Genomic DNA, 113,468 nt, shown 5'->3' with positions numbered 1-113,468 from the left:
ACGACTCCTGCACCCGGTGGGTCCAGCCGGCCAGCGGGCCGACCCGGATGCCCGCGGCGGCGTCCGGTCGCCGCTCGCGGATCACCAGGTGGGCGGCGAGGTCCCGGGTGGACCACCCGGCACAGAGGGTGGGCGCGTCCGGTCCGGCGGCGGCCAGCAGTTCGGCCAGGCGGTGGCGCTCGGCGAGGGCGTGGTTCGACATGCCCTCAGCCTAGGCGCCCCGCTGACGGGGGTTCAGCGCAGCCGGCCGGTGAGCTTGGTGGAGCCGGGCCGGTTGCTCGCGGTCAGGATGCAGGTGTAGTCGCGCCAGCCCTGCTGGTAGAAGGGGTAGCTCGGGCCCACCGGGTAGCTGTAGTACGGCCCGCCGCCGCCCTGCCGGGCCTCGGCGGCGGCCTGCGCCTCCTTGCAGCCGTCCCGCATCGCGTTGCCGATCTGGTAGTCGCCGGACAGCCCCTCCGGCAGCAGCTGGTCGGCGACGGCCTCGCCGTCGTGCTGATCCTCGCAGGGGCGGGCCTCCGGCTTGGTGACCGTCTTGCTCAGCTGCGGGTGGTCCAGGCAGGCGCCGACGGTGAAGAAGCTGTACGGCACCGCCTTGCTCGGCGTGGGGGTCGGCGTCGGGGTGGGCGTCGGCGTGGGGGTCGGGGTGGGCGTCGGCGAGGCCGTGGTCGGGGCGGGCGGCGGCGGCTTGGGCGCCGGGTTGTCCGCAGGCCACAGCAGGACCGTCGCCACCACCGCGAGCAGGACCGCCAGCACCGCCGCGACGGCGATCAGCAGGCCCCGGGACGGCCGGGCGTCGGAGGTGCCCCCCGGGCGGGGGCGGTCGTCGTCGCCCGGCGGCTCGGCGGGGTCGGCGGCGCGCTGCTCGGAGGTCATGACCATGAGAATGGCGCAGAACGGGGCCGCCCGGCAGGCGGTTGGCACAACTCGTTCGATCGGATGGTCGGTCCGGCGTCCCGGGGGGGCCGTCCGCCGCTGTTCACGGCCGCGGCCGGGATCCGGACGGCGGCCCCGGCCGCACGGACCGGGCTGACACAATGACCCCATGTCCACCACACCCGCCGCCCCCGGTTCCACCGCCCTGGCCGCCGAGATCGCCGCCCGCCTCAAGCGCACCGAGGACGGCCTCCTGCCGGCGATCGCGCAGCAGTACGACACCGGCGAGGTGCTGATGCTGGGCTGGATGGACGACGAGGCGCTGCACCGCACCCTCACCACGGGCCGCTGCACCTACTGGAGCCGCAGCCGCCGCGAGTACTGGGTGAAGGGCGACACCTCCGGCCACGTGCAGCGGGTCAAGTCGGTCGCGCTGGACTGCGACGGCGACACCCTGCTGGTCAAGGTCGACCAGACCGGCGCGGCCTGCCACACCGGCGACCGCACGTGCTTCGACGCCGACGTGCTCCCGCTCGGCTGACCGACCGCCCGGCCGACCACCCCCTTCCGCCCCTCCGTCGAAAGGTGCCGCACGCCATGGACCTCGAAGCCTTCCGCAAGCTCGCCGTCGACACCCGGGTCATCCCGGTCACCCGCAGGCTCCTCGCGGACGGCCTCACCCCGATCGGCCTCTATCGCAGCCTCGCCGACGAGCGCCCCGGCACCTTCCTGCTGGAGTCCGCCGAGCAGGGCCGCAGCTGGTCGCGCTACTCCTTCGTCGGCGTGCGCAGCGCCGCCACCCTGACCGCGGCCCCGGACGGCGGCGCCCGCTGGCTCGGCGCCCCGCCGGTCGGCATCCCCACCGACGGCGACCCGCTGGAGGTGCTGCGCGCCGCGCTGCGGGCCCTGCACACCCCGCGCCACCCCGACGACGGCCTGCCGCCGCTCACCGGCGGCCTGGTCGGCTACCTCGGCTACGACGTGGTCCGCCGGCTGGAGAAGCTGCCCGACCTCAACCCGGACGACCTGAAGCTGCCCGAGCTGACCCTGCTGCTCGCCACCGACCTCGCCGTGCTCGACCACGCCGACGGCACCGTGCTGCTGATCGCCAACGCGGTCAACCACAACGACCTGGCCAGCGGGGTGGACGAGGCCTACACGGACGCCGTCGCCCGGCTCGACGCGATGGAGGCCGACCTGCTCAAGCCGGTCGACCCGGGCCTGGCCACCTTCACCCCGAGCGGCCCCGGCGAGGTCCGCTCGCCGTTCGGCGGGGAGCCGTACCGGGCCGCGGTGGAGGAGATCAAGGAGCGGATCCGGGCCGGCGAGGCGTTCCAGGTGGTGCCCTCGCAGCGGTTCGAGGCGCCCTGCCCGGCCTCCGCGCTCGACGTCTACCGGGTGCTGCGCACCACCAACCCGAGCCCGTACATGTACCTGTTCCGCTTCCCCGGCCCGGACGGCGGCGCCGAGGGCGGCTTCGACGTGGTCGGCTCCAGCCCGGAGGCGCTGGTCAAGGTCACCGACGGCGCGGCGATGCTGCACCCGATCGCCGGCACCCGGCACCGCGGCGCCACCCCGCACGAGGACGCCGAGCTGGCCGCCGAGCTGCTCGCCGACCCCAAGGAGCGGGCCGAGCACCTGATGCTGGTCGACCTCGGGCGCAACGACCTCGGGCGGGTCTGCGAGCCGGGCAGCGTCGAGGTCGTCGACTTCATGCAGATCGAGCGGTACAGCCACGTCATGCACATCGTCTCCACGGTGACCGGCAAGGTCGCCGAGGGGCGGACCGCCTTCGACGTGCTGACCGCGTGCTTCCCGGCCGGCACGCTCTCCGGCGCGCCCAAGCCGCGGGCGATGCGGATCATCGAGGAGCTGGAGCCCACCCGCCGCGGCCTGTACGGCGGCTGCGTCGGCTACCTGGACTTCGCCGGGGACTCCGACACCGCGATCGCCATCCGCACCGCCGTGCTGCGCGACGGCACCGCGTACGTGCAGGCCGGCGCCGGTGTGGTGGCCGACTCCGACCCGCACGGCGAGGACACCGAATGCCGCAACAAGGCCGCCGCCGTCCTGCGCGCGGTGGCCACCGCGAATACGCTGCGTAGGCCGTAGGACCGCCGGTCCCCGCGCGGGTCGCGGGGGCCGCCGCAGCGGAAGGGACAGCAGGATGCCGGAGGCGCAGCGGCGGATCGTGACCTCCGCCAGGGAGCAGTTGGTGCGGCAGCCGGGCGGCCACGGCGGCGTCCTCGCGGACGTGCGGCTGGACGGGCAGCCGGCCGCGCTGGTGCTGCTCGTCCCGGGGGCGGTGCCGGACCCCGCCGGGCACTACCGGGCCGGGGACGCGCTGGTGGTGCTGGACGTGCTCCCGGCGCCGGAGCCGGCCGGACGCCACCGGTTCCACGCCGCCGCGGGCGTCCCGCTGTACGTCGTGGTGGACCCGCGGGAGGGCGTCTGCACGGTGCACAGCCGTCCGCTGCCCGGCGCCGGATACCGGGAGGCGGAGCGGGTGCCCTTCGGGAACGATCTCTTCCTGCCGCTGGGGGAGCGCACCCTGGTGCTGGAGACGGGCGATTTCCCGGTCGAGCCGCCCACCCCGGGTGCGGTGGCGGGGTGAGGGCGGGGGACACTGGTGCGGTGAGCGCTGAAGCCCCTACCGACGCCGTACCCGCCGCCCCCGCCGCCGCTCCCGCGCCCGCCGCGCGGGCCGGACGGCGCACGCTGGGGGTGATGCTGCTGCTCACCGCGCTGGGCGCGGTGCTGGTCCTGACCGCCGCCGGCCGGGTCTGGGCCGAGGGCACGGCGGGGACTCTGGAGGTCTCCGTCACCGGCGGGAAGATCTCCGAACTGCCCGCCGGGCTGGCGCTGGTGGCGCTGGCGGCGGCGGTGGCGGTGTTCGCGGTGCGCGGCGCCGGCCGGCTCGCGGTGGGGGCGCTGACCGTGCTGGCCGGGCTGGGCGCGGCGGCCGCCGCGGCGGCGGGCGCCGGGGACACCGCCGCGCTGGACACCGAGGCGGCCCGCAAGCTGGCGCTGACCGGCTCGGCCGCGACGGGGGTCTCGCACACCGCCTGGCCGTGGGTGGCCCTGCTGGGCGGGCTGCTGCTGGCGCTGGCCGGGCTGCTGACCGCCCGCTACGGGCGCGGCTGGCCGGCCATGGGCAGCCGCTACGAGGCGCCGACCGGCAAGGCGGCGCCGGCGAAGCGGCGGACCGCCGCCGCGGAGAGCCCGGCGGACCTGTGGAAGGCGCTGGACCGGGGCGAGGACCCGACGGCGGGCTGACCGGCCGGACCACCCTGCGGTCCGCCGCGCCGCACGGCGGCCCGGCGGACCCGACTGTGACGCGATAGACCCGGCACCCCCTTTGGGGCGTGCTTGTGTGGCCCGGCACAATGGAGACGTCAAGTGGGACACGTCAACCCGTGAGGGGCCGAGCAGGCCCGGTCGGGCCCCGAGAGCGTAGGAGCACCATCCGATGGCAGCAGCAGCACACGGCCACAACCCCGCCGCCTGGACCGGCGTGACCATCTCGTTCCTCGGCTTCGGCATCGCCGGCGTTGCGATGATCCTCCCGTCGGTGCTGCTGACCTGCGCCGGCCTGGCGGTCGTCCTGCTCGGCGGCGTGGTCGGCAAGGCCATGTCGATGGCGGGCATGGGCAAGCAGCCCAGCACCATGGTCTACACCCCCGAGGAGCAGGCCGCGCTGGCCGCCGCCTCCGCCTGATTCAACGGCACCTCGCGTGAACGGCGGCCCGCGGGCCGCCGTTTCGCTTCTCCCGCCCGGGCGCCCGGGCGGGCACAATCATGGGCGTGAACGCCGCCCCCGCCCCCACCGCCGCCCGGCCCTCCGCGCCGCGCCGGCTGGTGCCGCCGCTGTCCGCAGCGGCCGCCGTGGCCATTCCCACCGGGTACGTCGCCACGGTGGACCCGAACGTCCCCGGGCACTACCCCGACTGTCCCTTCCTGGCGGCCACCGGCTGGTGGTGCCCCGGCTGCGGCGGGCTGCGCTGCGTGCACGCGCTGACCCACGGGGACCTCAGCGGAGCGCTGCACGACAACGCGGTCGCGGTGCTGCTGTTCGCCGTGCTGGGGGTGCTCTGGGTGCGCTGGCTCTGGGCCGCGCTGCGGGCCCTGCCCGGCCCCGGGCTCGCCCTGGGGGCCCGCCGCTGGGTACTGGTCGGGCTGCTCGTCCTGGTCTTCACGGTGGTCCGCAACCTGCCGGTCGGCGCGGGCCTGGCGCCGCCCCCGGTCTGACCGTTCCGGTGGTGGGGGCGGTGTGAAGCCGCAGTTCGCGGCGGTCGCCGGGGGTCCGTTCCGTGAGACGCGCGCCGGGCGGGTGCGCCGTGCGCTCCCCCGTGCCGATACCATCGAAGGGCCGGAGGTCCGCTAGGCCGTCCGGCTCCTCGCCAGCAGGACCACGACTGGCAGACATGATGGGGGCGCCCGAGTGAGTGTGCTCGACTCGATCGTCGAAGGGGTCCGGGAGGATCTCGCCGAGCGGCAGGCCCGGGTCTCGCTGGACGAGCTCAAGGAGCTCGCCGCCAAGGCGCCGGACGCCAAGGACGGCGTGGCCGCCCTGCGTGGCGACGGTGTCCGGGTGATCTGCGAGGTCAAGCGCTCCAGCCCGTCCAAGGGCGCGCTGGCCGCGATCGCGGACCCGGCGTCGCTGGCGATCGACTACGCGGCCGGCGGTGCCGCCGCGATCAGCGTGCTGACCGAACAGCGCCGCTTCGGCGGGTCGCTGGCGGACCTGGACGCCGTCCGGGCCGCCGTGGACACCCCGCTGCTGCGCAAGGACTTCATCGTCACCGCCTACCAGCTGTGGGAGGCCCGGGCGCACGGCGCGGACCTCGCGCTGCTGATCGTCGCGGCCCTCGAGCAGCCGGCCCTGGTGTCGCTGATCGAGCGGGCCGAGTCGATCGGCCTCACCCCGCTGGTCGAGGTGCACGACGAGGAGGAGATCAAGCGCGCGGTGGACGCCGGCGCGCGGATCATCGGCGTCAACGCCCGCAACCTCAAGACCCTCGAGGTGGACCGCAACACCTTCGGCAACGTCGTCCACGCGATCCCGGACGGCATCGTCAAGGTCGCCGAGTCCGGGGTGCGCGGCCCGCTCGACGTGATCTCCTACGCCAACCTGGGCGCGGACGCGGTGCTGGTCGGCGAGTCGCTGGTGACCGGCAAGGACCCGCGGGCCGCGGTGGCCGACCTGGTCGCCGCCGGTGCCCACCCGGCGATCCGGCACAAGGACTGATCCCGCCGCCATGAAGATCGCCACCCGACTCGCTCCCGGCTGCCGCCCGCGCGGCTGCCGCGCGCCCGCACGCCGGGTGCTGGGGCGGCGGGTGCGGTACGTCATCGGCTGCGAGCCCGGGCAGGTGCCGGGGCGGCGATGGCGCGCGACGTCCGGCTGACCGCAGCCGACAGACGTCAACGTCAACCGTCGTCATCTTCCCGAGGGACTTCACCATGTCCGAACGGTCCGACAAGGACTACCTGCCCGGCGCCGAGGTGCCGGACGCGCGCGGCTACTTCGGCGCGTACGGCGGCCGCTTCATCCCGGAGGCGCTGGTCGCCGCCGTGGAGCAGGTCGCCGAGGAGTACGAGAAGGCCAAGGCCGACCCGGCCTTCACCGCCGAGCTCGACGCGCTGCTCAAGGACTACACCGGCCGCCCCAGCCCGCTGACCGATGTGCGGCGGTTCTCCGCCGAGGCGGGCGGCGCGCGCATCCTGCTCAAGCGCGAGGACCTCAACCACACCGGCTCGCACAAGATCAACAACGTGCTGGGCCAGGCGCTGCTCACCCGGCGGATGGGCAAGACCCGGATCATCGCCGAGACCGGAGCCGGCCAGCACGGCGTGGCCACCGCCACCGCCTGCGCCCTGTTCGGCTTCGACTGCACCATCTACATGGGCGAGGTCGACACCCAGCGCCAGGCGCTGAACGTCGCCCGGATGCGGATGCTCGGCGCCGAGGTCATCGCCGTGAAGTCCGGCAGCCGCACGCTCAAGGACGCCATCAACGAGGCGTTCCGCGACTGGGTCGCCAACGTGGACTCCACCCACTACCTGTTCGGCACCGTGGCCGGACCGCACCCCTTCCCGATGATGGTCCGCGACTTCCACCGGGTCATCGGCGTGGAGGCGCGCGAGCAGGTGCTGGAGCGCACCGGGCGGCTGCCCGACGCCGTGGTCGCCTGCGTCGGCGGCGGCTCCAACGCGATGGGCATCTTCCACGAGTTCATCCCGGACGCCGGGGTGCGGCTGGTCGGCTGCGAGGCGGCCGGCGAGGGCGCCGAGACCCCGCGGCACGCGGCCACCCTCACCAAGGGCGACCCGGGCGTGCTGCACGGCTCGCGCACCTACGTCCTGCAGGACGAGGACGGCCAGACCATCGAGTCGCACTCGATCTCGGCCGGCCTGGACTACCCGGGCGTCGGCCCGGAGCACGCCTGGCTGAAGGACACCGGCCGGGCCGAGTACCGCCCGGTCACCGACGACGCCGCCATGCAGGCGCTGCGGCTGCTGTCCCGCACCGAGGGCATCATCCCGGCCATCGAGAGCGCGCACGCGCTGGCCGGCGCCCTGGAGCTGGGCCGCGAGCTCGGACCCGAGGCCACCATCCTGGTCTCGCTGTCCGGGCGCGGCGACAAGGACATGCACACCGCCGCCGAGTACTTCGGCCTCTACGACGAGCCGGGCGCCGGCTCCGCCCACGGGGGTAAGTGACCATGGCTTCGAAGCTCAGTGGCATCCTGGCCGCCGCCGAGGCGGAGGACCGCGCCGCGCTGATCGGCTACCTGCCGGCCGGCTTCCCGTCCGTGGACGGCGGCGTGCGGGCGGTCAACGCGCTGATCGAGGGCGGCTGCGACGTCGTCGAGGTCGGCCTGCCGCACTCCGACCCGGTGCTGGACGGCCCGACCATCCAGACCGCCGACGACATCGCGCTGCGGGCCGGCGTGCGGATCAAGGACGTGCTGCGCACCGTCCAGGAGGTCGCCGCCGCGCACCCCGCCGCGGCGGTGCTGGTGATGACCTACTGGAACCCGGTGGACCGGTACGGCGTCGCGCGGTTCGCCGCCGACCTGGCCGCGGCCGGCGGGGCGGGCTGCATCCTGCCGGACCTGCCGGTGGAGGAGTCCGAGGAGTGGCGCAAGGCGGCCGGGGAGCACGGTCTGGACACCGTGTTCGTGGTCGCGCCGAGCAGCAAGGACAAGCGGCTGGCCGAGGTCACGGCGGCCGGCAGCGGCTTCGTGTACGCGGCCGCGGTGATGGGTGTGACCGGCAGCCGGGCGCAGGTCGGCGACCTCGCCGAGGACCTGGTCGCCCGGACCAGGGCCACCACCGAGCTGCCGGTCTGCGTCGGCCTCGGGGTGTCGACCCGTGAGCAGGCCGCGCAGGTGGCCGGGTTCGCGGACGGCGTGATCGTCGGCTCGGCGTTCGTGCAGCGCATCCTGGACGCCGACGGGGACGAGGAGGCCGCGCTGGCGGCGGTGCGTTCGCTGGCCGGCGAGCTGGCGCAGGGCGTGCGCCGGCGGTAGGACCGCCCGCCACGGCTCGTCCGGCGGCCCGTCACCCCTTCCCGGGGTGGCGGGCCGCCGTCGTTCCCGGACCCGTTCGACCCACGTCCGGTCAACCCGCCGACCCGAACGGGTGAACAGTGGCGGGCACGCGCACCAGCGGCGGTTGGGCCGCGTTGAGTGGAGGGACGAGTGCACCTGCCACGTGCCCGGTGCCCGGGGGCGAGCGAGCGGAAGGGGTCGGCCGATGCCCGGTCTTCAGCGAGCCGTGCTGCTGCGGGCGGCCGCGGCCGCGCTGGCGCTCGGCGCCGCGCTCGGGGCGCAGTGCGCGGTCGGGCCGGCACTGGCCAGGCGGGGGACGGAGCGGGCCGAGCGGGACGCCCAGGTGTGCGCGGAGGCGGTCCGGCTGGAGGCGGCGGCCCGGGCCGGCCGCTCGGCCGCCCAGGGCCGGCCGGAGCTCGCCGCCCAGGACCGCTCCGCCGCCGTCCGCCGCGACCTGGGGTGGCCGCCCGGCTGCGACCCCGACCACCCGTTAGGGTGAAATCCCCTCAAGGCGTATTAACCTTCACTCTTTTGGCTTAACTCGGAAATCCGGAGGAACCCGGCGTCCCCATGAGCGGTTCATAGGGGCGTGACGGTGTTTCCCGAGGGGGTTGTCCGGATGGCCGGGCCGGCGACTGAGTGGATCGGCACGGCCGCCCGGCTCGGCCTGGCCGTGGTCTGGGGCTGGGCCGGGCTGGCGAAGATCGCCGACCCGGCGGAGGCCGCCCAGGCGGTGCGCGCGTACGAGATCCTGCCCGAGTCCCTGGTCAAACCGGTGGGCCACGGGCTGCCCTTCCTGGAACTGGCGCTCGCCCTGCTGCTGGTGATCGGCCTGGGCACGCGCCTGGTCGCGGCCGTCTCGGCGGTGCTGCTGCTCGCCTTCATCGGCGGGATCACCTCCGCGTGGGCGCGCGGCATCTCGATCGACTGCGGCTGCTTCGGCGGCGGCGGGGCGGTCGACGCCTCGCAGACCGAGTACCTGCAGGAGATCCTGCGCGACACCGGGTTCCTGCTGCTGGCCGGCTGGCTGGTCTGGCGGCCCCGCACGAAGTTCTCCGTGGACGGCTGGCTGGCCGGCTGAGTGCCGGCTCCGCCGTCCCCGTCCCACCCACCGCACCCCCACCCCCCGAACCTGGAATTCCAAGGCTGATGAGCGAGAAGAACCGAGAAGGCAAGCGCACCGCCCGTGAGCGGATGCTGGCGGAGCGGGCCGAGGACGAGGCCCGCGGCCGGCGGAGGAAGAAGCTGATCATCGGCGGCGTGGCGCTCGCGGTGATCGCCGCCGCGGTGGTCACCGGCGTGGTGGTGCAGGACCAGCGCTCCACCCCGGAGACCCCCACCGCCGTCCCGGCCGGCACCATCGGGGACAAGAACCTGGTCGTCCCGGTGGGCTCGGACAACGCGCCGTCCGTCCTCACCGTCTACGAGGACCCGCGCTGCCCCGCCTGCGGCATCTTCGAGCGGGAGTTCTCGTCCACCATCAGCCAGCTGGAGGACGCGGGCAAGATCTTCACCAACTACCACATCGTCTCGTTCATCGACCGGGCCGTGCAGGGCAAGGGCTCCAAGTACGCCGCCAACGCGCTCGGCTGCGCCCAGGACGCCGGGCACTTCCGCGACTACCACGACGTGCTGTACCGCAACCAGCCGGACGAGACCAACGACGCCTTCGGGAACAAGGCCACCCTGATCAACCTCGCCAAGCAGGTCGACGGCCTGGTCACACCGACCTTCGAGGCCTGCGTCAACGACGTGAAGTTCAGCGGATGGGTGTCCGCCGTGCAGCAGGACTTCGACAAGTCCGGCTTCAAGTCCACGCCGACCGTGCTGCTCAACGGGCAGCCGATCTACCCGAAGTTCAACAACGAGGAGATCACCCCGGCCAACCTGGTGAAGTGGGTGGACGCGGCCAACCAGGGCAAGCAGCTGGGCACCCCCGGCGCCCACGGCCAGTCCCCGGCGCCCACCAGCACCACGTCGGAGGCCAACAACCCCTCGCCGAACGCCGGCTGAGCGGGCGCGTACGCTGCGGGGTGGCCGCCGCCCCCTCCCCGTCCGGAGGGGGTGGCGGCGGGCCGTGCTCCGGGCCCGCGCCCCGATCTGTGCCCGACTGTGACCGCCGGGGTGTCCTGGACGGGCCGTCGACCCTGTAGCGTCGGAGCTGCCATGGATATCGCCTACATTCCCAGCCCGTCGCGGGGTGTCCTGTACCTCGGACCGATCCCGCTGCGCGCCTACGCCTTCTGCATCATCCTCGGTGTCGTCGTCGCCGTCTGGCTCGGCAGCAAGCGCTGGGTCGCCCGGGGCGGTGGCCGGCACACCGTGGGTGACATCGCCGTCTGGGCCGTGCCGTTCGGCCTGGTCGGCGGCCGGCTGTACCACGTGATCACCGACAACCAGCTGTACTTCGGCGAGGGGAAGAACCCCTGGAACGCCCTGAAGATCTGGGAGGGCGGCCTCGGCATCTGGGGCGCGATCGCGCTCGGCGCGGTCGGCGCCTGGATCGGCGCCCGCCGCCGCGGCGTCCCGCTGCCCGCCTACGCGGACGCCATCGCCCCGGGCATCGTGCTCGCCCAGGCGCTCGGCCGCTGGGGCAACTGGTTCAACCAGGAGCTGTACGGCCGGGAGACCACCCTGCCGTGGGGCCTGGAGATCACCAAGACGCTGCCCAACGGCGAGGTCGTCACCACGATCCACCACCCGACCTTCCTCTACGAGTCGCTCTGGTGCGTGGGCGTCGCGCTGCTGGTGATCTGGGCGGACAAGCGGTTCACCCTGGGCCACGGGCGGGCCTTCGCGCTGTACGTGGCCGGGTACACGGCGGGCCGGTTCTGGACCGAGTGGCTGCGGGTCGACGAGGCGCACCACATCCTGGGCCTGCGGCTGAACGACTGGGTGGCGATCCTGGTCTTCCTCGGGGCCGTGGCGTACTTCGTGGTCGTCGGGAAGAAGCGGCCCGGCCGGGAGGACCCGGCGAGCATCGATCCGATGGCGAACGCCGAGGCGCAGGCCGGGGAGCCCTCCGACGCGCCGTCCGACGAGCCGGGTGACCTGCCGAAGGCGGAGCGGGACGCGGAGCCCGCCGGCGCCGCGGAGTCCGGCGCCAAGCGCGACAAGCTGGAGAAGGGCGCCAAGAACCCGGCCTGACCTGCGCCGACCCCCTGCTCCCGGCCGCCTCCGCACCCCGTGCGGAGGCGGCCGAAGCCGTGTTCGGACAGCCTAACTTTGCTGGAAGTGCCCAGCTCAAGAGGGTTACGGTCAATCAGTAAGGCGATCTGACCAAGGAACGGAGGGGAACGGCCGTGACTGCGACCGCCCTGGAACACGAGGCCGGGCACCAGCCCCGGATACCCACCGCGGGGCACCACCGGGACGTCAACGGCGGCTGGCTGCGGCCGGCGGTGTTCGGTGCGATGGACGGCCTGGTCTCCAACTTCGCGCTGATGACCGGCGTCGTCGGCGGCGCGGTCTCCACCAGCACCGTGGTGCTCACCGGCCTCGCCGGGCTGGCGGCCGGCGCCTGCTCGATGGCGGCGGGCGAGTACACCTCGGTGGCCTCCCAGCGGGAGCTTGTGCAGGCCGAGATCGAGGCCGAGCGGCTGGAGCTGCGCCGCAACCCGCACGGCGAGCTGGCCGAGCTGGCCCAGCTGTACGTCGAGCGCGGGGTGGATCCCGAGCTGGCCCACGAGGTGGCGCGGCAGCTGTCCGCCGACCCGGAGCAGACGCTGGAGATCCACGCCCGCGAGGAGCTCGGCATCGATCCCAACGACCTGCCCTCGCCGTGGGTGGCGGCCGGTTCCTCCTTCGTCTGCTTCGCGGTGGGCGCGCTGCTGCCGCTGCTGCCGTACCTGCTGGGCGCGACCTCGCTGCTGCCGGCGCTGCTGGTCGCGGCGGCCGGGCTGTTCGTCTGCGGTGCGGTGGTGGCCCGGGTGACGGCGCGCAGCTGGTGGTACAGCGGTCTGCGGCAGCTGGCGCTGGGCGGTGTCGCGGCCGCGGTGACCTACCTGCTGGGCATGCTGATCGGCGGGCAGGTCGGCTGACGCCGGACGGGTCGAGGGGGCGACCGGGCGGGCGGCCGAGGGGCCGGAGGGACTGACGGGCCGGGTCGGCCGAGCACTGTGCCGTTGCATTGTTATGCGCCCGAACGGGTGAGGTTGCACACACGGTCGCCCGGCCGGACCTGTCCTTGTCTCGCCATGTGGGCCCATTTGCCGAGGAATCGCATCCACGGATCGATTTCCGAGCTGGAATCGCAGGCCGCATTGATCGACTTCGGTGGCCGAGGGATGTGGCCCCTGTTTCAGCCCGTGGAGCGCCGGGCACAATCGTCGGGACGTGCGGTGTGGCACGTTCCCTCATCACCCCCGTGACCTGCGGATCCGTCCGCGATGTGGACGCTTTTTTCCGCTTCCCGGGGTCTTCGGCATCATGTAACGTGCGTGCCTCCATCGCATCAGGGCCAGCGTCGTCCCTACTGCACCAATTTCGAAAGACGACGACGGGAGAGCCGATGCTGTCTGCATCCATGCACTCCGCCAACGAGCCCCAGGCCGGCGCCGCCCGCCCGCCGTACGCGCTCGTTCCGGATGCGCGACCTGCTGCTCAGGGCCTGTACGACCCGCGAAACGAGCACGACGCCTGCGGCGTCGGATTCGTCGCCACGCTGACCGGCACCGCCGACCACACCGTCGTCGAGCAGGCGCTGACCGTCCTGCGCAACCTGGAGCACCGCGGCGCCACCGGCGCCGAGCCGGACTCCGGTGACGGCGCGGGCATCCTCACCCAGATCCCGGACGCCTTCCTGCGCGCCCAGGTGGCCTTCGACCTCCCGGCGGCCGGCGGCTACGCGGTGGGCATCGCCTTCCTGCCCGACGCCGACGACGAGGACGCCGCCGCCGTCGCCCGGATCGAGGCGATCGCGGACGAGGAGGGCCTGACCGTCCTCGGCTGGCGCGACGTCCCGGTCACCCCCGACCTGCTGGGCGCCACCGCCCGCGGCGTCATGCCGCGCTTCCGCCAGCTCTTCCTGGCCGGCGAGGGCAAGGCCGGCCTGGCGCTGGACCGGGTCGCCTTCGTGGTCCGCAAGCGCTCCGAGCGCGAGGCCGGGGTCTACTTCCCCTCGCTCTCCGCGCGCACCATCGTCTACAAGGGCATGCTGACCACCGGCCAGCTGGAGCCCTTCTTCCCCGACCTGTCGGACCGGCTCTACGCCTCCGCGCTCGGTCTGGTGCACTCGCGCTTCTCCACCAACACCTTCCCGAGCTGGCCGCTCGCCCACCCGTACCGGTTCGTCGCGCACAACGGCGAGATCAACACGGTCAAGGGCAACCGGAACTGGATGACCGCCCGGGAGTCCCAGCTCGCCACCGACCTCATCCCCGCCAACCGCAACGGGCAGGGGCTGGAGCGGATCTTCCCGATCTGCACCCCCGACCACTCCGACTCGGCCTCCTTCGACGAGGTCCTGGAGCTGCTCCACCTCGGCGGCCGCTCGCTGCCGCACGCCGTGCTGATGATGATCCCGGAGGCGTGGGAGAACCACGCCACGATGGACCCGTCCCGCCGCGCGTTCTACCGGTACCACTCCAACCTGATGGAGCCCTGGGACGGCCCGGCCTGCGTCACCTTCACCGACGGCACGCAGATCGGTGCCGTGCTGGACCGCAACGGCCTGCGCCCGGCCCGCTACTGGATCACCGAGGACGGCCTGGTCGTCCTCTCCTCCGAGGTCGGCGTGCTCGACATCGAGCAGACCCGGGTGGTCAAGAAGGGCCGGCTGCAGCCCGGCCGGATGTTCCTCGTCGACACCGCGGAGCACCGCATCGTCGAGGACGAGGAGATCAAGTCGGCGCTGGCCGCCGAGCACCCCTACGAGGAGTGGGTGGAGGCCGGGCAGATCCAGCTCGCCAAGCTCCCCGAGCGCGAGCACATCGCGCACACCCACGCCTCGGTCACCCGCCGCCAGCAGACCTTCGGCTACACCGAGGAGGAGCTGCGGGTCATCCTGGCGCCGATGGCCAAGACCGGCGCCGAGGCGCTCGGCTCGATGGGCACCGACTCGCCGATCGCCGCGCTGAGCGAGAAGCCGCGACTGCTGTTCGACTACTTCGTGCAGCTGTTCGCCCAGGTCACCAACCCGCCGCTGGACGCGATCCGCGAGGAACTGGTCACCTCGCTGCTGTCCAACCTCGGCCCCGAGGGCAACCTGCTGGCCGCCGAGGCCGCCGCCTGCCGCTCCGTCGGCATCACCTTCCCGGTGATCGACAACGACGAGCTGGCCAAGCTGGTCCACGTCAACGCGGACGGCGACCAGCCCGGCCTCAAGGCCGTCACGCTGTCCGGCCTGTACAAGGTCGCCGGCGGCGGCGAGGCGCTGGCCGCCCGGCTCGCCGCGATCGCCGCCGAGGCCGACGCGGCGATCGCCGACGGCACCCGGATCATCGTGCTCTCCGACCGGCACTCGGACGCCGAGCACGCCCCGATCCCCTCGCTGCTGCTCACCTCGGCGATCCACCACCACCTCATCCGCACCAAGCAGCGCACCCGGGTGTCGCTGCTGGTCGAGGCCGGTGACGTCCGCGAGGTGCACCACGTCGCGCTGCTGATCGGCTACGGCGCCGGCGCGGTCAACCCGTACCTGGCCATGGAGTCGGTCGAGGACCTCGTCGCCCAGGGCACCTTCCTGACCGCGATCGAGCCCGAGAAGGCGATCAGGAACCTGATCAAGGCGCTCGGCAAGGGCGTGCTCAAGGTGATGTCCAAGATGGGCATCTCCACCGTCGCCTCCTACCGCGGCGCGCAGGTCTTCGAGGCCATCGGCCTCTCCCGGGAGCTGGTGGACGCCTACTTCGCCGGCACCACCACCAAGCTCGGCGGCATCGGCCTGGACGAGATCGCGAAGGAGACCGCCGCCCGGCACGCCAAGGCCTACCCGGCCTCCGGCATCCCGGCCGCGCACCGCGCGCTGGAGATCGGCGGGGAGTACCAGTGGCGCCGCGAGGGCGAGCCCCACCTGTTCGACCCGGACACCGTCTTCCGGCTGCAGCACTCCACCCGCAACCGGCGCTACGACGTCTTCAAGCAGTACACGGACCGGGTGAACGAGCAGTCCGAGCGGCTGATGACGCTGCGCGGCCTGTTCAAGCTCGACGCGCTCGGCCGCACCCCGGTGCCCGTCGAGGAGGTCGAGCCGGTCTCCGAGATCGTCAAGCGCTTCTCCACCGGCGCCATGTCGTACGGCTCGATCTCCCTCGAGGCGCACGAGACCCTGGCGATCGCGATGAACCGCCTCGGCGGCAAGTCCAACACCGGTGAGGGCGGCGAGGACCCGGACCGCCTGTACGACCCGGAGCGCCGCTCGGCGATCAAGCAGGTCGCCTCCGGCCGGTTCGGCGTCACCTCCGAGTACCTGGTCAACGCGGACGACATCCAGATCAAGATGGCCCAGGGCGCCAAGCCCGGCGAGGGCGGCCAGCTGCCCGGCCACAAGGTGTACCCGTGGGTCGCCAGGACCCGGCACTCCACCCCGGGTGTCGGCCTGATCTCGCCGCCGCCGCACCACGACATCTACTCGATCGAGGACCTGGCGCAGCTGATCCACGACCTCAAGAACGCCAACCCCGAGGCCCGCATCCACGTGAAGCTGGTCTCCGAGGTCGGCGTCGGCACGGTCGCGGCCGGCGTCTCCAAGGCGCACGCGGACGTCGTGCTGGTCTCCGGCCACGACGGCGGCACCGGCGCCTCGCCGCTCACCTCGCTCAAGCACGCGGGCGGCCCCTGGGAGCTCGGCCTCGCCGAGACCCAGCAGACCCTGCTGCTCAACGGCCTGCGCGACCGGATCGTGGTGCAGACCGACGGCCAGCTGAAGACCGGCCGCGACGTCGTCATCGCCGCCCTGCTGGGCGCCGAGGAGTTCGGCTTCGCGACCGCCCCGCTGGTAGTCTCCGGCTGCATCATGATGCGCGTCTGCCACCTGGACACCTGCCCGGTCGGCGTCGCCACCCAGAACCCGGTGCTGCGCGAGCGGTTCTCCGGCAAGCCGGAGTTCGTGGTCAACTTCTTCGAGTTCATCGCCGAGGAGGTCCGGGAGCTCCTGGCCTCGCTGGGCTTCCGCTCGATCGAGGAGGCCGTCGGCCACGCCGAGCACATCGACGCCGAGGCCGCGGTCGACCACTGGAAGGCCGCCGGGCTCGACCTCGCCCCGCTGTTCCACGTGCCCGAGCTGCCCGAGGGCGCGGCCCTGCACCGCACCACCACGCAGGACCACGCGCTGGACAAGGCCCTGGACAACCAGCTGATCGACCTGGCCCAGGACGCCCTGGAGAACGGTGACGCCGTCCGCATCCAGCTGCCGATCCGCAACGTCAACCGGACCGTCGGCACCATGCTCGGCCACCAGGTGACCAAGCGGTACCGCGGCGAGGGCCTGCCGGAGGGGACCATCGACGTCACCTTCACCGGCTCGGCCGGCCAGTCCTTCGGCGCCTTCGTGCCGCGCGGCATCACGCTGCGCCTGGAGGGCGACGCCAACGACTACGTCGGCAAGGGCCTGTCCGGCGGCGTGATCGTGGTCCGCCCGGCCCGCGACGCGGCGGCGATCGGCAACGACGCGCAGAACCACGTCATCGCCGGCAACACCATCGGCTACGGCGCCACCGGCGGCCGGATCCACCTGCGCGGCAAGGCCGGCGAGCGGTTCGCCGTCCGCAACTCCGGGGCCACCCTGGTGGTCGAGGGCGTGGGCGACCACGGCCTGGAGTACATGACCGGCGGCCGGGTCGTCGTCCTCGGCGAGACCGGGCGCAACCTGGCGGCCGGCATGTCCGGCGGCATCGCCTACGTGCTGGACCTGCGCCCGGGATGCGTCAACAGCGGCATGGTGGGCATCGAGGCCCCCGACGCCGCCGCCCGCGAATGGCTGCGCGAGACCGTGCAGCAGCACTACGAGGAGACCGGCTCCACCGTGGCGGCCGAGCTCCTGGCGGACTGGGGCAGCGGGGTCTCCCGCTTCTCCACGATCATGCCGACCGACTACAAGGCAGTGCTCGCCGCCAAGGACGCCGCTGAGCGCGATGGCCTCTCCGAGGCCGAGACCACTCGCAAGATGATGGAGGCGGCACGTGGCTGACCCCAAGGGCTTCCTGACCACGCCCAAGCAGCTGGCCGAGCGGCGTCCGGTGGACGTGCGCCTGCGCGACTGGAACGAGGTCTACGTCGAGCGCAGCCTGCTCCCGATCATCACCAAGCAGGCCGGGCGCTGCATGGACTGCGGCATCCCGTTCTGCCACAACGGGTGCCCGCTCGGGAACCTCGTCCCCGAGTGGAACGACCTCGCCTACCGGGACGACTGGAAGGGCGCGATCGAGCGGCTGCACGCGACCAACAACTTCCCGGAGTTCACCGGGCGGCTCTGCCCGGCGCCCTGCGAGTCGGCCTGCGTGCTCGGCATCAACCAGGACGCGGTGACCATCAAGAACGTCGAGGTCACCATCATCGACAAGGCCTGGGACCGCGGCGGGGTCACCCCGCAGGTGCCGGAGCGGCTGTCCGGCAAGACGGTCGCCGTGGTCGGCTCCGGGCCGGCCGGGCTGGCCGCCGCCCAGCAGCTCACCCGGGCCGGGCACACCGTGGTGGTGTACGAGCGGGCCGACCGGATCGGCGGTCTGCTGCGGTACGGCATCCCCGAGTTCAAGATGGAGAAGCGCCACATCAACCGCCGCATCGAGCAGATGCGCGCGGAGGGCACCCGGTTCCGCACCGGCGTGCACGTGGGCGAGGACATCACCGGGCAGCAGCTGCGCGAGCGCTTCGACGCGGTGGTCGTCGCCGCCGGCGCCACCACCGCCCGCGACCTGCCGGTGCCCGGGCGCGAGCTCAAGGGCGTCCACCAGGCCATGGAGTACCTGCCGCTGGCCAACAAGGTGCAGGAGGGCGACTTCGTGGAGTCGCCGATCAGCGCCAAGGGCAAGCACGTCGTGGTGATCGGCGGCGGCGACACCGGCGCGGACTGTGTCGGCACCGCGCACCGGCAGGGGGCGGCCTCCGTCACCCAGCTGGAGATCATGCCGCGGCCCGGCGAGGACCGGCCGGCCCACCAGCCGTGGCCGACCATGCCGATGACCTACAAGGTGACCTCGGCGCACGAGGAGGGCGGCGAGCGGATCTACTCCGTCTCCACCACCCACTTCAGCGGCGACGAGGAGGGCAACGTCCAGCAGCTGCACCTCGTCGAGGTGGAGTTCAAGGACGGGCGGTTCGAGCAGGTGCCGGGCACCGAGCGGGCCGTCCCGGCGCAGCTGGTCACCCTGGCGATGGGCTTCACCGGGACGGACGTGAAGAACGGTCTGGTCGAGCAGCTGGGCGTCGACCTCGACGCACGCGGTAATGTGGCCCGGGACGGCCGCTTCGCCACCAATGTCGATGGCGTCTACGTCTGCGGTGACGCGGGACGAGGCCAGTCCCTGATCGTCTGGGCCATCGCGGAGGGCCGTTCGGCCGCCGCGGCGGTCGACACCTACCTGGGCGGCAAGACCCCGCTGCCCGCCCCGATCCGGCCGACGGACCGCCCGCTGGTGGTCTGATCCGGTCCAGGTAGCCCGGCGCCGCACTGCCGGGTCGTACCGAGCCGCACCCCGTCAGCGTCGCCGGGCCACCGCGGTCCCTGGCGCCTGCCCACATCCCCGACCAGTTTGGGGGCAGGCGCCTTTCGCGTTCCCGGGGGCGGGTCAGTCCTCGGGGAAGTAGACGGGGCGGCCGGCGAGGTTGAGGACCACGCGGTCGCCCAGGGGCCGGGTGAACCGGAACAGGGCGCTCCGTCCGGCGCCGTTCGGTTCGCAGTCGGTCGGGCGGCCGGTGGTGCGGCCGATCAGGACCAGGACGTCGGCGGTCTCGTACACAGCGCCCGGGAGCGCGTCGGCGCAGTCGTGGGGGTACATCACGCCCTCCAGCCCCTTCTCGTCGTGGAACGCGAGGAGGACGTCCGCGATCCCCGTGGGGAGGTCCTCGTCCGGCACGGTGTAGCGGGCGGACTTCTGTGCCGACTCCACCTCCACGGCGGCGACGGCGTAGGGCTCGTCGAGGCCGGCGAACCGGAACTCCCAGACCGGGACCGTCGCGGTTCCGCGGCTGGTCAGCTGGGGCCGGGTCCCGGGCCGGACGGCGGTGACGGTGAGCCGGGTGTCGCAGGGTTCCCTGGTGCAGGGGTTGTCGCGGTAACGGACGAGTTCCCCGTAGGCGGCGCGGGGGTCGGTCAGCGGCAGGGCGGTGGACGTCCCGTCCGCGAAGGAGACCGTCCCGGCGCCGGAGGCCGGCGGGAGCCCGGCCTCCAGAGCGATCCGGCCGCCGAGGAAGGCCGCGAACGCGCCGTCGTTCCGGGAGAAGTCCTTCGGCAGCCAGAACTGACCCTCCCGCTGCGGGAAGTAGCCGCTGTACCAGCTCTGGCCCATCGCGGATCCGGGCCAGGCCTGCGCCACCTGGCGGGCCCGTTCCAGGGCCCCACCGGGGACCGGGACGTCGCTCTGCTCCGGGGCGGGGGCGGTGTCACCGGGTACGGCGAGCACGGTGAGCACGGCGAGCGCGATGATCGGGAGCGCGGCGGTGCGAAGTCGTCTCAGCACATGGTCGGGGACGCACGGCGGCGCGGTCGGGTTGCGTCAACGGTTGTCGATTCCGGCCGAGTTGCGGCTCCCGGGGGCACTCCGGGGGGCTGGGGATGTGCATGGCGACGGCGGGGGACTAGAGTGCGTTCCGGGGAGCTACGAGTCGGCTACCGCGCGTATCCGGACGGTGGTCGTCCGGGCGGTCACGGCGGCGGTCGACGGCTCCGTCGAGGGTGTTCCGAGGACTGTTGTTTGTCGGTCCCTGATGGAAGACTGCGGCCGACGGCCGGGGGGCTGCCGAGGTGCGGAGGGTTGAGGCGATGGGTGCGACTCAGGCGGGTGGTGGTGCCACCGTGCGGCGTCTGCTGCTGGGGTCGCAGCTGCGAAGGCTCCGGGAGGCCCGGGGCGTCAGCCGGGAGGAGGCCGGGTACTCGATCCGGGCCTCCGAGTCGAAGATCAGCCGGATGGAACTCGGCCGGGTCGGCTTCAAGGAGCGCGACGTCGCCGACCTGCTGACGCTGTACGGGGTCGACGCGGAGCCGGAGCGGGCCTCGGTGCTGGGGCTGGTGCGGGCGGCCAACGCGACGTCCTGGTGGCACGGGTACGGGGACGTGCTGCCGGGCTGGTTCCAGAACTACCTGGGCCTGGAGGAGGCCGCCACCGAGATCCGCAGCTACGAGGTGCAGTTCGTCCACGGGCTGCTGCAGACCGCCGACTACGCCCGGGCCGTGATCACCCACGGCGGGCACGTCACCGAGCCGGCCGAGATCGAGCGGCGGGTGGAGGTGCGGCTCAAGCGCCAGGAGGTGCTGAGCGCCGAGCGGGCGCCGCGGCTGGTCGCGGTGCTGGACGAGGCCGTGCTGCGCCGGCCCTGGGGCGGGCCGGAGCTGATGCGGGCGCAGGTCGACCGGCTGCTGGAGCTGACCGAACTGCCGAACGTCGAGTTCCAGGTGATGCCGCTGGGCTTCGGCGGGCTGCGCGCGGAGGGCGGGGCGTTCTCGGTGCTGGCCTTCGACGAGCAGGAGCTGCCGGACATCGTGTACCTGGAGCAGTTCACCACCGCGCTGTACCTGGACAAGCCGGCGGAGGTCGCCGAGTACGCGGGGGCGATGGACGGTCTGGTGGCGGACAGTCTCTCTCCCGAGCGGACACGAGAACTTCTTCGCTCGGTACGCCAAGAGCTCTGACGGATAAGTACGATGAGCCCCGATCAGATCTGATCGCGAACGACCGCGAACGATGTTCGTGCGTTCCCGTAGGCATGAGAGGGATCAGATGTCGTACCTTTCCGAGTTGGCGCTGCAGTTCATCGACGGTGAGTGGCGCGAGGGCAGCGGCTCCTGGGACATCGTCGACGTCGACCCCTTCACCGGTGAGAAGATCGCCGCCATCACCGTCGCCACCGTCGAGGAGGTCGACCAGGCCTACCGGGCCGCGGCGCTGGCGCAGAAGGAGTGGGCGGCCACCAACCCCTACGCCCGCCGGCTGGTCTTCGAGCGCGCGCTGCGGATCCTGGAGGACCGCGAGCAGGAGATCACCCGGGACATCATGGCCGAGCTCGGCGGCACCGCCGTCAAGGCCTGGTTCGAACTCTCGCTCACCAAGGACATGCTGCGCGAGGCGATGCAGCTGTCGCTGCGCGCCGAGGGCCGGCTGCTGCCCTCCCCGGTGGACGGCAAGGAGAACCGGCTCTACCGGCTGCCGGTCGGCGTCGTCGGGGTGATCAGCCCGTTCAACTTCCCGCTGTTCCTGTCGATGAAGGCGGTCGCCCCGGCGCTGGCGCTCGGCAACGGCGTGGTGCTCAAGCCGCACCAGGAGACCCCGGTGGTCGGCGGCACCCTGATCGCCAAGATCTTCGAGGAGGCGGGCCTGCCGGCCGGCCTGCTGAACGTCGTGATCACCGACATCGCCGAGATCGGCGACGCGTTCATCGAGCACCCGATCCCCAAGGTGATCTCCTTCACCGGCTCCGACAAGGTCGGCCGGCACGTCGCCACCGTCGCCGCCTCGCACTTCAAGCGGACCGTCCTGGAGCTGGGCGGCAACAGCGCGCTGATCGTGCTGGACGACGCCGACGTCGACTACGCGGTGGACGCGGCCGTGTTCAGCCGCTTCGTGCACCAGGGGCAGGTCTGCATGGCCGCCAACCGCGTGCTGGTCGACCGCGCCGTGGCCGAGGAGTTCACCCGCAAGTTCGTCGCCAAGGTCGCCACCCTCAAGGTCGGCGACCCCCGGGACCCGGCCACCCACATCGGCCCGCTGATCAACCCCGTCCAGGCCGACGCCCTCACCGCGCAGGTCGACCAGGCGGTCGCCGCCGGTGCCACCGCGCTGCTGCGCGGCACCACCACCGGCAGCCTGATGGAGCCCGTGGTGCTCGGCGACCTGCCGGCCGACGCGCCGATCCTGCGGCGCGAGCTGTTCGGGCCGGTCGTGCTGGTCGTGCCGTTCGACGGCGAGGACGAGGCGGTGCGGATCGCCAACGACACGCCGTTCGGCCTCAGCGGCGCGGTGCACACGGCCGACGTGGAGCGCGGCGTGCGGGTCGCGCAGCGGATCGAGACCGGCATGATCCACGTCAACGACGGGACCATCGCGGACGAGCCGGTGGTGCCCTTCGGCGGCGAGAAGAGCTCGGGCGTGGGCCGGCTGAACGGCGAGTCCACGGTCGACGCGTTCACCACCGTGAAGTGGATCTCGATCCAGCACGGGCGCAGCCGCTTCCCGTTCTGACCCGGGGTCCGGCCGTCCCCCGGCTCCGGCGGGGACGGCCGGGTTCCGCTTGCCGGCCGGGGCTGCCCTATGCTGCGCCTGTCGGATCGCATGGGGACCAGTGGGGACTGAGTTCGACCGTGTGTGATCGGAACGGACCTAAGGGGTGGCAGGGGTGACCGAGTTTCAGGAGATCGGCCGGGAGTGGCTCGTCGGTGACGAGGGCGACGAGGTACGGCCGCCCGCCGACCTGCGCCCCGAGATCCCGCACCCCGCCCGGATGTACGACTACTACATCGGCGGCAAGGACAACTTCCCGGCCGACCGCGAGGCCGCGGAACGGGTGCTCGGCATCAGCCCGATGGTGCGGATCAGCGCGCTGGCCAACCGGGCCTTCCTCGGCCGCGCGGTGCGCCACCTCGCCGGTGAGGGCATCCGGCACTTCGTCGACATCGGCACCGGCATCCCCAGCGCCGGGAACACCCACGAGGTCGCCCAGCAGGTGCGGCCGGACGCCCGGGTGGTCTACCTCGACAACGACCCGATCGTGCTGGTGCACGGCCGCGCCCTGCTGAGCGGCACCACCCCGGAGAGCACCTCGGTGGTCCAGGCCGACCTGCGCGATCCGGCCGCGATCCTGGCCCTCCCCGAGGTCCGGCGGGCGCTGGACTCCGGTGAGCCGGTGGCGCTGCTGCTCGTCGCCGTCCTGCACTTCATCGACGAGCAGGACGACCCGTACGGCATCGTGCGCACCCTGGTGGACGCCCTGCCGTCCGGCAGCCGTCTCGTCCTCTCGCACGGCACCCTGGACTTCACTCCGACCGCCGACGCCGGCCGCGGCCCCGCCGTCTACCGCAACGCCTCCGCCCAGCTGACCATGCGCACCCGCGAGCAGGTGCTGCGCTTCTTCGAGGGCCTCGACCTCACCGAGCCCGGCCTGGTCACCGCCCCCCTCTGGCGCCCCGACACCCCCGAGCAGCCGACCGACTCCCAGGTGGCCATCTGGGCCGCCGTCGCCGAGAAGCCCTAGCGGGGGTACCGGAGCAGTTCGGCGGTGGCGAGCTCGAAGGCGAACGGCTCCGGGACCGGCACGCCGTCCCCGAACGTCCCGGTCCACCGCCGGTGGTAGGTGCCGCCGCCGGGTTCGGAGTGGAGGGTGAGCGTGCCCTCGCGCGGGTCGATCGCCAGGTAGAGCGGGATCGCCATCTGCGGGTAGTCGCGGACCTTGCCGACCAGGTCGTTCTCCGGGTTGGAGGGGGAGACGATCTCGACCGCGATCGCGGCCAGCTCGGCGGGCACCTGGCTGCCGCCACGCTCGACGGTGTCGAGCGGGATGTAGGTCAGGTCCGGGTTCCGGAGCTTTCCGGTGGTCGGAGAGATGAGGTCGGTGTTCTCGCTGGGCATCAGGTCGGCCGGGCGGTGGGCATCGAACTGCTCTCGGACGATCATCAGGTTGCGCTGGTGGATCACCGATGGGCTCGCCGTCATGATGATCTGGTCGCCCGACACCTCGACCTTCCAGCCTGACGGCGGGGTGAGGCTCTGGGCGTAGGCCGGCAACTGCGCATGCCGTTCGGGGATCCGGAATCCGGTCATGGGCCATCCTCTCACCTGGCGCCGACCGTCGAAGTGGTAGTTCGTGTCGCGAATTACGACTGTTAGGCTGGGCGGGTGGACAAGAGTGCGGATGGTGGGATCGGGGTTGTCGGGGCACTGGTGCGGGCGGCGTTCCTGGTGGACGCGGTGTACGCCGAGGCGGCGCGCGAGCACGGGCTGACTCCGCAGCAGGGGCAGTTGCTGTGCGTGCTGATGGGGCGGTCGTACGTGATGGGGGAGCTCGGCGGGCTGCTGCGGCTGGCCAAGTCGAGCCTGACCGGGCTGGTCGACCGCAGTGAGCGCAACGGGCTCGTGCGACGGGAGAGTTGTGAGGCGGACGCGCGGGCGGTGCGGGTCGCGCTGACGGCGGAGGGGGCGGTGCTGGCGGAGCGGTTCCACGCGGAGACCTGTCGGCGGATCGACGGGCTGCCGGCCGGGCTCTCCGCGGCGGAGCGGGAGGTGCTGGCCGGGCTGCTCGGGCGGGTCGTGCTGGACAACGAGGCGCCGCCGGTCTTCGGGGAGCCAGGCTGATCCCCTGGATGGGGGTTGCAGTTCGTGCCGCGAACCAATAGGTTCGTGATGCGAACTGCAGCTCTTTTCTGCTTTGGGGGCAAGAGAAACATGAGTCGTAGCAAGAGCGTCGTCTTCGGATTCGGCGCGCCGGGTGACCTCGCCGACACCGGTCAGCTGCTGAGCGTCGTCCAGCAGGCCGACCGGGACGGGCTGGACCACTTCTCGCTGTCCGACCACCCCTACCTCGGCGGGCGGGTGGACGCCTACGCCGCGCTCGGGTTCCTGCTCGGGCGCACCGAGCGGATCAGCGGCTTCGCCAATGTCACCAACCTGCCGAGCCGGCCCGCGCCGCTGCTGGCCCGGGCGGTCACCTCGCTGTCCGCGCTCTCCGGCGGGCGGGTGGTGCTGGGCATGGGCGCCGGCGGGCTCTGGGACCGGATCGCCGACCTGGGGGTGGAGCGGCTCACCCCGGGAGAGGCGGTGGAGGCCTTCGAGGAGGCGATCCTGCTGGTCAAGCGGCTGTCGGGCGGCGGCGAGCCGGTCACCCACGAGGGCCGGCACTACCGCGTGCGGCGGATCGAGCCCGCGCCGGTGGCCGCGCCGCCGGTGTGGACGGGCTCCAACGGCCGCAAGTCGCTGGCCGTCACCGGCCGGGTCGCCGACGGCTGGATCCCCGGTCACGCCGCGGACTGGCTCAGCGAGCGCTACCGCAGCTCGCGGCCGGTCGTCGACGAGGCGGCCGCCGCCGTCGGGCGCGACCCGCGCGAGATCCGCACCGTCTACAACCTCCCGGGCCGGATCACCGACCGCCCGCTGGCGGCGACCCGGAACGGCGAACGGACCTGGCTCGGCGGCTCGGTGGAGCAGTGGGTGGCCGAGCTGACCGGCGCGGTGCTGGAGCACGGGGCGTCCGGCTTCACCCTCTTCGCCGCCGACCACGGCTCGCCGGACCCGCTGACCCTCGGCCGCTGGGCGAACGAGATCGCCCCGGCGGTCCGCGAGGCCGTCGCCGAGGGGTAGCGGCGGGCGCGCCGGAGCACGTGCGGACGCGGCGGGTGCTCAGGCGGCCCGGGACTCGCGGCGGTAGCCGCCGGGGGCGAGGCCGAACTCCCGCTTGAACGCCTTGGCGAAGGCGTACTCCGAGCCGTAGCCGGTCCGTGCGGCGACGGTGGTGAGCGGAGCCTCCGACTCGCGCAGCAGCCGGGCCGCCGTGGTCATCCGCCAGCGGGTCAGGTACGCCATCGGCGGCTCGCCGACCAGCGTGGTGAACCGTCGGGCGAACGCCGCCCGGGAGAGCCCGGCCCGGGCGGCGAGCGACTCCACCGTCCAGGCCGTGGACGGCGCCTCGTGGATCGCGGTGAGCGCCGGAGCCACCGCCGAGTCGCCGAGCGCCGCCGCCCAGCCGGCCGCGGTGGCGGGCGGCTGCTCCTCGAACCACGCCCGCAGGATGTACAGCAGCAGCGAGTCGATCAGCGCCGGGACGATGCCGGTCGACCCGATCCGCGGGTTCTCCAGTTCGGCGCCGAGCAGCTGGACGGCCGCGCTCAGCTCCGGGTGCCGGCCGTGGCGGGTCTGCAGGTGGACGATCGCCGGCAGTTGGCGCACCAGTGGGTGCGGGCGGGCCTGGTCGAGGTGGTAGTTGCCGCACAGCAGGCTGGTGCGCGGCCCGTCCCCGCCGATCGACACGGTGCCGATCGGCAGGGACGGCCGGTAGTCCGAGGCCTGCTCGGGGGTGATGGGGGTACCGGGCCGGTCGGTGAGGATGTGGCCGCGGCCGTCGCGCAGGAACACCACGTCCCCCGGGCTGAGCGCGATCGGCGCGGCCTCCTCCTCCAGCGGCACCAGCCAGCACGTCCCGTACAGCACCACGTGGAACCCGGCGCCGGCGACCGGGGGCAGCCGAAGCCCCCACGGGGCCTGCCCCTCGGTGCGGACGGAGGTGGGCTGCCCCGTACGCATCGAGCTCAGTGCCTCGGTCAGGATGTCCACGTGCCCTCCCTGGTCGCCACGCCGTCCCCGGGAAACCCTACTCAGCCGACGGTCAGCACGATCTTGCCCTGGGTGCGGCCGGTGGCGATCAGCTCGTGCGCCTTGCCGGCCTCCTCCAGCGGGAAGGTCTCGGCGATGTGCGGACGGATCCGGCCCTCGTCCACCAGCCGGGCGATGGCCTCCAGCGAGGCGTAGTCCGGCTCCACCGAGACGCCCGCGAACCGCCGCCCGGCGGCCTCGACCTCGGCGGCCAGCGCGGTGTTCCAGTGCTCCATGATCGAAACCAGCACACCGCCCTCGGGCAGCACCGCCAGCGAGGCGGTGCCCTGCGAGGAGGAGTCGAACACCACGTCCACCTGGCCGACCCGCTCCAGGAACCCCTCCTCGCGGTAGTCGAGCACCTCGTCGGCGCCCAGCGAGCGCACGAACTCGTGCTTCGCCTCGCTCGCCAGGGCGATCACGTGCGCGCCGCGCGCCTTGGCGATCTGCACGGCCAGGTGGCCGACGCCGCCCGCCGCCCGGTGGATCAGCACCCGCTGCCCCTCGGCCAGACCCGCCGCGTCCACCAGGCCCTGCCAGGCGGTCAGCGCGGCCAGCGGCAGGGCGGCGGCCTGCACGTGGTCCAGCGAGGCGGGCTTGCGGGCCACCTGACGGGAGGGCACCGCGACGTACTCGGCGTAGCCGGTGGCGGCGCGCGGGAAGAACGGCATCCCGAACACCTCGTCGCCGACCTTGAAACGGGCGCCCGGCGCGGCCTCCTCGACCACGCCGGAGATGTCCCAGCCGACCCCGAACGGCGGCTCGCCGAGCAGCGGGTACATCCCGGAACGGACCGCCGCGTCCACCGGGTTGACGCCGGCGGCGTGGACGCGGACGAGCACCTCGGCGCTGAGCGGGGCGGGCCGGTCGGTCTCGACGACCTCCAGGACCTCCGGGCCGCCGACGGTCTGCTGGACGACTGCGCGCATGGGACTGCTCCTTCTCGGAACTTCACAAGGGGGACTCTCGGTGACGTGATCAACGGTAGGCAGGCCCCGCGCGCGGCTGAATATCCCGCTGTCTCGGGAAGATGTCCCAACGTCTCGCCCGCCGGCCGTCCCGGACGCCCGGACCGTGCCGGACGCCCCGACCGGAATGGACCCTCCCACGGCGGGAGGGTCCACGATGGGCCCGTGCGAGACCCAGACGACGTCCTGCGGGACGGCCTCCTCACCATCGGGCGCTTCGCCCGCCTCTGCCGGCTGAGCGTCAAACAGCTCCGCCACTACGACGACACCGGCCTGCTGCCACCGGCCCGGGTCGACCCCGCCACCGGCTACCGCTACTACGCCCCCGGGCAGGCCCGCGACGCGCTCACCGTCGCCCTGCTGCGCGAACTCGACGTGCCGCTCCCGGTGATCGCCGCGACCCTGGCGTCCGCCGAACCGGAGCGGGCCCGGCTGCTGCGCGCCGAACGCGACCGGGTCGCCGAGCGGATCACCCGTGACCGTGCCCGCCTGGAGCTGCTGGAACGCCTCGCCGACGGCGGCGGACTGCCCGGGTACGAGATCACCCTCGGACGGGAGCCGCGGCGCCGGCTGGCCGTCGTCCGGGCGGTGGCCGGGCCGGGCGAGCTGGCGGAACGGATCGGCGGGAGTGTCGGCCGGCTCCTGGCGGCGCTGGACGGCACGCCGTGGCGGCCCCCGCTGTGGGGGCTGTTCCCGCTGGACCTCGCGGACGGCATGCGGATCGCGGTCGGCGCGCAGAGCGCGGAGGAGGCGGACGCGCTGCCGGACGGGCTGGAGCGGGAGGTGCTGCCCGGCGGGCCGACGGTCGAGACGGTCCACCACGGCCCGTACACCCAACTTCCGCTCGCCTACCACGCGTTGATGGCCGCCGTGCACGAGCGCGGGCTGCGGCCGCTGGCGCCGGTGCGGGAGGCGTACCTGGTCGGGCCGGGGGAGGCCCCTGCGGAGGAGTGGACGACCCGGCTGGTGGTCCGGGTCGAGGAGCGGACGGAGGAGACGGCGTGACGAGGCCGCGGGCGGGCGAGCACTGCGAGACGACGACGCTGGACGTGCTGCTGCGCCACCAGGGCGTCGAACTGTCCGAGCCGATGCTGTTCGGGCTCGGGGCCGGGCTGTCGTTCGTCTACTGGGACGGCAAGGGCCTGGACTTCCCGTTCCTCGGCGGCCGGGTCAAGCCCTTCGAGCTGACCCGCGCCCTGGCCGCCAGGCTCGGGCTGGAGCTGGAGGTCCGGGAGACCGGGTCGGCCCGCCGGGCCTGGCAGAACGTGGCCGTCGAGCTGGACGCCGGTCACCCGGTCGGGCTCCAGCTGGACAGCTACCACCTGGAGTACTTCACCTCCCGGGTGCACTTCGGCGGGCACATGGTCGCGATGGAGGGCTACGACGCCGACCGCGCGCACCTGGTGGACACCGCGCAGCAGGGCGGCTCGGTCACCACCAGCCTGGCCTCGCTCGCGGCGGCGCGCGCCGAACGCGGCCCGATGACCGCCCGCCACCGCTCCTTCACGCTCGCCCCGCGCGGCGAACTCCCGGACCTGCGGGGCCTGCTGGCCCCGGCGATGGCCGACTGCGCGAGGGCGTTCCTGCACCCGCCGATCGCCAACCTCGGGCACCGCGGCATCGCGAAGGCCGCCGCCGCCGTGCCGGGCTGGCTGGCCCGGGCCGAGCAGCCCGCGCGCCAACTGCCGCAGGCCGCGCTGATGATGGAGCTGGCCGGGACCGGCGGCGCGCTGTTCCGCAACCTCTACCGGGACTTCCTCGGCGAGTGCGCCGAACTGCTCGGGGGCACCCGGGTGCGGACCGCCCACGAGCGGTACACCGAGGCCGCGGCGGGCTGGACCGAGGTGGCCGCACTGGTCGCCGCGGCCGGGGAGTCCGGGGACGCGGCGCCGCTGGAGCGGGCCGGGCGGCTGCTGGAGGACCTGGCGCGGATCGAACGCGAGGCGATGGGGGAGCTGGCCGCCCTGCGCTAGGCGGTTCCCGACACGCCCCGGGGGTCTCGGCGGCCGGTGGCCAGCTCGCCGATCCGGACGAGGAGGTCTCCGGAGCGTCGGCAGTGCCACCAGGCCTGCGCCCCGGCCGCGGCGGCCACCAGCGGGTGGGTGTGGCCGGGACAGGCGGGCCACTGGACGAACTCGTGGCCGGTCAGGTGGTCCTGCACCCGCTCGGCGACGTACGCGGTGAGCGGGCCGGGCGGGAGGTAGGGGTCCGTGTCCTGGGTGAACAGCATGCCCCGGTCGGACCCCAGGCCGAGCAGGAAGCCGCTGTAGTGGTCCTCGGAGAGCTCCCAGCGGACGCCGGCCGGGAGCCGGTCGCCGGCGGGCAGGTGCCGCAGGTCCCGGCCGACCCGGGCGCAGGCGTCGTGGAACTCGGCCGGCACGTCCGGCGGGGGAGTTCCGTCCAGGGGCCAGGCGGCGATGGTCCGCATGCCGTCAGGCTAGCCGGAAGAGAGCCGGAAGAGAGCCGGAAGGGGACGGGAAGGGGGCGGGAAGGGGACCGGCCCCGGGGTGTGGACCCCGGGGCCGGCCGATGCCGCTGAGGGGCGGTTCGGTCAGAAGACCGGCCGGCCGGCCCGGACCAGGCGCCAGGACTCGCTGAAGAAGTCCGCCGGGTCGATGACGCCCTTCTCCTTCACCCAGGCGATCATCGCGTTGCGGATCTCGTCCGAGTTGGCCCACAGCTTCTGCGCGGCCGCGATGTGCGGGAAGTTGCCGCCGCCGTTGGCGCGGTAGTTGTTGACCGCGAGGACGAACTGGGCGTTCGGGTCGATCGGCTTGCCCTCGAAGGAGAGGTTGACGATCCGCGAGCCGACCGGCTGGGCGATGTCGATGTCGTACGAGACGCCGTACACCGCGTCGTAGTTGTAGTCCGGGGTGTTCTGCGCGTTGGTCAGGGTGGCCCGGTCGACCGGCGCGTCCGGGGCGAGCTGGGCGTAGTACTTCGCCGAGAACTCCAGGTAGTCCTTGATCTGGGCGCCCGTCAGGATGCGGGCCTCCAGGGTGTTCTCGTAGATGTACAGGCCGGCCGCGTCGCGCAGCTTGACCTGGCCGGACGGGATCACCGCGGTGCGGTTGAACGGCGCGGCCTGGGCGAGCACCGGCAGCTTGGCGTACTGGCCGCCGGCCAGCGCGGCGCGCACCACGTCGGCCTGGACCCTGCCGATGAGGTCGATGATCGGGGTGTCCTTGAACGGGGCGTCGGCGATGGACAGCTCGATCCTGGAGGTGCCGATGACCTGGTTGACGTAGGCGACGACCTTCTTGTGCTGCTCGGTCATCAGGCCGACGATCTCCGGGTCCTCCGGGACGGTGTTGGAGTTCAGCACCCGGGAGGAGAGCGAGACGACCTTCCACGCGCCCTTGTCGAACTCGACCTCGAAGTCGAAGCAGGTCAGGCGCTGGCCCCAGCAGAGCGGCTCGGAGAGCACGACCGTCCTGCCGGTCTGCTTGTTGACGACCAGGCGCTGCGCGATCTCCTTGTGCGCGTGGCCCACCAGGACGGCGTCGATGCCCGGCACCTGCTCGGCCAGCGCCACCGAGGCGTTCTCCGCCCAGGGCAGCTGGTCGCCGTAGGAGGTGGCCTCGTCCATGCCGGAGTGGCAGGCGACCACGACGACGTCCGCGCCGGCGGCCCGGACCTTGGGCACCCAGGTCTTCGCGGTCTCGACGATGCCCGGGAAGGTCATCCTGCCGGCGACGTTGGCCTTGTCCCAGATTGCGATGCCCGGGTTGGTCAGGCCGACGATGCCGACCTTCAGGGCCGGGCCGTTGTCCAGCTTCAGCTTGCGGATCACGTACGGCGGGAAGGCCGGCTTGTCGTTGCGGGCGTTCAGCGCGTTGGCGCCCAGCAGCGGGAAGTCCAGCTGCTCCTCGTAGGCGCGCAGGGTGTCGATGCCGTAGTTGAACTCGTGGTTGCCGAGCGCGGCGGCGGTGTACTCCATGGTGTTCATGGCGAGCGCCATCGGGTGCTCGGGCGCGGTGTCGGCCTCGGTGGCGATCGGCTCGATCCGGGCGTAGTAGTACGTCAGCTGGGTGCCCTGGATGGTGTCACCGGCGTCGATGAGCAGGCAGCGGTCCCAGCCCTTCTCCTCGCGCACCTGCTTGGCGAGCGTGGAGATCTTGGCGAGGCCGACCTCGTTGTGCGCCTTGTCGGCGTAGACCGCGTCGGTGAAGTAGTCCCAGTTGAGCACCCGGCCGTGCAGGTCGGTGGTGCCCATCACGGTGAAGGCCTGGCGCTTGGTCCGGCCCTTGGCGCGGGCCTCGTCCGGTCCGGCCGCCGCGGCGGGGGTGGCGGCGGCGAGGGCGGCGCTGCTCGCGAGGGCGGCGCCGGCGGCGGTGGCGGCGGACCGGGTGACGAAGTCACGGCGGTTCAAGGACATTGGACGACTCTCCCGGGTGGGGACTGCGAACGGACCGTCAACAGTGACGCGCGTAGAAGTACGCGCGTAGCAGTGTGCCGTGCGGCCAGGCCGATGGATAGCCCCCGGACCTTTCCAACAGGTGAGATCTTGGCGACTCGTTCATGACGCGGGCGGGCAGGTGCCGCATGCCGCACCTGCCCGCCCGACGTGCCCCGAAAGGGGCCGATCTAGATGTAGCCCTCGCGGACCGCGTGGGCGACCGCGTGCGCCCGGTTGCGCAACTGCAGGCGGGTGGTCAGACCGTGCAGCACGTTCTTGACGGTCCGTTCCGAGTACGACAGCCGGGCCGCGATCTCCCCGGTGTCCCACCCCTCCGCGACCAGCCGCAGCACGTCCGACTCACGCTCCGACAGACCCGCCGGAGCCTGCCCCGGCATGCCCTGCACGGACCGCTGCAGCCGGCCCACCTGGGCGATCAGCCGGCCCTGCAGATCCGCCGGCAGGTCGCCGTCGCCCCGGGCGGCGGCCAGCACCGCCCGGCCCAGCCGCTCCGGCGTCGCCTCCCGGCGCCACAGGATCGCCGCCACCCCGCACTCGACGGCCTCCATCAACTCGGTCTCGCGCAGCCGCTCGACCACCAGCACCACCCGCTGGCCGGCCCCGCGCACCAGCCGCCGCAGGGCCGCCGTGGCGGCCGCGTCGGCCGACTCGGCGACCAGCACGGTGACCGTGCCCGGCGCGGCGGTCCCCGACGGGTCCACCACCGCGACCCCGGGGAAGCGGCGCAGCTGCGCCTCCGCCCCCGCCCGGGAGAGCGGATCGGCGGCCTGGACGGCGACCGGCACCGTCGAGGTACGGGCCGCCGCGCCGGCCACCGGCCGGGCCGCCCCCGCCGGAGCGCGGACCGGCCCGGCGGCGGACGCCTGGGAAGGGGTGGCCGCCACCGCGGTCGCACCCGACGCGTGCCCGGCCACGGCGACCCCGCGGGACGCCACCGGGCGCTGCGGTGGCACCGTACGCGTGGCGGACGCCGAAGCCCGCACCGCCGGACCACGGCGGTCGTACTCGGTGTGCAGAACAGTCAAATCTGGCCCCCTCCTGGAGAAGCCGGCCCGGCCACCCGGTAGACCCCGAACCTCGGGACGTTGCGCCCCACCCGGGACGGCCGGCCGTTTCGACGGCGATCCGGGAGCGCTGCCCGTGCCCCGGAAACTGCCACCATGCTTCCCGCCGGGGCAGCCTCCCGGCCATCGTGGTCCACCACGAGATCGGGCCCGCCGGGCAGTCCCCGCCGATCGGCGGGGGCAACGGTTCGGGCTCCGGCGGTGGTCAGAGGGACGGCGACGGTGCCCGCACGGCAAGTGGAGGGTGTCCCTCCGGGCCGTTGTGCGGCTCGGCGGCCGGTCGGGCGGATCCGCCGCCTCACGGTGAGAACCGGACTCACCGGTAACGCGTGGTTAGCACGTCAAGCCGTTTTCCCGGTACAACGGCGGATGCTGCCCGTCCGGTCACCGGCGGAAGGCCGGGAAGGGCAGAAGGCGAGAGAGGAGCAACCGGGGATGAGTGCCATCACGTCCACCCACCTCGCGGAACGCGAACCACAGCTCAGGCTGATCGCGGACCGGGCCGAGGCCGCCCGCCGCGGCACCGGCCACCTGCTGCTGATCACCGGCGCCACCGGCACCGGCCGCACCGCGCTGCTCACCGAGGCCGCCCGCCGCGCCGCCGTCGACGGCACCGCCGTGCTGCGCGCCCGCTGCTCCGTCGAGGAGACCGCCACCCCCTACGCGGCCGCCCGCCAGCTCTTCGACACCGGCCCCACGCCCACCGGCCCCTACGACCACACCGCCCGGAGCGCGCCGCGGTCCGGGCCCGCGCCCGTGCCCGCGTCTGCGCCCGCATTCACGCCCGCGCGCGCGTTCACGCCCGCCGGTGCCGACGGCGACGCCGACACCGCCGAGGCCACCCTCTGGTCCCTGCTCCGCCTGCACGGCAGCCACCACCCGCTGGTACTCGCCGTCGACGACATCCACCTCGCCGACGAGCCCTCCCGCCGCTGGCTGCGCCAGGTCGCCCGCCGCATCGACCGGCTCCCCGCCCTGCTGATCGTCACCGAACACCGGCAGGCCACCCTCGACACCCCGCCCGACCGCTTCGCCCGCGACCTCACCCCCGACCTCGCCACCACCCTGCGGCTCGCCCCGCTCGGCACCCCCGCCGCCGTCCGGATCGCCCGGCAGCGCCTCGGACCCGGCACGCCCCCCGGGCTCGCCGCCGACTGCGCCCGCGCCAGCGGCGGCAACCCGCTGCTGCTCACCGCGCTGCTCACCGACCTCGCGGCGGGCGAGGCGGACCCGGCGGACCCGGCCGACGGCGACGGCGCCACCGTCCTGCCCGCCGTCCTGCCCGAACGCTGCGGCGCCCTGCCCGGCGGCGCCTTCGCCGAAGCCGTCGACACCTGGCTGCACGGCGCCGGCCCCCAGGCCGTCACCGCCGCCCGCGTCCTCGCCCGGATGCGCGAACACCCCGCCGCCGACACCACCCCCGCCCCCGGAACCCCGCACCTCGACCCCGTCCCGCTGATCGCCGAACTCACCGCCGCCGACCCCGGCCGACTCGCCGGCTGGCTCGCCCACCTCACCCTCCACCGCCACCTCGAAACCCCCGGCCCCGGCCACTGGCCCCGCTTCGCCCACCCCCTGCTCGCCGACGCCGTCCTCACCGGACACGCCCCCGGCCACCGCGCCGAAGTCCACCTCGCCGCCGCCGAACACCTCCACCGCACCGGCGCCCCCGACGAAACCGTCGCCGGCCACCTGCTGCTCACCCCCGCCCCCACCCCCCGCTGGGCCGCCGACACCCTGCGCCGCGCCGCCCGCAAGGCCGCCGAGGCCGACCACCCCGCCGACGCCGCCGCCCTGCTGCGCCGCGTCCTCGCCGAACCCCTCAGCGACCGCCAGCGCGGCCTGCTGCTCACCGAACTCGGCAGCCTCGAAGTCACCCTCGGCCCCGCCGAACGCACCGTCGGCCTGCGCCACCTCGCCGAGGCCGTCCACCTCCAGCAGACCGACGAAGGCGTCTTCCGCGCCGCCAACACCCTCGGCGCCGTCCTTGCCACCCGCGGCGACACCGCCGCCGCCCTCGAACTCATGGACGAACTCGCCCACCGCTTCGTCGACCAGGAGGACGTCCTCCACGCCGTCCAGGCCGCCACCGCCCAGATCGCCGCCCACGACGGCCGCAGCTGGCTCCAGGTCGTCGAAGGCGTCCAGCGCCTCGCCACCCGCACCCCCCAACGCCTCGCCCCACCCGCCTTCGCCCTGCTCACCGAGTTCGACGCCACCAGCGGCCTGCTCTCCGCCACCGAGGTCGCCGCACGCATCCAGGAACTCGACGCCGCCCCCGTCGACCCGCTCTGCCGCTCCTACCTGCTGGTCTCCCTCGCCACCCTCTCCCAGTGGGCCGACCTCCTCGACCAGGCCGACGAGATCGTCGCCCGCGGCTTCGCCTGCTACCGCGGCGGCCCCCTCGACCCCGGCTACCAGTGCCTGCTCAGCGTCCGCGCCGAGACCAGGATCATGCGCGGCGAGTACCAGGCCCTGCTCGACGACTACGCCCTCACCGCCCCCGGCTCCACCCCCGCGGCCTCCGTCGCGGCACCCGTCCCCGCACTCCGCCAGGCCACCCCCTGGGGACCGTCCGGACTGCCCCGGCCGCGCTCCTGGGACGCCCCCGGCCTCCCCGACGCCGCCCCCGGCCCCTCCTGGTGGGCCCCCGCACCCCACCCCGCCACCGAGGACACCACCCCCGGCCGCTACGCCGAACTCCTCGGCCAGCAGAACGCCCACCTCGTCGCCCAGAGCGTCATCGCCCTCGTCGAGACCGGCCGCCTCTGGCAGGCCCACGGCCTCGCCCGCGCCGTCGCCGCCGACCGCGCCCAGGACTCCTGGGAATGGAACGAGTACCTCTACGCCCGCGGCCTGCTCCGGCTGGCCTCCGGCGAACCCGCCGAAGCCCTCGCCGACCTGCTCGAATGCGGCCGCCGCCAAAGCGAACGCCAGGTCCACAGCCCCATCGTCACCCCCTGGCGCTCCGTCGCCGCCGAATGCCACCTCCAACTCGGCGAACCCGGACCCGCCGTCGCCCTCGCCGAGGACGAACTGCGGCTCGCCCGCGTCTGGGGCACCCCCCGCGTCGTCGGCCGCGCCCTGCGCTCCCTCGCCGCCGCCACCGGCGGACGCCACGGTCTCGACCTCGCCACCGAAGCCGTCCACCTGCTGCGCGAGGCCGAGACCGACACCGAACTCATCCCCGCCCTCATCACCCACGGCCGCCTGCTCGGCGACGGCGGACGGCGCGGCGCCGCCCGCCGCGCCCTGCGCGAGGCCGCCGGCCGCGCCGAACGCCTCGGCGCCGTCCGCCACCGCGCCGCCGCCCTGGAGTCGCTGCGCGCCTCCGGCGCCCGCATCGGCCGCGCCGACCACGCCGGCGCGGAGGCGCTCACCGACAGCGAACTGCGCATCTGCCGCCTCGCCGCCGCCGGGCACTCCAACGCCGAGATCGCCGCCATGCTCCACCTGGCGGTCCGCACGGTCGAGACCCACCTCACCAACAGCTTCCGCAAACTGGGCGTGCGCCGCCGCCTCGAACTGTCCGGCGCCCTGGAGGCCTGACCGCTCTGGCGGCCTGACAGGGGAGCGTCGGCGGCGGCACGGGGCGGTGCCGGTGGGGCCAGGGGGCCGACGGCGGCCGGAACGCGGGCGGCCGGCCCCGGGGCGTGCGGGCCGGGGCCGGCCGTGGGGCTCTGGTCAGGACGCCGGGACCAGGGCGGCCATCTCGTCCACCGCGCGGGCCAGTTCGGCCGCCGGGTCCGCCCCGTCCGGCACCCACGGCTGCCAGGTGAGCGCCCGCAGGTAGCCGTCCACCGCCAGCGGCAGCCGACGGCGGACGATCGGCTCCGTGGTCGGCCCCGGCCCGGCCGTGCGCAAGCGCACCAGCAGACCCGGCACGTTCGCCGCCGGCGGCAGCGGCGCCGAGCCGACGAACGCCGCCAACTCCTCCAACTGCGGCCAGATCCGCGGCGCAGGCGGGGCCGCCGCCCGAGCCGTCGACGGAGCCTCCGACGCCGCCGCGGCCGGGGCCCTCAGCGGCGCGGAGCGACCGTGCAGGCGACCCGGCGGACTCGCCGCGACGGAGTGCCCCGCCACCTCCGACGACAGCGCGGGACCGAGGCCGCGCCGGTCGGGCTCGGACGGCGACGGGGAGGTGCCGAGCCTCGGGCCCGGCCCGGACCCGCCCCCGGACCCGCGGTCCGAGCCGGTCTGCGAGCCCGTGTCCGTGTCCGTGTCCGAGCCACCCGCGGAGCCGTTCCCGCCCCCACCGCCCCCGCCCCCGCGCCGCGCGGACCGGTCGTCGCCGGGATCCTTCGGCCACAGGAACACCGTCGCGAGGTACGACCCCGCCGCTATCAGCAGCCACATCGCCGGCGGAGCCTGCAGGAAGTAGGCGGCCGTCCCCGTGGCCACACCCGCTCCACCGGCGACGGAGTAGCGGGTGGAGTTCAGGTACGTCCGGACCCGGCCATCGGAACCACCGGGCCCGCCGGAACCGCCGGAACCACCGGGCCCGCCGGAACCGCCGGAACCACCGGGCCCGCCGGAACCGCCGGAACCGGCGGGCCCACCAGGCCCGCCGGTCCCACCGCTCACGCCACCACCGTTACTGGTAGCCACGAATCTCCTCGAACGCCCCGTCCAGCGAACCCGTCCCGTCGAACAACTTGCCGCCGGTCAGGTCCGCGATCCCCTGCAACTGGCCCTTCGCCGCGTCACCGAACAGGATCGGGAACACCGGCACCGACCGCTGCGCCGGCGAGAGCCCGCCGTAGTAGGTCCGGAACTCCTGGTCCGTCGCCCCCTCGTTGCTCTCCCCGTCCGTCATCAGCACGATCGACGTGAAGCGGTCGTCCTTGGCCGCCGACTGCTGGCGCTCGATCACCTGGTACGCCGCCTCCAACGACGAGTACACCGCCGTACCACCGCTCGCCGACAGCGCCTGGACGTCCCCGTCGATCGCCTTCAACTCCTTCTGGGAGTCCGATCCGGGCGGCACCGAGTGCGTCTTCGTCGACTTCACCTTCTCCGCGAACGAGATCAGCGTGACCTCCTCGCGGTCCCGGAACCGCCGCACCCCCCGGGCGTCGTCGGCACCCGTCAGCCGGCCCATCGCCGACTTCAGCGACGCCAGCCGGGCCCCGTCCATCGACCCCGAGGTGTCCAGCACGTACACCGTCCGCGACGGCCGCCGCAGCTCGTTCTGGTACGAGGACAGCAACCCGTCCGCCACCGCCCGGGTGCCCGGGAACGGCAGCTCGTGCAACCGCTCCGTCGGCAGGCCCGCCGCCGGGGTCGTCCCGGGCGCGACCGGCCGGCGCAGCGTCAGCTCCGAGATCCGCTTCTGCACGTCCTCCTTCAGCAGGTAGGCGGTGAGCCGCTGGAACGACTCCCGCTCCCGCTGCTGCGCCGAACTCAGCAGGGTCAACGGATAGTTCGCCGAGATCACGCCGTCCGTCGGGCGGACCACGGTGAGCTGCTGCTGGGCGGGCAACTGCTTGTTCAACGACAGCAGCACCGACTCGTAGTTCACCAGCGCCCCGACCGACCCCTGCTCCACCCGGCTGTACGCCTGGGCCAGCCAGCCGGACGACCCCGAGGTGAGCTTCTGCCCGGCGAAGAACTGCTTCAGCTGCGGCGCCGCCTTCTGCACATCCGCCTCGGTCAGCGCGGACGTCGCCCCCGAGAACGCCGAGGCGACCGAGACCAGCGCGGAGAAGCCCGAGTTGGACCGCGACGGGTCTGCCATCCCGTACGACAGCTTCCCCGACGCCGCGGCCTCCGCCAGGTTGCCCCAGGTCACCTTCGAACCATCGCCCCACGACAGGTCGTTGAGCACCGAGGAACGGATGCCGAAGGCGACCGGGGAGACCATGACCGGAGTCTCGGAGAGCAGCTTCGACCTGCTCCCCTCGTCCAGGTGCAGATACTGGTTCGACGGGAACCAGATCGCGTCGTACTTGCCGTCCGCCTTGCCCGAGGACACCGCGTCCGCGCCGTCCAGCGAACCCGTCCAGGCGAACTGCACATTCACCCCGGTGGCCTTCTGGGCCTCCTCCAGCACCGGCGCCATGTCCTGCAGCTCACTGCCGGCGAGCACCCGCAGCACCCCCGGCTGCGCGCTCGGCGCCGGCGGGTTGCTCGGCCCCGTCGGGGTCGTCGTCGACCCGGGCCCGGACGTGCACGCCGTCACCGTCGCCACCAGCAGGGCCAGCCCGACGGCCAGGCCCCGAACACCGCTCTTGCGCATCGTTCCTGCTCCCGTCCCCATGTCCCCCGTCATCACTTCTTCGCGGCCTGGACCAGGCTCTTCATGACCTCCGGCGTCGGCACGCGGGCCGGATGGATCTGCGCCGCCCCCAGATCCGGCGCGAACGCGAACCGGGGGTTGCCCTGCGTGGTGCCGAGACCGCGCACCTTCGCCGCGAACTCCTCCGTGGCGGCCACGCCGCCCGAGGGCCGGAAGCCGTACTTGACCTCCAGCTCCCGCAGCCTCGGGTCATCGGTCAGGACCTTGCCGAGCCGCTGCCCGTTGTCGGTGAACCAGACGAGCGTGTGGTCCGAGAAGATGGTGGTGTCGGGGTAGAGCATCACCATGTCCGGCGGCGCGCCGTGGTTCAGGGTCAGGTCGAGCGCCTGGGACTCGTACGCGAGCACCAGCGGATGGCCGGTGTTGGAGACGAAGTCGTTGAACGGCTCCTCCGTGGAGTTCTTCATGCTCCCCTGCTTGTTGATCGCGTTCCTCAGCGCCGGCCCGATGGCGGCCACGGTCGCGTCGTCCGTCACCACGTGCTCGTTGTTCAGCAGGTAGGCGACCATCGCGATGTAGAGCGTGCCGGACGAGGAGGTCTCGGGATTCGTGGTGGCCAGGAAGATGTCCCCACTGAGGGAACCGGGCCGGTTGGCCGCGTTGAGCTGGTCCCACCTCTGCCCGGCGCCGACCGCCTTGAGGAACTCCGCCATCGAGAACGTCCAGACGTTGGACTTCGGATCCTGCTGCGCCAGCTTGTTCTCCTTGAGGACGTTGGCGACGTCCGCGTGCGTGACGATCACCAGCGGCGAGTAGAACGGCCGGGCCAGGGTCCCGGACACCCCGTTCTTCTGCGCGATCTCGTCGGCCGGCAGCTGGCTGGCGGGGAAGACGAAGTCCGCCGACCCCTTCTTGACGTCGGTCATCTGCCAGGAGCCCGCGCTGGCCACGCTGACGTCCAGCCCCTGCTTGGCCAGCGCGGCCTTGACCTCGGGGTCCTGGAAGAACGCGGTCTTCTCCGACCCGACCACGCCGGTGATCTTGGCGATGGGCGGCGGATCGTCGTTGTCGGGCTTGAGCATTTGCAGGACCGTGAACACCAGGCCGCCGACCACCAGCAGCGCCATCGCGGCCCCGAACCACGCACCACGCCTCATACCGGACGCTTCCCCCTCGTTGGAACCACTTCCGGAGCCCGGCATCGTACCGGGGTGAAGAGCGTCCCGCCGCGCCACGTGCGGCGGCGGAAGTGGCGATGAACCAGAGGTGAACACACCTTCACGGGTTGGCATCAGGGAACGGGTGCGGACGACTCCGGGGAACCTCTCGTACGTCGGTCCGACGTTGTGTCAGATTGTTCAACTCTCCTTACGGCAACGGCCATCCCGTTGTCCGGACCCGCATCGTCGTTACGCGCCGGTAATGCCTACTCTCAGCAGTATGCGCCGAGCAAAAATCGTCTGTACCCTCGGGCCCGCCACCGACACCTACGACCAGATCAAGTCCCTGGTCGATGCCGGGATGGACATCGCCCGATTGAATCTGAGCCACGGCTCCCACACCGAGCACGAGGAGCGCTACCGCCGGGTCCGCAAGGCCGCGGACGAGACCGGCCGCAGCGTCGGCGTGCTGGCCGACCTTCAAGGCCCGAAGATCCGCCTCGGCACCTTCGCCGAGGGTCCGGTACTTCTCGAACGCGGCGACGAGTTCACCATCTCCACCGACAATGGCGTCGACGGAGACCAGAACGGCTGCGGCACCACCTACCCCGGCCTCGCCGGGGACGTCACCGTCGGCGAGCTGATCCTCGTCGACGACGGGCGGGTCACCCTGGAGGTCGTCGAGGTGGCCGGACCGCGGGTCCGCTGCGTCGTCGTCGAGGGCGGCCTGGTCTCCGACCACAAGGGCCTCAACCTCCCCGGGGTCGCCGTCTCGGTGCCCGCGCTCAGCGAGAAGGACGTCGCCGACCTGCGCTGGGCCCTGCGGGCCGGGGTCGACCTGGTCGCGCTCTCCTTCGTCCGCACCGGGCGGGACGTCGAGGACGTCCACCGGGTGATGGACGAGGAGGGGCGCCGGGTCCCGGTCATCGCCAAGATCGAGAAGCCGCAGGCGGTGCAGAACCTCGACTCCATCGTCGACCGCTTCGACGGCATCATGGTGGCCCGCGGCGACCTGGGCGTCGAGATGCCGCTGGAGGAGGTGCCGATGGTCCAGAAGCGGGCCGTCGCGCTCGCCCGGCGGAACGCCAAGCCGGTCATCGTGGCGACCCAGATGCTCGACTCGATGATCAACTCCTCCCGGCCCACCCGCGCCGAGGCCTCCGACGTCGCCAACGCCGTCCTCGACGGCACCGACGCGGTGATGCTCTCCGGCGAGACCTCGGTCGGGAAGTACCCGTCCGAGACGGTCCGCACGATGGGGCGGATCATCGAGGCCGCCGAGCAGGACATCCTCGCCGACGGGCTGTCCCCGCTCACCCCGAGCAACAAGCCCCGCACCCAGGGCGGCGCCGTCGCCCGGGCGGCCGCGGAGATCGGCGACTTCCTGCACGCCAAGTACCTGGTCGCCTTCACCCAGTCCGGCGACACCGCCCGCCGGCTGGCCCGCTACCGCTCGCCGATCCCTGTCCTCGCCTTCACCTACGAACCGGCCGTCCGCAGCCAACTCGCCCTCACCTGGGGCGTGGAGACCTTCCTCGGCCCCTTCGCCCCCACCACCGACGAGATGGTCGAGCAGGTCGACGCCGCCCTGCTCTCCCTCGGCCGCTGCCGCAAGGGCGACATCGTCGTCATCACCGCGGGCTCCCCGCCCGGCCTCGCCGGCTCCACCAACCTCGTCCGCGTCCACCACGTCGGCACCCTGGACGACTGACCGACCCCGGAGTGCTTGTGCGAGGGCGGCATCCCCCGTGTCGGGGAATGCCGCCCTCGCCTCGGCCCTCGGCATGCGCCTCACCGTGGAATTGGAGCCCCTGGACCGGGCGGGCTGAGAAGTCAGTACTTGGGGCCGATGTGGGCGTCCATCAACGCCACGGACTCCTTGCGGGCGACGGAGACGTTGACCTGGCCGGTCGGCCGGGGGACCGAGGCCTTCCACTGCACGCCGACGGCGTCGAGCGTGTCGGTGAAGAGGCGGATGATGTCGGTCGAGGTGTTGGTGAAGAAGTAGCGCGGGTACTCGTAGCGCTTCTGGACGCCGCCGACGGTGCGGGTCGTCCAGTTGGTGATCCGGCAGCCGTCGGAGTGGATCAGGCCGCGCAGGAACTCCCAGGGGTGGGCGTCGACGATCTCCTGCTGCCAGGGCTCCAGGGCTATGGTGCGCTCGTGCTTCCTGCCGGGGCCGTGCTGGGGGAAGTAGCAGGTCAGGTGATTCGAGTAGACCTTGACGTCGCGGCAGCCGGTGCGTCGGACCCGGCAGGGCGTGTTGTTCGGGAGCACCTGGCGCATGGCCTGCTCGGCGGAGTCGATGATGCCCGGCCACTTCTCGTCGCACGTGATCTGAAGACTCTGGGTGCTGCGGCATTCGTTGGGCAGGAGGATGTAGCCGTCCCCGAGGTAGAGGCCCAGGAGATAGGCGTAGGCGGGGCGGTCCAGCCGGTCGCCGTGGCAGTGCACGCAGGCGGAGCGCTTGCGGCCGGGGAGCTTGCCGCGCCTGGCGAGATCATGGTGCTTCCAGGCCCCGATGGTGCCCGAGGGGACTCCGAGGCGGCGGGCGACTTCGCAGTTGCGGATGCCCTGGCGCAGAAGGTGGACGGCTTCTTCGCGAGTGGATCGAACGGCCATACGGGTGATCTTCGAATCCCCTGAGCCGAACGTGCGGGCGAACGGAATGGTTTCCACCCGAACGAATGAAGATCGCCAACTATTAGGTTGCCCTAAGTGGCTTTCGAATCGAAGGAAAAGTACCCCGGGTGGGATTCGAACCCACGCTGGATGGTGTTTGAGACCATTGCCTCTAACCTCTGGGCTACCGGGGCATCCACAGATTCGAAGGTTGCCCCCGACCCTGCTTGAACTCAAACATACCGTGTCTGGGTACCCTCGTGCATGCAGTACCCCGCCGGAACGAGGAGCCCCGTGAGCACCGCCGACGAGCAGGCTGAGCCGCTTGAGACCGATTCGCCCCAGATCACCCGGATTGTGATCGCCGAGGACGAGGCGCTGATCCGTCTCGATCTGAAGGAGATGCTGGAGGAGGAGGGGTACACCGTCGTCGGGGAGGCCGGGGACGGAGCCACGGCGGTCCGGTTGGTGCAGGAGCTGAAGCCGGATCTGGCGATCCTGGACGTGAAGATGCCGGTGCTGGACGGGTTGTCCGCGGCCGAGCAGATCCATGAGCAGCACCTGGCGCCGGTGCTGATGCTGACCGCGTTCTCGCAGCGGGAGCTGGTGGACCGGGCGCGGGACGCGGGGGCGATGGCGTACATCGTCAAGCCGTTCTCCAAGAGCGACCTGGTGCCCGCGATCGAGATGGCGGTGTCCCGGTACACGGAGATGCGGACGCTGGAGGAGGAGATCGCGGATCTCACCCAGCGGCTGGAGACCCGGAAGCTGGTGGACCGCGCGAAGAGCGTGCTGCAGACCAAGTTCGGGCTGAACGAGCCGGCCGCGTTCCGGTGGATCCAGAAGACGTCGATGGACCGCCGGATGACGATGGCGGCGGTGGCCGAGGCGGTCATCGAGGAGGGCGCCGCGCAGGACCGGAAGAAGGCCGAGGAGGCCGAGGGTTCGGCGGAGTAGCGATGGGGAAGGGCCCGGCACACGCGTGCCGGGCCCTTCGTCGTGGCGGGGTCAGTCCTCGCCGAGGTAGGCCTTGCGCACCGACTCGTCGTGCAGCAGGTCGGCGCCGGTGCCCTGGAGGACGATGGTGCCGGTCTCCATGACGTAGCCGCGGTCGGAGAGGGAGAGCGCGGCCTGGGCGTTCTGTTCGACCAGCAGGATGGTGGTGCCGTCGGCCTTGAGTTCGACGATGGTCGCCATGATCTTCTGCATCATCAGCGGAGAGAGGCCCATCGAGGGCTCGTCGAGCATCAGCAGCTTGGGCCGGGACATCAGGGCCCGTCCCATGGCGAGCATCTGCTGCTCGCCGCCGGAGAGCGTGCCGGCGGCCTGCTTGCGGCGTTCGCCGAGGATGGGGAAGAGGCCGTAGGCGCGTTCGACGTCCTTGGTGACGGCGTCGGTGTCGCTGCGCAGGAAGGCGCCGAGGAGGAGGTTCTCCTCGATGGTCATGCGCGGGAAGATGTGCCTGCCCTCGGGGGAGTGGGCGAGGCCGAGGGCGACGATCTTGTGGGCGGGGACGGCGGTGAGGTCCTGCCCGTCGAAGGTGATGCTGCCGGCGGTGGGCTTGAGCAGGCCGGAGAGGGTGCGCAGGGTGGTGGTCTTGCCGGCGCCGTTGGTGCCGATCAGGGTGGTGACCTCGCCCTGGTTGACGGTGAAGCTGATGCCCTTGACGGCCTCGATCTTGCCGTAGGCGACGCGGAGGTCCTGGACCTCGAGGAGTGCGGTCACTGGTCGGTCTCCGTAACGGGGGCGGTGCCTTCGAGCGGGGCGCCTTCGAGCGGGGCGCCGAGGTAGGCGGTGATGACGCGTTCGTCGTTCTGGACGGTCTCGCGGTCGCCCTCGACGATCTTCCGGCCCTGGACGAGCACGGCGGTGCGGTCGCAGAGGTTGAAGATGAACCGCATGTCGTGCTCGATGACGAGGACGGAGACGCCCCGGTCGCGGATGGCGAAGACGAGTTCCTCGGCGGCGCGGGTCTCCTGCGGGTTCATGCCGGCGGTGGGCTCGTCGAGCAGCAGCAGGCCGGGGTCGGAGGCGAGGGCGCGGGCGATCTCCAGCTTGCGCTGCTCGCCGTAGGGGAGGTTGCGGGCGAGGTGGTCGGCTTTGCCGGCGAGGCCGGTGAACTCCAGGAGTTCCATGGCCTTGTCGCGGCTCTCGGCCTCGGAGCGGTGGAAGCCGCGGCCGCGCAGGACGGCGGAGAGCAGGCCCTGGCGTATCCGGCTGTGCCGGCCGACCTGGACGTTCTCCAGGACGGTCATGTTGGCGAAGAGCCGGATGTTCTGGAAGGTGCGGGCGATGCCGGCCTGGGTGACGAGGTGGGGTTTGGGCGGCAGGACGGTGCCCTGGTAGGTGACGGTGCCCTCGGTGGGGACGTAGAGGCCGGTGAGGCAGTTGAAGAAGGTGGTCTTGCCGGCGCCGTTGGGGCCGATCAGGCCGATGATCTCGCCGCGGCCGACGGTGAGCGAGACGTCGTTGACGGCGGTGAGGCCGCCGAAGCGCATGGTGACGCCGGAGACGTCGAGCAGGGGGCCGTCGGTGCCGGCCGAGGGGGCGGCGGGTGCGGGGGCGTTGGTGGTGGTCATCGGGGGTCACGCCCCTGCCTTGGTGAGGGCGACGCCGTCGCCGGTGGGCTGCGCGGGGATGGCGGCCTCGTGGAACTCCAGCTGCCGGCGCCGGTTGGGGATGAGGCCCTCGGGGCGGACGCGCATGAGGACGATGAGGGCGATGCCGAAGGCGAGCAGCTGGTAGTCGGCGAGGAATTCCAGCTTCTTCGGGATGAGGAAGAGGAGAGTGGCGCCGGCCAGCGGGCCGCTGATGGTGCCCATGCCGCCGAGGATGACGGCGGCGAGCAGGAAGGCGGAGTTGGGCGGGAGGGCTTCGGCGAAGGTGTACTGGTCGGGGGTGACGGTGTAGCTCACGTGCGCCTGGACGGTGCCGGCGAGGCCGGCGAGGCAGGCGCCGAGGGCGAAGGCGAGGAGCTTGAGGCGGAAGCCGTTGATGCCCATGGCCTCGGCGGCGGTCTCGTCCTCGCGGATGGCGACCCAGGCGCGGCCGATGCGGGAGTTGCCGACCCGGGCGAAGACCAGCACGACGAGGGCGGTGACGAGCAGCATCAGCAGGTAGTAGTTGGAGAACCGGCCGAGTTCGACGCCGAAGACCGTGGTGGGCTTGCCGAGGTCCCAGCCGAGGATCTGGAGGTCGGGGATCCGGGGGATGCCGTTGGAGCCGTTGGTGATCTTGGGGCCGGTGGTGCCGTTGAGGTTGAGCATGGTGATGCGGAAGATCTCGCCGAAGCCGAGGGTGACGATGGCGAGGTAGTCGCCGCGCAGTCGCAGGGTGGGGGCGCCGATGACGACGCCGAAGACCATGGAGACGACGGCGCCGGTGAGCACGGCGGCCCAGAACGGGAACTGGACGTGGATCGGCGAGGCGGGGGAGCCGGAGACCAGGGCGGCGCTGTAGGCGCCGACGCCGAGGAAGGCGACGTAGCCGAGGTCGAGCAGGCCGGCGAGGCCGACGACGATGTTCAGGCCGAGGGCGACGGTGGCGAAGATCAGGATGTTGGTGGCGACCGAGGTGTACTGGTCGCTGGTCTGGGTGAAGGGGAAGCTGGCGGCGGCGGCGAAGGCGGCGCCGGTGGTGACGGTCTGGTACTTGACGGTCAGCGCGCGCAGCCGGGCGAGCAGGCCGGAGCGGCCGAGTGCGGCGACCACGGAGGCGGCGAGCAGCAGGTAGCCGGTGAAGAGTTCGCCGTACTCGGTGTCGATGCCGAAGGTGATGGCGAACAGGCCGGCGGCGAAGGCGGCGACGATGAGGCCGACCTCGGCCCAGGAGGGCAGTTCGCGGGGGGCGGGCAGCGGGCGCTGGACGGTGCCGAGCCGCAGCCAGGTGTTGGCGAGGAGGCCGAGCTGGACGAGCAGCACGGCGCCGGCGGCGAGGGCGAGGCCGCCCGCGAGCGCGGTGAGGACGGGCGCGACCGGCTTGTCGTCGGGGATCGCGTGGGTGGCGAACCAGACGGCGGGGGCGATCGGGACGAGCAGGAAGAGCCGTCGGTCGAGGATGCGCAGCGGGACGGCGGTGCGGCGGTCGAGCGGCAGCCCGAGGGCGCCGGTGACGGCGAGCAGGGAGCCGGCGGCGAGGACCCAGCCGCCGGGTTCGAGGTTGGCGAGGCCGCCGAGGTCGCTCGCGATGGACAGGGCGGAGAACCAGCCGACGGCGAGGGCGCCGGTGGCGGCGAACAGGACGGCGTTGTGGCTGTGCCGGGGGGCGGCCCAGCGCAGGCCGGGCACGCCCTGGGTGGCGAGCAGCAGCAGGAGGGTGATCAGTCCGGCGGTGAGGGCGAGCCACTGGAGGCCGGCGGGGGAGCCGTAGTAGGTGAGGTCGCCGGGGTAGTCGGAGGTCCAGGTCCAGGCCGTCAGGGCGGAGCCGGTGACGGCGAGGGCGCCGGCGCCGGTGAGCAGGGCGGCGGTGCGGCCGGGGAGGGGGATGACCGGGGTGGTTTCGGTGCTGGTGGTGGTCATGGTGCTCACGCCCTGTCCGCGACGCGCTCGCCGAGCAGGCCCTGGGGCCGGACGAGCAGGACGACGATGAGGAGTACGAACGCCCAGACGTCCTTCCAGGCGCCGCCTCCGAAGAGGTGCATGCCGGGCAGGTGCTGGATGTAGCCGGTGGCGAGGGCCTCGGCGAGGCCGAGGGTGATGCCGCCGAGCATGGCGCCGTAGATGTTGCCGATGCCGCCGAGGACGGCGGCGGTGAAGGCCTTGAGGCCGAGCAGGAAGCCCATCCGGAAGTCGACCTGGCCGCTGCGCAGGCCGTAGGCGACGGCGGCGACGGCGGCGAAGGCGGCGCCGATGGCGAAGGCCATGACGATGATCCGGTCGGTGTCGATGCCCATGAGCTTGGCGGTGTCGGGGTCCTGGCTGGTGGCCTGCATGGCGCGGCCGGAGCGGGTGCGGGTGACGAACCAGCCGAGGGCGATCATGCAGAGGGGGGCGGCGATGATCAGGAAGAGGTCGCTGCGCTGGATGGCGACGGAGCCGATCTCGAAGGGGTCGCCGGGGATCTTCGGGAAGACCCGGGCCTTCTTGGCGTCGGGGTAGAAGGCGAAGACCAGCTGCTGCAGTGTGATGGACAGGCCGATCGCGGTGATCAGCGGGGCGAGCCGTGGTGCCGTGCGCAGGGGCCGGTAGGCGAAGCGTTCGGCGGCGACGGCGGTGAGGGTGGAGACCAGGATGCCGGCGACCAGCATCAGCGGTAGGGCCAGCCACAGGGTGGTGCCGCCGGGGAGGGCGAGGTAGGCGGTCAGGGCGCCGAAGCCGCCGACCATGACGATCTCGCCGTGGGCGAAGTTGATGAGCTGGACGATGCCGTAGACCATCGTGTAGCCGATCGCGACGAGCCCGTAGAGGGCGCCGAGGATCAGGCCGTTGGCCAGCTGCTGCGGTAGGTCGTGCACCGCTGGGCCTCCGTTGTGCGTGTGGGGTGTCCGTGGGTGGTGGATGCGGGTGCGCGGGGGCACTCGTGGTGCCCCCGCGCGTTCAACTCCGGTGTGCTGTGGTGCGCCTGACGTGGCGTCGGGTCGGGTCGGCGCCGTCGGGGTTCAGTCGCTGGGGTTCAGCCGCTGGGGGGTCAGCCGGCGAAGGTGCCGGACTTCTCCACGGCCCACTTGCCGTCCTTGACGGTGTAGACGGTGAGCTGCTTGTTGGTGGTGTCGCCGAACTCGTCGAAGGAGACCTTGCCGGTGACGCCTTCGAAGGAGACCTTCTGGACGGCCTTGACGACGGCGGCGCGGGCGTCGGCGGGGAGCTTGTCCTTGTTGGCGGCGGCGACGGCCTTGACGCCCTGGATGATGGCCCAGGCGCTGTCGTAGGAGTAGCCGCCGTAGGTCTCGTAGGCGTCCTTGAAGCCGGCGGCCTTGTAGTCGGCGATGAACTTGGCCGCGGTGGGCAGCTGTTCGACGGGCAGGCCGACGGCGGTGGCGAGGTCGCCCTGGCCCTTGGGGTTGAGCTTGATGAAGTCGCCGCTCTGGATGCCGTCGCCGCCCATCAGCGGGACGGTGACGCCGGCGTCCTTGAGCTGGAGGGAGAGCGGGCCGGCCGCGGGGTACTCGCCGCCGTAGTAGACGGCGTCGGCGCCGGAGGACTTGACCTTGGTGACGACGGCGGCGAAGTCGCGGTCGTCGGGGTTGACGTGCTCCTCGCCGGCGATCTGGCCGCCGTTCTTGAGGAACTGGCCCTTGAAGGTGGCGGCGAGGCCGGCGCCGTAGGTCTTCTGGTCGTCGATGATGAAGACCTTGGTCTTCTTGGCGTCCTTGACCAGGTAGTCGGCGGCGAAGGGGCCCTGGACGGCGTCGGTGGTGGCGGTGCGGAAGTAGGTCTCGAACGGGCGGGCCTTGACGCCGCTGGCCCACTTCTCGCCCTGGCTGAGGGCGACGCCGGTGTTGGCGGGGGAGATCTGGACGAGCTTGGCGTCGTTGAAGATCTGCTGCATCGACTGCGCGACACTGGAGTTGAGCGGGCCGACGACGCCGATGACGTCCTTGTCGCCGACCAGCTGGGTGGCGTTCTGCTGGCCGGGGCCGGGCTTGCCGGTGTCGTCGAGGGCCTTGAGCTCGAACTTGATGCCAGGGACCTCGTGCTTCTCGTTGGCCTGCCGGATCGCGAGGTCCACGGAGTTGCGGATGCCGAGGCCGAGGGCGGAGAGGTCGCCGGTGAGCGGGGCGTCGACGCCGATGAAGACGGTGGTCTCCTTGCCCTTGGCGTCGTCCCCGGACTTCTTGTCGTCGCGGGAGCCGCATGCGGTGAGGGTGAGGGCGCCGATCACGGCAATGCTCACGACAACTGCTGAACGATGACGCACGAGGGTCCCCTTCGGTTCAGGAGGGCGCCGCGCCTGAACGGCGGGAGCCTGGATGCGCGATGGGTCTGGCCCATTCCGGATGGCGCGGTGACTGGCCGTGACTCTAGATGTCGGTCGGCGGCTCGGGCAGTGATGCGGCGAGGCTGTGATTCTCTTGTTATGAGCACACAGAGAAGCCGTCTCACTATGTGGTCGTTCTGGTTCGACCGATCCTTCGCTGCCAGGGGTTCTGTTCTCAACTCGCCCTATGTAAGGCGTAGAAGGGCAGGTGACTCCTGGCCTCGCCGGTAATCGGACAGTGGTGTTCATGGTGCTGGTGGCGGGCATGGATGTTCGAATATCGGACAGAGGCGGGTCCGGCGGACTGCTGTTCTCTGTTTCGGCCCCCGAAACTCTGAGTTGCTTGGATGTCCTACTTGTTACGCAGTGTTACATCGGCGAAAATGCCTGGACATGACACCGCCCCCTTGTCCAGACCAACGACTGCCCAGGGCGGTCGAAGGTCAAACAAGGGGGCGGGCAAGGGATTTGACGAAGAATCGGCTCAGAGGTCGCGCAGCATGCAGGTGAGGCGGCAGCTGGTGACCCGCTTGCCGGTGTCGTCGGTGATCGCGATCTCGTAGGTGGCGGCCGTGCGGCCCTTGAAGACCGCGGTCGCCACACCGGTGACCAGGCCGGAGGTGGCCGAGCGGTGGTGGGTGGCGTTCAGGTCCACGCCCACCGCGTACCGGCCCGGGCCGGCGTGCAGCATCGCGCCGACCGAGCCCAGCGTCTCGGCCAGCGCCGCCGAGGCGCCGCCGTGCAGCAGGCCGTACGGCTGCTGGTTGCCGTCCACCGGCATGGTGCCGACCACCCGGTCGCCGGAGGCCTCGACGATCCGGATGCCCAGCTTCTCGCCGAGCCGCCCGCCGGAGAAGGCGGCCGGGTCCACGCCGAGCCGGGCGAAGTGCTCCAGCATCTCCGGCGAGACGTCGAGGAAGGGGGCCTGGACGCCGCCGTCGGGGGTCGCGCCGGGCGCCGCGCCGGAGGTGGCGGTGGCGGTGGCCGGGTCGGTGGCCGGGTCGGTCATGGGGGGCTCCTGCCGCTCGGGGGTCACGTCGTCGTGCTGCCTGTGATCGTACGACCGTCCTACTCGGCGGTAGAGATGGTGACGGGAGATGTCCGGTGTGGCGGCCGGGACACGAGCGCACCCGAGGGGCGTCCACCCCGGGCGTGCCCCTTTTGTCGGTGGCGGGCCCTAGGATCGGTGGCCGGTAGTGGAATCGGCAGGAACGGACGTTGACGTGGCTACGCAGAGTACGGACAAGGGCGCGGCGGGTGGCGGCGGAGCCGGGTCGCGGCCCCGCCTGATGCTGCTCGACGGGCACTCCATGGCCTACCGGGCGTTCTACGCACTGCCCGTGGAGAACTTCAACACCTCCACCGGCCAGCCCACCAACGCGGTGTACGGCTTCGCCTCGATGCTCGCCAACACCGTCCGGGACGAGGCGCCCACCCACCTCGCGGTCGCCTTCGACCTCTCCCGCCAGACCTTCCGTTCGGTCGAGTTCCCCGACTACAAGGCCAACCGGGCCAAGACCCCGGACGAGTTCCGCAGCCAGGTCGGCCTGATCGGCGAGCTGCTCGACGCCATGCACGTGCCGCGGCTGACCGCCGAGGGCTTCGAGGCCGACGACATCATCGCCACCCTGGCCACCGCCGCCGAGGCGGCCGGCTTCGACGTCGACATCGTCACCGGCGACCGCGACTCCCTGCAGCTGGTCACCGAGCACATCACCGTGCTCTACCCGACCAAGGGCGTCTCCGAGCTCACCCGCTACACCCCGGAGAAGGTCGCCGAGAAGTACGGCGTCACCCCCCGCCAGTACCCGGACCTCGCCGCGCTGCGCGGCGACCCGTCCGACAACCTGCCCGGCATCCCGGGCGTCGGCGAGAAGACCGCCGCCAAGTGGGTCAACCAGTTCGGCTCCTTCGACGAGCTGGTCGCCCGCGCCGACGAGGTCAAGGGCAAGATCGGCGAGAAGCTGCGCGAGCACCTCGACTCGGTCAAGCGCAACCGCGTCCTCACCGAGCTGGTCCGTGACGTCGAACTCCCGCTCGGCGTCGGCGACCTGGCCCGCGCGCCGTTCGACGCCCCGGCCGTCGGCGCGCTGATGGAGTCGCTGGAGTTCCGCAACGCCAACTTCCGCGACCGGGTCTTCGGCATCGACCCGGCCGCCGCCGAGCCGGAGGCCCCCGAGCTCGCCCCCGGCGTCGAGGTCGACGGCGAACTGCTCACCGACCCCGGCACCCTCGCCGCCTGGCTGCGCGAGCACGCCGGCGGGAAGTCCCCGGTCGCGCTGGCCGCCGTGTACCAGTGGGCGCTCGGCAGCGGCGAGGTCACCGAGGTCGCGCTGGCCGCGGGGGAGACGGCCGCCTGGTTCGACCCGGCGCTGCTCGCCGAGGAGGACGAGCGCGCCTTCGCCGACTGGCTGACCGACCCGGCCGCGCCCAAGGCCCTGCACATCGCCAAGCAGGTCATGCGCGCCTTCGCCGAGCGCGGCTGGACCGTCGAGGGCGTCGTCGCCGACACCGCGCTCGCCGCCTATCTGGAGAAGCCCGGCCGCCGCACCTTCACCCTGGAGGTGCTCGCCGAGGAGTACCTGGGCCGCTCGCTCGCCCCGGCCCCGGCCGCCGAGTCCGGCCAGCTCGCCTTCGACGCCCCGGAGGAGGACCCGGCCGCGCACGCCCAGGCGCTGATGCTCCAGGCCCGCGCCGTGCTCGACCTCGCCGCGCTCTTCGACACCCGCCTCTCCGAAGCCGGCGCCACCGAGCTGCTGCGCGACATGGAGCTGCCGATCGCCGCCCTGCTCGCCCGCATGGAGCGCACCGGCATCGCCGCCGACCGCGACTGGCTCACCGGCCTGGAGGCCCAGTTCGCCGCCGAGATCCAGCGCGTGGTGGAGGAGGCGCACGCCGCGGCCGGCCACGAGTTCAACCTCGGCTCGCCCAAGCAGCTCCAGGAGATCCTCTTCGGCGAGCTCGCCCTGCCGAAGACCAAGAAGATCAAGACCGGCTGGACCACCGACGCCGACGCGCTCACCTGGCTCGCCACCCAGACCGACAACGAGCTGCCGGTCATCCTGCTGCGCCACCGCGACCAGGCCAAGCTGCGCACCACCGTCGAGGGCCTGCTCAAGACCGTCTCCCCGGCCGGGCGCATCCACACCACCTTCAACCAGATGGTCGCCGCCACCGGCCGGCTCTCCTCGCAGGACCCCAACCTGCAGAACATCCCGGTCCGCACCGAGGAGGGCCGGATGATCCGCCGCGCCTTCGTCGTCGGCGAGGGCTACGAGTCGCTGCTCACCGCCGACTACTCGCAGATCGAGCTGCGGATCATGGCCCACCTCTCCGAGGACGAGGCGCTGACCGAGGCCTTCGCCAGCGGCGAGGACCTCCACACCACCGTCGCCTCCCAGGTCTTCGAGGTGCCGCGCGACGCCGTCGACGCCGAGATGCGCCGCAAGATCAAGGCGATGTCCTACGGCCTGGCCTACGGCCTCTCCGCGTACGGGCTCTCCCAGCAGCTCGGCATCAAGCCCGCCGAGGCCCAGGGCCTGATGGACACCTACTTCGAGCGGTTCGGCGGCGTGCGGGACTACCTGCACCGGGTCGTCGAGGAGGCCCGCGCCACCGGCTACACCGAGACCCTGCTCGGCCGCCGCCGCTACCTGCCGGACCTCAACAGCGACAACCGCCAGCGCCGCGAGATGGCCGAGCGGATGGCGCTCAACGCCCCGATCCAGGGCTCGGCCGCCGACATCGTCAAGATCGCCATGCTGAGGGTCGACGAGGCGCTGCGCACGGCCGGGCTCACCTCCCGGATGCTGCTCCAGGTGCACGACGAAATCGTGCTGGAGCTGGCGCCGGGCGAGCGCGGGCCGGTCGAGGCGATCGTCCGCGAGCAGATGGCCGGCGCCTACCCGCTGCGCGCCCCGCTGGACGTCTCGGTCGGCGTGGGTGCCGACTGGGAGGCCGCCGCGCACTGAGGCGCCGTCAGTGAACGCCTGCGGGCGTGGATCCGGCCGGATCCACGCCCGCAGGCGTTTTCACGGTGAACGGAAGGGCCGGTGCGCCGACGGGGGTTGAACCGGCGTCGGGGAACCTCTTCACTTGTCATGGCGCCGTCGCGTGCGAGTGCGGCGCCGGAACCGTCCGCACCGATGCTCCGACGCCTCACCCCGACGAGCCTGGAGTCCCTCATGTCCCACTCCCGCGTGCGACGTGCCGTCGTCGCGCTCACGGCCCTGCCCCTGCTCGCGCTCGGCGCGGGCCAGGCCGTGGCCACCCCGGCCCCGGCCCCGATCCCCGCCGCCTCCCAGGTGACCGCGATCGAGGACGAGGTCGCCCGCACCCTGGCCGCCTCCCTCGCCGACCCCGCCCTGCGCGAGCGGCTGCGCTCGGCGACCGCCGCCGCGCCCGCCGGGGCCGAACTCGCCCCGCTGGCCGCCGGCCTGTCCGGCGCGACCGCCCGCGGGCTCGCCGCCGCCACCACCCGCGCGGACCTCGGCATAGCCGCCGCCAAGGGCCTCGGCGCCGACCTCGGGCCGCTGCTGCGGGTCCAGCTGGCCGACCCGTCGATGCGGGCCGCCCTGGACGCCGGCGCCGCGCCGCTGGTGGCCACCGCCGGCACCGACGAGCACGCCCGCACCGTCCGCGCCTACGACACCGCCGGCCGGGCCCGCGCCCTGGCCGCCGCCACCCTGCCCACCCGCCCGGTCTACCTGGTCGACATCGACACCGCCAAGGCGCTGACGGCCGGGATCGCCGTGCTCCAGCGGGAGTTGGCCACCCGCGGCATCGCTCCCGCGGCCCAGGCCCCCACCACCGCGCAGGCCGCCGGCTGGTGGGGCACCAAGATCACCTCGATCGAGGTGAACGACGACGAGGAGCCCTGGTTCAAGGGCGCCGCCGAGATGTTCAGCCTGGTGTCCGGCTTCGGCCAGGACGGCAAGGTCCGGGTCGACTCGGTCGCCATGCCGTACCTCCAGTACGACCACACGGTCTACTACCCGAACCAGATCCTGGTGAACTGGTCGAACTACAAGTACAACCTGGCCGACGTCGTCCTGATGGAGGACGACGGCGACACCAACTACCTGGCGCTCGCCCAGGCGGTGGCGGCCGTCCTGCTCACCATCGCCGACCAGGGCGCCTACATCCCGCTGGTCAACGCCGTCCTGGCGGCGCTGCCCTCGAACTGGTGGACCGACGACCCGGACTACGTCGAGTCCTGGTACACCCTCGCCCGCACCAGCACCGGCCGCCTCAACGGCGCCCGCGCCAACGGCTGGATGACCGTCGAGCCGTACTGGGTCAGCGCGCTCTGACGGGTCCCCGCCGTCACCGGGCCGGCGCGTCGCGCGCCCGTGCGCTGCGCCGGCCCGCAGTTGATCAACCCGTGTCAAGGAGTCGATTTCGTACTACCGTGGGCCCGATGACGACGGAATCCGGGACGACCGACCAGCCCACCTCCCCGGCCGGGGCCCCGACGCTCCAGGCCCGCAACTCCGCCGCCTGCTGGACCGCGACCGGCGTGTCCCGGGGCCACGAGGTGATCCGGCGCCGCGGGTTCCTCGCCGTCCGCGGCGACGAGCGAGCCGGCGGGCGGATCCTGATCCAGGAGCCCGACCTCGACCCGGGCGAGATGGCCGAGGTGGGCGAACTGGTCCGCCGGGCCGCCGGTCCGGTGATCGTCGAGGATCCGTTCAGCTCGACGGACCTGAGCCACCTGGGCATGCGCACCTGGCAGATGCCGATCATGCTGCGCCTGCCCGGCCCCGTCGACGCCCCGGCACTGGACGTGACCCGGGCGCGTCGGCCCGAGGACCTTCAAGCGGCCGAGCGGATCGTGATCGAGGGCTTCGCGCTGGACAACTTCGAGCCCCACCACCCCGGCGAGCTCTTCCCGCCGACGCTGATCGAACAGCCGGGCGTGGACGTGTTCGTCGCCTCGGTCGACGGCGCGGCCGCGGGAGCCGGCGTGAGCGTCGTGGCCGACGGCGTCGCCGGCCACTACTGGATCGCCACCTCGTCCGCCTTCCGCTCCCGCGGCGTCGGCCGCGCCGTCATGCTCGGCGCCCTCGCCCACCTGACGGACCTCCCGGCCACCCTCACCGCCTCGAAACTGGGCCGCCCGCTCTACGAGTCCCTGGGCTACACCGTCGCCTCCCCCTCGACCTGGTGGGCCTCCGCCTGAGCCCGGCGCCACCGGGACGTGGGTGCTGTCCCGCCTCGATGAACATGGCGGAGTCTCGGTGAGCCTGGCCGTTCGCCACCGAGCTTTGACGACCGCTGGTTTTCTGCCCCAGGCAGTCTGACCGGGTTTCTGACCGGGTTGGACTCGGCGGCCTGGAGGAGAGGGGGGCGGGCTGTGAGGACGGTAGACGATGACGAGGCCGCCGCGGCCCTGATGTACATCGCCGTGATTCAGATTCGCGCTATGGCTCGGCGGCGACAGCCCTTCTACCAGTGGATGGGCGATGACTATGTCGTCTGCATCGGGTGGCTCGCAGACCTGGTGCACAACCTGGCATGGCCTCGTGGGCGAACGAGGCTGTGGAGGCTCAGCCGGAAGCGGCGTCGCCGTATGGAACACACCTGGGCAGCGGCTGGGGAGACCGGCCGGAAGTGGATCATCGACAGTTTGGAGGCGGAAGGACTCGTATGGGAACCGCCGTCGGACACGTGCCTCCCAGGTGAGCGCGACAACCGTGCGTGAGAGCCCGTCGCGTTGCCCTCCGGGGGCGTGGTCAGACGTCGGCGGCAACCGGTCAAGGCTCGGTGGTACCGAACGGACGGCCGGACAGGTGCGCAGGAAGTCGGGAGGATCGACTTCCTGCGCAGCGCTGGTGGTCGAGGAGTGGTGTTCAGGTGGCGAGGGGGAGGGGGATGCCCCGCTGAGCCCTTCGACCTGGAGCACTTCGTAGGGAGCGGTCCACCGGTGGCATCAGCCCGTGCGAATTGCCCAACAGCATTGTCTTTTAAGTGATTTGATCTACCGTTATGACTTGCTTTGGTAACAGCGAGTCCATATGACACCCCATCACCTCCGGCAGGATGCATGCTGTGAGCATGCATCACGCCCGACACCTCGTCGTCCGGCCGGGGCCTTCCCTCAGGCCCGCTAGGACCTCCGGGTCGTACGAGAACCGGCGATGACCGGATGAACACATTCGACCTGTGGACCTGTTCGCACTGCGGCACGGTCTGCCCGGCGGCCGCCGTCGACTGCGCCGTCGACTGCGCCGTCTGCGGCGCCGCCCTCAGATCTACGCCGCCCGGGGCGACCCTGCTGGCCGGCGGTAAGCCGGCGCCTCCGATGGCCCCCATCTTCGCGCCGCCCGCCCCGGTCACCGGCAGCACCGGCAGGGCATCCGCGACACCGAGCAGTTGGACGACGGCGCCTGCCCACAGCGGCCTGTTCCGCACCGCGCCGCACGGCGCCGTTGCGCATCAGCAGGCTCCGCATCCGGCATCGGACGCCACTCGCTATCTCTGCGCGGCCGTGCAGTCGGAGGGCAACCTGGCCAACAAGGTCATCGAGTCCGTCCTCAAGGAGCCCCATCGGGCCATCGCCTCCTCGCCTGGCGTCGACCTGGTCTGCGTTCTGCGCTACGCGCTCGCCGCGCGCTTCCGGCAGACCACCGCCCAGGTGCTGCTCGCGCTGACCATGATCGGGATGGTGGGCGCCTTCGTCTTCCAACCCCTCTCCGACGGCTCCCTACCCTTCCCCCACGGCTTCCACCCCCTCTCCCAGTTCGCGTCGATCATCGTGTTTCTCCTGGATCCGTTCCTGTTCCCGCATCCGCCGCTCGCCTTCCCGCTCCTCGCCGTGGCCTGGGTGATCGTGCTGGTCGAACAGCTGATCACGTTCTACGGCGTCCTCCGGCCCAAGCTGGGCCGGGCCACGTTCGACCCCGCGCAGGCGCCGCACGTCCGGCTGCAGGACGAGGAAGTGCTGCGCCGGCTGGCCACCGAGGACCGACAGGGGAATGTCTCGGTCTTCTCCGGCTACGAGCCGTTCGTCGGCTACGGGAGGCTGCTCAACAACTGGAACTTCACCGTCCCGGTGGACCGGCCCGATAAGCAGTACGACGACGTGCGCCCCTTCACCCTGAAGGCCCTGGACGCCGAGGTGATGACGGCGGTCACCACCCTCGGACTGCCCGGGGTGGAAATCGCCGAGCGCGTTTTCGTCAGCGGGGCGGACCTGGCGCAGGGCCTGGACCCGGCGCTCCGCCCGCTGCTGCTTCCCCGGCCCGAGGACCGGCCGCAGATCGCCCTGGAGCCGGCCGTGCTCGACCGTCTGCGGGACGACGGCGTCGGGCGGGTCCGGCCCTACCTGGTGACCTCGGTCTCGGGGTGGAACAGCGAGCTGGTGGCCACCACTACGGTCCGCTTCTCCCTGAGCCCCGCCCGGGACCTGCTGTTCGTCGAGGGTGCCATGTCGCTGCTGCTGCCGCTCCACCGCCGCCATCACCAGGTCGACCACCTGCTCGACCGCCCTACCGGGTGGCAGCTGTTTGCGCTCCTGCGGTCCTCGGCCGGAGCCGCCCCGTTCCGGCTGGTGGCCGCCCCGTTCAGGCTGGCCTTCATGGTCTGGGGGCAGCTGACCGAGAAGCACAAGTACCGCAAGCAACGCCGGCAGATCGCCCTCGGCGCGTTCGACTACGGTGCCAAGCTGAGCCTCCGGGAGACGGCGAGCGATTCCCGGTTCCACCGGTACTTCCAGCAGATCGACAGTCAGATGTACCTCAAGATCGTCGAACGCCGCGTCCTGGACACCCTCACGGACTTCCTGGCCGACCACCAGGTGGACATCTCCGACCTCCGGGAACGCCAGAACGTGATCTACAACGGCGGCGTGTTCGCCTCCGGCGACGCCACCGTCAACTTCGTCGACTCCCCGGTGGCCGCCGGAGCCGCCAGCAGGATCATGACCCGGGTCGGCCTCGCGTCGACCGGTGGAAGGGGGCAGGACCGATGACCGAGGACCGGCGCATCAGCGGTGGACTCCACATCAGTGGCAACGCCAACGTGAGCTTCAGCGGATCGGGGGTGGCGGCCGGTGAACACTCCTCGGTCACCGTTCACTCCATGTCCACGCCGGTGGATGAGGAGGCCCTCGCCCGCCGGGTGCTCGCGCTCGCCGAGCAGCTCCGGGGGAGCGCCGACCCCGCCAGGGTTCAAGCGGCGGAAGACCTCGAGCAGGCGGTCGCCGCACCCGCGCGGCGCTGGGAGCAGGTGTTGGCCTACCTGGCCCGGGCCGGGCAGGGTCTGGCCGCCACCACGGCGGTGGCCGTCGAGATCCAGGGCCTGGACACCGCGGTGAGAGCGCTCCTGCCTTAAGAAGACATCTCTCGCGATTGCGTAGCGCCCAGTTGACCGGCCGCACGCCCCGGTAGCCGGGCAGGCGGCCAGGATGGCAGTTGATGATGTGTTCGGTGGCGTCGATAAGCTCAGGGCCGATGAGTTTGTCATAGAGAACGCTGAACACCAGGTCGCAGCGGCCCGGCTCCAGGTCCCGTCAGTCGCCCGAGCGTAGGACGCGGGTGGCCGGCCAGCGCTCGGTGACGTAGTCGGACAGCCGCATGTCCCAGTCCGGCTCGACCGCGTTCGGGATCACCGTGTCCAGTACGGTGCCGGTCAGAGCGGCGATCGTGTCGCACGCGTGCGCGGCGAGGGCCCCCTTCCCGAGGACGGCCGCGCGCCTCACCATCCGTTCCCGGTGGCGCGCTTGAGGGTGGCGGCGACGTGGTGGACGTCGCCCTCGGTCATACCTCGCCCAGGTTCTCCACGCTCCCGGCGTAGGTGAGGGCGTCGAGCACGGTCGCCTGGGCCACATGGTCACACCGCAGCAGCCGCCTGGCGAAGTGCGAGCCGATGAAGCCCGCACCTCCGGTGATCAGCAGCTTGTTCGGCAGTACCGCCACGCGGTTCGCGGACGCCGCCTCAGCCGCCTCACCGCAGGCCGGCCCTCGGATGCGGGCCTTCCTCGCCGGACAGCAGGCCCATTCTGCGGCCCAGACCGGCGACAAGGCCGGAGCCCTGTACCACCTGGGGATAGCGGAGGTCGCGATGGAGCAGGCCGAGTCCAAGGCCAAGGCGTTCGGCTCCTACGACCCGTCCTCCCTGGCGTACCACGAGGCCAAGGTCCGCTGGGAACTCGGCGACAAGGCCGGCGCCATCGCCGCCATGGAGACGTCCGACCGCCTGCGGTACTCCGTCTACGTCCGTAACCGGGTGCGGATGACCGGCATGCTCGCAGAATGGAAGGTGCAGGCCGGCCGACTCGAAGAAGCCTGTGTGGACTGGCACCGGGCTCTCGACGACTACCAGGCCATCCAGTCCGGTCGGGCTGATGATCGCTTCCGCTCGATGATGGCCATGATCAAGCCCTACCAGGGCAACCGGCACGCACGCGACCTGTACGACCGTGCTCGACCGATGGCGAGGACGGCCTGACCGGAACCGGGCGGGTTGTGTGAGGCTCCGCCACCCGGTCGGCGGGTGGCGGGGCCTTTCGCCTACTGCTTCCTGGCGTTGGTGCGCTTGGTGGGCTCCGCCGTGGTCGGGTCCTCGGGCCAGGGGTGGCGGGGGTAGCGGCCCCTGAGGTCTGCGCGGACGGCGTGGTAACCGTTGCGCCAGAAACCTTCCAGGTCACCGGTGATGGCGGCGGGGCGGCCGGCGGGGGAGAGCAGTTGGACGGTGAGTGGCACTCGTCCGCCGGCCAGGGCCGGGGCGGCCTTCCAGCCGAAGAGTTCCTGCAACTTGACGGCCAGTACTGGGCGTTCGGTGGTGTAGTCGACGCGGATCTTCGAGCCGGACGGCACGGTGATGCGTTCGGGGGCTAGTTCGTCCAGGCGGCCGGCCTCGCCGGTGGACCAGGGGAGGAGGCGCTGGAGGGCGGAGGTCGTGTCGATGCGGGCGAGGTCGGAGCGGCGGCGGGCGCGGGAGAGTTCGGGTTCCAGCCACTCGTCGGCGCGGTTGAGCAGCGCCTCGTCGGAGACGTCGGGCCAGGGGGCTCCGATGGCGGTGTGGAGGAACGCAAGGCGCTCGCGGAGGTTGGACGGGAAGCTCAGGAGGGTGCTGATGCCCTCGCGGGTGAGGCCTTCGAGGAGGGCGGCGCGGACGAGGGCGCGGTCGGGGTTGGTGAGGGGCTTCTCGGCGAGTTCGATGGCACCGAGGGATTCCACCCGGCGGGAGACGACTTCGCCACGTCGGGTGTCCCAGTGGACTTCGGCGCGGGTGGTGAGGAGCGGCGCACCGGCCTGCCGGGCGGTGTCCTCGTCGAGGGCGGCGGCGTGCAGGATCCGGGCGGAAGGGGAGCCGGCCGGGCGGTCGGCCGTCGCGACGGCGAGCCAGGGCAGGGCGCCGAGCGCGGTTCCCGGGGCGAGTTCGGCGGCGGTGCCCGAGGCCATCAGGTAGGGGCTGCGCTCGCCGGGGGCGGGCCGCTCCACCCGCGCGCGGGCGATGCGTTCGGGGAAGGCCAGGGCGACGACCAGGCCGACGGCCGTGGAGTCGGGGAGGCCGGTGGACGGTTCGGACCCGGAGGCGCGGCGCAGGCGGCGGGTCTCCTCGCGCCAGCGGCCCGCGTACGGGTCGCGAGAGGTGCGGACGGTGCGCAGGACGGCGGCGAGGTCGTCGCCGAGGGTGCGTGGGGGTTCCTCGGAGAGCAGGGCGACCACCTCGGCGGCCCGGTCGGCGCCGACCAGGGGAGCCCCGTCGACCAGGGCCCGTCCCAGCCGGGGGTGCAGGCCGGTACGGGCGAGGCGCACGCCTCGCTTCGTCGCCCGGCCGTCGGCGGAGACGGCCCCGAGGGCGAGCAGGGTCTGCCGGGCGGCGGCCATCGCGCCCGCTGGGGGCCGGTCGGGCAGGGCGAGCCCGGTGGCGTCGGGGTCGCCCCAGCAGGCGGCCTGGAGGGCGAAGGACGTCAGGTCGGCGAGGGCGATCTCCGGGGTGGGGAAGCGGGCCGCGAGGGCGTCCTCGGCCTCGTGCCAGCACCGGTAGACGGTGCCGGGGGCCTCGCGCCCGGCGCGGCCGGCCCGCTGGCGGGCGGCGGCCAGCGAGGCGCGCACGGTGACCAGGGCGGCGAGTCCGCGCGCATGGTCGGTGCGCGGTTCGCGGGCCAGCCCGGCGTCGACCACGATCCGGACGCCGGGGACGGTGAGGGAGGACTCGGCGACGGAGGTGGACAGGACGACGCGGCGGGAGGCGGACGGCGCGAGCGCGGCGTCCTGGACGGCCTGCGGGGCGCGCCCGTGCAGCTGGAGGACCTCGGCGGGCGCGTCGGCGAGCTGCCCGGCGACGCGGGCGATCTCGCCGACGCCGGGCAGGAAGCAGAGCACGTCGCCCTCCCGCTCCGCGAGCGCCCGCCGGACGGTGGCGGCGACGTGGTCGAGCAGCGCGAAGTCCACCCGGGTGCCGTGCGCGGGCCGCACGGCCCGGGCGGGCGGCGCCCGGACCACCTCGACCGGGTGCGAGACTCCGTGCGCCTCGACGACCGGCGCGCCGCCGAGGAGCTCGGCCCAGGCCGCGGTGTCGGAGGTGGCCGAGGCGCAGACGATCCGCAGCTCGGGCCGCAGGGCGGCGCGCACGTCGAGCAGGAAGGCGAGCGCGGTGTCGGCGTCCAGGTGCCGCTCGTGGCACTCGTCGAGGACGACCACGTCGACGCCGGTCAGCTCCTGGTCGCGCTGGAGGCGCTGGAGCAGCACACCGGTGGTGACCACCTCGACCACGGTCTCCGGGCCGACGCGCCGCTCGCCGCGCACGGTGAAGCCGATCTCGGCGCCCACCGTGGAGCCGAGCAGCCAGGCCATCCGCCGGGCGGCGGCCCGGACGGCGAGCCGTCGCGGTTCGGCGACGAGGACACGGCGAACAGGTCCGGAACCGAGCAGGCCGGCCAGGGCGAGCGGCACCAGGGTGGTCTTCCCCGTGCCGGGCGGGGCGGCGAGCACGGCGGTGCCGTGGGCGTCGAGGGCCCGGTGCAGGGCGGGCAGGGCGGTGCGGACGGGCAGCTCGCGCCAGGCCGGGTTCAGCAAGGTGTCAGCCCCGCTCGGCGACGAAGATCGCGGTGCCGGGGATGAGCCGTCCGCGCAGCGGGGACCAGCCGCCCCAGTCCTGCTCGTGGCCCTCGGGCCATTCGGGCTCGACGAGGTCGACCAGCCGGAAGCCGGCGGCGACGAGTTCGCGGACCCGGTCGCCGAGGGTGCGGTGGTGCTCGACGTAGGTGGCCCGGCCCTGCTCGTCCTGCTCGACGTAGGGGGTGCGGTCGAAGTAGGAGGAGACGGCGGTGAGCCCCTCGACGCCGGGCTCGTCGGGGAAGGCCCAGCGGATCGGGTGGGTGACCGAGAAGACCCAGCGCCCGCCGGGCCGCAGCACCCGGTGGACCTCGCGCATCAGCGCGGTGGTGTCGGCGCTGAACGGGACGGCGCCGTAGGCGGAGCAGGCGAGGTCGAAGGAGGCGTCGGCGAACGGCAGCACGGCGGCGTCGGCCTGGACGACCGCGACGGGGGCGGCGCCTCGGGCGAGGTCGATCCGCAGCGAGTGCTGGAGCTGGCGGTGCGAGATGTCCAGGGCGACCGGGTGGGCGCCCTGGCCGGCCAGCCAGCGCGAGCACTGGGCGGCGCCGGCGCCGATCTCCAGGACGGTGCGGCCGGCGACCTCGCCGAGCAGCCGGGCGTCCGCCTCGTCGAGGCCCTCGGGGCACCAGGTGAACCGGTCGTCGCCGAGGAACTCGCCGTGTTCGTCCTGGTATTCGTCGGCGTTGCGGTCCCACCAGTGGCGGCTGGCGCGGCTGCTCTCGCCGGTGCCGGCGGAGCGCCTTACCGCGTCGTCGCCGTCCTCGTCAAGATCAATGGGGTCGGGGAGGGGGGTGCCGGTCACGGTTGCTAGGCCCATCGCGTAGGGTGTCGTCTGCGGAAGCGCCGCTGCCGCGAACCGGGCCGAGAGGTCCGGTGTCCCGGCGGTGGCATCCGGGGAAGGTCCTCCCAGCGGCCGCCACCCGTTGAGGTGCGCAATCGGAGGATATGGCCTGTTCCATACCGGGCTCCACCGTCTTGCCGTTCTTGGCGTTGACCGTGCCTGGCCGTCCCCGTATGCTACAAGTTGCGCTGCGGGCCTGCGCGCCTCGGACGGAGCAGGTCGCGCTCGCATCTGTCGAAGACCCCACGGTCGCAAGACGGACGCCGATCTCCCGTTGTCTCGGGAACCCCGGTGCTCCGTGTTCTTGGCTGTCCGGCTTTCGGTGGGAGCGATACGGGCCCTCCGCGTGGCATTACCTACGACTTCATGTCCGTACCGGAGCCCTTTTCCTAATGACGAGCCCCACCGACTCCTCCCTCAGCACCACCCCGCAGGTCGCGGTCAACGACATCGGCGACGCGGAGGCCTTCCTCGCCGCGATTGACGAGACCATCAAGTACTTCAACGATGGCGACATCGTCGAGGGCGTCATCGTGAAGGTCGACCGTGACGAGGTCCTCCTCGACATCGGTTACAAGACCGAGGGCGTCATCCCGTCCCGCGAGCTCTCGATCAAGCACGACGTCGACCCGCACGAGGTCGTCGCCGTCGGCGACAACATCGAGGCCCTGGTTCTCCAGAAGGAGGACAAGGAGGGTCGTCTCATCCTGTCCAAGAAGCGCGCTCAGTACGAGCGTGCCTGGGGCACGATCGAGAAGATCAAGGAAGAGGACGGCATCGTCACCGGTACCGTCATCGAGGTCGTCAAGGGTGGTCTCATCCTCGACATCGGCCTCCGTGGCTTCCTGCCGGCGTCGCTGGTCGAGATGCGCCGCGTCCGCGACCTCCAGCCCTACGTGGGCAAGGAGCTCGAGGCCAAGATCATCGAGCTGGACAAGAACCGCAACAACGTGGTCCTGTCCCGCCGTGCCTGGCTGGAGCAGACCCAGAGCGAGGTCCGCCAGACCTTCCTCACCACCCTGCAGAAGGGCCAGGTGCGCTCCGGCGTCGTCTCCTCGATCGTCAACTTCGGTGCCTTCGTGGACCTGGGTGGCGTCGACGGCCTGGTTCACGTCTCCGAGCTGTCCTGGAAGCACATCGACCACCCGTCCGAGGTTGTCGAGGTCGGCCAGGAGGTCACCGTCGAGGTTCTCGACGTCGACATGGACCGCGAGCGTGTCTCCCTGTCGCTGAAGGCGACCCAGGAGGACCCGTGGCAGCAGTTCGCCCGTACCCACCAGATCGGCCAGGTCGTTCCGGGTAAGGTCACCAAGCTGGTTCCGTTCGGTGCGTTCGTCCGCGTGGACGAGGGCATCGAGGGTCTGGTCCACATCTCCGAGCTGGCCGAGCGCCACGTCGAGATCCCGGAGCAGGTCGTCCAGGTCGGCGACGAGATCTTCGTCAAGGTCATCGACATCGACCTCGAGCGTCGTCGCATCAGCCTCTCGCTGAAGCAGGCCAACGAGGCGCTGGGTGCCAACCCGGCCGAGGTCGAGTTCGACCCGACCCTGTACGGCATGGCCGCGTCCTACGACGACCAGGGCAACTACATCTACCCGGAGGGCTTCGACCCCGAGGCCAACGACTGGCTGGCGGGCTACGAGAAGCAGCGCGAGGAGTGGGAGCGGCAGTACGCCGAGGCCCAGGCGCGCTTCGAGCAGCACCAGGCCCAGGTCATCAAGAGCCGCGAGGCCGACGCGGAGGCCGCTGCCGAGGGTGGCGACGCCGTCGCCGCCGCTGCCGGTGGCTCCTACTCGTCCAGCAGCGACGAGGGCTCCGGCGCCCTGGCCTCGGACGAGGCCCTGGCCGCCCTGCGCGAGAAGCTGGCCGGTGGCCAGAGCTGAGGCTCTGCCCCGCTGGTGCGTGACTAGCGCATAGCGTCACCGATGAACCCCGCTCGGTTTCCGAGCGGGGTTCATTGTTTTTCGACCTTCATTATTCATTCCTTATGTGAGGGATTTTTGTGATGAGGGGCTCATTCAATGCCTATGGGTGATTCGGGAATTCAGGCCTACCTTGGGAGGAGTTGCCCGATGGGTCGCTCACCCGGCCCCGCACGCTAGGCACCCTCCGCACATGAGCCTTCGCTCCGCCGTGTCCTCCGCTGCCTCCCCCCGCCCGTCCGTCGATCCGCAGGTCGGCGGACGCCTCGCCGCCCTCGGCCGGTTCTGCTACCGGCAGCGTCGCTGGGTGCTCGGTTTCTGGGCGGTCGTGCTGGTGATAGGCGTGCTGATCGGCGGACGGGTCTTCGAGGGCTCGGTGGCCGGCGCCTCCTCCTCCGCCTCCGAGGCGGACCGCGGCAGCGCCGTCGTCACCGCCGCCGATCCGGCCAAGGGCACCGTGACCGCCGTGGTGGACGGCCGACCGGTGGACGACACCACCGTCCGGGACGCCGTCACCCGGGCCACCGCCGAGATCGCCGCCCTGCCCGGGGTCTCCTCGGCCACCGACGCCTACGGCCCCGGCCCGGGCGCGGCGGCGCTCCGCTCGGCCGACGGCAACGCGAGCCTGGTCTCGGTGCGGATGGCCGACACCAGTACCTCCGCCGAGACCACCGCCGTCACCCAGCGACTTTCCGCCATTCAGGGCGAGGTCGGGACGGACGGCGCGAAGGTGACCGTCGGCGGGGACCTGGTGCTCCAGGACGAGGTCAAGAAGCAGACCGAGAAGGACACCCGCTTCGGCGAGATCGTCACTCTGCCGCTGACCCTGGTCGTGATGGTCCTGGTCTTCGGCGGCCTGGCCGCCGCGAGTCTTCCGGTGATCGGCGCCGTCGCCTCGGTCGGCGGAGCGCTGCTGGCCATGTTCGGCTTCAGCCGGATCATGGACATCGACACCAGCGTGCTGCCGATCGCCACCGTGCTGGGCCTGGGTCTGTCGATCGACTACGCGCTGCTCATGGTGCAACGTTTCCGCGAGGAACGCGGCCACGGCGCCCCGATCGCCGCCGCCGTCGAGCGGACCGCCGCCACGGCCGGTCGCACCGTCGCCTTCTCCGGCCTGACCGTGGCCGTCGCCCTCTCCGGCCTGTTCGTCTTCACCAGCCCGGTGCTCGCCGCCGTCTCCGCGGCCGGCGTGAGCGTGGTGGTGATCGCGGTCGCCGCCGCGCTCACCCTCGTCCCGGCGCTGCTCGGCTTCGCCGGGAGCCGGATCAAGACGCCCACCGCGCCCGTCCCCGACGACGGCTTCTTCAGCCGCACGGTGCGCCGGGTCGGCAAGCGGGCCGTGCCGGTGGTGCTCGCCTGCACCGCGCTGCTGATGGCCGCGGGGGCGCCGTTCCTGCACGCCGACATGCGCAACTCCGGTGCCGCCGTGCTGCCCGCCTCCTCGGCCGGGCGGCAGGTCGCCGAGACGATCGACCAGCGCTTCCCGCAGGCCTCGGCCGCTCCGATCACCGTGGTGGTGGACAGCGGTGCGGCCGTCGCCCAGGCCTACGCGGACGACGTGGTGGCCAAGCTGCCGGGCGTCAGCGGCGTGCGCGCCGTCACCCCGGTGAGCGACACCGTCTCCACCATCGACGTGCTGGTGCACGGCGACCCGCAGGGCGGGCAGGCGAAGCAGGTCGTCAAGGAACTGCGCGCGGACCGCGGCGGGCTCACCACCCAGGTGACCGGGGGGGCGGCCTCGGTGGTCGACTTCCAGGACGAACTGCGCACCCGCGGGCCGATCGCGCTCGGCCTGGTGGCCCTCGGCACACTGATCCTGCTCTTCCTGATGACCGGCTCGGTGGTGATGCCGGTCAAGGCCCTGCTGATGAACCTGCTCTCGCTGGGCGCCTCGCTCGGCGCGCTCACCCTGGTCTTCCAGGACGGCTGGTTCAGCGGACTGCTCGGATTCAGCCCGACCGGCGGACTGGAGACCTTCATCCCGGTGCTGGTGTTCGCCTTCGCCTTCGGGTTGTCGATGGATTACGAGGTCTTCCTGCTCTCCCGGATCAAGGAACTGCGGGACAAGGGTCACAGCTGTTCCCGGTCGGTGGAGCTGGGCGTCCAGCGCAGCGGTCGGATCATCACCTCGGCGGCGCTGCTGATGGTGATCGTCTTCGCCGGGTTCGCGCTCGGCGACATGCTGATGGTCAAGCAGATGGGCATCGCGTTGGCGGTCGCCGTGGCGGTCGACGCCACGGTGGTGCGCTGCCTGCTGGTGCCCGCCGCGATGAAGCTGTTCGGCGAGTTCAACTGGTGGGCGCCGGCCCCGCTGCGCCGGCTGCACGACCGGTTCGGGCTGAGCGAGCACGTCGAGTTGCCGGAGATCGGGCCGGCGGCGCTGCCGGTCCAGCGGCCCGCCGCTCCGAAGGAACTGGTCGGCACCGCCCCGTAACGGTTCCGGAGTACCGTGCTGAGGCATGCGGATCACCAAGTTCGGACATGCCTGCGTACGCCTGGAGCACGAGGGGACGACCGTCGTCGTCGACCCCGGGATGTTCACCGATCCCGCGGCCCTGGTGGGCGCGGACGCCGTGCTGATCACCCACGAGCACGCCGACCACTTCGAGGAGGCCCGGCTGCGGGCGGCGCTGGAGGCGGACCCGGCGCTGCGGGTGTGGACCAACCCGGACGTCGCCCGGCAGCTGGAGGGGGTGGGCCGGCGGGTGACGGCGGTCGGCGAGGACGACGCCTTCGACCTCGGCGGGATCGGCGTCTCGGTGCACGGCGAGTGGCACGCGGTGATCCACCCGGACATCCCGCGGGTGCGCAACGTCGGCTTCCTCTTCGACGGTCGGCTGTTCCACCCGGGTGACGCGCTGACCGTGCCGCCGCAGCCGGTGGACACCCTGCTGCTGCCGATCGCCGCGCCGTGGACCAAGGTCGGCGAGCTGGTCGACTACGTGCGCGAGGCCGGGCCGCGGCAGGCCGTCCCGGTGCACGACGCGGTGCTCAGCCCGGCCGGCCTCGCCGTGCACACCCGGCTGGTCGGCCCCGGCGGCCCGGGCACCGGCGCGGAGCTGCACACCCTGGGCGAGGGCGAGAGCCTCGACCTGGGGTGACCGCGCGGTGAGGTCCGCCGGTAGCCTGGCGCCATGCTGAAGATCGGACTGACGGGCGGCATCGGCGCGGGCAAGAGCGAGGTGTCGCGGCTGCTCGCCGCCCACGGCGCGGTGATCGTGGACTCCGACGTGATCGCCCGCGAGGTGGTCGCCCCCGGTACTTCGGGCCTCGACGCCGTGGTCGCCGAGTTCGGCGCGGGCGTGCTCGCGGCGGACGGCTCGCTGGACCGGCCGGCGCTCGGCGCGATCGTCTTCGCCGACCCGGCGCGGCTGCGGGCGCTGAACGCGATCGTCCACCCGCTGGTCCGGGCGCGCTCCGCCGAGCTGGAGGCGGCGGCGGCGCCGGACGCGGTGGTGGTGCACGACGTCCCGCTGCTCGCCGAGAACGGGCTCGGGCCGCTGTACGACGAGGTGATCGTGGTCGACGCGGCGGACGAGGTGCGGGTCGAGCGACTGGTCCGGCTGCGCGGGATGACCGAGCAGGAGGCCCGGGCCCGGATGGCGGCCCAGGCCAGCCGGGCCGACCGGCTGGCCGTCGCCGACCTGGTGATCGACAACAGCGGCCCGCTGGAGGAGCTGGCGCCCAGGGTCGCCGAAGTGTGGGAGCGGCTCACCGCCCGCCGCTAGCGGCTCTTCACCGTGACACCGTGACGCGGTCGGCCGCGGCGGCGGCGAAGGCGCGGATCATCGGGTGGGCCCGGGTGCCGTCGCCGGCCAGCTCGGGCTGGAACAGCGAGGCCAGGAAGAAGGGGTGCGCCTCGGCCGGCAGCTCCAGGATCCGCAGCTGCCCGGAGTCGTCCGCGCCGCTGAACCGCAGGCCGCCCGCGCGCAGCCGCTCCAGGTAGGCGTCGTTCAGCCCGTACGCGCAGTGGTACCGCTCCACCGTGCGCGGCGCGCCGAGGACGCGCTCGGCCAGCGAGCCGGGGGTCAGCCGCACCGCGCCCTCGTGTCCCACCAGCGAGCAGCTGAGCGGCACGATCACCAGGTCCGCCTCGCCGGGATGGCTCTCGCCGTGCGCGGCGCCGCCGATCCCGCAGACGTGGCGGGCGTACTCCAGCACCGCGTGCTGGAAGCCGGCGCAGGTGCCGAGGAAGGGGATGCGCCGCTCGCGGGCGGTGCGGACGGCGGCCAGCGCGCCGTCCTCGCTGCGGTACGGGCTGCCGGGGAGCAGCCAGACGGCGTCGAAGCCGTCCAGTGCGCCAGGGGCGGCGGCGTCCTCGGTGGGGACCCAGTAGGCGTCCAGGACGAGCTGGTCGCGGTCGGCGAGCGCGTCGAGCAGGGCGGGGACGCGGGTGTGCGAGCGGACGGCGGTCGAGCGGTCGCCGACCAGGGCGAGGCGGGGAAGGGGGTGGGTCATGGGGCTATCCTGACCGGCGGCGCCGCATCAGTGCCAACGATGATTGCTTACCCCTCGATCAGTGGACGTGATGAGCGCGTGGAGCCGCAGCAGCTGCGCACCTTTGTCGCCGTGGTCCGGCTGGGCTCGTTCTCCGAGGCCGCCCGCGAACTCGGCTACACCCAGTCGGCGGTCTCCCAGCAGATCGCCGCGCTGGAGGCGGACCTCGGCACGGCGGTGCTGCACCGCCGTCCGGTCGGCCCCACCGAGGCGGGCGCGCGGCTGCTGGAGCACGCCTCGGCCCTGCTGCTGAGGATCGACGCGGCGCGTGCTGACATCGCACGCCTGGCGGGTGCCGCGAGTGCCTGTCTCACCGTCGGGGCCACGCCGCTGGCGCTCGGGGCGGAGGTGGGGCGCGCGCTCGCCGAGGTGCGCCGGGTCCATCCGACGGTGGACCTGACGGTCCGGGTGCTCGCCCAGGACGCGCTGCCCGCCGAGGTCGCGACCGGCGCCGTCGACCTCGCGCTCGTGGACGGTCCGGCCGCCCCGTCCGACCCGCTCCCGCTGCCCGACGTGGGCCCGCTCGCCACCGTCGCGGTCGCCGAGCAGCCGCTCGCCGTCGCCCTGCCGGCCGGCCACCCGCTGGCCGGGCGCTCCGGGCTCGCGCTCGCCGACCTGTCCGCCGCCCGCTGGCTGCACGCCCCCGCCCTCGCCCCGACCGGCGCCCGGCTGCGCGCCGCCACCGCCGTCGACGGCTACCGGCCGTCCCTGCGCTACCTGGGCACCGATGTGCGCGGGCTGCTCGCCCTGGTCGCGGCCGGGCACGGGCCGGCCCTGCTGCCCGCCGCGGTGGCGGCCGGCGCGCCGGGGGTGGTGGCCGTCCCGGTCCGGGCGCCCCGCCTGGTGCACCGCACCGAACTCGTCCACGGGGCCCTGCCGGAGGGGCCCGCCGCGCTGCTGGCCCGGCTGCTGACGGGGGATCCGGACGGGACTCAGCCGACGATGCGGGCGCCGGGGCAGCAGGGGGTGTCGACCCGGTAGCAGACGTAGCGCAGACAGCCCAGACAGATCGATATGTTCTCCAGCCGCCAACTCTGGCCGTGACAGGTGCAGTCGGCCCGCTCGCGCAGCAGCGTGTCCCAGCCGTCCGCACCCCCGTTGGCGGCGAAGGCCGCGGCGACGTAGGCGGTGGTGGCCGGGGTTTCGTCGGCGGTGCCGCGCCGGGTGGCGTCCAGGTGCCAGCAGTACAGGGCGAGCAGCGCCCGGCCGTCGACCAGGCGGTAGCCGGCCCGGCCGTCGTCCTCCCAGTCCCGGACCAGCCGCGCGACCCGTTCGGGGAACGGGCGCGCGGGGTCGAGGAGGCGGCGGTTGCCCTGCAGCCGTGGCGGGTTGGCGGTCATGTGGTCCCCTTTCCGGGGCCCACGGTAGGGCGTCAGGTCGCGAAGTCCCCGACCGGGGTGGGAGCTTGGTGAGGGCTTGTTACGCGCACGTGGTGCCGTCGGGCGGCACCACGCCGTCCAGCAGGTACTGGTCGACGGCCTGCTTGAGGCAGGGGTTGCCGGTGTCGTAGCCGCCGTGGCCCTGCCCGCGCAGGGTGACGGTCACCCCGACGCCCGGGCCGAGCCGCTGCGCCATCGCGCGGGCCCCCTCGTACGGGGTGGCCGGGTCGCCGGTGTTGCCGATGACCACGATCGGCGCCGCGCCGGGGGCGTCGACCTCGGGGTGGTCGGTCCGTCCGGGCACCGGCCAGTGCGAGCAGGCGGTCAGGCCCCAGGCGGCGAAGTCGCCGAAGACCGGTGAGGCCTGACGGAACGCCGGAAGCTGCTCCCGCACCTCGGCCTCGGTGTAGCGCTGCCGGTCGTCGACGCAGCTGACGGCGCGGTTGGCGGCGAGCAGGTTGCTGTAGTGGCCCTGGGCGTCGCGGCCCGTGTAGGCGTCGGCGAGGGCGAGCAGGGTGGTGCCGGAGCCGCCCTGCATCGCCTCCTGGAGGCCGACGGCGAGGGCGTTCCAGCTCGCCTCGCTGTAGAGCGCGGCCGCGATGCCGGTGACGGCGAGGTCCTGGGTGAGTCTGCGACCGCTGTCGGCCGGCAGCGGGGCGGCGTCCAGGCCCTGCAGGAGGGTGGTGATCCGCCGGGTGCCCTCGGCGCCGCCCGGGCCGGTCGGGCAGGCATCGCCCGCCTGGTCGGCGCAGGCCGCCATGAAGTTCTCCAGGGCGAGCTGGAAGCCCTTGGCCTGGCCGAGCGAGCTCTGCAGCGGATCCTGGGTCGGGTCGACGACGGCGTCCATCACCAGGCGGCCGACGTCGTGCGGGTACAGATGGGCGTAGACGCCGCCGAGTTCGGTGCCGTAGGAGAAGCCGAAGTAGTGCAGCAGGTCGTCCCCGAGCACCTGGCGCAGCAGGTCGAGGTCGCGGGCGGCCGAGACGGTGTCGACGTAGGGCAGGACGGCGCCGGAGTTCTGTTGGCAGGCGGCGGCGTACGCGGTGTTGGCCTCGTCGAGCGCCCGGGCCTCGGCGGTGTCGTCCGGTGAGCCGTCGACGGCGGCCGAGGCGTCCGTGGCGGCGTCGTCCAGGCAGTGCACGCCGGCGCTGTCGCCGATCCCGCGCGGGTCGAAACCGACCAGGTCGTAGCGGGTGTTGAGGTCGGCGTAGTCCTTGGCGAGGGCGGGCAGGGTGGTGACGCCGGAGGCGCCGGGGCCGCCGAAGTTGTAGATCAGCGAGCCGATCCTCGGCCCGCCGGTGGACCTCGCTCGGATCAGCGCGAGGTCGATGGTGCGCCCGTCGGGCCGGGCGTGGTCCAACGGGGCCTTCAGGGTGGCGCACTCCCACGGCGCGCCCGGGGCCCGGCCGCCGCCCTGGGCGGCCGACGGGGCCGGGCAGGCGTGCCAGGCGAGCTGCTGGCCGGTGAGCGCGGCGGGCAGCGCCGGGATGGCGGTGGCGGTGGCGGAGGCAGTGGAGGGGGAGGGGGAGGCGGCGGTGCTCGCGGCGGTCGACGGTTCGACCTTGGCGGAGCTCGCCGGGGAACCGTTGTGGCACGCGGTGAGGCCGCAGGCCAGCGCCACGGCCAGGCCCAGGGCTCCGGCGCCGCGTCCGACAGGGTGCATGGGGGTTCCGATCCGAGGCCGCCGGGGGAGCTTCCGTGCCGGAAGCCTAGGTCGGGGACGGGGCGCCCGCCCGCCGGACTGGTCCGTTCCGGCGGTGCCCGGGTGGTCGATCCGGACGGCTGCCGGGCCGGCGGCGCCCTTCGCCGGGGCCGTGCGGGCCGCCGGCCGTGTCACCCCTGCGTGTGTCGGAAGCCCCGTCGGCCCGTCACGGGCCCATGAACACCGTGGGTGTCTGGTTGGCTACGCATGGCGCGCGGCGCTCGCGTCGACCCCCGTGGGTCCGGCGCGGCGGCCGTTCATCGACAGACGGGAGAAGAAGTGGCGGACAAGCGGCTCAAGGCCTGGGGCAACAACCGTGCCGGCCAGCTCGGTGACGGCTCCTGGGCCGCCCTGCACACCAAGGCCACCACCGTGCTCGGGCTGGCCGGATCCGACGTGGTCAGGACCGCCGCCGGTGGGGCGGGTGCGGCCACGGGGCACGGGCTGGCGCTGCTGACCGACGGCAGCGTGCGGTCCTGGGGCGCCAACGGCTCGGGGCAGCTCGGTGACGGCTCGGTCTCCGGCCGCGGCGCGCCCGACTGGGTCGTCAACCTGGGCGACGCCACCGACATCGCCGCGGGCGGCGCCCACAGCCTCGCCCTGTGCGAGGACGGCACGGTGCTGGCCTGGGGCCGGAACGCCCACGGTCAGCTCGGCAACGGTGGCGACGCCGACAGCAGTGTCCCGGTCCGGGTCAGGCGCCTCGACGAGGTGATCGCCATCGCCGCCGGCCTCCACCACAGCCTGGCGCTGCGCGCGGACGGCACCGTGTGGGCCTGGGGCCACAACGTCAACGGCCAGCTCGGCGACGGGACTTCGGCCGGCCGCAACGTCCCGGTCCAGGTGGCCGGCCTCGGTGCGGTCAGCCGGATCGCGGCCGGCGCCAACCACAGCCTCGCCGTGAGCGGCGGGAGCGCGGTGAAGGCCTGGGGCTTCAACGCCTCCGGCCAGCTCGGCGACAACACCACGATCAACCGCTACACCCCGGTCCACACCCGGGGCGGCTGGTCCGGCGGGGTCAGCTGGATCGCGGCGGGCTCCCACCACAGCCTGGCCGTCACCGGCGGCGACCACCGGCTCAGGGCCTGGGGGCAGAACACCTCGGGCCAGCTCGGCGACGGCAGCACGACCTTCCGGGTCACGCCGGTGCCGGTCCCGGGCCTGGCCGGGGTGCGGCAGGTGGCGGGCGGCCGTGAGCACACCGTCGTCCTGCTGGCCGACGGCGAGGTCCACTCCTGCGGGGCCAATGCCTCCGGCCAGCTCGGCGACGGCAGCACCACGGACAGCAGCTCCCCGGTGCGGACCTTCACCGACCTGGTCCGCGCCGACACGATCGCTGCGGCGGTCGGCGGCGACTTCAGCCTCGCCGACTGACCCGGCCCGCCCCGTCGGCGGTCGGCGTCGGTGATCAGCTCGCCGACGGGGTCTCGGGCCGCAGGGCGCGGACGGCGAACAGCGTGGTGAGGTGCGGCGAGCCGAAGTACAGCGGCAGGTTCCCGGTGCGGAAGTAGCCGCCGGCCGGCCAGGAGCCGTCCGGCAGCTGCGCCCCGGTCAGCCGCCGGCGCAGGCCGGGCAGGTCGGCGGTGGCGCCCGTGTACTCGCCGGCGAGTACGAGCAGCGCCGTTTCGAGCGGGGTGTCGGCGAACTGGGTGGTGACGTGCTCGACCGCGCGCCGCGCCGGTGCGGCCAGTTCGGGCACGGCGGTGGCCGCCCGGGCGGCGGCGTGCAGGAAGGCCTCGGGCGAGGCGTAGTACCGGGTGCCGGTGCGGGGGCCGCTCAGGTGCTGGCGGACGTACCGCAGCGTCGCCTCCGCCGCCGGGTGCGGCAACCGGCCCGCGGCGCCCGGGAGGTGGAGCGCGAAGAGGATGTCGGCGGCGATGACCGCGTCGTAGCGCCGGCCGCGGGAGGAGGTCTGGTCGCTGTCCTCCCAGTAGGCCGGTATCGGGCCGTCGTCCGGGCCGATCTGGGTGTCCAGCAACTGCTCGGCGTAGTCCGCCGCTTCGTCCGGTGCGAGCAGCCCGTGCCGGGCGAGTCCGGACATCGCGACCGCGGTGCTGCCGGTGTCGGCGGCGAAGGGCACGCCGGTCGGGAAGAGGCCGTACCGGTGGCGCGAGGGGTGGCGGTACCTCTGGACCTGCCCCGCCAGCGCGGCCACCAGCTCGCGCTCCTCGGGCCGTTCGGCGTCGGGCCGCAGCAGGGCGAGGCCCCACATCGCGGACAGGCCCTCGTGGTCGGGGTCGAACCCGAGGTCCACCCCGTGCGAGACCAGCAGGCGCCGGCGGGCGTCGGCGCCGGTGAGCGGTGCCCGCAGTTCCGGGTCGAGGCCGGGCCGGGCGGACGGCAGCCCGCCGGGGCCCAACGCCCCGTGCAGGAAGCCCAGTCCGCGCCCGACGGCGGCGTCCCACACTGTTTCGTCGGCGGACATGTGTCCCGTCCCCTCTGGTCGCCCTGCTCCACTGGCCGGTACGGCCGGCCACCCCCGTCCCTCCTCCTACCCCGCGCCGACGCGCGTCTCACCCGGCGGGCGGCCTGCGGAACAGCGCGGTGAGCAGCACGGGCAGGCCGAACAGCGGCGAGCCGGGTTCCTGCGGCAGCATCGGGCGGAGCTCCAGCTCGGTGAAGTCGCCGAAGATCCAGCGCAGTTCGTCCGGGGTGAAGGCGAGGCCGCCGTCCAGCCTCCCGGTGCGGTAGAGCTCGGCGTCGGGCAGCTCCGAGCCCATCGCACCGGCCGCGAAGCAGGTCAGCCCGAGATGTCCGCCGGGTGCCAGCACGCGCTCCAGCAGCGCGAGGTAGCTGATCCGGCGGTGCGGCGGCAGGTGGTGCAGGCAGCCGGAGTCGTACACCAGGTCGTAGGCGGGGAGGGGGAGTTCCACGGTGAAGATGTTGCCGTGGTGGAACCGCGGTGCGACCCCTGCCGCCTGTGCGCGCTCGTGCGCCCAGGCGAGGGCGGTGGCGGAGAGGTCGACGGCGTCCACCTCGAAGCCGCGGGCGGCGAGGTGGACGGCGTTGCGGCCGGCCCCGCAGCCGAGGTCCAGCACCCGCGCGCCGGGGGCGAGCAGGCCGCGGTCGAGGTGGGCGACGAGGTTCTCGTCCGGCGCGGCGGCGAAGAACGGCCGACCGGAGGCGCGGTCGGCGTAGAGGCCGTCCCACCAGTCGGCGGCCCGGTCGGTCCAGCGGTCCGCCTCGGGTGCGAAGAGCCCGTCGAGCAGGGCGAGGACGTCGTCGGTGGAGCGGATGGAGCGGTTCAAGGGCGGCCCTTCCGGCGGGGGTTCGGTACGGTCGAGCCTAGGAGTTCGCGGGCGTCCGGGCACCCCCGAGTCGGTTCCGTGGAAAGGCTCGTGCGGTCGGTGGCGGGCGCGGCCGGCGGCGGTCCGGCAGGGTCCCTCGCGGGTGGGGCGGGCGGCAGGTGGCGCTGTCGCGGGAGGCCGGGAAGGGCCCGTCCAGCGGCGTGGGCGGGGGGTCGGGGCGGGCGTCCGAGGTCAAGGTTCGGCCTCGGTCCACTGCCGCTGGGTAGGGTCGGCGGCATGACGGACGAGCTGCTGAGGGTGGTGCTGATCGGGGGGACGTCGAACACCGGGAAGTCGACGGTCGCCCGGCTGGTGGCGGAGCGGCTCGGCTTCGAGTACCGGTCGACCGACACGCTGGCGCGGCACCCGGGCCGCCCCTGGCCGGTGCCGGGGTGGGAGGTGCCGCCGCACGTCGCGGAGCACTACCGCACGCTCACGGTGGACGAGTTGATCGCCTCGGTGCTCGCGCACTACGCGCGGCTGCGACCGGTGATCGGGGAACTGGTCGCCGAGCGGGTGGCGGACGGCGACGGCCCCGGTCTCGTCCTGGAGGGCTCGGCGCTGTGGCCCGACGGCACGGCACGGCTGGTCGGCCCGGGAACCGCGGCGCTCTGGCTCACCGCGGACGAGACCGTGATCCGTGAGCGGATCCGGCTCGGCGGTCGGTACGCGGAGGCGACGGAGGACGGGCGGCACCTGATGGACAGGTTCCTGGCCCGCAGCGTCCGGTACCAGGAGCTGATGCTGGCGGAGCTGGACCGGTTCGGGCCGCACGGACCCGGGCCGGCCCGGCTCGACGCCGGGGGCGGACGGTCCGCCGACGAGCTGGCGGACGCCGTGCTCGCGGCGGTCGGGCGGCGGCCCCTCACAGGTGGAGGGTGAACGAACCCTCCCCGTGGCGGCGGCCGTTGACCTGGAGCTCCAGCAGGTGCACGCCCGCGTGGTAGCGCCGGGTGCTGATCGGCTTCACGGCGTGCCGGCGAACGGCCCGCCAGGTCTCGCCGGGCGCGAGCGAGCGGGTGGTGAGCTTGAAGACCTTGGGCGTGCGGCCGCCGTTGGCCTTCACGTGGTGCACGACGTAGTCGATGACCACGCTGGCGCTCTCGTCGTGGGTGTTGGTGACCGCGTACTCGAACACCAGCTCCTCGCCGAGCCGGATCTCGGCGGTGCGCACGAGCGGGCCCTCGACGTCCACCGGGACGTCGGGGCGGTGGCCGAGCAGCGCGAGCGCCTCGGGCCGGCCGGCCTTGATCAGGGTGCGCAGGCCGTGCCGGACCAGCGGGAGGGTGGTCGGCGCCGGGTCGGCGAGCCAGCGGGCGGCGGTCTCGACGGCGGTGCCGGGGTGGTCGCGGCTGATGTCGTTGAGGTGGTTGGCGACCGAGCGGCGGACGTACTCCGAGGGGTCCCGGTACAGCGCGTCGAGCACCGGCAGGGCGGGCGCCGGATCGGCGATCAGCGCCGGGAGCTGGGGGGCCCAGGGCAGCCGCGGCCGGGTGCCCTCGCTGGCGAGGCGGCGCACATGCGGGTCCGGGTCGGCCGTCCACCGCTGCACGACGGCGAGCGCGCGCCCCTGGTCGGCGCGGAGGAAGGGGCGGACGGCGGTCTCGGAGGTCAGCCGCGGGGTGAGCGCGGCGAGCAGCGCGAGCGCCGGTTCGAAGGCGTCCAGGCCGCGGACGGCGACGGCCTCGCCGACCGGGAAGGTCATCCAGCCGGCGAACTCCTCGTCGCGCAGCGCCGCGCGCAGCACCCGCTCGAACGCGGGGTAGCCGGCCGGGAGATCGGCGAGCACGGCGTCGCGGATCGCGGCGACGCGTTCGCTGAAGCCGAGGCCGTCCAGCGCCGCCGCGCAGCCGTCGAGGGCGTCGGTGGTGACGCCGTGGCCGGCCCGGGCCAGGCAGCGGGCGAGTCCGGCGACGGTGTCCGGGTTGAGCATCTCGGCGGCCGAGGGCACGGCGGTCTCCTTGGGGCTCGGTGGTGCGGCGGCCGCGGGCGTCACCCGCCCGCCGCGGCCCGTGTAGCGTGGCACACCCCACTGACAACGGGTGCCCTGCGACCTGTGACGCGGTGGAAGCCGGGCGGACGGCCGGAAGGGACGGGGACGGTGTCGTACCAGGGCCTGATCATCGACTTCGCGGGCGTGCTGACCACCCCGCTCGGCGAGTCCGTGCGCGGCTGGTGCACGCGCAACGGCCTCCCGCCGGACACCTGGCGGCGCGCCCTGGTGGACGACCCCGCCGGGCGGGCGCTGTACGGGGAGCTGGAGCTGGGCCGGATCACCCAGCACGAGTGGAACCGCCGCACCGCCGCCCTGATCGGGGTCGAGCCCGAGGACCTCATGGGCCGCGCGCACGCCGACGTGCGGCCCGTCGCCGCGATGGTGGGGCTGGTGCGGGCGGCCCGCGCGGCGGGCCTGGCCGTCGCCCTGCTCTCCAACTCCTACGGCCTCGACCCCTACAACCCGTACACCGCCACCGGCGTCTGGGACCTCTTCGACGTCCGGGTGATCAGCGGCGAGGCGGGCCTGGCGAAGCCGGACCCGGACATCTACCGGCTCACCCTGGAACGGCTCGGCCTGCCGGGCGAGGCGTGCGTCTTCGTCGACGACCACGCCCCGAACCTCGCCCCGGCCGAGGCGCTGGGCATCACCGCCGTCCACGCGGACGGCCCCGGGACGCCGGGCACGGTGGCCCGCCTGCTGGGGCTGCCGTAGCGCCGGGGTCCGTAGCGCTGTGGTCCGCGGTCCGGGCTCCGTGGTCCGGTCTCCGGGCGGAGGGTGACAGTGCGACCGTGGGTGTGCGACGCTTCCACGCACGCGCAGCCCGGCCGCACGGTCGAACGCGGGCGCGGTGACTCGGGGAGTCGGGGGGTCGGATGGCCGAGCACGTGCCGCCGGACGGGAGCCGTCGCCGGGCCGGCGGGGGAGCGGTCGGCGGTCGGACGGTACCGCTGCTGCTGGTCGCTGGCGGGCTGCTGCTCGCCGCCGCGGCGTTGCGGCCGGCCGATGGCCTGCTGGGCCCGCCCGGGGACGCGGTGGTCCGTACGACCGGCCCCGTGGTGCTGATCGCCCTCGGCTGGGCGGTGCTCGTCGGATGGTTCGCGGCGCGTTTCCGGGCGGAGGTCCGCCCGCTCGTCGGGCCGACGCCCTGGACCGAACGCCTGCGCGAGGCCACCGGGTTGCTGCTGGGCGCCGCCGCCGCGCTGGTCCCGCTGCTGCTGCTCGCCCTCCACAACCGCCTGCGGAAGCCGTCCGGCCCGCAGGAGCCGATGGTGCTCCCGACGCGGCCGGCCCCGACGGAGCCCCCGGAGGACAGCCCGCCGGTCGAGGGCGGCGGCAACCTGCTCACCCTGCTGCTGTACGCGCTCGGCGCGCTCCTCGTGATCGCCCTGGTCGTCGCGCTGACCCGGGTGGTGCTGGTCCGGTACCGCGCCCGGCAGCGGGCGCGCTCGCTGCCCGCCGTCGGCCGGGTCGCCCCCGGGGAGGACGCCCTCGCGGCCGCCGTCGCCACCGGCCGGCGCTCCCTGCACGGCGCCGACGCGCGGGCCGCCGTGATCGCCTGCTACGCCGCGATGGAGGGCTCGCTGGCCGAGTCCGGCCTGGAACGGCGGATCGGCGACAACCCGGCGGAGCTGCTGGAGCGGGCCGTCGCGGACGACCGGGTCGACCGGGCCCCCGCGTACGCGCTCACCGAGCTGTTCCGGGAGGCCAGGTACTCCTCCCACCCAATGGACGACGGCCATGTGCGCCGGGCCCGCGCCGCCCTGGACACCATCGCCGCCCGGCTGGCCGCGGACGGCGGCGATCGGCCCGCCGCCGACGGGGCCGGGCAGTCCGCGGCCGACCGCGCCGCCGCGCCCCGGAGCCGTCGATGAGCAGCGAACCCGCCCGCCGCCGCGCCGCCGCGTCCGAGGGCGGACGGCAGCCGACCCGAACCGGCTCCGTACGCCACAGCCTGACCGAACTGACCGTCGTCGCCGTCCTCGCCGAGGTGGTGCTCGGACTGGTCGGCGGCCCGCCGGCGGTCGTCGCCGGGGCGGCCGTACTCGTCGCCGTCGCCCTGCTCACCGGCCGGTACGTGGCCGGCGCCGGGTCCCAGGACGTGGGCCTGCGCCGGCGGCCGCGGCTGATGGACTCGCACGAGCCGGGCCTGTCCGACTGGCGCTGGACCGTGCGCCAGGGGCTGACGCCGGACAGCGACGCCCAGCTGCTGCGCGGCCGGCTCCAACGGCTGTTCGCCGCCCGGCTGTCGGAGGAGCACCACGTCTCGCTCACCGCCGACCGGCAGCGGGCGGCGGAGCTGATCGGCGCCCGCCTCTGGCCGTGGATCGACCCGGTCGGCGAGCCGCCGGCCCCGGCCTTCCCGCCGGACGTCCTGCGGGAGCTCGTCGACCGGTTGGAGTCCCTGTAGCCGCCCGGTCGAGCGTCCTTCCACCAGTGAGTCCCGACGCCGAGGCGTCCGCAGCCGCCCGTCCCGTCCGTTCCGTCCGTCTCGTCCGTCCCGCCCGTCCCCTCAGGAGAGCCATGACCGCCGACCCGCAGGCCCCCGTCGACCCGAGCGACCACGGCGGGCCCGGAGAGCTGACGCCGCAGCAGGCCGGGGAGCGCGTCCGCGCGGTGCTGAAGGAGATCGAACGCGCCGTCGTCGGCAAGCCCGACGCGCTGCGCCTGGTGATGCTGGGCATCGTCGCCGGCGGCCATGTGCTGATCGAGGACCTGCCGGGGCTCGGCAAGACGCTGCTGGCCCGCTCGTTCGCGACCACCCTGGGCCTGGACTTCCGCCGGATCCAGTTCACGCCCGACCTGCTGCCCTCGGACGTCACCGGCGCGCCGTTCTACGACCAGCACAGCGGCGAGATGGTGTTCCGGCCCGGCCCGCTCTTCACCCAGCTGCTGCTGGCCGACGAGATCAACCGCACCCCGCCGAAGACCCAGGCCGCGCTGCTGGAGGCGATGGCCGAGGGCCAGGTCTCGGTCGACGGCGCCACCCGCCGCCTGCCGCAGCCCTTCGCGGTGATCGCCACCGCCAACCCGATCGAGTACGAGGGCACCTACTCCCTGCCCGAGGCCCAGCTGGACCGCTTCCTGCTGCGGGTGCGGATGGGGTACCTGTCCACCGGTCTGGAGGCGGCGATGCTGCGCGCCCGGCTGGACCGGTCCGCCCCCGAGGCGGTGCTCGACACCGTCAGCAGCCCCGCCGAACTGCTCGCCGTACGGGCCGCGGTCGAGCGCGTCGAGGTCGACGAGGACCTCGTCGACTACGTCGTCGCGCTGGTCGACGCCACCCGCAAGGACCAGCAGATCCAGGTCGGCGCCTCGCCGCGCGGCGGCCTCGCGCTGGTGCAGCTGGCCCGGGCGCACGCGATGCTGCAGGGGCGCGACTACCTGATACCGGAGGACGTCAAGGAACTCGCCGTCCCCGCGCTGGCCCACCGCGTCACCCTCAAGCCGGAGTTGTGGGTCCGCCAGGTCGAGGCGGACGAGGTGCTGGCGCGGGTGGTCGCCGGTGTCCCCGCTCCGCAGACGGTGCCGCGCGCCGCCGGGCCGGGCGTGGACGCCGCGCGGTGACCGTCCCGCCTCCCGCCGCAGACCCGCCTCCCACCCCCGACCCGGTGACCGCCCGCATCCTCGCCCGCAGCGCCCGGGCCACCGCCGACGGCCTGCCCAGCAGCCCGCCCTCGCCGCACTGGCGGGCCGCCGAACGGACCCTGCGGCTGCTCTCCGTCGCCGCCGCAGCCGCCGTGGCCGCCCTGCTGACCGGCCACGGCTGGCTGCTCGCCCTGGCCGCCGCCCCCGCCGTGCTGCTCGCCCTGGCCGCCCCGGGCCGCGGCCGGCCCACCGAGCTGGCGGCCACCGCCACCGTGGAGCCGCGCCGCTGCCTCGAGGGCGAGCGCATCACCGCCCGCATCGAGATCCACCACGACGGGCGGACCGGCCCGCTCGACCCCACCATCGCCCTGGGCCCCGGCGTCGTCCTGGAGGCGCTGACCGTGCGCCCCACCGGCGTGGACCTCGCCCTGCGCGCCGACAGCTGGGGCCGCTGGAGCCTGGGCACCGTCGACATCGACGTGCACGACGCCGGCGCCCTGACCCGCCGCACCGTACGGACCGAGCTCGGCACCGCGGACGTCTTCCCGGTGCCCGCGACCGCCCGCCTCACCCCGATCCCGGTCCGGCTGCCCGAGCGCCTCGGCGAACACACCACCCGCCACGACGGCGCCGGTGTCGAGGTGGTCGGCGTCCGCCCGTACGTCCACGGCGAGCGCCAGCGGCGCATCCACTGGCCCGCCACCACCCGCCGCGGCAGCATCCAGATCAACCAGTTCGCCGCCGAACGGGCCTCCGACGCCGTCGTCCTGCTCGATACGCTCGACGACGTCCACGACCCGGCCACCGGACTGTCCAGCCTGGACGAGAGCCTGCGCGCCGCCGTCGGACTGACCCGCGCCTACCTGCGCCGGCACGACCGGGTCGGCCTGATCGCGGTCGGCGGGCAACTGCGCTGGCTCACCGCCGGCACCGGCGACCGCCAGGTGTACCGGATGGTCGAGAGCGTGCTGGAGGTCCGTCAGGACCGGGCCCACCGCGGGCCCGCGCTGCCCCGGCTGCCGCTGACCGCCCTGCCGGGCCACACCCTGGTCTACGCGTTCACCCCGCTCGCCGACCAGCGGATCCTGGAGGTGCTCGGCCGCGTCGCCGACCACGGCAACCCGCTGGTGGTGGTGGAGATCCCGGTCGGCGAGCCCGTGGTCGAACAGGACGACGAGGTGGGCGCGTTGGCCCTGCGGCTCTGGCGCGCCGAGCGGGAAGCGATGCGCTCGGCCCTGCGCGCCCGCGGTGTCCCGGTCGCCCGGTACACCCCCGGCGAGGCACTGGACCTCGCCCTCGCACCACTGCTGCGCCGCCGGATCACAGGAGGATCCCGATGACGAACCGGCTGGAGAGGGTCCTCCTGTGCGTCGTCGGCGACGCCCTGCTGCTGGCTTCCGCCGGGGTCGGGGCCGACGACGGCGCGGCCGCCCTGGTCGGGCCGGTCGGACTGGTGGCGCTGCTCGCCCTGGCCACCTGGGCCGCCCTGCCGCCGCCCGAGCCGGAGCGCCGCCCCACCACCTGGCCGGCCCGGCTGGCCACCCGCCGCACCACCGTGCTGGCGACCGGCTGCGTCCTGCTCGCCGCCCTCGGCGAGCCCGGCCTCTGGCGGGGCGCGGCCGTCGCGGTCCTGCTGACCGCCTACCTGCTGCTGCTCGACGCCTTCGGCCCCGACCGCCGCCGCCCCCACCCCACCCACACCGTCGCCGCCCTCGCCGCCTCCGCCCTCACCCTCCCGGCCGCCCTCACCGACACCGGCGCGGGCGAGTGGTCGCGCCCCCTCGCCCTCCTCGGCATCCTGACCGCCGCCACCGGCCTCGCCCTTACCCTGCGGCCCCGCCGGGGGAACTGACAACCCGGCGGCCCCTGGCACAGGAAGTCGGGCCGGCCGACTTCCTGTGCCAGGCGCCCCCTGGCGCGGGCGGGAGCGGGAAGTCGGACCGGCCGACTTCCCGCACCGGGACGAACGCGGCGGTGGGAGCTGCAGCCCCGGCAGCGGCTGCGTCAGGCTGTGGCGCCGCGCCGAGGAGCGCAGCCGCGTCGTGGCCTTCCGCCCGCTCCGCCGCCGGGACGGCCGCCCCCGCACCGGGTGCTCGTGGTAGCGCTTACCGGTGGGTGTTCTTGACGTTGGGCTGCGCCTTCTGGTTGTAGATCTCCTTGCCGTCGGCGTTGAAGGCGTGGACGTAGGGGGTCGCGGGGAAGCGCTTCTCGTTGGGGTCGGTGGAGACGGCCGCGGTGTGGACGAACGCGCCGCCCGCCATCACGGCGGGGTACTGGGTCGGGTCGTCGCCGTAGCTGACGGTGATCTTGGCGACGTCGGACGTGTAGTGCCCGGCGCCCAGCGAGAGGTGCTGCCCGGGAGCGACCGGCGTGCTGAAGCTGTCGAAGAACTCGATCCGGTGACCGGTGCCCCAGAGGCGGTCGTTGATGAAGGTCGGCGGGGAGGACAGGCTGTTGCCGCTGCTGCCCTTCGTCTCGCACTGCACGTACTTTCCGGCAGAGTCGACGGCGACGACCACGCCGTCGGTGTCGGACGAGGCGACGGGGGTGCGGACCGCGATCACCGCGTGGTACTTGGACGCGTCGGAGCCCAGGCAGGAGCCCAGGATCCCGGTGACGGTCCCGGCGTCGATCGGGGTCGTCGCCGTGCTGGTGACGGTGAAAGCGGCCGGGGCGCCAGGCGCACCGGTGACGGCCGTGCCGCTGCCGGAGGCCGTGGCGGCGGGCGCGGCCTCCGGCGTGGCGGTCGGCGTGGTGGTCGGCGTGGTGGCCGGCGCAGCGGCGGGCTCGCTGTGGACCGTGGGGGCGGGCGTGGAGGTGCCGGTCGCGGCGGTGGCCATTCCCCCGGCGGCCGCGACGGCTGCGGTGGTGACAGTGGCGGCGATGAGCATGATCGGGCGGATGCGCATGGATCCGTGTCCTTTCCTGCGGGCGTCCGGTTGACGCCGGCACCCCTGTAGGCCTCCCGACGCCCGGCAGGTCGCACCCCTCACGCGTGATCCATGTCATAGGCCGTGGGTGCGACCCCGGCACGGCGCTCGTGCGTACAGGGCGGGAGGCTTCACCCGGGACGCACGGCTTTCACCGCCGCGGGCGAGGAGTGCCTCCTCACGACCCGCTTGTGCCGCGAGCTGCCGGACAGTCCCAGAAGAGAGAGGCCCTTGATGACGCCACAGGAGTTCGACGCGTTCTACGCGGCGTCCTTCTCCCGCCTGACCGGGCAGCTCTACGCGATAACCGGCGACTGGTCCGAAGCGCAGGACGTGGTCCAGGAGGCCTTCGTCCGCGCATGGGACCGAAGGCGCACCCTCGACCCGGACGACGCCCCGGAGGCATGGATCCGGACCACGGCCCGGCGGCTGGCCCACTCCCGCTGGCGGCGGCTGGCCCGGGGCCTGCACCTGGCCGGACGCCACCACCGCCAGGAACCGCCCACCGTCGAGCCGCCCAGTGAGGAGCACCTGATGCTGGTCACCGCGCTCCGGCGCCTGCCCGAGGCACAGCGGGCCGCGCTCGTCCTGCACCACATGTGCGACCTGTCCGTCGAGCAGGTCGCGGCCGAGACCGGCGCCGGCGTCAGCGCCGTCAAGAGCCGCCTCGCCCGCGGCCGGGCCGCGCTCGCGGCCGTACTCGCTGACCGGGCCCCGACCAGCGAGGAAGGAAAGCTCCGTGTCTGACCCCACGCACGACACCCTCGGCGACCGGCTGCGGCTGCTCGGCACGCAGATGTCCGCACCGACCCTGCCCGCTGCGGAGATCCGCCGACGCGCCGACCGGCGCCGCCACCGCCGACACACCCTGGGCGCGGCCGTGGCCTGCACCGCGGCAGCCCTCTGTCTGGCCCTCCCGTCCGTGCTGAACTCACCGGGGCCGCAGCACTCACCGGGAACGCAGAACTCACCGGCACCGCAGCAATCGCCGGAACCGCAGCAAGGAGCGGCCACCTCGGACGCCTCCTCCGCGCCGGCTTCTCCCGCCCCTCCGGCCGCTTTCACCATCACCAGCACGGCGACGGTGCCGATCGAGGCCGGGGCGGTCGCCGGGATCCTGGGCACCTGCCTGGGCTCGGATGCGTCGCGGTACCACGCGGTGATCGCGGTCCGCACCCCTGTTGCCTCGTCCGACACCGACGGCGTGGTCGTCGCTGTCGACTCCGCCGGAAAGTACGTGCAGTGCGAGTCGAAGGGCGACAAGGGCAGCAGCATGTCGGCCCCTCCGACGCTCATCAACGACCGCCTGTGGGGCGCCGGTCACCTGATCGAGTTCTTCGACGGCTTCAGCGCGCCGGCCGGTGCCGGGCAGCACCTCTCGCTGGGCGCGGGGCACTACACGTCCGAGGTCGCCAAGGTCACCGTCAGCTACGGCGACGACCCGACGCAGTACCCGGCCGTCATGGCGGGCGGCGCGTTCGTCCACACGGCGGCCGTCTCGCCAGGCGCCAACGGGAACCCCTTCTCCCCGGTTTCCTACGTCCACGCCTTCAACGCGGACGGCAAGGAGATCTACAACCAGAAGACCCAGACCGCCGCCAAGAACACCCCCCGGTAGGCGCTACCACGGGCGTTCGGTGGAATCCCATGTACGCGTGGTCGGTTCGGCGGCGCCTGCGCAGTAGCGCGGGCGCCGCCGGGGTTTTCAGGTGTGGGTGGGGAGTTCGTCGGTGTGGATGGCGGTGAGGAAGGACTGCCAGGCGGTGGTGGTGAAGGTGAGGGTGGGGCCGTCGGGGTCCTTGCTGTCGCGGACCGGGACTATGCCGGCATGGCCGTCGGCGACTTCGACGCAGTCACCCTGGCCGTTGCTGTAGGTGCTCTTGCGCCACTGAACGGCCTCGGAGGGATGCTTCATTCGTCGTACTCCTCTGCGACTTGCCTCAACCACGTGATGGATTTCTCGGGTTGTACTGATGAGGCCATGAGGCGGAGGAAGGCATCCTCGTGCCGCGCGACCTCGGAGGGGCGTTCCGAGTAGGTGCTGCTGGTCGTCGCCTCGGAATAGGCCACGCTGCCGGGAATGTCGCTGAACGAAAGCACCGAGAAGGACGAGCCCATGGCCGCGTGTGCGCCTGCCGAGAAGGGGAGGACCTGGACGGTGATGTTGGGTCGCTCGTCGGCCATGGTCGCGAGATGGGTCAACTGCGCGGCCATGTCGGGGCCGCCGCCGATGGGGCGCCTTATGACGGCCTCGCCGATGATGGCCCAGAGCTGCGGCGGGTCCTGCCGGTCGAGGATCTGCTGGCGGTCCATTCGGAGCGCTACACGACGCTCGACTTCAGAGGTGGACTCCGTGGGATTCATCGCTCGGATGACATGCCTGGCGTAGCTCTCGGTCTGGAGCAGGCCCGGGACCAGCTCGCACTGGTACGTCACGATCTTCGTCGCGTCGGACTCGAAGCCTACGTACGCTCGGAACCAGTCCGGCAGGGCGTCGCCGTAGGCGTGCCACCAACCTTGTTGCCGGCTTTGCCTGGTGAGCTTGAGGAACTGCTTCACCTCATCGGGTGAAGTGATGCCGTAGTGGGCCAGCAGCTTGGCCGCGTCGCGTTCTTGTAGGGAGACCAGGCCGCTCTCGATGCGGCTCAGCTTGGAGGCGGACCACCCCAGGGCGGCGGCCACGTCCTTCGCGCTCAAGTCCCGTTGCGCGCGCAACTTGCCAAGCTCCCCGCCGAGCCTACGCCGCAGCACGGTCGGACTGCTCACCCGTCACACTCCCTGGCTGTTCGGTTACTTGCATAGTTTGCCACCCCTCCTGAAGCCTCAACCATGCTGGCAGAGGATGCAATTGCAGATCGGATGCGCTTGCGCGCAATCTGCTGCGAGGTGCATGCTACATCCAGTAACTCGACGGCTCTTCTGAGTGACTACCGGGCATTTCCATGCCCACCCGGCCGTCTCCGTGGCAGCACCACGCCTTCAACCCTCTGCACCAGGAAGGTGAATCCGCCATGTCCTCCTGCCTCCCCTCCTCCCCCTCCCTCTCCTGCTGGCTTCCGCGCAGCAGGCGCTCGCCGGGCGAAGCGCGCCGGTTGCTCGAAAAGCTGCTCGACAGTGCTCCCGGGGGTGAACGCTTCCTCGAATCCGGGAAGTTGCTCGTCAGTGAACTCGTGACCAACGCCGTTCTGCACGGCACGCCGATGGGGCGGCGGGTGCAGATCGTCCTCAACGTCGACCGTCAACGCCTCCGCATCGAGGTGCACGACGCCCGGGGCGAGCGCGGCCCCGTGCTGCGGGCGGCCGGTGGGGAGGACGAGTCCGGGCGCGGGCTCGCGATCGTCAAGTTGCTGGCCCACCGCTGGGGTTGCTGCCCGCGCGAGGGTGGCGTGGGCAAGATCGTGTGGGTCGAGGTCGAGGTCGAGTCGCCCGTCGGACGTGCCCGGTGACGCCGGCGCGGCTCGTCACCGTCGAGGTCGTCGGCCTGGTCCCGCCCACGACCTACGCCCTCCTCTCCAAGGCCCTGTCCGACCTCTGGGCGGCCGTCCGCTTCCAGCCCATGAGCAGGCCGCAGTGGCAGCAGCTGGAATGCTGCCTCGCCGGCCCCGGCCCCGGCGCCGAGCGCTTCGTCGCCGAGCGCCTCGACAGCGACGGCGTGTTGGAGCTCCCGGCCGGAGAGATCCGGATCCGGCTGCGATGGGTCACTCCGTGAAGTCGCCCCCCGCCGGCTCCGGGCCGGTGGTGGGGTCGCGGGTCAGCAGGTAGCGGGCGCCCGGGCCGGCGGCGGCGGCGCGGTCGGCGGCGTTGTAGAGGCCGCAGCGGGTCAGCGACAGGCAGCCGCAGCCGATGCAGCCGGTGAGCTTGGCCTTCAGTCGCTCCAACTCCGCGATCTGCTCGTCGATCCGGCTCTGCCAGGACTGCGCGACGCCGTCCCACTCCGCCCCGCTCGGCGCGCGATGCTCGGGGAGGCGGTCCAGGGCGACCTTGGCCTCGTCCAGGGACAGGCCGACCCGTTGGGCCGCCCGGACGAAGGCGATCCGGCGCAGCGTGCCACGGGTGTAGCGGCGCTGGTTGCCGGTGGTGCGGGTGGCGTGGATCAGCCCCAGCTTCTCGTAGTACCGCAGGGCGGAGGCGGCGAGGCCGCTGCGGTCGGCGAGCTGGCCGATGGTGAGGAGGTCGTGCCGGCTGGGGGTGTGGGCGCTCATGCGCGCCACTCTAGCGCTTGACTTGAAGTCGACTTCAAGTAGCAGCATCGAGGGCATGAACACGACGCCCCCCACTTCCCTCGGTTACGCCGAGCTGCCGGGTCTGATGGCCCTGATGACCGGCGACGAGAAGCACGGTCCGGCCGCCACCTCCACCCTGGACGCGCTGTGGGTGCTCTACGACCGGGTCCTGCGGGTGACCCCCACCACCGCCGACGACCAGGACCGGGACCGCTTCCTGCTCTCCAAGGGCCACGGCCCGATGGCGTACTACGCCGTCCTCGCCGCCAAGGGCTTCCTCGACCCGGCGGTGCTCCCCAGCTTCGGCGCCTACGACTCGCCGCTCGGCCACCACCCGGACCGCCTGCTGATCCCCGGGGTGGAGATCAGCTCCGGCTCGCTCGGCCACGGCCTGCCGATCGCGGTCGGAACCGCCCTCGGCCTGCGCGCCCAGGGGCTCACCGACCCGGTGGTCTGGGTGCTGATCGGGGACGCCGAGTTCGACGAGGGCTCCAACCACGAGGCGGTGGCCTTCGCCGGCGCCCACGGGCTGGACCGGCTGCACGCCCTGGTGATCGACAACTCCTCCGCCACCCACGGCTGGCGGGGCGGCATCGCCGCGCGCTTCGCCGCCGAGGGCTGGTCGGCCGAGACGGTGGACGGCCGCGACCACGACGCGCTGTTCGCCGCGTACACCGCCGCGCACCCGGGCCGGCCGCGGGTCGTGGTGGCCCGCGTCGAGCCGAAGAACTCCTGAGCCGAGAGGGACACCAGAACCGTGGACACCATGCGCGACCGCTTCATCGCGACCACCTCCCGCCTGCTGGACGAGGACCCGCGCCTCGCGCTCGTCCTGGCCGACATCAGCGCCGCCGGCTTCGCCCCGGCCGCCGAGCGGCACCCCGACCGGCTGATCAACGTCGGCATCCGCGAGCAGCTGCTGATCGGCGCCACCGCCGGTCTGGCGTTCACCGGGCTGCGCCCGATCGCCCACACCTTCGCCAGCTTCCTCGTCGAGCGCCCCTTCGAGCAGGTGAAGCTCGACCTCGGCCACCAGGGCGTCGGCGCCGTGCTGGTGAGCGCGGCCGGCTCGTACGACTGGCCGGCCGGCGGCCGGACCCACATGGCGCCGGGCGACGTCGCGCTGCTGGCCACCCTGCCCGACTGGACGGTGCACGTGCCCGGCCACCCGGACGAGGCCGAGCAGGTGCTGCGGCACGCGGTGGCGGACGGTGACCGCAAGGTGTACGTCCGCCTGTCCGACCACAGCAACGAGCGCGCCACCGCGATCGAGCCGGGCCGCTTCACCGTCGTGCGCAGCGGCACCCGCGGCACGGTGGTCGCGGTGGGCCCGATGCTGGACGCCGTGCTCGCCGCCACCGAGAACCTGGACGTCACCGTGCTCTACGCGGCCACCGTCCGTCCGTTCGACGCCGCCGCGCTGCGTGCCGCCACCGAAAGCGCCGCCACCGAGAGCGCCGCCACCGAGAGCGCCGCCACCGAGAGCGCCGCCGCCGGGCGGAGCGCGGACGTGGTGCTGGTCGAGCCCTACCTGGCCGGCACCTCCGCCAACGAGGCCCACGAGGCGCTCGCCGACCGCCCGCACCGGCTGCTCGCCCTCGGCGTGCCGCGCGCCGAGCACCGGCAGTACGGATCGATCCCGGAGCACCTGGCCGCCTACGGCCTGGACGCGCACGGGCTGCGCGACCGGATCGGCGCCTTCCTCGGGTAGCGAGCCGTCAAGGACGCACAATCACAACGGAGTCCGGTCCCAGGGTGATCCGGCCTTCGGAACCGGAGTGCCCGCCGAACGCCGCCACCACCTCCCCGCCCAGCGGCAGGGCCACCGCCGACACCCCGAGGTTGACCGCCACCCGGTAGGGCCCCCGGTGCACCACCAGCCACCCGGCGGCCTCGTCGGCCTCCACCCGCACCGCCGCCAGGTCGGGGTCGGACAGCTCCGGGCACTCCCGCCGTAGCCGGATCAACAGCCGGTACCAGCCCAGCAGTTCGGAGTGCGGTGCGCGCCGGGGCTCGGTCCAGTCCAGGACGGAGCGCAGCACGGTGGCCGGCTCCTGCGGGTCGGGTACCGCGTCCGCCGCCCAGCCGTGCTCGGCGAACTCCCGCCGCCGGCCCCGGCGGACGGCCTCGGCGAGGTTGGGGTCGGTGTGGTCGGTGAAGTACTGCCAGGGGGTGGCCGCGCCCCACTCCTCGCCCATGAACAGCATCGGCGTGAACGGTGAGGTCAGCACCAGTGCGGCGCCGCAGGCGATCCGGCCGGGGGAGAGGCCGGTGGAGATCCGGTCGCCCAGGGCCCGGTTGCCGATCTGGTCGTGGGTCTGCAGGTAGCCGAGCAGGCGGTCCCCGTGCGCGGACGGGAACGGCCGGCCGTGGTGGCGGCCACGGAAGGAGGACCAGCTGCCGTCGTGGAACCAGCCCCGGGTGAGGGCCTTGGCCACCGCCGCGAGCGGGGCGGCGGCGAAGTCCCCGTAGTAGCCCTGGGACTCGCCGGTGAGGGCGCAGTGCAGGGCGTGGTGGAAGTCGTCGCTCCACTGGGCGGCGAGCCCCTGCCCGCCGGCCTCGCGCGGGGCGGTGGTGCGCGGGTCGTTGCGGTCGGATTCGGCGATCAGGAACAGCGGCCGGTTGGTGGTCACCGCCAACCGGTCCACCGCGCGGGCGAGTTCCTCCAGGAAGTGGACGGCCCGGTCGTCGGCGAGGGCGTGCACGGCGTCCAGCCGCAGGCCGTCGATCCGGTAGTCGCGCAGCCAGGCGAGGGCGCTGCCGATCAGATAGGCGCGTACCTCGTCGGAGCCGGGCGCGTCCAGGTTGACGGCCGAGCCCCACGGGGTGTGGTGCCGATCGGTGAAGTACGGGCCGAACATCGGCAGGTGGTTGCCGGCCGGGCCGAGGTGGTTGTGGACCACGTCGAGGACGACGCCGAGGCCCTTGCGGTGCGCGGTGTCGACGAAGCGCTTCAGTCCCTCGGGCCCGCCGTAGGGCTCGTGCACGGCCCACAGCGAGACGCCGTCGTAGCCCCAGCCGTGCTTGCCGGGGAACGGGCAGACCGGCATCAACTCGACGAAGTCCACGCCCAGTTCGACCAGATGGTCCAGTCGCTCGGCCGCCGCTTCGAAGGTGCCGGCGGCGGTGAAGGTGCCGATGTGCAGCTCGTACAGCACGGAGCCGGCGAGCGGTCGGCCGCGCCATCCGGTGTGCGACCAGGTGAACGCGGCGTGGTCGACCGCGCGGCTGGGGCCGTCGGGGCCGTGCGGCTGCCGGGGCGAGCGCGGGTCGGGCAGCGGCCGGCCGCCGTCCAGGACGAACGCGTAGTCCCCGGCGGGCGCCTCGCCGTGCCACCACCCGGAGCGGGCGCCGTCCCGGGCCAGTGGGTGGGATCCGCCGTCGACGGCCACCTCGACCCGCTCGGCGGCGTACGGCGCCCAGACCTCGTACCTCATGCCGCGCCCCTCCTGGTCAGCAGGGCCACCGGGAGGTCGGCCAGCAGGTCCTTCACCAGCACCGGGCCGGACGGGACGGGGCGGCCGGTCAGCGCGTCGGTCCACTCGCCCCCGGTGGGCAGGTGCAGTTCGGTGCCGCGCCAGCCGCCGTCCCGGGCGAGCCCGTACGGCAGCCGGGTGACGGCGGTCAGGACGTCCGGTCCGCGGCCGAAGGCGAGCAGGTGCGCGGCGGCCGGGCCGACGGCGGTCTGCGGCCGGTGGGCGCCCAGCGGCCGGGTGCGGCGAAGGTGCAGGGCGGTGGTGGTGAGGTGCAGCTTCTCGCGCGCGAGGTCGCCCGCGCGGGCGGTCGCGGAGTCGGTGAGCCGCACGGCCAGTGCCCCGAGGTCGACGGCACGCCGGTTGTCCGGGTCGACCAGGGTGTACAGCGGCTCCTCGCTGCCCTGGTAGAGGTCGGGCACGCCGGGCACGGTGAGGTGCAGCAGCGCGGCGGCCAGCGTGTTGCAGCGCGCGTACGGGGCGAGCGCGGCCACGTACCCCTCGATCCGGGGGAGCAGCCCGGGGTTGCCGAAGACGGCGTGCACGCGGTCGGCGAGGGCGCGTTCGAAGCGGACGTTCTGGGTGGTCCAGGAGGTGTGGACCTTGGCCTCCCGGGCGGCCTTGAGCACGGCGGCGACCAGCCGTTCGGGGGTGGTCGGCCAGGCGGCGACCAGGGTCTGCCAGAGCAGCCAGTCGCTGTCGGGGTCGAAGCGGGCGGCCGGTCCGTGCCCCGCCGCGGTGGACCAGGCGGCGGCCTCGGCGGCCCAGGCCTCGGGCTGCTCGGCCAGCACCGCGAGCCGGGCGCGGGCGTCGGCGCTGCGCTTGGTGTCGTGGGTGGAGAGCACCGTCATGGTGTGCGGCCAGTGCCGTTCGACGTAGTGGCACCAGGCGTGGAAGTCCTCGGGCCGCAGCCCGGGGTGGGCGGGTTCGCCGCCGACCTCGTTGAGGCTGAGCAGCGCGTTCCACCGGTAGAAGGCGGTGTCCTCGACGCCCTTGGCGGCGACCGCGGCGGCGGTCTGGGCGAAGCGGACGGCGAACTCGTCCTGCTCGGGGCCGCGCCCGAGGGTGCCCTCGGCGAGGGCGGCGACGAAGCGGTCGGTGGCGTCGGTCGGCCCGCCGTCGGAGGCGAGCGCCTCGTGCAGCTGCCGGGCGGAGGCCTCCGGCAGCGGCTCCCCGGGGCGCACGTACGGCCGGTACGCGGGGTAGCCGGTGAGCAGCCGGCGCAGTGCGGCGCGCAGCCGCTCCGGCGGGTGGTCGGCGTGCGCGGGGTCGGCGGCGCCGAGCCGGGCGGCCAGCCGGGCCAGCCGCTCCACCTCGGCGGCGAGCTCGCCCTCGGGGCCGGTCATGTCGGCCCGCCCCTGCCGGGCGGCGGCCAGCGCCGGGTGCGGGTCGGCGCAGGGTTCGCCGCCCGGCGGCGCGCCGGTGAGGAACGCCTCGTACGCCCCGGCCAGTCGGCAGGCGCCCGCGTGGTGGGTGAGCACGCCGTCGATCCGGCGCAGCGCGTCGTACCCGGTGGTGCCGGCGCACGGCCAGTCGGCGGGCAGCCGCTCCTCGCCGGTGAGGATCTTCTCGACCACCGTGTAGGCGCCGCCGGTGGCCTCGGCGAGCCGTTCCAGGTAGCCGCGCGGGTCGGCGAGCCCGTCCGGGTGGTCGATCCGGAAGCCGTCCAGCACCCCCTCGCGGTGCAGCCGCAGCAGCGTGCCGTGGGTGGCCTCGAAGACCTCCGGGTCCTCGACCCGGACCGCGATCAGCTCGTTGACGGTGAAGAACCGCCGGTAGTTCAGCTCGGTGCGGGCCAGCCGCCACCAGGCCAGCCGGTACCACTGCCGGGCGAGCAGTTCGGGCAGCGCGAGGCGCTCGGTGCCGGGGCGCAGCGGCAGGACGTGGTCGTGGTAGCGCAGCGTGTCGCCGTCGACGGCGAGCTGGTCGAGGACGGCGCCGAGCCGGTCGCCGAGCAGCGGCAGCAGCACCCGGCCGTGCCCGGGGGCGTCGGGCGGGCCGGGCTGGGCGGTCCAGTCGATGTCGAACCAGCGGGCGTACGGCGAGTCGGGGCCGTCCCGCAGGACCTGCCAGAGCGGGCGGTTGAGGCGCTCGGGGGCGGGCACGGCCATGTGGTTGGGCACCACGTCGGCGAGCAGCCGCAGGCCGTGCCGGTGCGCCTCGGCGGCCAGGGCGCGCAGGGCCGGCTCGCCGCCGAGCTGCTCGGCGATCCGGCCGTGGTCGACGGTGTCGTAGCCGTGGGCGGAGCCGGGCACGGGCTCCAGCAGCGGGGAGAGGTGCAGGTGGGAGACGCCGAGGGCGGCCAGGTAGGGGACGGCGGCGGTGGCGTCGTGCAGGGTGAAGCCGGGCTGGAGCTGGAGCCGGTACGTGGCGGTCGGGACGGCGGTGGCGGTGGCGGGGGGAGGGGCGGAGGTGGGGACGGAGGCGGCCGGGCGTGGCTGCGCGGGCTCGGCGGCGTGGGTCATGCCTCCATGCCTACCCGGCGGGGGGCGGGGGCAAGACCCGTTGCTGATCCGAACAGGTGAGCGGGGGTGCCGGGGGTGCGGCGCTCAGTGGCCCCGGCGCCGCCGGCTCCGGGGCACCGTGAAGTAGCCCGGACGCTGCGGTCCGCCGGCCCCGGAGTGCTCCAGCCTGAGGATCAGACCGTGCTCGGCCCGGGCGTCCGCGACCCGGGCGGCGGCGTCCGGGTCGTCCGCGTACTGGGTGATCGCGCTGTTGAACATGGTCGGGGTCGGCTCGGGGATCGGCAGGCCGGCGGGGTCGTCCCAGATCAGGGTGGTTCCCAGCGCGTACAGCCGGGGGCTGTCGCGCGGCGATCCGTCCGGGTGGCGGCCGTTGCTCCGGTAGTACGCCAGCGCCTCGGCGACCGAGCCGCGCGGGTGCGGCAGCCGGGGGTCCTGGTACAGGCCGCCGCCCCAGTCGGCGACCTCGGCCGCCCCGATCCGGCGCAGCAGCTCCGGGACGTCCAGGGCGGTGGCGAAGTAGGCGGTCGCGGCGAGTTGGCAGACCAGCTCCAGGCGGCGGCCGGGGTCGAGCCCGGGGCCGGGAGTGATCCGGCGGTCGTCCACCTGGGTCACCACGTGGATCAGCCCGTCGACCGCGCCGAGCCGCGCGGCCAGGCCGTCGACCACGGCGCGCTCGGCGGCCCGGGCGGCCTCCGCCTCGGGGGTGCGGGTGCGCGCCAGCACCCGCCGGTACGGGGGCGGGCGCCGGATCGTCGCGTCCGCGATCCGGCCGGGGACGGAGAGCAGCGTCCCCAGGATGAACTCCGTCGCGCTCGGTCGATCGCCCGCCATCTCGGCCGCCCCCTCGGTCCCCGGTACTCCCGGGGACCACCGTGGCCCGTGCGACGGCCGGTGCGCAAGCGCGGTGGCCGACGTGGCCGCAAGGAGGGGGCTCAGGCGGGACGCTGCAGCACCATCAGCGCGCGGTCGGTGAGCCAGAGGGTGTCGCCGGCCTTGACCCGGGCCCCGGCGCCGGGGGCGGGCAGCCGGGCCAGGGCGGTGTCCACCACCACCTGCCACTCCTGGCCGTGCCCGGCCGGCACGGTGAACTCCAGCGGCTCGAAGTGCGCGTTGAACATCAGCAGGAAGGAGTCGTCGACGATCCGCCCGCCGCGCCGGTCCGGCTCCGAGATGGCGTAGCCGTTCAGGAACACGGTGAGCGACTTGGCGTGGCTGGCGCCCCAGTTGCGCTTGGTCATCTCCTCCCCGGCCGGGGTGAACCAGGCGATGTCGGTGAGGTCCTCGTACTCGCCCCCGCCCCCGCCCTCCCCGGCGGGCCGCCCCGGGACCGGACGGCCGTGGAAGAAGCGCCGCCGCCGGAACACCGGGTGGTCGCGGCGCAGCCAGACCATCCGCTGGGTGAACTCCAGTAGCCTGGTCCGCGGTCCGTCCCCCTCCGGCCAGTGCACCCAGGTGAGCTCGTTGTCCTGGCAGTAGGTGTTGTTGTTGCCCTGCTGGCTGCGGCCGAACTCGTCGCCGTGGGACACCATCGGCACGCCCTGGGAGAGCATCAGGGTGGCGAGGAAGTTGCGCTGCTGGCGCGCCCGCAGCTCCTCGACGGCCGGGTCGTCGGTGGGGCCCTCGGCGCCGCAGTTCCAGGAGCGGTTGAAGGACTCGCCGTCCCGGTTGCCCTCGCCGTTGGCCTCGTTGTGCTTCTCGTTGTAGGAGACCAGGTCGCGCAGGGTGAAGCCGTCGTGGCAGGTGACGAAGTTGATCGAGGCGATCGGGCGGCGGCCGTCGTCCTGGTAGAGGTCGGAGGAGCCGGTGAGCCGGGAGCCGAACTCGGCGAGGGTGGCGTTCTCGCCGCGCCACAGGTCGCGCACGGTGTCCCGGTACATGCCGTTCCACTCCGTCCACAGCGGCGGGAAGTTGCCGACCTGGTAGCCGCCCTCGCCGAGGTCCCAGGGCTCGGCGATCAGCTTGGCCTGGGAGACCACCGGGTCCTGCTGGACGAGGTCGAAGAACGAGGAGAGCCGGTCCACCTCGTGGAACTGCCGGGCGAGGGTGGCGGCGAGGTCGAAGCGGAAGCCGTCCACGTGCATCTCGGTGACCCAGTAGCGCAGTGAGTCCATGATCAGCTGGAGCACGTGCGGGCTGCGCATCAGCAGGCTGTTGCCGGTGCCGGTGGTGTCCTCGTAGAACCGCTGGTCCTGGGCGAGGCGGTAGTAGGAGACGTTGTCCAGGCCGCGCAGCGAGAGCGTGGGCCCGAGGTGGTTGCCCTCGGCGGTGTGGTTGTAGACGACGTCGAGGATGACCTCGATGCCGGCCGCGTGCAGCGCCTTCACCATCGACTTGAACTCCTGCACCTGCTGGCCGCGGTCGCCGGTGGAGGAGTAGGAGGAGTGCGGGGCGAAGAAGCCGACGGTGTTGTAGCCCCAGTAGTTGGCCAGCCCGAGGTCACGCAGCCGGTGGTCGCGGACGAACTGGTGCACCGGCATCAGCTCGATCGCGGTGACCCCGAGCTTGGCGAGGTGCTCGATGACGGCGGGGTGGGCGACGCCCGCGTAGGTGCCGCGGATCTCCTCGGGGATCCCCGGATGCAGCTTGGTCAGGCCCTTCACATGGGCCTCGTAGAGCACGGTGCGGTGGTAGTCGGTGCGCGGCGGGCGGTCGGTGCCCCAGTCGAAGTACGGGTTGATCACCACCGAGTGCATGGTGTGCGGGGCGGAGTCGAGGTCGTTGCGCCGCTCGGGGGCGCCGAAGTGGTAGCCGTAGACGGACTCGTCCCAGTCGATGTGACCGCTCATCGCCTTGGCGTACGGGTCCAGCAGCAGTTTGGCGCTGTTGTGCCGCTGGCCGAGGCCCGGGTTGTACGGTCCGTGGACGCGGAAGCCGTAGCGCTGGCCGGGCTGGACGCCGGGGAGGTAGGCGTGGCGGACGAAGGCGTCGGTCTCGCGCAGTTCGACGGCCGTCTCCGAACCGTCCTCGCCGAGCAGACAGAGCTCGATCCGGTCGGCGCTCTCCGAGAACACCGCGAAGTTGGTGCCGGCCCCGTCGTAGGTGGCACCGAGGGGGTAGGGGGTCCCTGGCCAGACCTGCATGCTTCCTCGACTTCCTGGTCCAGAAGGAGAACTGACGGGCATTTGGGTGGTCGGGGCGGCGGACCGCGGGGCACACTTCCGCCCGGGCGGAACCGGGCGCGCGTGCCGGCCGGGCCCCGTGACGTACGGCACACAGGCGACACAGTCCGCCATACTCCCCGACGCCCTCCCCGACGGCGGGGCCATTCGCGCCGTGTTCGCCCGAACGGGTGTCCCCACGGGCCCCGGTGGCGCTGCTCCGGCGTCGCGGCCCCGCCGTGGGGCTTGTGTGCCGCACGGGGCGGGTGGGACGGCCGGGGCGGGCGGCCCGGTCCGGGGAGCGCCGTGGCCCAACCGGCTGCGGGCGGTTCGCGGCGGGCAGTACCCTTGATCGTCCGGCCGTCCGGGGCTCGTGGCGGTCCATCAGGCGAACCGCCGGCGAACCGCCGGTGCGGGCGCCGATGGCGCGCCGTGCGGCCGACCGGCCGGACGGCAGGCAGACAGCTCCGAGCGGCCCCGGCGGCTCCCAGCAGGAACCAGGTGAGGTGGCGCATGGTGTTCCCCGCCGGCGGCCGTGGCGGTGGGCCCGGCGGCCCCGACCGGGGCAGCGCCCGCAGTGAGGCGCCGACGGTGGTCATGCGGCCCGCCCTGACCGGCGGACGCTCGCTCGTCCCGGCCCAGGGCGGACCGGTCGAGGTCCCCGCGCTCGCCTGGTCCGGCGCCGAATGGGAGGACGCCTACCAGCGGGTGCGCCTCTCCGGCCGCGCCTACGTCTGGCTCAACCTGGTCGAGCAGCGGCTGCGCTCGCTCGTCGACGAGGTGCTGCACCCGATCTACGCGCCCGCCCACGGCGAGGACTGGGTCACCGCCGCGGCCGGACCGGCCGGTGAGGAGTGGGCGCACCGGGCCGGCGCCGTGCGCGAGGTCAGCCGGCGCAAGGGCTACCTGCTCGACCCGGCCGACGACGATCCGCTGGTCTTCCTCACCCTGCCACAGCTGCGCGAGCTGATGGTCCAGCACTGGCCGTGCTTCGAGCCCTACCTGGCCGACCGCCGGGAGATCGAGCTGGCCCTCGACGAGCTGGAGGTCGCCCGGCACGTCGTCTCCCGCAACCGCGTGCTCACCGCGACCGTCCTCGCCCAGACCGAACGGGCCGCCGCCCGGCTGCTCGCCCTGTTCGACGGCGGCGCCGGCGCCGTCCCCGCGGACGTCGTCGAGTCGCTGGTCGCCGGCCGGTACGCGGACGTCGTCGCCGTCCACCCCGACCGGGTCCGGCTCCAGCGCGACCTGCCGGTCGAGGACCTGCTCGACGGCGCCCGGCGGCTGGACGCGCTGGGCATCGGCCTCGGCATGCTCTGCCAGAACTACACCGGCAAGCGGCTCGTGCGGCTCGCCACCGACGGCTGCCGGGTCCGGCTGCTCTTCCTCAACCCGGCCAGCAGCGCCGTCCGCCGCCGTGAGCGCGAGCTGGGCCTCGGGCGCGGCGAACTGGGCCGCTCGATCCAGATGAACATCCTGCACGTGCGCCGGGTCCGGGCCGCGCTGCGCGACCAGGGCGGCTTCGAGATCCGGGTGTTCGACGAGACCCCGCGCTTCACCGCCTACCTGGTCGAGGGCGTGCCGTCCGCCGCCCCGGCCCCCGGTGGCCGCCGCCAGACCCGCGACCTCGGCGTCGTCCAGCCCTATCTGCGCCGGGCCCGCGGCATGGAGTCGCCCGCCCTCGTGCTGCGCGGCGGCGCCGGACAGCAGCCGGGCGGCACGGACGCCGGGCTGCTGGAGGTCTACCGCGAGGAGTTCGAGGGCGTCTGGGCCGACTCCCGCCCGGTGTCCTGACGTCAGCGTCCGGGGCCGCCCGGCCGGTCCGCCGCCGGGCGGACCATGAAGACGTCGACCGGGTCCTGCCCCTCCACCGTGAAGCCGTGCCGCTCGTACAGCCGGCGGGCGGCGCTGCCCTGGAGGACCACCAGCCGGACCGCGGCCCGCGCGGCATCGGCCTCCGTGAGCACGTGCCGCAGCACGGCGGTCCCCAGCCCCCGGCCCTGGTGCGCCGCAGCGAGGTAGAAGTGCTCCAGCAGTCGCGCGCCCGGCCCGTCCGGCCCGTCCGTCGGCCCGTCCGGCCGGACGGTGACGCAGCCCGCCAGGGCGCCGTCGACCTCGACGACCCGGGTGTACCGGGTGGAGAACGTCTCCCGCAGCCGCCGGCGGACCCGGTCCTCGTCGTAGCGGCCGAGCCGGACCAGATCGGCCCGCATCACCTCGGCCCGCAGCTCGGCGATCGGCTCGACATCGGCGGACCTGCCCGGGCGCAGGCTCCAGTCGGGGGTGCTGGTCGTCGTGATGGCCACCCGGACAGTGTCCCAGCCGTGCCGCCGAGAACGGGCGCCGGTGCACGGGCGGCGAGCCCCCACCGGCCGGATTGTCGGAGGGGCGGGTGATGATAGGGGCTGCTTCGCACCGGAGGACGGAAGGACACACCCCTATGAGCTGGTGGCAGCAGCCACTGGTCGGCTTCGACCTGGAGACCACGGGCACCGACCCGGCCGTGGACCGCATCGTCACGGCCGCCCTCGTGGACACCGTCGGGGACCGCCGGGTGGGTGTCACCGGGTGGCTGATCGATCCGGGCGTCCCGATTCCGGTGGAGGCCGCGGCGATCCACGGGATCGGCGACGACCTGGCCCGGGCCAAGGGGCGGCCGGCCAAGGAGGCGGTGGAGGAGATAGCCGCGGCGCTGTGCGAGCGGCTGGCCGCCGGGCGGCCGGTGGTCGCCTTCAACGCGCCCTTCGACCTGTCGCTGCTCGACGCCGAGCTGCGCCGGCACGGCCTGCCGTCGCTCGCCGAGCGCCTCGGCGGGCCGGTCGCGCCGGTCCTCGACGCGCTGGTCATCGACCGCGCCGTGGACAAGTACCGCAAGGGCTCCCGCACCCTCCAGCGGGTCTGCGAGGTGTACGGGGTCGAGCTGACCGACGCCCACGAGGCCGGAAGCGATGCGCTGGCCGCCGTCCGGGTCGCCGTCGCCCTCGCCGAGCGTTACCCCGACCGGGTCGGCGACGTCCCGGTGGCCGAGCTGCACGCACGCCAGATCGACTGGTTCCGCGCCTGGGCCGAGGACCTCCAGTCCTGGCTGCGGCGCGGCAAGGACCCGGAGGCCCTCATCGACCCCCGCTGGCCCCTGCGCTGAGCCCGGTCCCCAGCAGCCGGGCCTTGGCGGCGGTGAACTCGGCGGTGTCGAGCGAGCCGTCGCGGTGCAGGGCGGCGAGGCGTTCCAGGGCCGCGATCAGGTCGAGGCCCGGGGCCGGCGGGGCGTCCGGGGCGGCCGGCCCGACCGGGACGGCGTCCGGGGCGGGGCCGGCGACGAGCGAGGCGCGGGCGTTGCCCGGGTCGGCGGGGTCGTAGCGGACCTCGGCGGCGTCGCCCCGGCGCGGTGCGTCGTAGGCGGGGAAGGTCTCGATGACGGTGGTCGCGTGCTGCTCGCCGTCGACGGTGGTGAACTCGACGGTGATCCGCAGTTCCGGGCAGTCGTTGTAGGTGCTCCCGGTGTGGCCGAGGCCGGTGATCCGCCCGGGAACGGTGATGCCGTGACGCTCCAGGCGGTCCTCCCGCCCGGCCCGGATCCGGCTGTCCCGCTGGAACGTGCGCCAGCGGCGGGCGCCCCACCGGTCGAGGACCACGGTGAGCAGGGCGAGCGGGAGGACGGGGACGAGCAGCCAGGGGTGGAGGGAGCCGTTGGCGAGGGCCGCGCCGAGCAGGCCGAGGGCGAGGCAGGCCAGCAGGACGCCCCGGTCGGAGGTGGCCGAGGGCTCGGTGGTGGGGGCGTCGCCGTGCGCGGTGGTGGCGGTGGCCACCAGGCACAGCAGCCAGAGCAGGATGCCGCCCGCGAGGTACAGGGTGGTGCCGAGGGCTCCGCACCCCTGCTCGGGACCGCAGGCGTGGGCCGCGAACGCGCGTACGAAACCGGTGGCGGTGAGCCATCCGGCCGTCGCGGTGAACGCCGAGACGACGACGAGTCCGACGATCCGACCGCTGCTCAGGCGCGGTCCGAGGACGGTGGGCTGATCAGTGGCCATGGGGCGGAGTGTAGGGGCTCCGGTCGGCCGGATCACGCGGCGGGGAGGTCGAACCGGTAGCCCTGGGCGGTCAGCCAGGGCAGCAACTGCCGTAGCGCGGCGACGGTTTGTGTGCGGTCCCCGCCGCCGTCGTGCAGCAGGACGACGCCGCCGGGCTTGAGCTGTGCCTGGACGGCGGCGACGATGGCCGCCGTGCCCGGGCGGGACCAGTCGCGCGGGTCGACCGACCAGCCCAGCGGGCGCAGGCCGTGGTCGGCGGCGATCGTCCGGTTGTCGGCGGTGAACGCGCCGCCCGGGGCACGGAACCAGCCCACCTCGGTGCCCGGCCCGCCGGCCTGGACGATCATCTGCCGGGCGTCGGCGATCTCGTGTTCGGCCCGGTCGTGGGGGAGCGCGGCGAAGGGCTGCGGGTGGTCCACGGTGTGGTCGCAGAGCCGGTGGCCGGCGGCGAGGATCCGCTGCACGGCGGCCGGGTCGGCGGCGGCCTGCCGGCCGATCACGCAGAACGTGGCCCTGGCCCCGTACCGGGCGAGCAGGTCCAGGACCTGGCCGGTGGCGGGGCCGGGGCCGTCGTCGAAGGTGAGCGCGACCGTCCGGCCGCCGGAGGCGGTGGAGTGGACGACCGCGGTGGGGACGCCGGTGGTGGGGGAGACGGCGGGCGGCGGGGCGGGCGTGGGGGTGGCGGCCGTCGGGGTGGGGGTGGGCTCCGGGGAGGCCGGGGCCGGCGCGGCGGAGGACGGGGTCGCCGTCGGGGAGGACGGGACCGGCGCGGGGGATTCCGGGGCGGTGGTGCTCGGCTCCGGCCGGAGCGCGCCGTTCGCCGTGCCGCAGGCGGCCAGGGCCAGCGCGGTGAGCGCCGCAGCGATGCCCCCCGCGGTCCGGCGCAGGCCGCGCCGGACGGCGGGGGAGAGGGACCGCGGGGCGGCGGGCTCCGGCATGGCGGCGGCTCCTGAGGGGCAGAGGCGGTGCCGATCCTCGGTCAGGATGACTGACCGACAAGACGTCTTTCATACCGCGGTCGGTTCCCGTTCCACGGCCCGACACCCCGGCCGACCGGCGCGTTCCGGCCACCGCGACCCGGGCCGGAACCGGTCAGAACGGGTACCAGCGCACCTCCGAGGCCCCCGTCCGCAGCGAGTCCACCCGCCGCCGGAACTCGGCCAGCGCCGCCGGATTGCCCGGCGCCTGCTGCGCGACCCAGGAGGCGCTCGCCGTCTCCCGGGCCCCGCGCAGCACCGTGAAGCCGGGCCACTCGCGCACGTCCCAGCCGTACGCCTCGGTGAACGCCCGGTACTCCTCGCCCGGCACGCCGTACCGGTCGTGGCTGAGCGCCAGCACCACCAGGTCGTGCTCGCGCAGGTCGTCGGCGACGAACTCCAGGTCGAGCAGGACCGGCCCGTCCGGGCCGATGTGGACGTTGCGCGGCAGCGCGTCGCCGTGGATCACACCGGTCGGCAGGTGCGGGACGAGCGCGGCCGCCTCGGCCTCGAAGGCGTCCCGGCGCCGACGCAGGAAGTCGACGTCGGCCGGGTCGACATGGCCCTCGGCGGAGGCGAGCCAGCGCCCGACGGGTGCCAGCAGATCGCGCCGCCCGAGCATGAACGGCGGGGCGGGCAGCCGGTGCAGCGCGTGCAGCAGCGGGGCGAGGTCGACCGGGCGGGCGGGCCGCTCGGCGGGGGCCAGCCGGTGCCAGAACGTGACGGGGTGCCCGTGGGCGAGCTGCGGTTCGACGGGGACCGCGTCGTACGGGCGGACCACCGGGACGTCGTGGCCGGCCAGCCAGTCGGCGACGGCGAGCTCGCGGCGGGCGCGCTCGTGCAGTTCCGGGCCGCGGCCGACCTTGGCGACCACGGCCGGGTCGCCGAGGTCGAAGACGGCGTTCTCGCCGAGGGCGAGCAGCCGGGCGTCGGCGGGGCCGGGCAGGCCGGCCGACTCGCAGGCGTGGGCGAGCAGCATTCGGGCCCGCCCCTCGTCGAAGGGGAGCATGAGGGTGTCCGTTTCCTTGCATGACAGCCGGGTGTGGGTGGGCGATCATTCTGGCAAACGGCTGCCGGGCCCCGTGTCGCACGGGGCCCGGCATCGTCCGAGGTCCGAGGGTCCGAGGACCGCTGGGGAAGGTCAGACCTCGATCCGGCGGTGCCGGGCCTGGTGGGCCTGCGGCTCCGTCGCGGCCTGCGGGACCGGGGCGGTCTGGGCGGCGGCGCCGGTGCCGACCGGCGGGACGCTCTCGCCGTGCGAGAGGGAGGGCAGCCAGCCGAGCCAGCGCGGCAGGTACCAGTTGCGCTCGCCGAGCAGGGTCATCACCGAGGGCAGCAGCACGGCGCGGATGATCGTCGCGTCGATCAGCACCGCGACCGCGAGGCCGACGCCCATCTGCTTCATGGCCTGCATGGACAGGGTGCCGAAGACCGCGAACACCGCCACCATGATCACCGCGGCGCTGGTGACCACACCGGCCGTGGAGCGGATGCCGTGGGCGATCGCGGCCCGGGTCGGCAGGCCCCGGTCCCGGCCCTCCTTGATCCGGGAGACCACGAAGACGTGGTAGTCCATCGAGAGGCCGAAGAGGATCACGAAGAGGAACAGCGGCACCCAGGACTCCACCGCGCCGACACCCTCGGTCCCGAGCAGCGAGGCCCCCACGCCGTGCTGGAAGACCAGCGTCAGCACCCCGTACGCGGCGCCGACCGACAGCAGGTTGAGCACCACGGCGGTGCCGGCGACGGCCAGCGAGCGGAACGAGGTGAGCATGAGCAGGAAGGCGAAGGCCACCACGAAGCCGAAGACCAGCGGCATCGAGCCGGTCATCTTGGCGTTGAAGTCGTACGAGCCGGCGGTGCGGCCGGTGACCGGCGCCTCGGTGCCGGGAACCTTGAGCACGGTGGCGGGCACGAGCTGCTCGCGCAGGGTCTTCAGCGCGGCGTTGCTGACCTCGTCGTTGCCGGTGCCGTTGAGCGGGATGTCGACGGTGGCGACGTTCTGCTGCCGGTGGACGGTGACGTCGACCGGTCCGTGCATCTGCCCGCTGGCCAGGGCGCGGGCCTCGAGGTCGGCGATCGCGGCGGTCATCGCGGGGGAGCCGATGTCGGTCGCCTTGATCACCACGGAGGCGGGCGCCGGGCTGCCGGGGAAGGCGGCCTCGATCTTCTGCGAGACGGCGACCAGCTCGTTGCCCTTGGGCAGCTGCTGCTGGAAGGTGAGGTTGGCGGTGTGCATGGTGAGCAGCGGGGCGGACAGTCCGATCAGCACGGCCCCGGCGAGCACGGTGGCGGCCAGCGGGCGGTGCAGCACCGGGGTGAGCACGGCGTTCCAGAACCGGCCGCCGGTGGTCGCGGCGTCCGGGTGCCGGAGCCTGCCGAGGAACGGCACCCGGCCCTTGCCGACCCGGTCGCCGAGCATCGACAGCAGGGCGGGCAGCACGGTGAGCGAGCCGAGCACGGCGGTGACGACGACCACGATGGTGGCGTAGGCCATGGCCTGGAACTCGGCGATGCCGGTGAGGAACATGCCGGCCATCGCGATCACCACGGTGACGCCGGAGACCAGCACGGCCCGGCCGCTGGTGGCGGCGGCGATCCGCAGGGAGGTCTCCAGGTCGCGCCCGGCGGCCCGCTCCTCGCGCTCGCGGCGCAGGTAGAAGAGGCAGTAGTCGACGCCGACGGCGAGGCCGACCAGCAGCATCACCGAGCTGGCGTTGTTGCTGGTGTGCAGCAGCCCGCTGCTCAGCGCGACGAGTCCGCCGGCCGCGACGAAGGCGGTGAGCGCGAGCACGACCGGCAGCACGGCGGCGACCAGCGCGCCGAAGGCGACCAGCAGGATGCCGAGGGCGAGCGGGACCGCCGTCCACTCGGCGCGGGCGAAGTCGTCGGAGAACTGCTCCTCCATCCACTTGCCGGAGCTGGCGTCGCCGAGTTCGACGACGGTGAGGTCGGGGTGCTGCTTCTGCACGGCGGCGACGGCGTCGACCACGGCGGTGACGTTCTTCACCGCCTCCTCGCGCTCGCCGTTCACGGTGAGCTGGACGAGGGCCGAGTGGCCGTCGGCGGAGACCGCCTTGGTGTCGTAGGGGGAGCGGACGTCACCGGCCTTGCCGGTGCCGTTGACCGCGGCGACGACCTGCTCGACGGCGGTCCGGAAGGCGGGGGCGTCGGTGGTCAGGCCGGTGCTCTGGACCAGCACGGTCTCGGTGGACGGCGGCTTGAGGCCGGCCTGGTCGAGGATCTCGGCGGCCCGGGAGACCTGGCCGGGCATGGATTCGGCGTCGGTGACCTTGGTGCTGCCGTGCATGCCGCCGAGGAAGGCGGCGAGGACGACGAACAGCAACCAGCCGAAGACGGCGGTCTTTCGGTGCCGGGCGCTCCACGCGCCCATGGCGGCGGCCATGCCGAGCTTGGTCTTCACGGGTTCCCCCTGGGAGTGCGGCCGGCGCCGGGATCGGTGACGGGCGCGGCCGGGTCTGCGGCGGAGTTCGACCGCCGGGCTGTCTCCGCCGGGGTGCGGCCCGGCGTCCCAACCGACAGTAGGGAAGCCGCAGGTGAGGGGGTATCCGGCTGGCGGGGGAGTCCGCCCTGTGGTTCTCCTCGGGGGCGGGGTGGGGTTTTCCCTACCCGGCAACCCTGATATCTCCTCCCAGGGATAGGGGCACCGACTCCACCCTGAGGGGGAGTCAAATCCACCCGGAGCACGAGGTCCGGGGCGTCATACGGGGGTGAAGATGGGTCAGGGCCGCTTTTCGCGTCCCCGAGGGGGTCGGCCTGCGGCAACGGGGTCGGGGGAAAAACTGCTTGCCGGTCGGCAAGTAAGTAACCGTAGGATGGCCTCCTCTGAGTACTTACCTGCCGACCGGCTAGGCCGTTGCCCCCCGCACCGGCCGGGCCGATCCTGATCCGTCGCCCGGTGTCCCGTCCCCCAGGGCTGCGGTGAACCATGCCCAGGAGGCATTACGAGCATGTTCCACCGACTAGGACAATTCGTCGTCCGCCGCGCCTGGTGGGTGATCGCCGGGTGGATCGTCGCGATGATCGCCATCGCGTTCACCGCGCCGAAGATCACCGCCCAGACCGACGAGGCGGCGTTCCTCCCGAAGCACTACGAGTCCATCCAGGCCGCGCAGCTGCAGGAACAGGCCTTCCCCTCGAGCTTCACGCCCTCCGCGCTCGCCCTGTTCGAGCGCAACGACGGAGCCCAGCTGACGGCCGAGGACAAGGCCGCCGCGGCGAAGATCGTCCAGGGCCTCACCGACAAGAAGATCGAGCACGTCGAGCAGATCATCGCGGTCAGCGAGCAGACGACGTCCAAGGACGGCAAGTACGCCCTGGCGCCGGTCGCGATCGACAAGGCCACCCAGAACTCGGACAAGTTCGGCGAGGTCGCCAAGAAGGTCCGTGACGAGGGCAAGGCGCTCGCCCAGGGCACCAGCCTGAAGTTCCAGCTCGGTGGCCAGGCCGCCCAGCAGCTGGACCAGCAGGAGTCCTCCGGCGCGGCCGACGCCGTCATCGGCATCAGCAGTGTCGTCCTGGTCGCGATCATCGTCGGCCTCATCTTCCGCAGCGTGCTGGCCGGCCTCCTGCCGGTCCTGCTCTCGCTGATGATCGCCATGCCGACCGCGAACGGCCTGATCGCCTACGCCACCAAGGCCTTCGACCTGAAGTCCACCCCGGTGCTCTCGGCGATCCTGATCGTGGTGGTGCTCGGCGTCGGAACCGACTACTTCCTGTTCCTCGCCTTCCGCTACCGGGAGCGGCTGCGGGCGGGCGACACCCGGCAGGAGGCCGTGGTCAACGCCGTCGCCCGGGTCGGCGAGGCCATCGCCTCCGCGGCCGGCGCGGTCACCGTCGCCTTCGCGGTGCTGATCCTCTCCAGCCTCGGCATGTTCAAGGCGCTCGGCCCGGCGCTGGCCATCGCGGTCGTCGTCACCGCCTTCGCCTCGCTCACCCTGGCCCCGGCCGTGCTCACGGTCATCCCGGCCCGCGGGGTGTTCTGGCCCGGCAAGAAGTGGATGCGGGAGCCGAGCGACGCCCGGTTCGCCGCGCTCGGCCGCGTCGTCCAGAAGCGTCCGGCCGTCGTGGCCCTCGCCTCCGGCGGCGTGCTGCTGGCCCTGACCGCCGGCGCCCTCAACTACAATGGCACCTTCGACCTCGCGGGCAGCTCCATGCCCAAGACCAAGGAGTCGATGGTCGTCCAGGACAAGCTGGTCACGGCCTTCTCGGCCGGTGCCGCCGACCCGACGCACGTCTACCTGACCAACACCGGCGGCGGCAAGCTCGACCAGGCCGCCTTCGACGGGTACGCCGCCAAGCTCGGCGCCGTTCCCGGCGTCGCCGAGGCCCAGGCGAAGCCGGAGGTCAGCAAGGACGGCGCGACCGCCGACTTCACCGTCCTGCTCAAGAACGAGCCGTCCGGCAACGAGGCGATCGACACCGTCACCAAGCTGCGCGAGGTCGCCCACGCCCAGGCGCCGTCCGGCACCGAGGCCAAGGTCGGCGGCATCACCGCGATCTACAAGGACATCAACCTGGCGATGAGCCACGACTACAAGCTGGTGTTCCCGATCGCGGGTCTGCTGATCCTGCTGATCCTGGCCCTCCAGCTGCGCAGCGTGGTCGCCCCCTGGTACCTGATGGCCTCGGTGGGCCTCGGCTTCACCGCCACGCTGGGCTCCTCGACCCTGCTGTTCCAGAACATCAAGGGCGAGCACGGCATGATGTTCATGCTGCCGATCCTCATCTACCTCTTCGTGGTGGCGATCGGCACCGACTACAACATCCTGATCATCGCCCGTCTGCGCGAGGAGGCCCGCGAGGGCCGCAACCCGCGCGAGGCGGCTCGCGAGGCGGTGCGGCACGGCGGTCCGACCGTCGCGGCGGCCGGCTTCATCCTGGCGGTGTCGTTCGCGACCTTCATGCTCGCGGGCAACATCTTCATGCTGGAGTTCGGCTTCGGCATGGCCTTCGGCATCTTCCTGGCGGCCTTCGTGATGGCGATGTTCTTCACCCCGGCGCTCACCGCGCTGGTCGGCAAGGCCGCGTGGTGGCCGGGCCACGGCGGCGACGCCGTCGGCGGCCAGGGCGGTCACGGCGGCCCGACCGCCGCGCCGGCGAGCCCGTACGGCGCGCACGGCCTCCCGGAGTCGGCCGGACGGCACTGAGGCCGCTCGACCGTCCCGGTGACAGCAGGGCGGCAGTACGGTGCCGCCGGGGAACGGCGCCCGCTTCGGCGGGCGCCGTTTGCCCGTTCCACGGGGCCTGCAAACGTGATCTGTCGGGCAGAAAATCCCCGGTCAATCGGGGTGCGACCGTGCTACAGTCGACTCAGTTGCAGTTTTGGTTCCCATGAACGCTTGTGTGCGCCTGCTGGTCCCAACCAACAGGCGCATTTGTTTTGTCCGGTGTTTCAGTCTCCGGATGGGGATCGCGGCTACTTGGGGTCCACGAGGTGTGGGCTCCGATGCCCCAGTTAGAGGAGACGGTTATGGCTACCGGCACCGTGAAGTGGTTCAACAGCGAGAAGGGCTTCGGCTTCATCGAGCAGGAGACCGGCGGCCCGGACGTGTTCGCGCACTACTCGAACATCGTCGCGCAGGGCTTCCGCGAGCTCGTCGAGGGCCAGAAGGTCGAGTTCGACGTCACCCAGGGCCAGAAGGGCCCGCAGGCCGAGAACATCCGCGTCATCTGAGTCCGGCTTCCGAGCTGACTCGCGATCTCGCGTAGCGAGGGCCCGTACCGCACGGTGCGGGCCCTCGCCCATGCCGCCGAACGGCCGGGGCGGCGAACTCCTTTCCGACGGCCGACCAGCCCCTGACCGGGGGCTGCCGTGCTACGGATGGAGAAACCCCGTGACCACCCCTGCCCAGCCGCCCCGTGACGGCGCCCGCAAGCCCCGCAGCCGCTCCGGCGCCCCGCGCACCGGCGCAGGCCAGCGCTCCGGCTCCGCCGCGCGCTCCGGTGGCGCTCCGCGCTCCGGCGCGTCCTCCCGCCCGCCGCGTCGCAACGCGCCGCGCGTCGCCGAGCCCGCCGACTTCGCCGTCGTCGAGGGCACCCCGGCCCGCCCGCCGGCGGCGAGCTTCGCCGAGCTGGAGCTGCCCAAGGGGATCCTGTCCGCGCTGACCCGCGAGGGCGTCACCGAGCCGTTCCCGATCCAGGCCGCCACGCTGCCCGACTCGATCGCCGGCCGCGACGTGCTCGGCCGCGGCCGCACCGGCTCCGGCAAGACCCTCGCCTTCGGCCTGCCGCTGCTCGCCCGCACCGCCGGCAAGCGCGCCGACGCCCGCCACCCGCTGGCGCTGGTGCTGACGCCCACCCGCGAGCTGGCCCAGCAGGTCACCGAGGCGCTCACCCCGTACGCCACCGCCGTCAACCTGCGGATCGCCACCGTCGTCGGCGGCATGTCGATCACCCGGCAGGCCAACGCGGTGCGGCGTGGCGCCGAGGTCCTGGTCGCCACCCCCGGCCGGCTGGACGACCTGATCGGCCGCGGTGACATCCGGCTCTCCGACGTCGCGATCACCGTGCTCGACGAGGCCGACCAGATGGCCGACATGGGCTTCCTGCCGCAGGTCACCAAGCTGCTGGAGCAGGTCGCCGAGGGCGGGCAGCGGATGCTGTTCTCCGCCACCCTGGACCGCAACGTCGACCGGCTGGTCAAGCGCTTCCTGGCCGACCCGGTGACCCACTCGGTCGACCCCTCGGCCGGCGCGGTCACCACCATGGACCACCACGTGCTCCAGCTGGACCCGGCCGACAAGGCGTCCACCACCGCCCACATCGCCTCCCGCGACGGGCGCGTGATCATGTTCGTGCACACCAAGCACGGCGCCGACCGGCTGGCCAAGCAGCTGCTCGCCAACGGCGTGAAGGCCGCCGCCCTGCACGGCGGCAAGTCCCAGCCGCAGCGCAACCGGGTGCTCGACCAGTTCCGGGACGGCCACGTCACCGCGCTGATCGCCACCAACGTCGCCGCCCGCGGCATCCACATCGACGGCCTCGACCTGGTCGTCAACGTCGACCCGCCGATCGACCACAAGGACTACCTGCACCGCGGTGGCCGCACCGCCCGGGCCGGCGAGTCCGGCACCGTCGTCACCCTGGTGCTGCCCGACCAGCGCCGCGAGGTCGGCCGGCTGATGACCGTGGCCGGGATCCGCCCGACCACCACCAAGATCCGCCCCGGCGACGCCGAACTCACCCGGATCACCGGCGCCCGCACCCCCAGCGGCGTGCCGGTCGCCCTGGCCGTGCCCGCCCCGGCGGTGCCCGCCGACACGGAGGCCGGGAAGGCCGCGCCGAAGTCCTCCTCCGGCCCGCGCCGGCGCTCCGGCAAGCGCTCGGGGCTGCCGACCGACGTCGACATGAACGGCAACCCGCGCCGCCCCCGGCCCAAGCAGCGCGTGGGCGGTGCGGCCGGCGGCCAGGGCGGCGGCGCGCCGCGCCAGGCGGCCGGCTTCATCGGCCGCGCCTCGGGCCGTGCGAAGCCCGGTAGCGGCTCCAAGTCCGGCTCCAACTACGGCACCGGCCGCCAGCGCCGCCAGGGCGACTGAGCGACCGGCCTGAGCGCTCGGGCGACCGGGCGCCCGGCCTGCCGAGCGACCGGCACGACCACGGCGCCACCCGGCGTCCGACGGCCCGGTTCACCCCGTACGGGGTGAACCGGGCCGGGTGCTTTCCGGCCGGATCCGCCGCGGCCCCGGCCTGCCGTCGCGTCCGACCGTCCGTTCGGGCCAAACCCCGTCCGTGGACGGATGACTGGCGTGATCGTCCCCCCGCGCTGTTGACCGTGGCCAGACATGCCCCGACGCTTTCACGCGGCCCGCACAACTGTCGCACCGTCATCACGGTTCCCGGGCGGGCCGTCCGGTTCACCGTCCACGGAAGGACCTTCCCGATGCGTCGTACCGCCGCCCTCCTCTCCTCCGCCGCGCTGCTCGGCGCGGCCGCCTCGCTCGCCGCGCCGGCCACCGGCGCCCAGGCCCTCGCCGGGGGCTGTGGCGCCTCCGTCGCCGGCTGGAGCGCCTACGGCACCTGTTCCGGCATCGACCCGCTCCAGACCTGGTACGTCTCCGCCACCTGTCAGTGGTGGAACGCCCAGCACACCGTGCAGTTCAGCCGCGGCACCTTCAGCGGCGTGGTGGTCGGCGACGGCAGCGCGGTCGCGCCCTGCGGCGTCAACGAGACGGTGTCCTTCCCGTACATCGTCTTCGGCGCCAAGCTCCCCCCGCAGCCCGCGGGCCCGGTCGGCCAGATCACCGGCTACGCCGGCAAGTGCGTCGACGTGAAGGGTGCCAGCAGCAACGACGGCACCCCCGTCCAGATCTACGACTGCAACGGCACCAACGCCCAGCAGTGGAAGATCGGGGCGGACGGCACCATCCGCGACTTCCTCAAGTGCATGGACGTCTCCGGCGGCGGGACCGCCAACGGCACCAAGGTGCAGCTCTACACCTGCAACGGCAGCGGGGCGCAGCAGTGGCAGGTCCGGGCCGACGGCTCGATCTACAACCCGCAGTCCGGCCGCTGCCTGGACGACCTCGGCTTCTCCACCGCCAACGGCAACCAGCTGGGCATCTGGGACTGCAACGGGGCCGAGAACCAGGTCTGGCACGTCCCCGCGTGACCGGGTCGGTGGCGGCGGCCGGGGGCGCCCCCCCCCCCCCCCCGGTCGTGGCCCCCTCCGCCGGCGCCGGACGGTGAGTGAGTCGGGTCGGCCGAGCGT

General features: G+C 73.3%; 99 protein-coding genes, 1 tRNA gene and 2 pseudogenes (1 of these 102 cut by a window edge). 58 read left to right on the top strand and 44 right to left on the bottom strand.

What is annotated here, in order from left to right; translation table 11 throughout:
• Together ACFVUH_RS04565 and ACFVUH_RS04560 are read right to left on the bottom strand one after the other, a co-directional pair.
• Positions 1-202, bottom strand: partial view of a TIGR03085 family metal-binding protein gene (locus ACFVUH_RS04565; RefSeq protein ID WP_355361627.1) — the 5' portion only. 437 nt of this gene lie to the left of the window's left edge; 202 of the gene's 639 nt are visible here — the first part of the coding sequence; the start codon lies at positions 200-202; its stop codon lies beyond the left edge, outside the window.
• A 32-nt stretch (positions 203-234) separates the two neighbouring features.
• Complete coding sequence (locus ACFVUH_RS04560; RefSeq protein ID WP_387911150.1) at positions 235-873, bottom strand: hypothetical protein; 639 nt, start codon at positions 871-873, stop codon at positions 235-237.
• A gap of 169 nt (positions 874-1,042) precedes the next feature.
• On the opposite strand from ACFVUH_RS04560, the gene hisI reads away from it, so the two are divergent.
• The 17 genes from hisI (at position 1,043) to ACFVUH_RS04475 (ending at position 19,009) form a co-directional block, all read left to right on the top strand.
• Positions 1,043-1,414, top strand: coding sequence for a phosphoribosyl-AMP cyclohydrolase (gene hisI / locus ACFVUH_RS04555; RefSeq protein WP_387911148.1), 372 nt, complete (start codon positions 1,043-1,045; stop codon positions 1,412-1,414).
• Between the two features lie 56 nt (positions 1,415-1,470).
• Positions 1,471-2,985: an anthranilate synthase component I gene (locus tag ACFVUH_RS04550; protein ID WP_387911146.1), complete on the top strand. Its 1,515-nt coding sequence runs from the start codon at positions 1,471-1,473 to the stop codon at positions 2,983-2,985.
• Between the two features lie 55 nt (positions 2,986-3,040).
• On the top strand, positions 3,041-3,487 hold the full coding sequence (locus tag ACFVUH_RS04545; RefSeq protein WP_355361619.1) for a hypothetical protein: 447 nt from the start codon (positions 3,041-3,043) through the stop codon (positions 3,485-3,487).
• 20 nt (positions 3,488-3,507) lie between these two features.
• Positions 3,508-4,149, top strand: a complete 642-nt coding sequence (locus tag ACFVUH_RS04540) for a TIGR02234 family membrane protein (RefSeq protein ID WP_355361617.1) — start codon at positions 3,508-3,510, stop codon at positions 4,147-4,149.
• A 193-nt stretch (positions 4,150-4,342) separates the two neighbouring features.
• Complete coding sequence (locus ACFVUH_RS04535; protein WP_355361615.1) at positions 4,343-4,591, top strand: HGxxPAAW family protein; 249 nt, start codon at positions 4,343-4,345, stop codon at positions 4,589-4,591.
• Positions 4,592-4,671: 80 nt separating this feature from the next.
• Positions 4,672-5,121 (top strand): DUF2752 domain-containing protein, encoded by a 450-nt coding sequence (locus ACFVUH_RS04530; protein WP_387911145.1) that lies wholly within the window; start codon positions 4,672-4,674, stop codon positions 5,119-5,121.
• A 193-nt stretch (positions 5,122-5,314) separates the two neighbouring features.
• Positions 5,315-6,121, top strand: coding sequence for an indole-3-glycerol phosphate synthase TrpC (trpC, locus tag ACFVUH_RS04525; protein WP_355361611.1), 807 nt, complete (start codon positions 5,315-5,317; stop codon positions 6,119-6,121).
• 10 nt (positions 6,122-6,131) lie between these two features.
• Positions 6,132-6,281 (top strand): tryptophan biosynthesis modulator TrpM, encoded by a 150-nt coding sequence (trpM, locus tag ACFVUH_RS04520; RefSeq protein ID WP_350543990.1) that lies wholly within the window; start codon positions 6,132-6,134, stop codon positions 6,279-6,281.
• Between the two features lie 55 nt (positions 6,282-6,336).
• Positions 6,337-7,596, top strand: a complete 1,260-nt coding sequence (gene trpB / locus ACFVUH_RS04515; RefSeq protein ID WP_387911143.1) for a tryptophan synthase subunit beta — start codon at positions 6,337-6,339, stop codon at positions 7,594-7,596.
• A gap of 2 nt (positions 7,597-7,598) precedes the next feature.
• Entirely contained in the window at positions 7,599-8,408 is an 810-nt protein-coding gene (trpA, locus tag ACFVUH_RS04510) for a tryptophan synthase subunit alpha (protein ID WP_355361607.1), read from the top strand.
• Between the two features lie 226 nt (positions 8,409-8,634).
• Positions 8,635-8,928: a hypothetical protein gene (locus ACFVUH_RS04505; protein ID WP_355361605.1), complete on the top strand. Its 294-nt coding sequence runs from the start codon at positions 8,635-8,637 to the stop codon at positions 8,926-8,928.
• A gap of 120 nt (positions 8,929-9,048) precedes the next feature.
• Positions 9,049-9,510, top strand: coding sequence for a MauE/DoxX family redox-associated membrane protein (locus ACFVUH_RS04500; RefSeq protein WP_355361603.1), 462 nt, complete (start codon positions 9,049-9,051; stop codon positions 9,508-9,510).
• A 68-nt stretch (positions 9,511-9,578) separates the two neighbouring features.
• Entirely contained in the window at positions 9,579-10,442 is an 864-nt protein-coding gene (locus ACFVUH_RS04495) for a thioredoxin domain-containing protein (RefSeq protein ID WP_355361601.1), read from the top strand.
• Between the two features lie 153 nt (positions 10,443-10,595).
• A complete protein-coding gene (gene lgt, locus ACFVUH_RS04490; RefSeq protein WP_355361599.1) occupies positions 10,596-11,576 on the top strand; it encodes a prolipoprotein diacylglyceryl transferase in 981 nt (326 codons plus the stop codon).
• A 170-nt stretch (positions 11,577-11,746) separates the two neighbouring features.
• Complete coding sequence (locus ACFVUH_RS04485) at positions 11,747-12,469, top strand: VIT1/CCC1 transporter family protein (RefSeq protein WP_387911336.1); 723 nt, start codon at positions 11,747-11,749, stop codon at positions 12,467-12,469.
• 485 nt (positions 12,470-12,954) lie between these two features.
• Positions 12,955-17,556, top strand: a complete 4,602-nt coding sequence (gene gltB / locus ACFVUH_RS04480) for a glutamate synthase large subunit (protein ID WP_387911335.1) — start codon at positions 12,955-12,957, stop codon at positions 17,554-17,556.
• Positions 17,549-19,009: a glutamate synthase subunit beta gene (locus ACFVUH_RS04475; RefSeq protein ID WP_355361597.1), complete on the top strand. Its 1,461-nt coding sequence runs from the start codon at positions 17,549-17,551 to the stop codon at positions 19,007-19,009. The genes gltB and ACFVUH_RS04475 overlap by 8 nt, the downstream gene beginning before the upstream one ends.
• Before the next feature lie 144 nt (positions 19,010-19,153).
• Here ACFVUH_RS04475 and ACFVUH_RS04470 read toward each other — a convergent pair whose 3' ends face one another.
• Positions 19,154-20,044 (bottom strand): hypothetical protein, encoded by an 891-nt coding sequence (locus tag ACFVUH_RS04470; protein ID WP_387911140.1) that lies wholly within the window; start codon positions 20,042-20,044, stop codon positions 19,154-19,156.
• Positions 20,045-20,346: 302 nt separating this feature from the next.
• Between ACFVUH_RS04470 and ACFVUH_RS04465 the strand changes: the two genes are divergently transcribed.
• From ACFVUH_RS04465 to ACFVUH_RS04455, 3 genes are all read left to right on the top strand, one after another.
• The gene (locus ACFVUH_RS04465) at positions 20,347-21,213 is read left to right on the top strand and encodes a helix-turn-helix transcriptional regulator (protein ID WP_355361593.1); all 867 of its coding nucleotides are present in this window, start codon (positions 20,347-20,349) and stop codon (positions 21,211-21,213) included.
• Between the two features lie 88 nt (positions 21,214-21,301).
• Entirely contained in the window at positions 21,302-22,759 is a 1,458-nt protein-coding gene (locus ACFVUH_RS04460; RefSeq protein ID WP_355361591.1) for an aldehyde dehydrogenase family protein, read from the top strand.
• Positions 22,760-22,913: 154 nt separating this feature from the next.
• A complete protein-coding gene (locus tag ACFVUH_RS04455; protein ID WP_355361589.1) occupies positions 22,914-23,768 on the top strand; it encodes an SAM-dependent methyltransferase in 855 nt (284 codons plus the stop codon).
• Here the strand turns inward: ACFVUH_RS04455 and ACFVUH_RS04450 are convergent.
• Positions 23,765-24,334, bottom strand: a complete 570-nt coding sequence (locus ACFVUH_RS04450) for a Uma2 family endonuclease (protein ID WP_387911138.1) — start codon at positions 24,332-24,334, stop codon at positions 23,765-23,767. The genes ACFVUH_RS04455 and ACFVUH_RS04450 overlap by 4 nt on opposite strands.
• Positions 24,335-24,409: 75 nt before the next feature.
• Between ACFVUH_RS04450 and ACFVUH_RS04445 the strand changes: the two genes are divergently transcribed.
• Together ACFVUH_RS04445 and ACFVUH_RS04440 are read left to right on the top strand one after the other, a co-directional pair.
• The gene (locus ACFVUH_RS04445; protein WP_387911136.1) at positions 24,410-24,865 is read left to right on the top strand and encodes a MarR family winged helix-turn-helix transcriptional regulator; all 456 of its coding nucleotides are present in this window, start codon (positions 24,410-24,412) and stop codon (positions 24,863-24,865) included.
• Between the two features lie 90 nt (positions 24,866-24,955).
• Positions 24,956-25,867 carry an LLM class flavin-dependent oxidoreductase gene (locus ACFVUH_RS04440; protein WP_387911135.1) on the top strand — a complete coding sequence of 304 codons (912 nt, stop codon included), beginning with the start codon at positions 24,956-24,958 and terminating at the stop codon, positions 25,865-25,867.
• A 39-nt stretch (positions 25,868-25,906) separates the two neighbouring features.
• On the opposite strand, the gene ACFVUH_RS04435 is transcribed toward ACFVUH_RS04440, so the two are convergent.
• Together ACFVUH_RS04435 and ACFVUH_RS04430 are read right to left on the bottom strand one after the other, a co-directional pair.
• Positions 25,907-26,836 carry an AraC family transcriptional regulator gene (locus ACFVUH_RS04435; protein WP_387911133.1) on the bottom strand — a complete coding sequence of 310 codons (930 nt, stop codon included), beginning with the start codon at positions 26,834-26,836 and terminating at the stop codon, positions 25,907-25,909.
• Between the two features lie 41 nt (positions 26,837-26,877).
• Positions 26,878-27,804, bottom strand: coding sequence for an NADP-dependent oxidoreductase (locus tag ACFVUH_RS04430; protein ID WP_387911131.1), 927 nt, complete (start codon positions 27,802-27,804; stop codon positions 26,878-26,880).
• Positions 27,805-28,008: 204 nt separating this feature from the next.
• On the opposite strand from ACFVUH_RS04430, the gene ACFVUH_RS04425 reads away from it, so the two are divergent.
• Positions 28,009-28,848 carry a MerR family transcriptional regulator gene (locus ACFVUH_RS04425; RefSeq protein ID WP_387911130.1) on the top strand — a complete coding sequence of 280 codons (840 nt, stop codon included), beginning with the start codon at positions 28,009-28,011 and terminating at the stop codon, positions 28,846-28,848.
• Positions 28,845-29,816, top strand: a complete 972-nt coding sequence (locus ACFVUH_RS04420) for a BtrH N-terminal domain-containing protein (protein WP_387911128.1) — start codon at positions 28,845-28,847, stop codon at positions 29,814-29,816. The genes ACFVUH_RS04425 and ACFVUH_RS04420 overlap by 4 nt, the downstream gene beginning before the upstream one ends.
• On the opposite strand, the gene ACFVUH_RS04415 is transcribed toward ACFVUH_RS04420, so the two are convergent.
• The 3 genes from ACFVUH_RS04415 to ACFVUH_RS04405 form a co-directional block, all read right to left on the bottom strand.
• Entirely contained in the window at positions 29,813-30,271 is a 459-nt protein-coding gene (locus tag ACFVUH_RS04415) for a hypothetical protein (protein ID WP_387911126.1), read from the bottom strand. The genes ACFVUH_RS04420 and ACFVUH_RS04415 overlap by 4 nt on opposite strands.
• A gap of 123 nt (positions 30,272-30,394) precedes the next feature.
• A complete protein-coding gene (locus ACFVUH_RS04410; RefSeq protein ID WP_355361573.1) occupies positions 30,395-32,221 on the bottom strand; it encodes a 5'-nucleotidase C-terminal domain-containing protein in 1,827 nt (608 codons plus the stop codon).
• A gap of 209 nt (positions 32,222-32,430) precedes the next feature.
• Positions 32,431-33,147: a LuxR C-terminal-related transcriptional regulator gene (locus tag ACFVUH_RS04405; protein ID WP_387911334.1), complete on the bottom strand. Its 717-nt coding sequence runs from the start codon at positions 33,145-33,147 to the stop codon at positions 32,431-32,433.
• Positions 33,148-33,762: 615 nt separating this feature from the next.
• On the opposite strand from ACFVUH_RS04405, the gene ACFVUH_RS04400 reads away from it, so the two are divergent.
• Positions 33,763-36,876 (top strand): AAA family ATPase, encoded by a 3,114-nt coding sequence (locus ACFVUH_RS04400; protein WP_387911124.1) that lies wholly within the window; start codon positions 33,763-33,765, stop codon positions 36,874-36,876.
• A 135-nt stretch (positions 36,877-37,011) separates the two neighbouring features.
• On the opposite strand, the gene ACFVUH_RS04395 is transcribed toward ACFVUH_RS04400, so the two are convergent.
• The 3 genes from ACFVUH_RS04395 to ACFVUH_RS04385 form a co-directional block, all read right to left on the bottom strand.
• A complete protein-coding gene (locus ACFVUH_RS04395) occupies positions 37,012-37,257 on the bottom strand; it encodes a hypothetical protein (RefSeq protein ID WP_355361569.1) in 246 nt (81 codons plus the stop codon).
• 664 nt (positions 37,258-37,921) lie between these two features.
• Positions 37,922-39,565 (bottom strand): substrate-binding domain-containing protein, encoded by a 1,644-nt coding sequence (locus ACFVUH_RS04390; RefSeq protein ID WP_387911122.1) that lies wholly within the window; start codon positions 39,563-39,565, stop codon positions 37,922-37,924.
• A gap of 32 nt (positions 39,566-39,597) precedes the next feature.
• Positions 39,598-40,722: a substrate-binding domain-containing protein gene (locus ACFVUH_RS04385; RefSeq protein WP_387911121.1), complete on the bottom strand. Its 1,125-nt coding sequence runs from the start codon at positions 40,720-40,722 to the stop codon at positions 39,598-39,600.
• A gap of 283 nt (positions 40,723-41,005) precedes the next feature.
• Between ACFVUH_RS04385 and pyk the strand changes: the two genes are divergently transcribed.
• The gene (gene pyk / locus ACFVUH_RS04380; protein ID WP_387911119.1) at positions 41,006-42,436 is read left to right on the top strand and encodes a pyruvate kinase; all 1,431 of its coding nucleotides are present in this window, start codon (positions 41,006-41,008) and stop codon (positions 42,434-42,436) included.
• A 122-nt stretch (positions 42,437-42,558) separates the two neighbouring features.
• On the opposite strand, the gene ACFVUH_RS04375 is transcribed toward pyk, so the two are convergent.
• Both ACFVUH_RS04375 and ACFVUH_RS04370 read right to left on the bottom strand, forming a co-directional pair.
• Positions 42,559-43,347: a helix-turn-helix domain-containing protein gene (locus tag ACFVUH_RS04375; RefSeq protein ID WP_387911117.1), complete on the bottom strand. Its 789-nt coding sequence runs from the start codon at positions 43,345-43,347 to the stop codon at positions 42,559-42,561.
• Positions 43,348-43,467: 120 nt separating this feature from the next.
• Positions 43,468-43,541: transfer RNA gene (locus tag ACFVUH_RS04370), tRNA-Leu, on the bottom strand.
• Between the two features lie 100 nt (positions 43,542-43,641).
• On the opposite strand from ACFVUH_RS04370, the gene ACFVUH_RS04365 reads away from it, so the two are divergent.
• On the top strand, positions 43,642-44,304 hold the full coding sequence (locus ACFVUH_RS04365; protein ID WP_355361559.1) for a response regulator: 663 nt from the start codon (positions 43,642-43,644) through the stop codon (positions 44,302-44,304).
• A gap of 51 nt (positions 44,305-44,355) precedes the next feature.
• Here the strand turns inward: ACFVUH_RS04365 and ACFVUH_RS04360 are convergent, their stop codons facing one another.
• From ACFVUH_RS04360 to ACFVUH_RS04335, 6 genes are all read right to left on the bottom strand, one after another.
• Complete coding sequence (locus ACFVUH_RS04360; protein ID WP_387911115.1) at positions 44,356-45,072, bottom strand: ABC transporter ATP-binding protein; 717 nt, start codon at positions 45,070-45,072, stop codon at positions 44,356-44,358.
• Positions 45,069-45,926 carry an ABC transporter ATP-binding protein gene (locus ACFVUH_RS04355; protein ID WP_387911113.1) on the bottom strand — a complete coding sequence of 286 codons (858 nt, stop codon included), beginning with the start codon at positions 45,924-45,926 and terminating at the stop codon, positions 45,069-45,071. Before ACFVUH_RS04355 ends, ACFVUH_RS04360 begins: the two co-directional genes overlap by 4 nt.
• A 6-nt stretch (positions 45,927-45,932) precedes the next feature.
• Positions 45,933-47,864: a branched-chain amino acid ABC transporter permease gene (locus ACFVUH_RS04350; RefSeq protein WP_355364856.1), complete on the bottom strand. Its 1,932-nt coding sequence runs from the start codon at positions 47,862-47,864 to the stop codon at positions 45,933-45,935.
• Between the two features lie 5 nt (positions 47,865-47,869).
• Positions 47,870-48,799, bottom strand: a complete 930-nt coding sequence (locus tag ACFVUH_RS04345) for a branched-chain amino acid ABC transporter permease (RefSeq protein ID WP_355364823.1) — start codon at positions 48,797-48,799, stop codon at positions 47,870-47,872.
• Between the two features lie 173 nt (positions 48,800-48,972).
• Positions 48,973-50,202, bottom strand: a complete 1,230-nt coding sequence (locus ACFVUH_RS04340; RefSeq protein ID WP_355364820.1) for a branched-chain amino acid ABC transporter substrate-binding protein — start codon at positions 50,200-50,202, stop codon at positions 48,973-48,975.
• 544 nt (positions 50,203-50,746) lie between these two features.
• Positions 50,747-51,160 carry a hotdog fold thioesterase gene (locus ACFVUH_RS04335; protein WP_355364853.1) on the bottom strand — a complete coding sequence of 138 codons (414 nt, stop codon included), beginning with the start codon at positions 51,158-51,160 and terminating at the stop codon, positions 50,747-50,749.
• Positions 51,161-51,551: 391 nt separating this feature from the next.
• Between ACFVUH_RS04335 and polA the strand changes: the two genes are divergently transcribed.
• The 5 genes from polA to ACFVUH_RS04310 all read left to right on the top strand — a co-directional run bounded on the left by polA (position 51,552) and on the right by ACFVUH_RS04310 (position 59,595).
• Positions 51,552-54,233, top strand: a complete 2,682-nt coding sequence (polA, locus tag ACFVUH_RS04330; RefSeq protein WP_387911332.1) for a DNA polymerase I — start codon at positions 51,552-51,554, stop codon at positions 54,231-54,233.
• Between the two features lie 213 nt (positions 54,234-54,446).
• Positions 54,447-55,574: a DUF3103 family protein gene (locus ACFVUH_RS04325; protein ID WP_355364817.1), complete on the top strand. Its 1,128-nt coding sequence runs from the start codon at positions 54,447-54,449 to the stop codon at positions 55,572-55,574.
• Positions 55,575-55,681: 107 nt separating this feature from the next.
• Entirely contained in the window at positions 55,682-56,443 is a 762-nt protein-coding gene (locus ACFVUH_RS04320; protein ID WP_387911110.1) for a GNAT family N-acetyltransferase, read from the top strand.
• Between the two features lie 966 nt (positions 56,444-57,409).
• Complete coding sequence (locus tag ACFVUH_RS04315; protein WP_387911109.1) at positions 57,410-59,233, top strand: hypothetical protein; 1,824 nt, start codon at positions 57,410-57,412, stop codon at positions 59,231-59,233.
• Positions 59,230-59,595 carry a hypothetical protein gene (locus tag ACFVUH_RS04310; RefSeq protein ID WP_387911107.1) on the top strand — a complete coding sequence of 122 codons (366 nt, stop codon included), beginning with the start codon at positions 59,230-59,232 and terminating at the stop codon, positions 59,593-59,595. The genes ACFVUH_RS04315 and ACFVUH_RS04310 overlap by 4 nt, the downstream gene beginning before the upstream one ends.
• Positions 59,596-59,623: 28 nt before the next feature.
• Here ACFVUH_RS04310 and ACFVUH_RS04305 read toward each other — a convergent pair.
• From ACFVUH_RS04305 to ACFVUH_RS04295, 3 genes and pseudogenes are all read right to left on the bottom strand, one after another.
• Positions 59,624-59,767, bottom strand: a pseudogene (locus ACFVUH_RS04305) (formyltransferase family protein); the annotation flags it as partial.
• A gap of 6 nt (positions 59,768-59,773) precedes the next feature.
• Positions 59,774-59,965 carry a hypothetical protein gene (locus ACFVUH_RS04300; RefSeq protein ID WP_387911106.1) on the bottom strand — a complete coding sequence of 64 codons (192 nt, stop codon included), beginning with the start codon at positions 59,963-59,965 and terminating at the stop codon, positions 59,774-59,776.
• A 61-nt stretch (positions 59,966-60,026) separates the two neighbouring features.
• Positions 60,027-60,170, bottom strand: a pseudogene (locus tag ACFVUH_RS04295) (GDP-mannose 4,6-dehydratase); the annotation flags it as partial.
• A 58-nt stretch (positions 60,171-60,228) separates the two neighbouring features.
• Here ACFVUH_RS04295 and ACFVUH_RS04290 point away from each other — a divergent pair.
• The gene (locus ACFVUH_RS04290; RefSeq protein WP_387911105.1) at positions 60,229-60,711 is read left to right on the top strand and encodes a hypothetical protein; all 483 of its coding nucleotides are present in this window, start codon (positions 60,229-60,231) and stop codon (positions 60,709-60,711) included.
• A gap of 62 nt (positions 60,712-60,773) precedes the next feature.
• On the opposite strand, the gene hrpB is transcribed toward ACFVUH_RS04290, so the two are convergent.
• Both hrpB and ACFVUH_RS04280 read right to left on the bottom strand, forming a co-directional pair.
• Entirely contained in the window at positions 60,774-63,287 is a 2,514-nt protein-coding gene (hrpB, locus tag ACFVUH_RS04285; RefSeq protein WP_387911103.1) for an ATP-dependent helicase HrpB, read from the bottom strand.
• 4 nt (positions 63,288-63,291) lie between these two features.
• Positions 63,292-64,146: a class I SAM-dependent methyltransferase gene (locus tag ACFVUH_RS04280; RefSeq protein WP_387911101.1), complete on the bottom strand. Its 855-nt coding sequence runs from the start codon at positions 64,144-64,146 to the stop codon at positions 63,292-63,294.
• Between the two features lie 416 nt (positions 64,147-64,562).
• Here ACFVUH_RS04280 and rpsA point away from each other — a divergent pair, with 416 nt between their 5' ends.
• From rpsA to coaE, 4 genes are all read left to right on the top strand, one after another.
• Positions 64,563-66,053 carry a 30S ribosomal protein S1 gene (gene rpsA / locus ACFVUH_RS04275; RefSeq protein ID WP_355364796.1) on the top strand — a complete coding sequence of 497 codons (1,491 nt, stop codon included), beginning with the start codon at positions 64,563-64,565 and terminating at the stop codon, positions 66,051-66,053.
• A gap of 232 nt (positions 66,054-66,285) precedes the next feature.
• The gene (locus tag ACFVUH_RS04270) at positions 66,286-68,529 is read left to right on the top strand and encodes an MMPL family transporter (protein WP_387911099.1); all 2,244 of its coding nucleotides are present in this window, start codon (positions 66,286-66,288) and stop codon (positions 68,527-68,529) included.
• 25 nt (positions 68,530-68,554) lie between these two features.
• Positions 68,555-69,196 carry an MBL fold metallo-hydrolase gene (locus ACFVUH_RS04265; protein ID WP_387911097.1) on the top strand — a complete coding sequence of 214 codons (642 nt, stop codon included), beginning with the start codon at positions 68,555-68,557 and terminating at the stop codon, positions 69,194-69,196.
• A gap of 33 nt (positions 69,197-69,229) precedes the next feature.
• Positions 69,230-69,823, top strand: a complete 594-nt coding sequence (coaE, locus tag ACFVUH_RS04260; RefSeq protein ID WP_355364787.1) for a dephospho-CoA kinase — start codon at positions 69,230-69,232, stop codon at positions 69,821-69,823.
• A gap of 7 nt (positions 69,824-69,830) precedes the next feature.
• Here coaE and ACFVUH_RS04255 read toward each other — a convergent pair whose 3' ends face one another.
• Positions 69,831-70,553, bottom strand: coding sequence for a hypothetical protein (locus ACFVUH_RS04255; protein WP_387911095.1), 723 nt, complete (start codon positions 70,551-70,553; stop codon positions 69,831-69,833).
• A gap of 78 nt (positions 70,554-70,631) precedes the next feature.
• Here ACFVUH_RS04255 and ACFVUH_RS04250 point away from each other — a divergent pair, with 78 nt between their 5' ends.
• On the top strand, positions 70,632-71,573 hold the full coding sequence (locus ACFVUH_RS04250; RefSeq protein ID WP_387911093.1) for a LysR family transcriptional regulator: 942 nt from the start codon (positions 70,632-70,634) through the stop codon (positions 71,571-71,573).
• On the opposite strand, the gene ACFVUH_RS04245 is transcribed toward ACFVUH_RS04250, so the two are convergent.
• Both ACFVUH_RS04245 and ACFVUH_RS04240 read right to left on the bottom strand, forming a co-directional pair.
• Positions 71,525-71,932: a hypothetical protein gene (locus tag ACFVUH_RS04245; protein WP_355364778.1), complete on the bottom strand. Its 408-nt coding sequence runs from the start codon at positions 71,930-71,932 to the stop codon at positions 71,525-71,527. The two genes, ACFVUH_RS04250 and ACFVUH_RS04245, sit on opposite strands and share 49 nt — an antisense overlap.
• 79 nt (positions 71,933-72,011) lie before the next feature.
• Positions 72,012-73,634 (bottom strand): alpha/beta fold hydrolase, encoded by a 1,623-nt coding sequence (locus tag ACFVUH_RS04240; protein ID WP_387911091.1) that lies wholly within the window; start codon positions 73,632-73,634, stop codon positions 72,012-72,014.
• 318 nt (positions 73,635-73,952) lie between these two features.
• Between ACFVUH_RS04240 and ACFVUH_RS04235 the strand changes: the two genes are divergently transcribed.
• Positions 73,953-75,047: an RCC1 domain-containing protein gene (locus ACFVUH_RS04235; RefSeq protein WP_387911090.1), complete on the top strand. Its 1,095-nt coding sequence runs from the start codon at positions 73,953-73,955 to the stop codon at positions 75,045-75,047.
• Positions 75,048-75,081: 34 nt separating this feature from the next.
• On the opposite strand, the gene ACFVUH_RS04230 is transcribed toward ACFVUH_RS04235, so the two are convergent.
• Entirely contained in the window at positions 75,082-76,098 is a 1,017-nt protein-coding gene (locus tag ACFVUH_RS04230; RefSeq protein WP_387911088.1) for a hypothetical protein, read from the bottom strand.
• 88 nt (positions 76,099-76,186) lie between these two features.
• Complete coding sequence (locus ACFVUH_RS04225) at positions 76,187-76,921, bottom strand: class I SAM-dependent methyltransferase (protein ID WP_355364767.1); 735 nt, start codon at positions 76,919-76,921, stop codon at positions 76,187-76,189.
• A gap of 276 nt (positions 76,922-77,197) precedes the next feature.
• Between ACFVUH_RS04225 and ACFVUH_RS04220 the strand changes: the two genes are divergently transcribed.
• On the top strand, positions 77,198-77,842 hold the full coding sequence (locus ACFVUH_RS04220) for a hypothetical protein (RefSeq protein WP_387911087.1): 645 nt from the start codon (positions 77,198-77,200) through the stop codon (positions 77,840-77,842).
• On the opposite strand, the gene ACFVUH_RS04215 is transcribed toward ACFVUH_RS04220, so the two are convergent.
• The gene (locus ACFVUH_RS04215) at positions 77,826-78,911 is read right to left on the bottom strand and encodes a DNA alkylation repair protein (protein WP_387911085.1); all 1,086 of its coding nucleotides are present in this window, start codon (positions 78,909-78,911) and stop codon (positions 77,826-77,828) included. The genes ACFVUH_RS04220 and ACFVUH_RS04215 overlap by 17 nt on opposite strands.
• A gap of 150 nt (positions 78,912-79,061) precedes the next feature.
• On the opposite strand from ACFVUH_RS04215, the gene ACFVUH_RS04210 reads away from it, so the two are divergent.
• The 6 genes from ACFVUH_RS04210 to ACFVUH_RS04185 all read left to right on the top strand — a co-directional run bounded on the left by ACFVUH_RS04210 (position 79,062) and on the right by ACFVUH_RS04185 (position 84,396).
• Entirely contained in the window at positions 79,062-79,670 is a 609-nt protein-coding gene (locus tag ACFVUH_RS04210; protein ID WP_355364758.1) for an HAD-IA family hydrolase, read from the top strand.
• 161 nt (positions 79,671-79,831) lie between these two features.
• A complete protein-coding gene (locus ACFVUH_RS04205; RefSeq protein ID WP_387911083.1) occupies positions 79,832-80,830 on the top strand; it encodes a DUF4129 domain-containing protein in 999 nt (332 codons plus the stop codon).
• Positions 80,827-81,366: a hypothetical protein gene (locus tag ACFVUH_RS04200; RefSeq protein WP_355364752.1), complete on the top strand. Its 540-nt coding sequence runs from the start codon at positions 80,827-80,829 to the stop codon at positions 81,364-81,366. Before ACFVUH_RS04205 ends, ACFVUH_RS04200 begins: the two co-directional genes overlap by 4 nt.
• Before the next feature lie 113 nt (positions 81,367-81,479).
• On the top strand, positions 81,480-82,523 hold the full coding sequence (locus ACFVUH_RS04195) for a MoxR family ATPase (RefSeq protein WP_355364749.1): 1,044 nt from the start codon (positions 81,480-81,482) through the stop codon (positions 82,521-82,523).
• A 44-nt stretch (positions 82,524-82,567) separates the two neighbouring features.
• Positions 82,568-83,884, top strand: coding sequence for a DUF58 domain-containing protein (locus ACFVUH_RS04190; protein ID WP_387911082.1), 1,317 nt, complete (start codon positions 82,568-82,570; stop codon positions 83,882-83,884).
• On the top strand, positions 83,881-84,396 hold the full coding sequence (locus tag ACFVUH_RS04185) for a hypothetical protein (RefSeq protein WP_387911081.1): 516 nt from the start codon (positions 83,881-83,883) through the stop codon (positions 84,394-84,396). The genes ACFVUH_RS04190 and ACFVUH_RS04185 overlap by 4 nt, the downstream gene beginning before the upstream one ends.
• A gap of 253 nt (positions 84,397-84,649) precedes the next feature.
• Here the strand turns inward: ACFVUH_RS04185 and ACFVUH_RS04180 are convergent, their stop codons facing one another.
• Positions 84,650-85,453 (bottom strand): hypothetical protein, encoded by an 804-nt coding sequence (locus ACFVUH_RS04180; protein WP_387911079.1) that lies wholly within the window; start codon positions 85,451-85,453, stop codon positions 84,650-84,652.
• A gap of 255 nt (positions 85,454-85,708) precedes the next feature.
• Between ACFVUH_RS04180 and ACFVUH_RS04175 the strand changes: the two genes are divergently transcribed.
• Both ACFVUH_RS04175 and ACFVUH_RS04170 read left to right on the top strand, forming a co-directional pair.
• Positions 85,709-86,221, top strand: coding sequence for a SigE family RNA polymerase sigma factor (locus ACFVUH_RS04175; protein WP_387911077.1), 513 nt, complete (start codon positions 85,709-85,711; stop codon positions 86,219-86,221).
• Positions 86,214-87,092 (top strand): hypothetical protein, encoded by an 879-nt coding sequence (locus ACFVUH_RS04170; RefSeq protein WP_387911076.1) that lies wholly within the window; start codon positions 86,214-86,216, stop codon positions 87,090-87,092. Before ACFVUH_RS04175 ends, ACFVUH_RS04170 begins: the two co-directional genes overlap by 8 nt.
• Positions 87,093-87,179: 87 nt before the next feature.
• On the opposite strand, the gene ACFVUH_RS04165 is transcribed toward ACFVUH_RS04170, so the two are convergent.
• Entirely contained in the window at positions 87,180-87,389 is a 210-nt protein-coding gene (locus ACFVUH_RS04165; protein ID WP_387911075.1) for a DUF397 domain-containing protein, read from the bottom strand.
• Positions 87,386-88,240 (bottom strand): helix-turn-helix domain-containing protein, encoded by an 855-nt coding sequence (locus tag ACFVUH_RS04160; protein ID WP_387911073.1) that lies wholly within the window; start codon positions 88,238-88,240, stop codon positions 87,386-87,388. Before ACFVUH_RS04160 ends, ACFVUH_RS04165 begins: the two co-directional genes overlap by 4 nt.
• 176 nt (positions 88,241-88,416) lie before the next feature.
• Between ACFVUH_RS04160 and ACFVUH_RS04155 the strand changes: the two genes are divergently transcribed.
• Positions 88,417-88,920, top strand: coding sequence for an ATP-binding protein (locus ACFVUH_RS04155; protein WP_387911072.1), 504 nt, complete (start codon positions 88,417-88,419; stop codon positions 88,918-88,920).
• Positions 88,917-89,183, top strand: a complete 267-nt coding sequence (locus ACFVUH_RS04150; RefSeq protein ID WP_387911070.1) for a hypothetical protein — start codon at positions 88,917-88,919, stop codon at positions 89,181-89,183. Before ACFVUH_RS04155 ends, ACFVUH_RS04150 begins: the two co-directional genes overlap by 4 nt.
• On the opposite strand, the gene soxR is transcribed toward ACFVUH_RS04150, so the two are convergent.
• Positions 89,173-89,676: a redox-sensitive transcriptional activator SoxR gene (gene soxR, locus ACFVUH_RS04145; RefSeq protein ID WP_355364719.1), complete on the bottom strand. Its 504-nt coding sequence runs from the start codon at positions 89,674-89,676 to the stop codon at positions 89,173-89,175. The genes ACFVUH_RS04150 and soxR overlap by 11 nt on opposite strands.
• A gap of 55 nt (positions 89,677-89,731) precedes the next feature.
• On the opposite strand from soxR, the gene ACFVUH_RS04140 reads away from it, so the two are divergent.
• Positions 89,732-90,433, top strand: a complete 702-nt coding sequence (locus ACFVUH_RS04140; RefSeq protein WP_387911068.1) for a transketolase — start codon at positions 89,732-89,734, stop codon at positions 90,431-90,433.
• Between the two features lie 21 nt (positions 90,434-90,454).
• Positions 90,455-91,408, top strand: a complete 954-nt coding sequence (locus ACFVUH_RS04135; RefSeq protein WP_387911066.1) for a transketolase family protein — start codon at positions 90,455-90,457, stop codon at positions 91,406-91,408.
• Positions 91,409-91,415: 7 nt separating this feature from the next.
• On the opposite strand, the gene treZ is transcribed toward ACFVUH_RS04135, so the two are convergent.
• The 4 genes from treZ to glgX all read right to left on the bottom strand — a co-directional run bounded on the left by treZ (position 91,416) and on the right by glgX (position 98,715).
• Positions 91,416-93,134, bottom strand: coding sequence for a malto-oligosyltrehalose trehalohydrolase (treZ, locus tag ACFVUH_RS04130; RefSeq protein WP_387911064.1), 1,719 nt, complete (start codon positions 93,132-93,134; stop codon positions 91,416-91,418).
• Positions 93,131-95,635, bottom strand: coding sequence for a malto-oligosyltrehalose synthase (treY, locus tag ACFVUH_RS04125; protein ID WP_387911063.1), 2,505 nt, complete (start codon positions 95,633-95,635; stop codon positions 93,131-93,133). Before treY ends, treZ begins: the two co-directional genes overlap by 4 nt.
• Positions 95,636-95,719: 84 nt before the next feature.
• On the bottom strand, positions 95,720-96,466 hold the full coding sequence (locus ACFVUH_RS04120; RefSeq protein ID WP_387911061.1) for a hypothetical protein: 747 nt from the start codon (positions 96,464-96,466) through the stop codon (positions 95,720-95,722).
• Positions 96,467-96,567: 101 nt separating this feature from the next.
• A complete protein-coding gene (gene glgX / locus ACFVUH_RS04115; RefSeq protein WP_355364701.1) occupies positions 96,568-98,715 on the bottom strand; it encodes a glycogen debranching protein GlgX in 2,148 nt (715 codons plus the stop codon).
• Between the two features lie 531 nt (positions 98,716-99,246).
• Between glgX and ACFVUH_RS04110 the strand changes: the two genes are divergently transcribed.
• The gene (locus ACFVUH_RS04110) at positions 99,247-100,527 is read left to right on the top strand and encodes an SAV2148 family HEPN domain-containing protein (RefSeq protein ID WP_355364698.1); all 1,281 of its coding nucleotides are present in this window, start codon (positions 99,247-99,249) and stop codon (positions 100,525-100,527) included.
• A gap of 2 nt (positions 100,528-100,529) precedes the next feature.
• On the opposite strand, the gene ACFVUH_RS04105 is transcribed toward ACFVUH_RS04110, so the two are convergent.
• Positions 100,530-101,039, bottom strand: coding sequence for a GNAT family N-acetyltransferase (locus tag ACFVUH_RS04105; protein ID WP_387911059.1), 510 nt, complete (start codon positions 101,037-101,039; stop codon positions 100,530-100,532).
• Positions 101,040-101,173: 134 nt separating this feature from the next.
• Between ACFVUH_RS04105 and ACFVUH_RS04100 the strand changes: the two genes are divergently transcribed.
• Complete coding sequence (locus ACFVUH_RS04100; RefSeq protein WP_387911057.1) at positions 101,174-101,875, top strand: exonuclease domain-containing protein; 702 nt, start codon at positions 101,174-101,176, stop codon at positions 101,873-101,875.
• On the opposite strand, the gene ACFVUH_RS04095 is transcribed toward ACFVUH_RS04100, so the two are convergent.
• The 4 genes from ACFVUH_RS04095 to ACFVUH_RS04080 all read right to left on the bottom strand — a co-directional run bounded on the left by ACFVUH_RS04095 (position 101,847) and on the right by ACFVUH_RS04080 (position 107,144).
• Positions 101,847-102,761 carry a DUF3592 domain-containing protein gene (locus tag ACFVUH_RS04095; RefSeq protein ID WP_387911055.1) on the bottom strand — a complete coding sequence of 305 codons (915 nt, stop codon included), beginning with the start codon at positions 102,759-102,761 and terminating at the stop codon, positions 101,847-101,849. The genes ACFVUH_RS04100 and ACFVUH_RS04095 overlap by 29 nt on opposite strands.
• A gap of 32 nt (positions 102,762-102,793) precedes the next feature.
• Positions 102,794-103,699 (bottom strand): polysaccharide deacetylase family protein, encoded by a 906-nt coding sequence (locus ACFVUH_RS04090; RefSeq protein WP_387911053.1) that lies wholly within the window; start codon positions 103,697-103,699, stop codon positions 102,794-102,796.
• Between the two features lie 154 nt (positions 103,700-103,853).
• Positions 103,854-104,747, bottom strand: a complete 894-nt coding sequence (locus ACFVUH_RS04085; protein WP_387911051.1) for a phosphotransferase enzyme family protein — start codon at positions 104,745-104,747, stop codon at positions 103,854-103,856.
• A 132-nt stretch (positions 104,748-104,879) separates the two neighbouring features.
• Positions 104,880-107,144, bottom strand: a complete 2,265-nt coding sequence (locus ACFVUH_RS04080) for an MMPL family transporter (protein ID WP_355364847.1) — start codon at positions 107,142-107,144, stop codon at positions 104,880-104,882.
• Positions 107,145-107,709: 565 nt separating this feature from the next.
• On the opposite strand from ACFVUH_RS04080, the gene ACFVUH_RS04075 reads away from it, so the two are divergent.
• The 4 genes from ACFVUH_RS04075 (at position 107,710) to ACFVUH_RS04060 (ending at position 113,369) form a co-directional block, all read left to right on the top strand.
• On the top strand, positions 107,710-109,908 hold the full coding sequence (locus ACFVUH_RS04075) for an MMPL family transporter (RefSeq protein WP_387911050.1): 2,199 nt from the start codon (positions 107,710-107,712) through the stop codon (positions 109,906-109,908).
• A 323-nt stretch (positions 109,909-110,231) separates the two neighbouring features.
• Complete coding sequence (locus ACFVUH_RS04070) at positions 110,232-110,435, top strand: cold-shock protein (RefSeq protein WP_327676217.1); 204 nt, start codon at positions 110,232-110,234, stop codon at positions 110,433-110,435.
• Positions 110,436-110,595: 160 nt separating this feature from the next.
• Positions 110,596-112,296 carry a DEAD/DEAH box helicase gene (locus ACFVUH_RS04065; RefSeq protein WP_387911049.1) on the top strand — a complete coding sequence of 567 codons (1,701 nt, stop codon included), beginning with the start codon at positions 110,596-110,598 and terminating at the stop codon, positions 112,294-112,296.
• Positions 112,297-112,640: 344 nt separating this feature from the next.
• Positions 112,641-113,369 carry a ricin-type beta-trefoil lectin domain protein gene (locus tag ACFVUH_RS04060; RefSeq protein WP_387911047.1) on the top strand — a complete coding sequence of 243 codons (729 nt, stop codon included), beginning with the start codon at positions 112,641-112,643 and terminating at the stop codon, positions 113,367-113,369.
• Positions 113,370-113,468 lie beyond the last annotated feature (99 nt).

Origin of the sequence: Kitasatospora sp. NPDC058032 (genome assembly GCF_042885845.1) — a bacterium.
In the GTDB taxonomy this organism is placed as follows: domain Bacteria; phylum Actinomycetota; class Actinomycetes; order Streptomycetales; family Streptomycetaceae; genus Kitasatospora.
This window is presented reverse-complemented; position numbering and strand designations above follow the sequence as displayed.

Coding starts and splice junctions, on each gene's coding strand:
- ACFVUH_RS04560 (WP_387911150.1), bottom strand. CDS start 873: ATGACCTCCGAGCAGCGCGCCGCCGACCCCGCCGAGCCGCCGGGCGAC.
- hisI (WP_387911148.1), top strand. CDS start 1,043: ATGTCCACCACACCCGCCGCCCCCGGTTCCACCGCCCTGGCCGCCGAG.
- ACFVUH_RS04550 (WP_387911146.1), top strand. CDS start 1,471: ATGGACCTCGAAGCCTTCCGCAAGCTCGCCGTCGACACCCGGGTCATC.
- ACFVUH_RS04545 (WP_355361619.1), top strand. CDS start 3,041: ATGCCGGAGGCGCAGCGGCGGATCGTGACCTCCGCCAGGGAGCAGTTG.
- ACFVUH_RS04535 (WP_355361615.1), top strand. CDS start 4,343: ATGGCAGCAGCAGCACACGGCCACAACCCCGCCGCCTGGACCGGCGTG.
- ACFVUH_RS04530 (WP_387911145.1), top strand. CDS start 4,672: ATGGGCGTGAACGCCGCCCCCGCCCCCACCGCCGCCCGGCCCTCCGCG.
- trpM (WP_350543990.1), top strand. CDS start 6,132: ATGAAGATCGCCACCCGACTCGCTCCCGGCTGCCGCCCGCGCGGCTGC.
- trpB (WP_387911143.1), top strand. CDS start 6,337: ATGTCCGAACGGTCCGACAAGGACTACCTGCCCGGCGCCGAGGTGCCG.
- trpA (WP_355361607.1), top strand. CDS start 7,599: ATGGCTTCGAAGCTCAGTGGCATCCTGGCCGCCGCCGAGGCGGAGGAC.
- ACFVUH_RS04505 (WP_355361605.1), top strand. CDS start 8,635: ATGCCCGGTCTTCAGCGAGCCGTGCTGCTGCGGGCGGCCGCGGCCGCG.
- ACFVUH_RS04500 (WP_355361603.1), top strand. CDS start 9,049: ATGGCCGGGCCGGCGACTGAGTGGATCGGCACGGCCGCCCGGCTCGGC.
- ACFVUH_RS04495 (WP_355361601.1), top strand. CDS start 9,579: ATGAGCGAGAAGAACCGAGAAGGCAAGCGCACCGCCCGTGAGCGGATG.
- lgt (WP_355361599.1), top strand. CDS start 10,596: ATGGATATCGCCTACATTCCCAGCCCGTCGCGGGGTGTCCTGTACCTC.
- gltB (WP_387911335.1), top strand. CDS start 12,955: ATGCACTCCGCCAACGAGCCCCAGGCCGGCGCCGCCCGCCCGCCGTAC.
- ACFVUH_RS04465 (WP_355361593.1), top strand. CDS start 20,347: ATGGGTGCGACTCAGGCGGGTGGTGGTGCCACCGTGCGGCGTCTGCTG.
- ACFVUH_RS04460 (WP_355361591.1), top strand. CDS start 21,302: ATGTCGTACCTTTCCGAGTTGGCGCTGCAGTTCATCGACGGTGAGTGG.
- ACFVUH_RS04450 (WP_387911138.1), bottom strand. CDS start 24,334: ATGACCGGATTCCGGATCCCCGAACGGCATGCGCAGTTGCCGGCCTAC.
- ACFVUH_RS04440 (WP_387911135.1), top strand. CDS start 24,956: ATGAGTCGTAGCAAGAGCGTCGTCTTCGGATTCGGCGCGCCGGGTGAC.
- ACFVUH_RS04430 (WP_387911131.1), bottom strand. CDS start 27,804: ATGCGCGCAGTCGTCCAGCAGACCGTCGGCGGCCCGGAGGTCCTGGAG.
- ACFVUH_RS04415 (WP_387911126.1), bottom strand. CDS start 30,271: ATGCGGACCATCGCCGCCTGGCCCCTGGACGGAACTCCCCCGCCGGAC.
- ACFVUH_RS04410 (WP_355361573.1), bottom strand. CDS start 32,221: ATGTCCTTGAACCGCCGTGACTTCGTCACCCGGTCCGCCGCCACCGCC.
- ACFVUH_RS04400 (WP_387911124.1), top strand. CDS start 33,763: ATGAGTGCCATCACGTCCACCCACCTCGCGGAACGCGAACCACAGCTC.
- ACFVUH_RS04390 (WP_387911122.1), bottom strand. CDS start 39,565: ATGCGCAAGAGCGGTGTTCGGGGCCTGGCCGTCGGGCTGGCCCTGCTG.
- ACFVUH_RS04385 (WP_387911121.1), bottom strand. CDS start 40,722: ATGAGGCGTGGTGCGTGGTTCGGGGCCGCGATGGCGCTGCTGGTGGTC.
- pyk (WP_387911119.1), top strand. CDS start 41,006: ATGCGCCGAGCAAAAATCGTCTGTACCCTCGGGCCCGCCACCGACACC.
- ACFVUH_RS04375 (WP_387911117.1), bottom strand. CDS start 43,347: ATGGCCGTTCGATCCACTCGCGAAGAAGCCGTCCACCTTCTGCGCCAG.
- ACFVUH_RS04355 (WP_387911113.1), bottom strand. CDS start 45,926: ATGACCACCACCAACGCCCCCGCACCCGCCGCCCCCTCGGCCGGCACC.
- ACFVUH_RS04350 (WP_355364856.1), bottom strand. CDS start 47,864: ATGACCACCACCAGCACCGAAACCACCCCGGTCATCCCCCTCCCCGGC.
- ACFVUH_RS04335 (WP_355364853.1), bottom strand. CDS start 51,160: ATGCTGGAGCACTTCGCCCGGCTCGGCGTGGACCCGGCCGCCTTCTCC.
- polA (WP_387911332.1), top strand. CDS start 51,552: ATGCTGCTCGACGGGCACTCCATGGCCTACCGGGCGTTCTACGCACTG.
- ACFVUH_RS04325 (WP_355364817.1), top strand. CDS start 54,447: ATGTCCCACTCCCGCGTGCGACGTGCCGTCGTCGCGCTCACGGCCCTG.
- ACFVUH_RS04320 (WP_387911110.1), top strand. CDS start 55,682: ATGACGACGGAATCCGGGACGACCGACCAGCCCACCTCCCCGGCCGGG.
- ACFVUH_RS04315 (WP_387911109.1), top strand. CDS start 57,410: ATGAACACATTCGACCTGTGGACCTGTTCGCACTGCGGCACGGTCTGC.
- ACFVUH_RS04310 (WP_387911107.1), top strand. CDS start 59,230: ATGACCGAGGACCGGCGCATCAGCGGTGGACTCCACATCAGTGGCAAC.
- ACFVUH_RS04300 (WP_387911106.1), bottom strand. CDS start 59,965: ATGGTGAGGCGCGCGGCCGTCCTCGGGAAGGGGGCCCTCGCCGCGCAC.
- ACFVUH_RS04290 (WP_387911105.1), top strand. CDS start 60,229: ATGCGGGCCTTCCTCGCCGGACAGCAGGCCCATTCTGCGGCCCAGACC.
- ACFVUH_RS04280 (WP_387911101.1), bottom strand. CDS start 64,146: ATGGGCCTAGCAACCGTGACCGGCACCCCCCTCCCCGACCCCATTGAT.
- rpsA (WP_355364796.1), top strand. CDS start 64,563: ATGACGAGCCCCACCGACTCCTCCCTCAGCACCACCCCGCAGGTCGCG.
- ACFVUH_RS04270 (WP_387911099.1), top strand. CDS start 66,286: ATGAGCCTTCGCTCCGCCGTGTCCTCCGCTGCCTCCCCCCGCCCGTCC.
- ACFVUH_RS04265 (WP_387911097.1), top strand. CDS start 68,555: ATGCGGATCACCAAGTTCGGACATGCCTGCGTACGCCTGGAGCACGAG.
- coaE (WP_355364787.1), top strand. CDS start 69,230: ATGCTGAAGATCGGACTGACGGGCGGCATCGGCGCGGGCAAGAGCGAG.
- ACFVUH_RS04255 (WP_387911095.1), bottom strand. CDS start 70,553: ATGACCCACCCCCTTCCCCGCCTCGCCCTGGTCGGCGACCGCTCGACC.
- ACFVUH_RS04245 (WP_355364778.1), bottom strand. CDS start 71,932: ATGACCGCCAACCCGCCACGGCTGCAGGGCAACCGCCGCCTCCTCGAC.
- ACFVUH_RS04240 (WP_387911091.1), bottom strand. CDS start 73,634: ATGCACCCTGTCGGACGCGGCGCCGGAGCCCTGGGCCTGGCCGTGGCG.
- ACFVUH_RS04230 (WP_387911088.1), bottom strand. CDS start 76,098: ATGTCCGCCGACGAAACAGTGTGGGACGCCGCCGTCGGGCGCGGACTG.
- ACFVUH_RS04220 (WP_387911087.1), top strand. CDS start 77,198: ATGACGGACGAGCTGCTGAGGGTGGTGCTGATCGGGGGGACGTCGAAC.
- ACFVUH_RS04205 (WP_387911083.1), top strand. CDS start 79,832: ATGGCCGAGCACGTGCCGCCGGACGGGAGCCGTCGCCGGGCCGGCGGG.
- ACFVUH_RS04200 (WP_355364752.1), top strand. CDS start 80,827: ATGAGCAGCGAACCCGCCCGCCGCCGCGCCGCCGCGTCCGAGGGCGGA.
- ACFVUH_RS04195 (WP_355364749.1), top strand. CDS start 81,480: ATGACCGCCGACCCGCAGGCCCCCGTCGACCCGAGCGACCACGGCGGG.
- ACFVUH_RS04185 (WP_387911081.1), top strand. CDS start 83,881: ATGACGAACCGGCTGGAGAGGGTCCTCCTGTGCGTCGTCGGCGACGCC.
- ACFVUH_RS04180 (WP_387911079.1), bottom strand. CDS start 85,453: ATGCGCATCCGCCCGATCATGCTCATCGCCGCCACTGTCACCACCGCA.
- ACFVUH_RS04175 (WP_387911077.1), top strand. CDS start 85,709: ATGACGCCACAGGAGTTCGACGCGTTCTACGCGGCGTCCTTCTCCCGC.
- ACFVUH_RS04165 (WP_387911075.1), bottom strand. CDS start 87,389: ATGAAGCATCCCTCCGAGGCCGTTCAGTGGCGCAAGAGCACCTACAGC.
- ACFVUH_RS04155 (WP_387911072.1), top strand. CDS start 88,417: ATGCCCACCCGGCCGTCTCCGTGGCAGCACCACGCCTTCAACCCTCTG.
- soxR (WP_355364719.1), bottom strand. CDS start 89,676: ATGAGCGCCCACACCCCCAGCCGGCACGACCTCCTCACCATCGGCCAG.
- ACFVUH_RS04140 (WP_387911068.1), top strand. CDS start 89,732: ATGAACACGACGCCCCCCACTTCCCTCGGTTACGCCGAGCTGCCGGGT.
- treZ (WP_387911064.1), bottom strand. CDS start 93,134: ATGAGGTACGAGGTCTGGGCGCCGTACGCCGCCGAGCGGGTCGAGGTG.
- treY (WP_387911063.1), bottom strand. CDS start 95,635: ATGACCCACGCCGCCGAGCCCGCGCAGCCACGCCCGGCCGCCTCCGTC.
- ACFVUH_RS04120 (WP_387911061.1), bottom strand. CDS start 96,466: ATGGCGGGCGATCGACCGAGCGCGACGGAGTTCATCCTGGGGACGCTG.
- glgX (WP_355364701.1), bottom strand. CDS start 98,715: ATGCAGGTCTGGCCAGGGACCCCCTACCCCCTCGGTGCCACCTACGAC.
- ACFVUH_RS04110 (WP_355364698.1), top strand. CDS start 99,247: ATGGTGTTCCCCGCCGGCGGCCGTGGCGGTGGGCCCGGCGGCCCCGAC.
- ACFVUH_RS04100 (WP_387911057.1), top strand. CDS start 101,174: ATGAGCTGGTGGCAGCAGCCACTGGTCGGCTTCGACCTGGAGACCACG.
- ACFVUH_RS04095 (WP_387911055.1), bottom strand. CDS start 102,761: ATGGCCACTGATCAGCCCACCGTCCTCGGACCGCGCCTGAGCAGCGGT.
- ACFVUH_RS04090 (WP_387911053.1), bottom strand. CDS start 103,699: ATGCCGGAGCCCGCCGCCCCGCGGTCCCTCTCCCCCGCCGTCCGGCGC.
- ACFVUH_RS04085 (WP_387911051.1), bottom strand. CDS start 104,747: ATGCTCCCCTTCGACGAGGGGCGGGCCCGAATGCTGCTCGCCCACGCC.
- ACFVUH_RS04080 (WP_355364847.1), bottom strand. CDS start 107,144: ATGGCCGCCGCCATGGGCGCGTGGAGCGCCCGGCACCGAAAGACCGCC.
- ACFVUH_RS04075 (WP_387911050.1), top strand. CDS start 107,710: ATGTTCCACCGACTAGGACAATTCGTCGTCCGCCGCGCCTGGTGGGTG.
- ACFVUH_RS04070 (WP_327676217.1), top strand. CDS start 110,232: ATGGCTACCGGCACCGTGAAGTGGTTCAACAGCGAGAAGGGCTTCGGC.
- ACFVUH_RS04060 (WP_387911047.1), top strand. CDS start 112,641: ATGCGTCGTACCGCCGCCCTCCTCTCCTCCGCCGCGCTGCTCGGCGCG.